106 protein-coding genes (2 of these 106 only partly in view) are annotated in these 112,070 nt (G+C 66.1%); 57 read left to right on the plus strand and 49 right to left on the minus strand.

Annotated features, from left to right (window positions below):
* The 6 genes from pyk to METRZ18153_RS0104040 form a co-directional block, all read right to left on the minus strand.
* Positions 1–134: the 5' end (the start) of a pyruvate kinase gene (gene pyk / locus METRZ18153_RS0104015; RefSeq protein ID WP_020163514.1), read on the minus strand. It extends 1,315 nt beyond the left edge of the window; 134 of the gene's 1,449 nt are visible here — the first part of the coding sequence; the start codon lies at positions 132–134; its stop codon lies beyond the left edge, outside the window.
* A 45-nt stretch (positions 135–179) separates the two neighbouring features.
* A complete protein-coding gene (locus tag METRZ18153_RS0104020) occupies positions 180–1,346 on the minus strand; it encodes a phosphoglycerate kinase (protein ID WP_020163515.1) in 1,167 nt (388 codons plus the stop codon).
* 115 nt (positions 1,347–1,461) lie between these two features.
* Positions 1,462–2,478 (minus strand): type I glyceraldehyde-3-phosphate dehydrogenase, encoded by a 1,017-nt coding sequence (gene gap, locus METRZ18153_RS0104025; RefSeq protein ID WP_020163516.1) that lies wholly within the window; start codon positions 2,476–2,478, stop codon positions 1,462–1,464.
* Between the two features lie 141 nt (positions 2,479–2,619).
* The gene (gene tkt / locus METRZ18153_RS0104030; RefSeq protein ID WP_020163517.1) at positions 2,620–4,641 is read right to left on the minus strand and encodes a transketolase; all 2,022 of its coding nucleotides are present in this window, start codon (positions 4,639–4,641) and stop codon (positions 2,620–2,622) included.
* Between the two features lie 142 nt (positions 4,642–4,783).
* On the minus strand, positions 4,784–5,668 hold the full coding sequence (locus tag METRZ18153_RS0104035) for a phosphoribulokinase (protein WP_020163518.1): 885 nt from the start codon (positions 5,666–5,668) through the stop codon (positions 4,784–4,786).
* Positions 5,669–5,705: 37 nt separating this feature from the next.
* Positions 5,706–6,800 (minus strand): class 1 fructose-bisphosphatase, encoded by a 1,095-nt coding sequence (locus tag METRZ18153_RS0104040; protein WP_020163519.1) that lies wholly within the window; start codon positions 6,798–6,800, stop codon positions 5,706–5,708.
* 415 nt (positions 6,801–7,215) lie between these two features.
* Here METRZ18153_RS0104040 and METRZ18153_RS0104045 point away from each other — a divergent pair, with 415 nt between their 5' ends.
* Entirely contained in the window at positions 7,216–8,172 is a 957-nt protein-coding gene (locus METRZ18153_RS0104045) for a LysR family transcriptional regulator (protein WP_029143534.1), read from the plus strand.
* A gap of 7 nt (positions 8,173–8,179) precedes the next feature.
* On the opposite strand, the gene METRZ18153_RS0104050 is transcribed toward METRZ18153_RS0104045, so the two are convergent.
* Positions 8,180–8,980, minus strand: coding sequence for an inositol monophosphatase family protein (locus tag METRZ18153_RS0104050; protein WP_020163521.1), 801 nt, complete (start codon positions 8,978–8,980; stop codon positions 8,180–8,182).
* A 202-nt stretch (positions 8,981–9,182) separates the two neighbouring features.
* On the opposite strand from METRZ18153_RS0104050, the gene METRZ18153_RS0104055 reads away from it, so the two are divergent.
* From METRZ18153_RS0104055 to METRZ18153_RS0104080, 6 genes are all read left to right on the plus strand, one after another.
* Positions 9,183–9,905, plus strand: a complete 723-nt coding sequence (locus METRZ18153_RS0104055; protein ID WP_029143536.1) for a 16S rRNA (uracil(1498)-N(3))-methyltransferase — start codon at positions 9,183–9,185, stop codon at positions 9,903–9,905.
* Positions 9,905–11,380, plus strand: coding sequence for a polyphosphate:AMP phosphotransferase (gene pap, locus METRZ18153_RS0104060; protein ID WP_020163523.1), 1,476 nt, complete (start codon positions 9,905–9,907; stop codon positions 11,378–11,380). The genes METRZ18153_RS0104055 and pap overlap by 1 nt, the downstream gene beginning before the upstream one ends.
* A gap of 91 nt (positions 11,381–11,471) precedes the next feature.
* The gene (argA, locus tag METRZ18153_RS0104065; protein WP_020163524.1) at positions 11,472–12,794 is read left to right on the plus strand and encodes an amino-acid N-acetyltransferase; all 1,323 of its coding nucleotides are present in this window, start codon (positions 11,472–11,474) and stop codon (positions 12,792–12,794) included.
* A 19-nt stretch (positions 12,795–12,813) separates the two neighbouring features.
* The gene (locus METRZ18153_RS0104070) at positions 12,814–14,877 is read left to right on the plus strand and encodes a sensor domain-containing diguanylate cyclase (RefSeq protein WP_020163525.1); all 2,064 of its coding nucleotides are present in this window, start codon (positions 12,814–12,816) and stop codon (positions 14,875–14,877) included.
* 88 nt (positions 14,878–14,965) lie between these two features.
* Positions 14,966–15,238, plus strand: a complete 273-nt coding sequence (locus METRZ18153_RS0104075) for an oxidative damage protection protein (protein ID WP_019919514.1) — start codon at positions 14,966–14,968, stop codon at positions 15,236–15,238.
* A gap of 51 nt (positions 15,239–15,289) precedes the next feature.
* Positions 15,290–16,147 carry a tetratricopeptide repeat protein gene (locus METRZ18153_RS0104080; protein WP_020163526.1) on the plus strand — a complete coding sequence of 286 codons (858 nt, stop codon included), beginning with the start codon at positions 15,290–15,292 and terminating at the stop codon, positions 16,145–16,147.
* A gap of 65 nt (positions 16,148–16,212) precedes the next feature.
* Here METRZ18153_RS0104080 and phoU read toward each other — a convergent pair whose 3' ends face one another.
* From phoU to METRZ18153_RS0104150, 14 genes are all read right to left on the minus strand, one after another.
* Positions 16,213–16,914 (minus strand): phosphate signaling complex protein PhoU, encoded by a 702-nt coding sequence (phoU, locus tag METRZ18153_RS0104085; RefSeq protein ID WP_020163527.1) that lies wholly within the window; start codon positions 16,912–16,914, stop codon positions 16,213–16,215.
* A 54-nt stretch (positions 16,915–16,968) separates the two neighbouring features.
* Positions 16,969–17,640 carry a ribose-5-phosphate isomerase RpiA gene (gene rpiA, locus METRZ18153_RS0104090; protein ID WP_020163528.1) on the minus strand — a complete coding sequence of 224 codons (672 nt, stop codon included), beginning with the start codon at positions 17,638–17,640 and terminating at the stop codon, positions 16,969–16,971.
* 19 nt (positions 17,641–17,659) lie between these two features.
* Positions 17,660–18,754: a nucleotidyltransferase domain-containing protein gene (locus tag METRZ18153_RS0104095; protein ID WP_020163529.1), complete on the minus strand. Its 1,095-nt coding sequence runs from the start codon at positions 18,752–18,754 to the stop codon at positions 17,660–17,662.
* A gap of 40 nt (positions 18,755–18,794) precedes the next feature.
* Complete coding sequence (locus METRZ18153_RS0104100) at positions 18,795–19,721, minus strand: HprK-related kinase A (RefSeq protein ID WP_020163530.1); 927 nt, start codon at positions 19,719–19,721, stop codon at positions 18,795–18,797.
* Between the two features lie 7 nt (positions 19,722–19,728).
* Positions 19,729–19,989 carry an HPr-rel-A system PqqD family peptide chaperone gene (locus METRZ18153_RS0104105; RefSeq protein WP_020163531.1) on the minus strand — a complete coding sequence of 87 codons (261 nt, stop codon included), beginning with the start codon at positions 19,987–19,989 and terminating at the stop codon, positions 19,729–19,731.
* A 7-nt stretch (positions 19,990–19,996) separates the two neighbouring features.
* The gene (locus tag METRZ18153_RS0104110) at positions 19,997–20,659 is read right to left on the minus strand and encodes a hypothetical protein (protein ID WP_020163532.1); all 663 of its coding nucleotides are present in this window, start codon (positions 20,657–20,659) and stop codon (positions 19,997–19,999) included.
* A 306-nt stretch (positions 20,660–20,965) separates the two neighbouring features.
* Positions 20,966–22,750, minus strand: coding sequence for a dihydrolipoyl dehydrogenase (gene lpdA, locus METRZ18153_RS0104115; protein ID WP_020163533.1), 1,785 nt, complete (start codon positions 22,748–22,750; stop codon positions 20,966–20,968).
* 11 nt (positions 22,751–22,761) lie between these two features.
* Positions 22,762–24,171 (minus strand): dihydrolipoyllysine-residue acetyltransferase, encoded by a 1,410-nt coding sequence (gene aceF / locus METRZ18153_RS0104120; RefSeq protein ID WP_020163534.1) that lies wholly within the window; start codon positions 24,169–24,171, stop codon positions 22,762–22,764.
* A gap of 170 nt (positions 24,172–24,341) precedes the next feature.
* Positions 24,342–27,017: a pyruvate dehydrogenase (acetyl-transferring), homodimeric type gene (gene aceE, locus METRZ18153_RS0104125; RefSeq protein ID WP_020163535.1), complete on the minus strand. Its 2,676-nt coding sequence runs from the start codon at positions 27,015–27,017 to the stop codon at positions 24,342–24,344.
* Positions 27,018–27,429: 412 nt separating this feature from the next.
* The gene (gene aldA / locus METRZ18153_RS0104130; protein WP_020163536.1) at positions 27,430–28,866 is read right to left on the minus strand and encodes an aldehyde dehydrogenase; all 1,437 of its coding nucleotides are present in this window, start codon (positions 28,864–28,866) and stop codon (positions 27,430–27,432) included.
* 24 nt (positions 28,867–28,890) lie between these two features.
* Positions 28,891–29,358, minus strand: coding sequence for a DUF1097 domain-containing protein (locus METRZ18153_RS0104135; RefSeq protein WP_018230257.1), 468 nt, complete (start codon positions 29,356–29,358; stop codon positions 28,891–28,893).
* A 56-nt stretch (positions 29,359–29,414) separates the two neighbouring features.
* Complete coding sequence (locus METRZ18153_RS0104140) at positions 29,415–30,290, minus strand: transporter (RefSeq protein WP_020163537.1); 876 nt, start codon at positions 30,288–30,290, stop codon at positions 29,415–29,417.
* A gap of 62 nt (positions 30,291–30,352) precedes the next feature.
* On the minus strand, positions 30,353–32,074 hold the full coding sequence (locus tag METRZ18153_RS0104145; protein WP_020163538.1) for a methanol/ethanol family PQQ-dependent dehydrogenase: 1,722 nt from the start codon (positions 32,072–32,074) through the stop codon (positions 30,353–30,355).
* Between the two features lie 115 nt (positions 32,075–32,189).
* Positions 32,190–32,798 (minus strand): QcrA and Rieske domain-containing protein, encoded by a 609-nt coding sequence (locus tag METRZ18153_RS0104150; RefSeq protein ID WP_020163539.1) that lies wholly within the window; start codon positions 32,796–32,798, stop codon positions 32,190–32,192.
* 385 nt (positions 32,799–33,183) lie between these two features.
* Here METRZ18153_RS0104150 and METRZ18153_RS0104155 point away from each other — a divergent pair, with 385 nt between their 5' ends.
* Entirely contained in the window at positions 33,184–35,112 is a 1,929-nt protein-coding gene (locus METRZ18153_RS0104155; protein ID WP_020163540.1) for a sigma-54-dependent Fis family transcriptional regulator, read from the plus strand.
* A 148-nt stretch (positions 35,113–35,260) separates the two neighbouring features.
* Here the strand turns inward: METRZ18153_RS0104155 and METRZ18153_RS0104160 are convergent, their stop codons facing one another.
* On the minus strand, positions 35,261–35,971 hold the full coding sequence (locus tag METRZ18153_RS0104160; protein ID WP_020163541.1) for a FadR/GntR family transcriptional regulator: 711 nt from the start codon (positions 35,969–35,971) through the stop codon (positions 35,261–35,263).
* Between the two features lie 101 nt (positions 35,972–36,072).
* Here METRZ18153_RS0104160 and METRZ18153_RS0104165 point away from each other — a divergent pair, with 101 nt between their 5' ends.
* The 6 genes from METRZ18153_RS0104165 (at position 36,073) to ribD (ending at position 41,563) form a co-directional block, all read left to right on the plus strand.
* Positions 36,073–36,834, plus strand: coding sequence for a (Fe-S)-binding protein (locus tag METRZ18153_RS0104165; protein ID WP_020163542.1), 762 nt, complete (start codon positions 36,073–36,075; stop codon positions 36,832–36,834).
* The gene (locus METRZ18153_RS0104170; RefSeq protein ID WP_020163543.1) at positions 36,831–37,496 is read left to right on the plus strand and encodes a LutC/YkgG family protein; all 666 of its coding nucleotides are present in this window, start codon (positions 36,831–36,833) and stop codon (positions 37,494–37,496) included. The genes METRZ18153_RS0104165 and METRZ18153_RS0104170 overlap by 4 nt, the downstream gene beginning before the upstream one ends.
* Positions 37,493–38,938 carry a LutB/LldF family L-lactate oxidation iron-sulfur protein gene (locus tag METRZ18153_RS0104175; RefSeq protein WP_020163544.1) on the plus strand — a complete coding sequence of 482 codons (1,446 nt, stop codon included), beginning with the start codon at positions 37,493–37,495 and terminating at the stop codon, positions 38,936–38,938. The genes METRZ18153_RS0104170 and METRZ18153_RS0104175 overlap by 4 nt, the downstream gene beginning before the upstream one ends.
* A 66-nt stretch (positions 38,939–39,004) precedes the next feature.
* A complete protein-coding gene (locus METRZ18153_RS0104180) occupies positions 39,005–39,895 on the plus strand; it encodes a flagellar brake protein (protein WP_029143537.1) in 891 nt (296 codons plus the stop codon).
* 81 nt (positions 39,896–39,976) lie between these two features.
* Positions 39,977–40,456 carry a transcriptional regulator NrdR gene (gene nrdR, locus METRZ18153_RS0104185; protein WP_019919492.1) on the plus strand — a complete coding sequence of 160 codons (480 nt, stop codon included), beginning with the start codon at positions 39,977–39,979 and terminating at the stop codon, positions 40,454–40,456.
* Positions 40,457–41,563 carry a bifunctional diaminohydroxyphosphoribosylaminopyrimidine deaminase/5-amino-6-(5-phosphoribosylamino)uracil reductase RibD gene (gene ribD, locus METRZ18153_RS0104190; RefSeq protein WP_020163546.1) on the plus strand — a complete coding sequence of 369 codons (1,107 nt, stop codon included), beginning with the start codon at positions 40,457–40,459 and terminating at the stop codon, positions 41,561–41,563. It abuts the gene before it with no gap.
* Between the two features lie 262 nt (positions 41,564–41,825).
* On the opposite strand, the gene METRZ18153_RS0104195 is transcribed toward ribD, so the two are convergent.
* Complete coding sequence (locus tag METRZ18153_RS0104195; RefSeq protein ID WP_020163547.1) at positions 41,826–43,316, minus strand: DegQ family serine endoprotease; 1,491 nt, start codon at positions 43,314–43,316, stop codon at positions 41,826–41,828.
* Between the two features lie 371 nt (positions 43,317–43,687).
* Between METRZ18153_RS0104195 and folE the strand changes: the two genes are divergently transcribed.
* Complete coding sequence (gene folE / locus METRZ18153_RS0104200; protein WP_020163548.1) at positions 43,688–44,299, plus strand: GTP cyclohydrolase I FolE; 612 nt, start codon at positions 43,688–43,690, stop codon at positions 44,297–44,299.
* A gap of 369 nt (positions 44,300–44,668) precedes the next feature.
* On the plus strand, positions 44,669–45,805 hold the full coding sequence (locus METRZ18153_RS0104205) for a porin (RefSeq protein ID WP_020163549.1): 1,137 nt from the start codon (positions 44,669–44,671) through the stop codon (positions 45,803–45,805).
* A gap of 365 nt (positions 45,806–46,170) precedes the next feature.
* Here METRZ18153_RS0104205 and METRZ18153_RS0104210 read toward each other — a convergent pair whose 3' ends face one another.
* The 12 genes from METRZ18153_RS0104210 to METRZ18153_RS0104265 form a co-directional block, all read right to left on the minus strand.
* Positions 46,171–47,484, minus strand: a complete 1,314-nt coding sequence (locus METRZ18153_RS0104210) for an adenylate/guanylate cyclase domain-containing protein (protein ID WP_020163550.1) — start codon at positions 47,482–47,484, stop codon at positions 46,171–46,173.
* A 40-nt stretch (positions 47,485–47,524) separates the two neighbouring features.
* A complete protein-coding gene (locus tag METRZ18153_RS0104215) occupies positions 47,525–48,238 on the minus strand; it encodes a type II secretion system protein (protein WP_020163551.1) in 714 nt (237 codons plus the stop codon).
* The gene (locus METRZ18153_RS0104220) at positions 48,235–49,134 is read right to left on the minus strand and encodes a hypothetical protein (RefSeq protein ID WP_020163552.1); all 900 of its coding nucleotides are present in this window, start codon (positions 49,132–49,134) and stop codon (positions 48,235–48,237) included. The genes METRZ18153_RS0104215 and METRZ18153_RS0104220 overlap by 4 nt, the downstream gene beginning before the upstream one ends.
* Positions 49,131–49,535, minus strand: a complete 405-nt coding sequence (locus METRZ18153_RS0104225; RefSeq protein ID WP_020163553.1) for a hypothetical protein — start codon at positions 49,533–49,535, stop codon at positions 49,131–49,133. The genes METRZ18153_RS0104220 and METRZ18153_RS0104225 overlap by 4 nt, the downstream gene beginning before the upstream one ends.
* Positions 49,532–50,134 (minus strand): hypothetical protein, encoded by a 603-nt coding sequence (locus tag METRZ18153_RS0104230; RefSeq protein ID WP_020163554.1) that lies wholly within the window; start codon positions 50,132–50,134, stop codon positions 49,532–49,534. The genes METRZ18153_RS0104225 and METRZ18153_RS0104230 overlap by 4 nt, the downstream gene beginning before the upstream one ends.
* A complete protein-coding gene (locus tag METRZ18153_RS0104235; protein WP_020163555.1) occupies positions 50,131–51,654 on the minus strand; it encodes a hypothetical protein in 1,524 nt (507 codons plus the stop codon). The genes METRZ18153_RS0104230 and METRZ18153_RS0104235 overlap by 4 nt, the downstream gene beginning before the upstream one ends.
* Positions 51,654–52,856: a type II secretion system F family protein gene (locus METRZ18153_RS0104240; RefSeq protein WP_020163556.1), complete on the minus strand. Its 1,203-nt coding sequence runs from the start codon at positions 52,854–52,856 to the stop codon at positions 51,654–51,656. The genes METRZ18153_RS0104235 and METRZ18153_RS0104240 overlap by 1 nt, the downstream gene beginning before the upstream one ends.
* Before the next feature lie 4 nt (positions 52,857–52,860).
* Positions 52,861–54,597: a GspE/PulE family protein gene (locus METRZ18153_RS0104245; protein WP_029143538.1), complete on the minus strand. Its 1,737-nt coding sequence runs from the start codon at positions 54,595–54,597 to the stop codon at positions 52,861–52,863.
* Between the two features lie 4 nt (positions 54,598–54,601).
* Entirely contained in the window at positions 54,602–55,840 is a 1,239-nt protein-coding gene (locus METRZ18153_RS0104250; protein WP_020163558.1) for a tetratricopeptide repeat protein, read from the minus strand.
* On the minus strand, positions 55,837–57,627 hold the full coding sequence (locus tag METRZ18153_RS0104255; RefSeq protein WP_232415960.1) for a type II secretion system protein GspD: 1,791 nt from the start codon (positions 57,625–57,627) through the stop codon (positions 55,837–55,839). The genes METRZ18153_RS0104250 and METRZ18153_RS0104255 overlap by 4 nt, the downstream gene beginning before the upstream one ends.
* Before the next feature lie 109 nt (positions 57,628–57,736).
* The gene (locus METRZ18153_RS0104260; RefSeq protein ID WP_020163560.1) at positions 57,737–59,110 is read right to left on the minus strand and encodes an ExeA family protein; all 1,374 of its coding nucleotides are present in this window, start codon (positions 59,108–59,110) and stop codon (positions 57,737–57,739) included.
* 1 nt (position 59,111) lies between these two features.
* Positions 59,112–60,536 carry a sigma-54-dependent transcriptional regulator gene (locus METRZ18153_RS0104265; RefSeq protein ID WP_020163561.1) on the minus strand — a complete coding sequence of 475 codons (1,425 nt, stop codon included), beginning with the start codon at positions 60,534–60,536 and terminating at the stop codon, positions 59,112–59,114.
* Positions 60,537–60,644: 108 nt separating this feature from the next.
* Here METRZ18153_RS0104265 and METRZ18153_RS0104270 point away from each other — a divergent pair, with 108 nt between their 5' ends.
* The 13 genes from METRZ18153_RS0104270 to METRZ18153_RS0104330 all read left to right on the plus strand — a co-directional run bounded on the left by METRZ18153_RS0104270 (position 60,645) and on the right by METRZ18153_RS0104330 (position 70,791).
* The gene (locus METRZ18153_RS0104270) at positions 60,645–61,466 is read left to right on the plus strand and encodes an ABC transporter ATP-binding protein (protein ID WP_019919474.1); all 822 of its coding nucleotides are present in this window, start codon (positions 60,645–60,647) and stop codon (positions 61,464–61,466) included.
* Positions 61,463–62,251 (plus strand): lipid asymmetry maintenance ABC transporter permease subunit MlaE, encoded by a 789-nt coding sequence (mlaE, locus tag METRZ18153_RS0104275; protein WP_019919473.1) that lies wholly within the window; start codon positions 61,463–61,465, stop codon positions 62,249–62,251. Before METRZ18153_RS0104270 ends, mlaE begins: the two co-directional genes overlap by 4 nt.
* The gene (gene mlaD, locus METRZ18153_RS0104280) at positions 62,248–62,724 is read left to right on the plus strand and encodes an outer membrane lipid asymmetry maintenance protein MlaD (protein ID WP_020163562.1); all 477 of its coding nucleotides are present in this window, start codon (positions 62,248–62,250) and stop codon (positions 62,722–62,724) included. The genes mlaE and mlaD overlap by 4 nt, the downstream gene beginning before the upstream one ends.
* Positions 62,725–62,756: 32 nt before the next feature.
* On the plus strand, positions 62,757–63,638 hold the full coding sequence (locus METRZ18153_RS0104285; protein ID WP_020163563.1) for an MlaA family lipoprotein: 882 nt from the start codon (positions 62,757–62,759) through the stop codon (positions 63,636–63,638).
* Positions 63,639–63,723: 85 nt separating this feature from the next.
* Positions 63,724–64,368, plus strand: a complete 645-nt coding sequence (locus tag METRZ18153_RS0104290; RefSeq protein WP_029143539.1) for an ABC transporter substrate-binding protein — start codon at positions 63,724–63,726, stop codon at positions 64,366–64,368.
* Positions 64,365–64,664 carry an STAS domain-containing protein gene (locus METRZ18153_RS0104295; protein WP_020163565.1) on the plus strand — a complete coding sequence of 100 codons (300 nt, stop codon included), beginning with the start codon at positions 64,365–64,367 and terminating at the stop codon, positions 64,662–64,664. Before METRZ18153_RS0104290 ends, METRZ18153_RS0104295 begins: the two co-directional genes overlap by 4 nt.
* 48 nt (positions 64,665–64,712) lie before the next feature.
* Complete coding sequence (locus METRZ18153_RS0104300; protein ID WP_020163566.1) at positions 64,713–65,627, plus strand: ABC transporter ATP-binding protein; 915 nt, start codon at positions 64,713–64,715, stop codon at positions 65,625–65,627.
* A complete protein-coding gene (locus METRZ18153_RS0104305) occupies positions 65,627–66,385 on the plus strand; it encodes an ABC transporter permease (RefSeq protein ID WP_020163567.1) in 759 nt (252 codons plus the stop codon). The genes METRZ18153_RS0104300 and METRZ18153_RS0104305 overlap by 1 nt, the downstream gene beginning before the upstream one ends.
* Before the next feature lie 2 nt (positions 66,386–66,387).
* Positions 66,388–66,621, plus strand: a complete 234-nt coding sequence (locus tag METRZ18153_RS0104310; RefSeq protein WP_020163568.1) for a BolA family protein — start codon at positions 66,388–66,390, stop codon at positions 66,619–66,621.
* A 7-nt stretch (positions 66,622–66,628) separates the two neighbouring features.
* Positions 66,629–67,891: a UDP-N-acetylglucosamine 1-carboxyvinyltransferase gene (murA, locus tag METRZ18153_RS0104315; protein WP_020163569.1), complete on the plus strand. Its 1,263-nt coding sequence runs from the start codon at positions 66,629–66,631 to the stop codon at positions 67,889–67,891.
* A gap of 27 nt (positions 67,892–67,918) precedes the next feature.
* A complete protein-coding gene (gene hisG, locus METRZ18153_RS0104320) occupies positions 67,919–68,563 on the plus strand; it encodes an ATP phosphoribosyltransferase (RefSeq protein ID WP_019919464.1) in 645 nt (214 codons plus the stop codon).
* Positions 68,560–69,867, plus strand: a complete 1,308-nt coding sequence (gene hisD, locus METRZ18153_RS0104325; RefSeq protein ID WP_020163570.1) for a histidinol dehydrogenase — start codon at positions 68,560–68,562, stop codon at positions 69,865–69,867. The genes hisG and hisD overlap by 4 nt, the downstream gene beginning before the upstream one ends.
* 105 nt (positions 69,868–69,972) lie before the next feature.
* The gene (locus METRZ18153_RS0104330) at positions 69,973–70,791 is read left to right on the plus strand and encodes a DUF2189 domain-containing protein (protein WP_029143540.1); all 819 of its coding nucleotides are present in this window, start codon (positions 69,973–69,975) and stop codon (positions 70,789–70,791) included.
* Here METRZ18153_RS0104330 and METRZ18153_RS0104335 read toward each other — a convergent pair.
* The 3 genes from METRZ18153_RS0104335 to hisC form a co-directional block, all read right to left on the minus strand.
* The gene (locus tag METRZ18153_RS0104335; protein WP_020163572.1) at positions 70,788–71,495 is read right to left on the minus strand and encodes a PEP-CTERM sorting domain-containing protein; all 708 of its coding nucleotides are present in this window, start codon (positions 71,493–71,495) and stop codon (positions 70,788–70,790) included. The genes METRZ18153_RS0104330 and METRZ18153_RS0104335 overlap by 4 nt on opposite strands.
* 180 nt (positions 71,496–71,675) lie before the next feature.
* Positions 71,676–72,227: a hypothetical protein gene (locus METRZ18153_RS0104340; protein ID WP_020163573.1), complete on the minus strand. Its 552-nt coding sequence runs from the start codon at positions 72,225–72,227 to the stop codon at positions 71,676–71,678.
* Between the two features lie 57 nt (positions 72,228–72,284).
* Entirely contained in the window at positions 72,285–73,352 is a 1,068-nt protein-coding gene (hisC, locus tag METRZ18153_RS0104345) for a histidinol-phosphate transaminase (protein ID WP_020163574.1), read from the minus strand.
* A gap of 147 nt (positions 73,353–73,499) precedes the next feature.
* On the opposite strand from hisC, the gene hisB reads away from it, so the two are divergent.
* The 10 genes from hisB (at position 73,500) to tatC (ending at position 79,029) form a co-directional block, all read left to right on the plus strand.
* Positions 73,500–74,087 (plus strand): imidazoleglycerol-phosphate dehydratase HisB, encoded by a 588-nt coding sequence (hisB, locus tag METRZ18153_RS0104350; RefSeq protein ID WP_020163575.1) that lies wholly within the window; start codon positions 73,500–73,502, stop codon positions 74,085–74,087.
* 48 nt (positions 74,088–74,135) lie between these two features.
* The gene (gene hisH / locus METRZ18153_RS0104355) at positions 74,136–74,771 is read left to right on the plus strand and encodes an imidazole glycerol phosphate synthase subunit HisH (protein WP_020163576.1); all 636 of its coding nucleotides are present in this window, start codon (positions 74,136–74,138) and stop codon (positions 74,769–74,771) included.
* A 70-nt stretch (positions 74,772–74,841) separates the two neighbouring features.
* Positions 74,842–75,588: a 1-(5-phosphoribosyl)-5-[(5-phosphoribosylamino)methylideneamino]imidazole-4-carboxamide isomerase gene (gene hisA / locus METRZ18153_RS0104360; RefSeq protein ID WP_020163577.1), complete on the plus strand. Its 747-nt coding sequence runs from the start codon at positions 74,842–74,844 to the stop codon at positions 75,586–75,588.
* Positions 75,589–75,619: 31 nt separating this feature from the next.
* The gene (gene hisF / locus METRZ18153_RS0104365; protein ID WP_020163578.1) at positions 75,620–76,390 is read left to right on the plus strand and encodes an imidazole glycerol phosphate synthase subunit HisF; all 771 of its coding nucleotides are present in this window, start codon (positions 75,620–75,622) and stop codon (positions 76,388–76,390) included.
* Positions 76,390–76,779: a phosphoribosyl-AMP cyclohydrolase gene (gene hisI / locus METRZ18153_RS0104370; protein WP_020163579.1), complete on the plus strand. Its 390-nt coding sequence runs from the start codon at positions 76,390–76,392 to the stop codon at positions 76,777–76,779. Before hisF ends, hisI begins: the two co-directional genes overlap by 1 nt.
* Positions 76,776–77,102 carry a phosphoribosyl-ATP diphosphatase gene (locus tag METRZ18153_RS0104375; protein WP_019919453.1) on the plus strand — a complete coding sequence of 109 codons (327 nt, stop codon included), beginning with the start codon at positions 76,776–76,778 and terminating at the stop codon, positions 77,100–77,102. The genes hisI and METRZ18153_RS0104375 overlap by 4 nt, the downstream gene beginning before the upstream one ends.
* Positions 77,103–77,165: 63 nt before the next feature.
* The gene (locus METRZ18153_RS0104380; protein WP_020163580.1) at positions 77,166–77,525 is read left to right on the plus strand and encodes a histidine triad nucleotide-binding protein; all 360 of its coding nucleotides are present in this window, start codon (positions 77,166–77,168) and stop codon (positions 77,523–77,525) included.
* A 4-nt stretch (positions 77,526–77,529) separates the two neighbouring features.
* Positions 77,530–77,751 (plus strand): Sec-independent protein translocase subunit TatA, encoded by a 222-nt coding sequence (tatA, locus tag METRZ18153_RS0104385; RefSeq protein ID WP_019919451.1) that lies wholly within the window; start codon positions 77,530–77,532, stop codon positions 77,749–77,751.
* Positions 77,752–77,824: 73 nt separating this feature from the next.
* A complete protein-coding gene (gene tatB / locus METRZ18153_RS0104390; protein WP_019919450.1) occupies positions 77,825–78,283 on the plus strand; it encodes a Sec-independent protein translocase protein TatB in 459 nt (152 codons plus the stop codon).
* Positions 78,280–79,029 (plus strand): twin-arginine translocase subunit TatC, encoded by a 750-nt coding sequence (gene tatC / locus METRZ18153_RS0104395; protein WP_020163581.1) that lies wholly within the window; start codon positions 78,280–78,282, stop codon positions 79,027–79,029. Before tatB ends, tatC begins: the two co-directional genes overlap by 4 nt.
* Before the next feature lie 15 nt (positions 79,030–79,044).
* Here tatC and METRZ18153_RS0104400 read toward each other — a convergent pair whose 3' ends face one another.
* Positions 79,045–80,247, minus strand: coding sequence for a Do family serine endopeptidase (locus tag METRZ18153_RS0104400; RefSeq protein WP_020163582.1), 1,203 nt, complete (start codon positions 80,245–80,247; stop codon positions 79,045–79,047).
* Between the two features lie 27 nt (positions 80,248–80,274).
* Between METRZ18153_RS0104400 and METRZ18153_RS0104405 the strand changes: the two genes are divergently transcribed.
* Entirely contained in the window at positions 80,275–81,021 is a 747-nt protein-coding gene (locus METRZ18153_RS0104405; protein WP_029143541.1) for a Nif3-like dinuclear metal center hexameric protein, read from the plus strand.
* A 25-nt stretch (positions 81,022–81,046) separates the two neighbouring features.
* Here the strand turns inward: METRZ18153_RS0104405 and METRZ18153_RS0104410 are convergent, their stop codons facing one another.
* Complete coding sequence (locus METRZ18153_RS0104410; RefSeq protein WP_232415962.1) at positions 81,047–83,314, minus strand: type IV pilus assembly protein FimV; 2,268 nt, start codon at positions 83,312–83,314, stop codon at positions 81,047–81,049.
* Between the two features lie 125 nt (positions 83,315–83,439).
* Between METRZ18153_RS0104410 and METRZ18153_RS0104415 the strand changes: the two genes are divergently transcribed.
* From METRZ18153_RS0104415 to METRZ18153_RS0104475, 13 genes are all read left to right on the plus strand, one after another.
* Complete coding sequence (locus tag METRZ18153_RS0104415) at positions 83,440–84,138, plus strand: fumarylacetoacetate hydrolase family protein (protein WP_020163584.1); 699 nt, start codon at positions 83,440–83,442, stop codon at positions 84,136–84,138.
* A gap of 180 nt (positions 84,139–84,318) precedes the next feature.
* On the plus strand, positions 84,319–85,485 hold the full coding sequence (gene sucC, locus METRZ18153_RS0104420; RefSeq protein WP_019919445.1) for an ADP-forming succinate--CoA ligase subunit beta: 1,167 nt from the start codon (positions 84,319–84,321) through the stop codon (positions 85,483–85,485).
* 14 nt (positions 85,486–85,499) lie between these two features.
* Positions 85,500–86,393, plus strand: a complete 894-nt coding sequence (sucD, locus tag METRZ18153_RS0104425) for a succinate--CoA ligase subunit alpha (RefSeq protein WP_019919444.1) — start codon at positions 85,500–85,502, stop codon at positions 86,391–86,393.
* A gap of 125 nt (positions 86,394–86,518) precedes the next feature.
* On the plus strand, positions 86,519–87,259 hold the full coding sequence (locus tag METRZ18153_RS0104430) for a TerC family protein (protein ID WP_029143543.1): 741 nt from the start codon (positions 86,519–86,521) through the stop codon (positions 87,257–87,259).
* Between the two features lie 13 nt (positions 87,260–87,272).
* Entirely contained in the window at positions 87,273–88,226 is a 954-nt protein-coding gene (locus METRZ18153_RS0104435) for an ornithine cyclodeaminase family protein (RefSeq protein ID WP_020163586.1), read from the plus strand.
* A gap of 222 nt (positions 88,227–88,448) precedes the next feature.
* Complete coding sequence (locus METRZ18153_RS0104440; RefSeq protein WP_020163587.1) at positions 88,449–91,034, plus strand: CHASE2 domain-containing serine/threonine-protein kinase; 2,586 nt, start codon at positions 88,449–88,451, stop codon at positions 91,032–91,034.
* A 31-nt stretch (positions 91,035–91,065) separates the two neighbouring features.
* Positions 91,066–91,839 (plus strand): Stp1/IreP family PP2C-type Ser/Thr phosphatase, encoded by a 774-nt coding sequence (locus tag METRZ18153_RS0104445; protein ID WP_020163588.1) that lies wholly within the window; start codon positions 91,066–91,068, stop codon positions 91,837–91,839.
* A gap of 11 nt (positions 91,840–91,850) precedes the next feature.
* Entirely contained in the window at positions 91,851–92,645 is a 795-nt protein-coding gene (locus tag METRZ18153_RS0104450) for an FHA domain-containing protein (protein WP_020163589.1), read from the plus strand.
* A 103-nt stretch (positions 92,646–92,748) separates the two neighbouring features.
* Positions 92,749–94,986 (plus strand): CHASE2 domain-containing protein, encoded by a 2,238-nt coding sequence (locus METRZ18153_RS0104455; RefSeq protein WP_020163590.1) that lies wholly within the window; start codon positions 92,749–92,751, stop codon positions 94,984–94,986.
* 58 nt (positions 94,987–95,044) lie between these two features.
* On the plus strand, positions 95,045–95,812 hold the full coding sequence (locus METRZ18153_RS0104460; RefSeq protein WP_029143544.1) for an MBL fold metallo-hydrolase: 768 nt from the start codon (positions 95,045–95,047) through the stop codon (positions 95,810–95,812).
* Between the two features lie 52 nt (positions 95,813–95,864).
* The gene (locus tag METRZ18153_RS0104465; RefSeq protein ID WP_029143545.1) at positions 95,865–98,237 is read left to right on the plus strand and encodes a GspE/PulE family protein; all 2,373 of its coding nucleotides are present in this window, start codon (positions 95,865–95,867) and stop codon (positions 98,235–98,237) included.
* Positions 98,238–98,250: 13 nt separating this feature from the next.
* Positions 98,251–99,885, plus strand: coding sequence for an HD family phosphohydrolase (locus METRZ18153_RS0104470; RefSeq protein WP_020163593.1), 1,635 nt, complete (start codon positions 98,251–98,253; stop codon positions 99,883–99,885).
* Positions 99,886–100,073: 188 nt separating this feature from the next.
* Positions 100,074–100,529: a pilin gene (locus METRZ18153_RS0104475; protein ID WP_020163594.1), complete on the plus strand. Its 456-nt coding sequence runs from the start codon at positions 100,074–100,076 to the stop codon at positions 100,527–100,529.
* On the opposite strand, the gene METRZ18153_RS20790 is transcribed toward METRZ18153_RS0104475, so the two are convergent.
* Positions 100,526–100,792, minus strand: a complete 267-nt coding sequence (locus METRZ18153_RS20790) for a hypothetical protein (protein ID WP_157257184.1) — start codon at positions 100,790–100,792, stop codon at positions 100,526–100,528. The two genes, METRZ18153_RS0104475 and METRZ18153_RS20790, sit on opposite strands and share 4 nt — an antisense overlap.
* A gap of 9 nt (positions 100,793–100,801) precedes the next feature.
* Between METRZ18153_RS20790 and METRZ18153_RS20480 the strand changes: the two genes are divergently transcribed.
* Positions 100,802–101,884: an O-antigen ligase family protein gene (locus METRZ18153_RS20480; protein ID WP_157257185.1), complete on the plus strand. Its 1,083-nt coding sequence runs from the start codon at positions 100,802–100,804 to the stop codon at positions 101,882–101,884.
* Positions 101,885–101,932: 48 nt separating this feature from the next.
* On the opposite strand, the gene METRZ18153_RS0104480 is transcribed toward METRZ18153_RS20480, so the two are convergent.
* From METRZ18153_RS0104480 to METRZ18153_RS0104495, 4 genes are all read right to left on the minus strand, one after another.
* Positions 101,933–102,397: a SixA phosphatase family protein gene (locus tag METRZ18153_RS0104480; RefSeq protein WP_020163595.1), complete on the minus strand. Its 465-nt coding sequence runs from the start codon at positions 102,395–102,397 to the stop codon at positions 101,933–101,935.
* Between the two features lie 79 nt (positions 102,398–102,476).
* Positions 102,477–103,967 carry a CYTH and CHAD domain-containing protein gene (locus tag METRZ18153_RS0104485; RefSeq protein ID WP_020163596.1) on the minus strand — a complete coding sequence of 497 codons (1,491 nt, stop codon included), beginning with the start codon at positions 103,965–103,967 and terminating at the stop codon, positions 102,477–102,479.
* 150 nt (positions 103,968–104,117) lie between these two features.
* The gene (moaC, locus tag METRZ18153_RS0104490) at positions 104,118–104,621 is read right to left on the minus strand and encodes a cyclic pyranopterin monophosphate synthase MoaC (RefSeq protein ID WP_020163597.1); all 504 of its coding nucleotides are present in this window, start codon (positions 104,619–104,621) and stop codon (positions 104,118–104,120) included.
* Complete coding sequence (locus METRZ18153_RS0104495) at positions 104,618–105,088, minus strand: response regulator (RefSeq protein WP_020163598.1); 471 nt, start codon at positions 105,086–105,088, stop codon at positions 104,618–104,620. The genes moaC and METRZ18153_RS0104495 overlap by 4 nt, the downstream gene beginning before the upstream one ends.
* 208 nt (positions 105,089–105,296) lie before the next feature.
* On the opposite strand from METRZ18153_RS0104495, the gene METRZ18153_RS0104500 reads away from it, so the two are divergent.
* From METRZ18153_RS0104500 to METRZ18153_RS0104510, 3 genes are all read left to right on the plus strand, one after another.
* Complete coding sequence (locus tag METRZ18153_RS0104500) at positions 105,297–106,751, plus strand: M48 family metalloprotease (protein ID WP_020163599.1); 1,455 nt, start codon at positions 105,297–105,299, stop codon at positions 106,749–106,751.
* A gap of 101 nt (positions 106,752–106,852) precedes the next feature.
* Positions 106,853–107,080 (plus strand): sulfurtransferase TusA family protein, encoded by a 228-nt coding sequence (locus METRZ18153_RS0104505; RefSeq protein ID WP_019919427.1) that lies wholly within the window; start codon positions 106,853–106,855, stop codon positions 107,078–107,080.
* Positions 107,081–107,115: 35 nt separating this feature from the next.
* The gene (locus tag METRZ18153_RS0104510; RefSeq protein ID WP_029143546.1) at positions 107,116–107,820 is read left to right on the plus strand and encodes a glutathione S-transferase family protein; all 705 of its coding nucleotides are present in this window, start codon (positions 107,116–107,118) and stop codon (positions 107,818–107,820) included.
* Between the two features lie 104 nt (positions 107,821–107,924).
* On the opposite strand, the gene METRZ18153_RS0104515 is transcribed toward METRZ18153_RS0104510, so the two are convergent.
* The 4 genes in view from METRZ18153_RS0104515 to METRZ18153_RS0104530 are tightly spaced (at most 29 nt apart) and all read right to left on the minus strand, a layout consistent with a single transcriptional unit that may run on beyond the window.
* On the minus strand, positions 107,925–110,867 hold the full coding sequence (locus METRZ18153_RS0104515; RefSeq protein ID WP_020163601.1) for a valine--tRNA ligase: 2,943 nt from the start codon (positions 110,865–110,867) through the stop codon (positions 107,925–107,927).
* A gap of 29 nt (positions 110,868–110,896) precedes the next feature.
* A complete protein-coding gene (locus METRZ18153_RS0104520; protein WP_020163602.1) occupies positions 110,897–111,511 on the minus strand; it encodes a hypothetical protein in 615 nt (204 codons plus the stop codon).
* The gene (locus METRZ18153_RS0104525; RefSeq protein WP_020163603.1) at positions 111,508–111,927 is read right to left on the minus strand and encodes a DNA polymerase III subunit chi; all 420 of its coding nucleotides are present in this window, start codon (positions 111,925–111,927) and stop codon (positions 111,508–111,510) included. The genes METRZ18153_RS0104520 and METRZ18153_RS0104525 overlap by 4 nt, the downstream gene beginning before the upstream one ends.
* 7 nt (positions 111,928–111,934) lie before the next feature.
* A protein-coding gene (locus METRZ18153_RS0104530; RefSeq protein ID WP_020163604.1) for a leucyl aminopeptidase crosses the window boundary here: on the minus strand, positions 111,935–112,070 show its final stretch. It continues 1,358 nt past the right edge of the window; 136 of the gene's 1,494 nt are visible here — the last part of the coding sequence; its start codon lies beyond the right edge, outside the window — the gene reads right to left on this strand; the stop codon is at positions 111,935–111,937.

A 112,070-nucleotide genomic window follows, 5' to 3' on the forward strand; every position in this document is an offset into this window, starting at 1 on the left:
CGGTGGTCGTCCGCCTTGCCATGCGAAAAGTTGAGCCGCACGACATCGACCCCGGCCTCGACCAGACGGGTGAGCGTGGCCAGGTCGCTGGAAGCGGGGCCGAGTGTGGCGACGATTTTGGTGAAGCGATGCATGGCTGGGCGGACTCCTCGTTGTTTTGTATGCGCGTTCTGTGATGTTCAGCCGTTGGCGCGCTTGAGCAGGATATCGACTGCCGGCAGCGTCTTGCCCTCGAGGAATTCGAGGAAGGCGCCGCCGCCGGTCGAGATGTAGCTCACCTGGTCGGCAATTCCGTATTTTGCGATGGCGGCGAGCGTGTCGCCACCTCCGGCGATCGAATAGGCCTTCGATTCGGCAATCGCGCGCGCCACCGTTTCGGTGCCGTGACCGAATGCGTCGAACTCGAACACGCCGACCGGGCCGTTCCACACTATGGTGCCGGCAGCCCGCAGCGTTTCGGCCAGCTTGGCGGCGGCCTTCGGGCCGATGTCCAGGATCATGTCGTCGTCGGCCACCTCATCGACCGCCTTGACGGTCGCCTCGGCGTCGGCGGCGAAGGCCTTCGCACATACGACATCTTCCGGCAGCGGCACGTTCGTCTTGGCCATCACGCGCTTGGCGGCGTCGACCAGGTCGGCTTCGGCCAGTGACTTGCCGATCTTCTTGCCGGCAGCCAGCAGGAAGGTGTTGGCGATGCCGCCACCGACGATGAGCTGATCAACCTTGTCGGCCAGGTTTTCGAGCAGCGTGAGCTTGGTCGACACCTTGGAACCGGCGACGATGGCCGCCAGCGGGCGGGCCGGCTGGCCCAGCGCCTTGCCCAGAGCGTCCAGTTCGCTGGCCATCAGCGGACCGGCGCAGGCGACCGGCGCGTACTGGCCCATGCCGAAGGTGGTCGCCTCGGCGCGGTGAGCGGTGCCGAAGGCGTCGTTCACCCACACGTCGCACAGCGCGGCGAGCTTCTTCGACAGCGCGTCGTCGCACTTCTTCTCGCCCTTGTTGGCACGACAGTTCTCCAGCAGCACGACTTCGCCCGGCGCGACCTGTACGCCGTCTGTCCAGTTGGCGACCAGCTTCACTTCGAAGCCCAGCAGTTCGGACATGCGGCGCGCGATCGGCGCTAGCGAGTCTTCGGGCTTCAGTTCGCCTTCGGTCGGGCGACCGAGGTGGGAGGTGACCATGACGGCGGCACCGGCGTCGCGGGCGGCGCGTATCGCCGGCAGCGAGGCGCGGATGCGCGTGTCTTCGGTGATGTTGCCGGCGTCGTCCTGCGGCACGTTCAGGTCGGAGCGGATGAATACCCGCTTGCCCTTGAGATCGAGATCGGAAAGTCGCTTGAACTGCATGATGAATCCTCCGCGCGGTGCGTGATGAGCGTGATCGAGTGGATTTTCGGGAAGGGGAAAAACGAAGCGGGGCAGGGGCGCACGCGCCCGAACCCCGCTCGTCGATGCCGTGTCCTTACTTGGCGCTCATCAGCGCGACGGTGGTGTCCAGCATGCGGTTCGAGAAGCCCCACTCGTTGTCGTACCAGGACAGCACCTTGACCAGCTTGCCGTCGGCCGACACGCGGGTCTGGGTCGAGTCGAACACGCTCGAACGCGGATCGTGGTTGAAGTCGATGCTCACCAGCGGCAGCGTGTTGTAGCCGAGGATGCCGGCCAGTTCGCCCTCCGAGGCGGCCTTCAGAATGGCGTTCACTTCATCCACCGTGGTGGCGCGCTTGGCGGTGAAGGTCAGGTCGACCACCGACACATTGATGGTCGGCACGCGCATCGCGAAGCCGTCCAGCTTGCCGTTCAGCTCCGGCAGCACCAGGCCGACCGCGGCGGCGGCGCCGGTCTTGGTCGGGATCATCGACTGCGTGGCGCTGCGGGCACGGCGCAGGTCCTCGTGATAGACGTCGGTCAGCACCTGGTCGTTGGTGAAGGCGTGGATGGTGGTCATCAGGCCGGTTTCGATGCCGATCTTGTCGTTCAGCGGCTTGGCCAGCGGCGCCAGGCAGTTGGTCGTGCAGCTGGCGTTCGAGATGACGGTGTCGCTGGCCTTCAGCACGCCGTGGTTGACGCCATAGACGACGGTGGCGTCCACGTCCTTGCCGCCCGGGGCGGAAATGATCACCTTCTTGGCGCCGCCCTTCAGGTGGGCAGAGGCCTTTTCCTTGGTGGTGAAGAAGCCGGTGCATTCCATCACCACGTCGACGCCCAGCTCGCCCCACGGCAGCTCGGCCGGGTTGCGGTTGGCCAGCACGCGGATCTTGTCGCCGTTCACCACCATGTAGTCGCCGTCGACGCTGACCGTGCCCGGGAACTTGCCGTGCGCGGTGTCGTACTGCGTCAGGTGCGCGTTGGTCTTCGGGTCGCCGAGGTCGTTGATCGCGACGATTTCGATGTCGTGGCGCTTGCCGCCTTCGTAGTGCGCACGCAGCACATTGCGGCCGATACGCCCGTAACCATTGATCGCAACCTTGATCGTCATTTCAGCAACTCCCTCTCCGTTGGGTGTGGATTCAAGAAAAGTCTTCGATTGTGCGGCGCAACTTGTGGCTGCGCTGCGCCTAAATTGGCATTTGGAAACGCAAACGCGGCGGATGGAGACTCCATCCCGCCGCGTCGGCGCTTACCTGCCAAGCAGTTGTCGTGCCGCCTGCGCCACCGCGTCTGCGGTGATGCCGAAAGCCTTGTACAGCTCGCCCGCCGGAGCGGACTCGCCGAAGTGGTCCAGACCCACCACCGCGCCTTCGAGGCCGACGTACTTGCGCCACAGATCGGTCACGCCCGCTTCCACCGCAACGCGCGGAACGCCGTGCGGCAGCACGGTTTCACGCCAGGCGGCGTCCTGACGGTCGAATACCGAGGTCGACGGCATCGACACCACGCGCACCGTGATGCCTTCCGCTTCCAGCGTCTTCTGTGCGGCCAGCGCCAGAGATACTTCCGAGCCGGTGGCGATCAGCACCGCTTCCACCTTGCCGGCCGCATCGGACAGGACGTAACCACCGCGCGCGATGGCGGCGGTGGTCGCGGCGTCGCGCGGAACGTGCGGCAGGTTCTGGCGCGAGAACATCATCGAGGTCGGGCCGTCGGCACGCTTGATCGCGCTGGCCCAGGCCACGGCGGACTCGACCGTGTCGCACGGGCGCCATACGTCCATGTTCGGCATCAGGCGCAGCGTGGCGGTCTGTTCCACCGGCTGGTGGGTCGGGCCGTCTTCGCCGAGGCCGATCGAGTCATGCGTGAACACGAACACCTGACGCACCTTCATCAGCGCCGCCATGCGCAGCGCGTTGCGCGCGTACTCGGAGAACATCAGGAAGGTGGCGGTATAGGGGATGAAGCCGCCATGCAGCGCAATGCCGTTGGCGATGGCCGCCATGCCGAATTCGCGCACGCCGTAGTAGATGTAGTTGCCGCCCGGGTTCTTCGGCGAGATGCCCTTGGAGCCGGACCACAGCGTCAGATTGGAGCCGGCGAGGTCGGCCGAGCCGCCCAGCAGTTCCGGCAGCGCCGGCGCAAGGGCTTCGATGCAGTTCTGGCTGGCCTTGCGGCTGGCGATGTTCTCGGCCTTGCCGTCGAACTTGGCGATCGTGTCGGCAACCACCTGTTCGAAGTTCTCGGGCAGCGCGCCGCGCATGCGACGGGTGAATTCGGCGGCCAGTTCCGGGTGTTCGGCGCTGTAGGCGGTGAAGCGGGCAGACCATTCCTCTTCCGCCTTCTTGCCGGCCGGTCGGCCGTCCCAGGCAGCGTACACGTCGGCCGGAATTTCGAACGGTGCGTGCGTCCAGCCGATGTGGGCGCGCGCGGCCTCGATTTCGGCAGCGCCGAGCGGCGCGCCGTGCACGTCGTGACCGCCGGCCTTGTTCGGCGAACCGAGGCCGATCACCGTGCGGCAGCAGATCAGCGTCGGGCGGGCGGTGTCGGCCTTGGCGGCGCGGATGGCGGCGTCGATGGCGGCCGCGTCATGGCCGTCGACCGCCGGGATGACCTGCCAGCCGTAGGCTTCGAAGCGCTTCGGCGTGTCGTCGGCGAACCAGCCCTTGACGTGGCCGTCGATCGAAATGCCGTTGTCGTCGTAGAACACGATCAGCTTGCCCAGACCCTGGGTGCCGGCCAGCGAGCACGCCTCGTGCGAAATGCCTTCCATCAGGCAGCCGTCACCGGCAAAGGCATAGGTGTAGTGGTCGACCACGCTGTGGCCGGGGCGGTTGAACTGCGCCGCCATCGCCCGTTCGGCGATGGCCATGCCGACCGCGTTGGCCAGACCCTGGCCCAGCGGGCCGGTGGTGGTTTCGACGCCCGGCGCGTAGCCGTGCTCCGGGTGGCCCGGCGTCTTCGAATGCAGCTGGCGGAAGGACTTGATGTCGTCGATCGACAGGTCGTAGCCGGAGAGGTGCAGCAGCGCGTACAGCAGCATCGAGCCGTGACCATTCGACAGCACGAAGCGGTCACGATCAGCCCAGTTCGGGTTGGCCGGGTTGTGCTTCAGGTGGTGACGCCAGAGCACTTCGGCGATCTCTGCCATGCCCATCGGGGCGCCGGGGTGACCGGAATTGGCTTTCTGCACGGCGTCCATCGCCAGGGCGCGGATTGCGCCGGTGATCGGGTTGAAGCCTGCTTTCGGGGTGATGGAGGGCGCGCTCATCAGAGGGGGTTCCGGCCGGAAAAACCCGCAATTATCCGCGAAAACAAGGGGTCACGCCAGCCGTGCTGCGGCGCAGGAAGGGCGCGGATCTGCCGGGGATCGGGTCTGAGTGGTGGCGGCAACAGGGGCGTTGCCGTGCTTTTCAGTAGCGAGCGCGCGCCTTGCGGCCGTTCTCCACCAGCCGCAGGATGAGCGGCGTGAAGATGAGCTGCATCGCCAGATCGATCTTGCCGCCCGGAATCACGATGGTGTTGGCGCGCGACATGAAGGCGCCCCCCATCATCGCCAGCAGGTACTGGAAATCGATGCCGCGCGGGTTGGCGAAGCGGATTACCACCATCGATTCCTCTGGCGTCGGAATCGAGCGTGCGATGAACGGGTTCGACGTATCCACCATCGGTACGCGCTGGAAGTTGATGTGCGTGTTCTCGAACTGCGAACAGATGAAGTGCACGTATTCCGGCATCCGGCGCAGGATCGTGTCGGTCACCGCCTCGGTCGTGTAACCGCGCTGTTCGCGGTCGCGGTGCAGCTTCTGTATCCACTCGAGATTGATGATGGGCACCACGCCGATCCGCAGATCGACGTGCTGGGCGACATCGACCTTGTCCGTCTTCACTGCGCCGTGCAGGCCCTCGTAGAACAGGATGTCGGTACCGGCGGGAATGTCCTCCCACGGCGTGAAAGTGCCGGGTTCCTGCTGATAGGGTGCGGCTTCGCACTCGTTGTGCAGGTATTTGCGGATGCGCCCGCTGCCGTCGTTGCCGTACTGGCGGAACAGTGTTTCCAGTTCCTCGAACAGATTGGCGTCCGGACCGAAGTGGCTGAAGTGTTCGTTGCCGGCGGCGGCTTCGCGCGCCATCGCCGCCTTCATTTCCTCGCGGTCGTAGCGGTGAAAGGCGTCGCCTTCGACGATGACCGGGTTGACGCCCTCGCGCCGGAAGATGTGCTGGAAGGTGCGCGTGACCGTGCTCGTGCCGGCACCGGACGAGCCGGTGATCGCGATGACAGGGTGGCGGGCGGACATCCGGAGTGCTTTCCCGTGGGCTGGTGCGCGCGACCGCTCAGAGCGCCGAGAACAGGCCGCGCACGTTGAAGAGCGGCGAAGTGTATTCCCGATCGAGTCCCTGGTCGCTTTCCGTGTGGTACTGGACGATGCGCCGCACCTCCTCGCGCGAGCCGAATATGAGCGGCGTGCGGCTCTGCAGGCTGCGCGGCGTCAGTTCCATGATGCGCTGCCGACCGTTGGTGGCTTCGCCGCCCGCCTGTTCGATCAGGAAGGCGATCGGGTTCGCCTCGTACATCAGCGAGATGCGGCCGGGCGACGCACTCTGCATCGTGTCTTCCGGATACATGATGACGCCGCCGCGCGTCAGCACGCGGAAGGTTTCCGCCACCAGCGAGGCGATCCAGCGCATGTTGAAATCCTCGCCGCGCGGTCCGGTCTGACCGGCCAGACACTCTTCGACGTAGCGCTTGACCGGCGGCTCCCAGAAACGCGACTTCGACGCGTTGATCGCGAATTCGGTCGTGTGCTCCGGAATCCGCATCTGTGGGTGGGTCAGGATGAAGGCGCCGATGTCGCGATCGAGCGTAAAGCCGTCGACGCCCTCGCCGGTGGTCAGCACCAGCATCGTGGACGGGCCGTACAGCGCGAAACCGGCACACACCTGTTCGGTGCCCGGCTGCAGGAAATCGGACAGCTGCGGTTCGGCGCCCGGGTTCGGCGCGTGCAGAACCGAAAACAGGCTGCCTACGGTCAGGTTCACGTCGATGTTGTTGCTGCAGTCGAGCGCATCGAACAGCAGCAGGTATTTGCCGCGCGGCGGCTCGTCCGGCGTCGGGATGAAGCCTTCCAGACCCTCCGGCGCCAGCGCGGCCAGATGGCCACCCCATTCACACTCGCGCTGCATCGCCTCGTTGGCGATGGTGTCGAGCTTCTGCGTGACGCGACCGGACAGATTGATGGCCGCGCCGCTGCCAACGGCTTCGAAGCTGCCGAGCGAACCGACCAGCGCGCCCTTGTTCACGTGATTGGCGATGATTTTCACCGCGGTGGCCACGGCGTTCAGCAGGCTGGAAAAGATCCCGCTGGCGTGCGGGTGGCGCTGCTGCGCCTCGATGGTGTAACGCGTCAGGGTCTTGCGCCCTTCACTCATGGCAGCCTCCTCGGGTCCCGGTGTCGATTCCATCGTAGCCGCAGCGCGCGATCGCTGTCACATGCGGTTCGGCCGAGGCACTCGGGAAGTCGTGCAGGAGGGGCGTTGCTGCGCTGCCGGAGCGATGTGTTCCGTTGGTTGCAACAGAATGTGCAATGCAAAAAAATACCCCGGACTCTTGCGAGCCGGGGTATGAATCCACAAACAAGGTTGTGGAGGAGGAGCCTGGGTCACCTGTCCATTTTTGTTGAGCTGACAGGCTTTGACGCTAAACTTGTCGCTTCGGTCTGCAGGGCCTACGAGGCGGTGTTCGCTGCGTTTCCGTTGCTGTTGCAGTGCAATATATCTGGAACTGGCCTTGGTTGAAAATAAGTTGTTTTGATAAGATCGATCAAACATTCTTATTTAGACTGATATGGCGACGCAATGGACGCGCGGGGTGTCTCTCCGCCAGTTGAGAATATTCGAGGCAGTCGCGCGATTGGGCTCGATTTCCCGCGCCGCGGAGGAGCTGCATCTGACGCAACCGGCGGTTTCGATGCAGGTGAAGGCGCTGGACGGGCTGATCGGCCTTCCTCTGATAGAAACCCTGGGCAAGAAGTTGCGTGTGACCGAGGTCGGCATGGAGATCGCCCGCCATGCGCGCGCCATCGACCACCAGCTGGCCGAGGCCGAGGCGGCGCTGGCGCAGATGGCGAGCGGACATTCGGGCCTGGTGTCGGTCGGCGTGGTCAGTACGGCGAAATACGTCGCACCGCGCCTGCTGATGGCCTTCCGCGAGCGCTATCCGGACGTGCAGGTACGCATTTCGCTGCACAACCGCGACGACATCTTCCGCCACCTGGAAGACAACCTGATCGACATCGCCATCATGGGTCGTCCGCCGGCTGCGCTGGGCTGCGAGGCGCACGTCTTTGCCGAACACCCGCTGTCGGTGCTGGCCTGCGAGGGCCATCCGCTGGCCGGCGGTCGTACGGTCACGGCCGAGGATCTGGGCAAGGAGGCTTTCCTGATCCGCGAACGTGGGTCCGGTACGCGGGTGACGCAGGAAAGCTATCTGGTCGAGCAGGGCATACGCCCGGCCGAAATCATCGAACTGCCCAGCAACGAAATCATCAAGCAGGCGGCCATCGCCGGCATGGGCCTGGCCTTCCTGTCCGAGCACACCTGCCAGCTCGAGTTGCGCACCGGCGTGCTCTGCCGCATCGCGGCGCCGGGCACGCCCATCGTGCGCAACTGGCACGTTGTATACAGGGATCGGAAGAATCTGTTGCCCGCCGCCCTGGCGCTGCGCGACTTCCTGATGCACGAGGGCGGTCGGCTGGTGAATTCGCAGGTGGCGCCGGTCCATCTGCCGGTTCACCACCCCTGAGAACAGATCAGCGGCCGCCGTGGGCGGCCAGCCAGTCCATCCATTCGCGGTAGAGGTCGGCGCTGGCGCCGACCACGACCGGCGTCTTGCGGCCGGGCGCCATGTCCAGCGGCTCGCCATCCAGCATCGAGCAGCGGGCACCCGCTTCGGCGGCGATCAGGCTGCCGGCTGCGAAGTCCCACATCATTTGACCGCCGTGCAGGTAGACGTCCAGCCGGGCGGCGGCGATGAAACACCATTCCAGCGCGCTGGAGCCGAAGTTGCGCTGCGAGTAGAAGGGTGACTGGGTGGCCAGCGCGTCACCGAGCGCCTTCGGAATCCGCTTGAAATCGACGCCTGCCACGGCGTCCAGCAGGTGGCGCGCCGGTGTGCGCAGCGGTAGCGCGTTGCCGTTCAGGAAGGCGCCGCCGCCTTCTTCCGCGTAGAAGGCTTCGTCGGTCATCGGGTTGTAGACGACGCCGTGGCGCGTGCGCCCCTCCTCGATGTACGCGATCGCGACGCCGAAGAAAGGGATGCCGTTTACGAAGTTGGTGGTGCCGTCGATCGGGTCTATGCACCAGATGCCGTCCTGCCCTTCGTGCCACAAGCGCAACTGCACCGACTCCGGCATTTCCTCACCGAGCACCGGACGGTCGATGATGCGCGGCAGGCGTTCGATCAGTGCCTCCTGCGCCGCCAGGTCGACCACGGTGAACAGGCTGCCGTCGTCCTTCTGATTGCGCTGCGCCGTCAGGAAGTGCGGCATGATCACCTCGCGGGCGACGCTGCGCGCGGTGTCGACGATCTGTAGCAGTGTGGTTGAGCTCATGGTCGTTCGTCAGTGGGCCGCGTCGCGACGCCGGAAGCACTCCGGCCGGCTGGCGTGGCAGTATCGTTCGCGGCGGCTGCCCGTTGTCGGATGCCCTGATGCCATAACGGTTGCGGACATTCCGACCATGAGGGGCCGATCGTCGTCGACGGTGCGAAAAGCCTCGTCGGCGGGTGTTCTTGCAGTGCACAAATATAACACGATGATTCCACGCTTCTTTTGTCCCTTGCCTGCGGAACCGGCTGGAACGATCACCTTGCCGGCGCCGGTGGCGCATCACATCGACCGCGTTCTGCGCCTGGCCGACGGCGACGCGATCACGCTGTTCGACGGTCGCGGCAGCGAATTCGCCGCCCGCCTGGTGCGCAGGGGCCGCAGCGTCGACGCCACGGTCGGCGTCGAATCGACGCCACGGCGCGAGTCCGCGCTCGACGTCACACTGCTGCAATGCCTTGCCGCCGCCGACAAGATGGACTGGATCGTACAGAAGGCGGTCGAGCTCGGTGTGGCACGGGTGCAACCGGTGGCCAGCCGGCGCGCCGTGGTCAAGCTGGCCGGCGAGCGTGCGCAGCGGCGGGTCGAGCACTGGCAGCAGGTGGCGGTGTCGGCCTGCGAACAGTGCGGTCGCAATCGGGTGCCCGAGGTGCAGCCCCTGCTGACCCTGCCGCAGGCGCTCGCGGCGGCCAGCGGGCAGCGCCTGCTGCTGCATCCGGAAGGCGGCGTGCCGCTGAAGTCGGCGGGTCTGCGCGCCGATGAACCGATTACCGTGCTGATCGGACCGGAGGGCGGCTTCGATGCCGACGAGCTGGCCGCTGCGCGCGCTGCCGGCTTTGCCGCGCTGACCCTGGGGCCGCGCGTGCTGCGCACGGAAACGGCGGGCCTTGCCGTACTGTCGGCACTGAATACCCTGATCGGAGATTTCTGATGTTCGATGCGCTGCCTGCTGTCGCCCCGCTGGACGAAGCCCGGCTCGAACGCGCGGTGTCCAGACTGCGCGCCGATCTGCTCGACGCCCAGTACTCGATACTGGAACAGGGGCGGACGCCGGTCGTGCTGCTGATCGCCGGTGTCGCCGGTGCCGGACGCGGACGCCTGGTCAATACGCTGAACGAATGGATGGACCCCCGTCACATCCGCACCAGCGCTTTCGGGCCGCGCGACGAGGCAGAGCGGCAGCGACCGCACATGTGGCGCTACTGGCAGGCGCTGCCGTCGCGTGGTCGTACCGCGATGATTTTCGAGGGCTGGTACAGCGAAGCGATCAACGCCCGCGTCGAGCGCCGGATAAAGCGGCGCGCCTTCTGGCACACCCTGCACGAGATCCAGCGCTTCGAACGCATGCTGGCGATGGAAGGCGCGGTGCTGCTGAAGTTCTGGCTGCACCTGGACGCCGACCGTCAGCGCGCGCACTTCCGCGCGCTGGAGCGCGACGCGGCGACGCGCTGGCGGGTGACCGCCGAGGACTGGCGTGCGAATCGCCGGCACAAGCGCATCTGCAAGGTGGCGGAAGAAGCGATCCGGCTGTCGGACACCTCGCATGCGCCCTGGCATCTGATCGACGCGAGCGACGCCGCGCAGACCGAGCTGATGGTCGGACGCATCATCCTGAAGGCCCTGCGAGAAGCGCTGGCCGGGCCGCGCAAGCCGCTTGCGCCGGCGCTGCCACCGCTGGTGGTGCCCAGCGAACAGCCGGCTCAGCCCGCGCATGCGCCGTCCAAGCCGATGCGCAAGGACGCCTACCAGCCCGAACTCGAACGCCTGCAGGGCCGGCTCAACCTGCTGCTGCGCCATCCGGCCTTTGCCCGGCGCGCGCTGGCAGTGGTGTTCGAAGGCATGGACGCCGCCGGCAAGGGCGGCGCGATACGCCGCATCACGCACGCGCTCGATGCGCGCAATTACCGGGTGCACCCGGTGGCCGCGCCGACCGAGCACGAGCGCCTCTACCCGTGGTTGTGGCGCTTCTGGCGCGACGTGCCGCGCGATGGCCGGGTTTCGTTGTTCGACCGCTCCTGGTATGGCCGCGTGCTGGTCGAGCGGGTCGAGGGCTTTGCCATCGAAGCCGACTGGTCGCGCGCCTTCGAGGAGATCAACGCGTTCGAACAGGAATGGACCGAACACGGCATCATCGTCTGCAAGTTCTGGCTCGAAGTCAGCTCGGACGAGCAGTTGCGCCGTTTCAACGAGCGCGGACGCCAGCGCTTCAAGCGTTTCAAGATCACTCCCGAGGACTGGCGCAACCGTGAAAAATGGTCGCAATACGTGCCGGCGGTGCAGGACATGCTGGTGCGCACGCACACCGAACAGGCGCCTTGGAATGTGGTTTCGGCCGACGACAAGTACCGTGCGCGGCTGGCCATACTCGACGCCTTGTGCGATCGCCTCGAATCGGAACTGGGGTGAACGTGCTGGAATTGAGACAGCGCAAGTTCTGCGGCGCGTCCGCCGGCGTGCGCTCGGCTAGAATTCGCTGAATTTTCCCATCGGAACCCGCATGCACGCCGATCCCGACTCGCCGCGTTTCGTTGCCTGGGTGCGCAGTGCCGCGCCCTACATCCACGCCTTCGGCGGTCGAACCTTCGTCATCGCCGTCGGCGGCGAGGTGCTGCAGGGGCCTCTGGCCAATTCGCTGGTGCAGGACTGCAACCTGCTCGCCGCACTCGGCATCAAGCTGGTGCTAGTGGTCGGTGCCCGCCCGCAGATCGAGGAGGAACTGGCCGCACGCGGGCTGCCGCCGCGCTATCACAAGGGCCTGCGGGTGACCGACGCGCAGGCGATGGACTGCGTCAAGCGCGCCAACGGCGCCATCCGCATCGACGTCGAGGCGCTGTTCTCGCAGGGCCTGCCGAACACGCCGATGGCCGGCAGCACGATCGAGGTCGCCTCCGGCAATTTCCTGACCGCTCGCCCGGTCGGCGTGGTCGATGGCATCGACCACGGCTACACCGGCACCGTCCGCAAGGTCGATGTCGAGGCGCTGAACGACGCGCTGGCCGACAGCGACATCGTGCTGATGCAGCCCTACGGCTACTCGCTGACCGGCGAGGTGTTCAACCTGAGCATGGAAGAGGTGGCCGAATCGGTCGCCGTCGCGCTGCAGGCGACCAAGCTCATCTACCTGTGCGACGCCCCGGGCATCGTCGACGAACAGGGCGCGCTGGTGCCCGAACTGACCGCCGACGAAGCCGCGCAGTGGCTGAAGGCCGGGCGCGGCATCACCGAAGATCTCGGGCTCTACCTGCCACGCGCCATCCGCGCGGTAAAGCTGGGCGTGGCGCGCGCGCACATGATCGACCGCGATCTCGACGGCGCGCTGCTGCTCGAATTCTTCACCACCCAGGGCGTGGGCAGCGTCATTTCGCGCGAGCGGCTCGCGCTGATGCGCAACGCGCGGGTCGATGACGTCCCCGCCATCGCCGGCCTGATCGCACCGCTGGAGGCCGACGGCACGCTGGTCAGCCGTGGCCGTGAGCGGCTGGAACGCGAGATCGAGCGCTTCAGCGTGCTCGAACACGACGAAGTGATCATGGGCTGCGCCGCCTTCTATCCGTATCCGGAAGAGCAGATGGCCGAGCTGGCCTGTCTGGCGGTGATGGCGGAATACCGTCGCCACGGCTACGGCGAGCAGATCCTGAGCTATGTCGAGACGCGTGCCCGCGCCGAACGGATCAAGCAGCTGTTCGTGCTCACCACGGTGACCGCGCACTGGTTCGTCGAGCGGGGTTTCGTCGAGGCCGGTGTCGATGCGCTGCCGCGCGTGCGTCGAGAGAACTACAACCCGCAGCGGCGCAGCAAGGTCCTGGTGAAAAACCTGTGATCGCAGCCGGAGCCCGCTCATGCTCAGTGTTCTGACACGTCGCATCGGCGTGCTGCAGGGGCGGCTGCTCGCCTCCGGCATCCTTCTGGGCGGCGTTCTGTGCGTGGCGCTGCTGTGGGCTTACGGCCTCATTTCCGCGCATCTGGTCGAGCGGGAGTCGGCGCGCATCGATTACCTGGTCGCCGACATGCAGGCCCGGCTCGCTGCCGCCCTGATCGCCGACCCTGCGCGGCTCGCGGCGGAGGTGAGCATGCTGCGGCGCGTGGGTCAGCTCGACTATGTCGAGGTGCGGGACGAGGCGGGTCGCGTCCTGATCGCCGACGGCGGTCCGGCCGTGCTCGGTGCGGCCCACGGCAGCATCGGTCAGGCGCTGGAATCGGGGCGTGGCCGTTACGACATGCGCATCGATCTGCTGCAGCCGGGGCGACGTGCGCCGGTCGGCGTGCTGCGTGCCAGCGTAGACCTGTCCGGGCTGCTCTCCTCGCTGGCCATGTTGCGCAACGGTGCGCTGGCGCTCGGTGCGTTGGTGCTGCTGTTGCATGTCTGGCTGGCGCGCTGGGTGCTGGGCGGGGTGCTCGAAGGCGTCAGCGCGATCGAAACCCGGGCGGTGGCGCTGCGTCGCGCCGAAGAGGTCGATCCCTTGCCGGTGCGCGGCGACGACGCGCTGGCCCGGCTGACCCGCGCCTTCAACCAGATGGTGCAAGCGCTGGAAGAGCGCGTGACCGCGCTGCGCAAGAGCGAGTCGCGCTTTCACGCGATCGCCGACTTCACCTTCGGCGTCGAGGCCTGGTTCAGCCCGCAGGGGCGGCTCATCTGGGTTAACCGCTCGATCGAACGGGTGACCGGGCACAGTCCGCTCGACTGCCTGCTGGCCGAAGATCTGGCGAGCATGCTGATCCACGAAAAGGACCGCAAGATCTTCGCCGCCCGTGCGGCCGACGCGCTGGCCGGCGCCAGTGGCGAGAATTTCGAGGTGAGACTGCTGCGCCGTGACGGGTCCATCGTGTGGGTTTCGCTGAACTGGCAACCCATCTACGACGAGTCGGGTACCTGTCTCGGCGTGCGCGTGTCGGCCGACGACATCCAGAGCCGCAAGGAAGCCGAACTGAAGCTGCTCGACACGGTGACCGCGCTGCGTCGCGAACAGGGCTTGCGCGACTACTACCTGACGCGCAGCGAGGAAGAGCGTTCGCGGCTGGAAGCGCTGCTCGATCTGATCAAGCTGGGTGTGCTCTTCGTCGACCGCGATGGCCGTGCGCAGCACGCCAACCGGATGCTGAAGACGATCTGGGGCTTCGCCGAGAACGAGAACCTGTCCGGCATGCGCGATGCGGTGCTGATCGAGCGCACGGCCGTATTGCGTGCCGACGAGGACATCTACCGCGAGCGCGTGAAGTCGATACTGGCCGCCCGTGCGCCGACCGATCCGCAGGACATTCCGCTGCGCGATGGCCGCATCATCCGCGAGCAGTCGGCCCTGGTGCCGTCGGCCACGCCCGGCCGCTTTCTCGGCCGCGTCTGGCTTTACGAGGACGTCACCGCCGAGCGGCGTGCCGCCGAGGCGCTGGTCAATATGGCGGAACGCGATCCGCTGACCAATCTTTACAACCGTCGCCGCTTCCACGAAGAACTCGCGCGGATGATTGCCGACGCGGCCCGCCGTCGCACCCAGCTCGGCCTGCTGCTGTTCGATCTCGACGGCTTCAAGCCGGTGAACGACCGCTTCGGTCACCAGGCGGGCGATGAGGTGCTGACGCGGCTGGCGCGCGACGTCGGCGCCATCATCCGGCGCAATGAAATGTTCTTCCGTCTCGGCGGTGACGAATTTGCGGTGCTCGCGCCGGATACCGACGAAACCGCGCTGACCGGCCTCGCGCGCCGCATCGGCGAGCGCGTCGCCGGCATGGTGTTCGAGTTCGACGGCGCCCAGGCCTGCGTCACCACCAGTACCGGCATCGGCATCTATCCCTTGCACGCGCACAGCGGCGAAACCCTGCTCAGCGCCGCGGATTCGGCGATGTACGCGGCGAAGAACGACGGTAAGAACGCATTCCGGATGTCCCAGCGGCGGCACGGCACCTGACGCGGCCGCCTTCATGATTCAACATGTCGATTCAGCGCCCGGCACAGGGCCTAGAATTCGATATATCCAACGTTTACAGGAGTTACAGATGGCACGCATGGTTCAATGCATCAAGCTGGGTCGGGAGGCGGAAGGCCTCGACTTTCCGCCGGTGCCCGGCGCACTGGGCGCACGCATCTTCGAATCGGTGTCGAAGGAGGCGTGGCAGCAGTGGGTGAAGTACCAGACCATGCTGATCAACGAAAACCGCCTCAGCCTGATGGACCCGCGCGCACGCAAGTATCTGGCGGAACAGATGGAAAAGCACTTTTTTGGCGAAGGTGCGGACCAGGTCACGGGCTTCGTGCCGCCGGCCGCCTGATCGACACAGTTCTTCACGGGGGCCGTCCGGGGTGCGTGATAGCTTTTCATCATGACTGTATCCACCCGCCTGTCCAGCGTCCTGCAGGGGCCGCGTTGCTGTCCGTATTGCCTCAGCAGCAACACGAAGGACTCCAGCTGGAAGAACTCGGACGAGAAGGCCGGACGCTTCTGGCTCAAGCCGGTTCGTTGCCGCAACTGCCACAAGCGCTTCGTCCGCTTCCGGCGCATTCCGCTCGCGGCGGTCGGCGGCGCACTTGCGCTCGGTCTGGTGGTGGCCATCGTCGTCACCGTCCAGGGTGTCGAGACGCGCACGCCCACCGAGCACGAACAGCTCATTGCTGAACTGGAGCCGCTGGAGGCGGAGCGTCTGCGCGCCGAAACCGGTAACCCTGAAGCGCAGTACGCTTACGGGATGATGCTGGCCCAGGGCGGGACCGGCGAAGCGACGGATATTGCGGAATCTGTGAAGTGGCTGGAGAAGGCGGCCGAACAGGGGCACGCGCGGGCGCAGTACGAACTGGCGCTGGCGCTGAAACTCGGCCGCGGCACGTTGCAGGACTATTCGGCCGCCGGCAAGTGGTTCCGCACCGCGGCGCGCAGTGGTCATGTCGGCGCGCAGTACCACATGGGCCGGCTGCACCGCATCGGCGAGGGTGTTTCGCTCGATCTGGTGCGTGCCTACGCGTGGTTCAATCGTGCCGCCGCGCAGGGCCACGGCGCAGCGCGTGGGGCGCGGGACGAAATCGCGGCGTCGCTGAAGCCGGAGCAACTGGCGTTGGCGCAGCAGCTGTCGCGCGCATCCGAAATTCCCGACAGCGATGACCCACTGCCCGAACTCGCAAATTCAACCGCATCCGGAGACGGCGATGCACCGGCAGCGGCGTTGCCGGCCGGCACGTCGCGCTAGGATCTGTTGCTATTGAATCGCGCGCCGCAAGCGCGGTTCGCGATTCAATGTCAGCAGACCCCAGGTCAATCGGCAGCTGCGGCGGCTTCCATCGCCGCCAGTCCTGCGTGGCGGACGTCGGTGCCCTTCACCATGAACACCACGTACTGCGCCATGTTCTTCGAATGGTCGCCGATGCGCTCGATCGCCTTGGCGATGAACAGCAGATCCAGGCCGCAGGAGATGGTGCGCGGGTCTTCCATCATGAAGGTGATGAGCTGACGCATGATGGACTTGAATTCGGCATCCACCTCCTTGTCCTGACGCACCACCTCGGTGGCACTGGCGAGGTCCATGCGTGCCAGCGCGTCCAGCGTGCGGCGCAGCATGTCGACCGCCATCGAAGCCGCGTGCCGCAGTTCGACGCGCGGCACGAAGATGGCCTCTGATTCGAGGATGTGACGCCCCATCTTGGCGATCTTCTTCGCCTCGTCGCCGATGCGCTCCAGATCGGTGATGGTCTTCACCACCGACATGATGACGCGCAGGTCGCTGGCGGCCGGCTGGCGCTTGGCAATCAGGTGATTGCAGGCGTCGTCCAGCTCGATCTCCATCGCATTGACCTTCTTGTCGTTGGCGATCACTTCTTCGAGCAGCGGCAGATTGCGCTCGATCACGCCGCGCATCGCATGCTCGATCTGCTGTTCGATCAGGCCGCCCATCTGCAGCAGGCCGGTGCGCACGCTTTCGAGTTCGGCATCGTAGCGTTTGGAAATGTGTTCGCTCATGACGTCAGGTCCTGAAGGATTTAATGGGGTTCGACCCCGTGCGGGCGGCGATGTTCAGGCGTGCAGCGTGCGCACGCCGTCGGCCGACGACACCAGCGCAACATCGGCGCGCCGGCGGGCGAACAGCCCGTTGGTCACGGTACCGGTGAGGTGGTCGAGTTCGCTCTCGAACAGCGCCGGTTCGGCGATCTTCAGTCCTGCAACGTCCAGGATGAGGTTTCCGTTGTCGGTGACGAAGCCCTCACGCAGCTTCGGCACGCCGCCGAGCTTGGCCAGTTCTCGTGCGACCAGGCCGAGCGCCATCGGAATGACCTCGATCGGCAGCGGGAAGCGCCCCAGCATGTCGACGCACTTCGAGCTGTCGGCGATGCAGACGAAACAGTCGGATGCGGCGGCGACGATCTTCTCTCTTGTCAGCGCCCCGCCACCGCCCTTGATCAGGTTGAGGCCGGGGTCGATCTCGTCGGCGCCGTCGACATAGACCGGGATGCGGCGGCCGGAGGCGATCGCCTCGTCCAGCGTCAGTACCTTGATGCCATGGCTGCGCAGGCGGGCGGCGGACACCTCCGAACTGGCGATCGCGCCGGCGATCTCGATCTTCTCGGCAGCCAGCAGGTCGATGAAGTGGTTGGCGGTGGAGCCGGTTCCCACACCGAGCAGGTCGCCCGGTATGACGTGGGGCAGGGCGGCGCGGGCGACGGCAATCTTCAGTTCATCGGCGGTCATCGAACGGAGTCCTCGGTATTCAGGCGGCCTTGCCATCGTCGTGGATGAAGGCCTTGTAAGCAAGATGCGGGATCAGCAGGTGCAAAGGCATTCTAAGCCAGTGGCTGCGTGCATAGAGGATCTGCCGGCGCGCGCGACGCCACGGCGAATCGCTGCTCGGGTGCAGCGGATACATCGACGCGTCTATCAGGTGGTCGGTCAGCGCACCGGCCGGTCGGGCTGCCAGGCGCGTGCGGCATTCGGTCGCGACCGCATCGGGAATGTCGGTGCCGAAGATCCGCTGCGCGAAACGCAGCGCCAGCAGCACCGGATACTCGAGCTGCTGCGCGCGTGCGCGCGGCAGCAGCGCGGCCCAGAAGCCGGCTTCCGGCGAAAACTCGACCAGCAGGCAGTGCAGGTCGTAGAGGTCGCGCAAGCCCTTCTGCAATTCGCCGAAGAACAGGTGGCAGGCCGAGTGCATCACCATGTCGACCGGCGACAGCACGCGGAACACGTCCGGGCAGTGCGGCACGACGACTGGACGCGCGTCGGCGATCAGCTGTGCCGCGTCGGGGATGTGGCCGGAGGTCGGCGGCACGATGGTGTGGTGCAGATCGATCACGGTGCCGCGCGTCATGTGCTCGATCGGCGGCAGTTCGTGCATCCACTCCCGGTAATAGCGCTGGTCGTAGGAATTCAGGTGGGTCGGGCGCCAGCCGCTGCGGAACAGCGCGCCTTCGGCCCGATCGATGACCTCCTTGGCCACCATCAGGTCGATGTCGTTGAACAGGCGCGAACGCCCTGCGTGCAGACCGGCGACTGCGTATGCGGCCCCCTTGAGCAGCAGCACAGGCTGGTCGAGCGACTGCAGCGCGTCGCCGATCACCGCCAGTTCCTGCAGCAGCGAATCGCGGTGCAGTGCGGCGATGCGCAGCGCGGCATCGAGATGGAAGCGCACCTGCGATGGCGTACTTTCGAGGCGCCCGGCGTCGCGCAGCCGCTCGGCCAGTTGTCCGAGCAGATCGCTGGTGCGCGCCTGCCCGATCAGGGCTTCCCAGTCGCGCGCGTCGAAGCGTTCGGTGAATTCGGGTGTGGCGAGTGCTCTCGCCAGGTGGGTGTCCGTCTGTCGGCTCATGTTCCGGTCGGGGCGCAGCGGCCGGCGGTGCCGGCCCGCCTCAGGCGCTACGCGTGCAGATCGATTCGAGTGCCGGCACGATCTGGTCGAGCGAGCCGTAGCGCGCAGTGTAACCGTCGCAGCCATCGACCAGACGGCCCATCGCTTCGAAGCCGGTGACGCCGAGACGCGGATAGTTGAAGGAATTGCTCACCAGCTGCATGAAGGTGTGCGCCTTGCCGTGCGCTTCGATGTCCAGCGCATGACCGGCAGCGAACTGCGGAAACACGATCCAGCGCGGCTGCACCGGTGTCAGCGCTGCCTCGACGCTGGCACGCGGCGCGCGCATGTGCGCCACGGTGCCCTTGGCGGTGTCGTGCGCGATCGGGCCGATCACCGGCTGGCCCGGGAGCTGGCGGACGATGTCTATCGACTGGTTCTTCAGGCTGACCGGTCGCGGCAGCGGCATCAGCAGATCGTCGTCGAGGCCGATCATTGCCAGTTCGTCCGACAGCAGACGCCAGCCGCGCAGCGCCAGTGCCGCGCACAGCGTGCTTTTGCCCGAACCGGGTGGAGCGGCCATGATGAGGCCGAGTCCGTCGCGTTCGAGCACGGCGGCGTGGATGATGAGGTAGTGCTGGGCGTGGTTGGTGAACACCCAGTTCAGGCCCCATTCGAGCATGGCGACCGCCTGATTGCCGGGCAGTGGCTTGAAAGGCTGCGTGCCCTCGAAGCGGAAGATGGCCTGCGGACGCACATAGCGACGCAGTCCGCTGCTGCGTACCTCGACCGGGTAATCGCAGAAATCGTCGTCTGCCGCCACCGGATAGTCGGCGTAGAGCGCCTGCAGTCCGTCCGCGACCGAATCGAAGTTGGAGCGGATGCCTGCGACGAAACGGCCGAGCTGCAGCCGCAGTCCGTGCTGGCTGTGCAGCCGTCTACGCAGTTCCGCTGGCGTCAGGGTGGAGAGAGGTGGGCGGTGGGACACGAGTGCTTCAGTCTGCTGCGCGCAAGATGCCATGTCGAGCGAGCGCGTCCAGCAGTTCGAGGAGCGGCAGGTCGTCATCGGCCGGCCACAGCCCGGCGAGCGCATCGGTATCGGCCGCTCCGGCCTTCAACCGCGCGACGATGGCGCCGGCAGTGCGCGTGAGCATCGTCGTGGTCGTGGTTCTCGCGTTGTAAAGCACTGACCCGTCGGGCCAGTTCACTACCGACATGGCCTCGGGTGTTACCAGAGACCACAGCACCCTGTTCATTTGTCGATCAGTGGTTCTGGCCTTCGCACCACACGCCGGACTTGTAAACATCGACCTTCGTGATGAAGGCTTCGAGGGCGCTCACGCCACCACTGAAAGCGGTCTGGAAGGCGGCGATCACCGCCTCTGGCGACTGCATGCCAATGACCGGGTAGCGGTTTCCGTAGTACTGCGCATTGAGCAGCGCCGCCACGGCGTGGAAGGCGCAGGTCTGCATGTTGTTGATCTTGTTGGTCGGGCACCAGCCGCCGCTCATGGTCTTGTCGTAGATCACGCCGGTCTTGTCGATGCCGTCGCGCAGCGTTTCGTTCTTCGACGGCTTGAAGAAGGCTACGCCGAACACGCTGTTGAAGTACTGACCTTGCGCATAGATGAAAGGGATGAGGTCCGGGTTTTCCCAGATCTTCTTGCCGTTCTTGTTGCCCCAGAAGCCCGGGCTGCAGCCGCAGGGGCGGGGTGTGCCTTCACGCGACAGATTGCCGGAGGCGATTTCCGAGCCGGTGCAGGTGCCCCAGGTGCTGGTGCCGAAAGCGGAACGGCTCGCCACCGACAGCAGCACACCGGCGCCCGCTGCACCGCCGCGGGTCAGACGCCGCCGTGCGGCATCCACTTGCTCGGTCTGCGGGGTGGGGGTTGCGTCGGTCTGACTGTTCTTGTCGAGCTCATTCATTTGATTTCACCGATAAGGCACGTTGCCGCGGATGTTAGCGCGCTTGTCCATGCTGGCGCGCCGACTTGATCACGGCGGCCTGAGGATGCGCAGCTTGCGTCAGGCGATCGTTGGATAGCCGATGACTAGCAAGAAGCGGACCGCTTGTGATTTTTCCATGCAAGTGAATGATTGAGCGTGTGTTTTCAGATTTTTTCAATCATTCCGCCGGGGCTTGTCGGGGGGACTGTAAATTTCGCCGACGGCCGCTGCCGGGCGGCCTGCAAGGCCTGCCCGGCAGCGGGTCGGACGCGCAGCAGCGCTGCGTCAGCGGCGTACCGGCGGCAGGTCGGTACAGCTGCCTTCGGCCACTTCCGCTGCGAGGCCGATCGACTCGCCCAGCGTCGGGTGCGGGTGGATGGTGTGGCCGATGTCGACCGCGTCCGCGCCCATCTCGATGGCCAGTGCCACCTCGCCTATCATGTCGCCGGCCGACGTGCCGACGATGCCGCCACCGACGATACGGTGGGTTTCCGCGTCGAAGATGAGCTTGGTGAAGCCTTCGTCACGGCCGTTGGCGATCGCCCGTCCGCTGGCCGCCCACGGGAATTTGCCGACGGTCACCTTGCGGCCCTGGGCCTTCGCTTCGTCCTCGGTCAGGCCGACCCAGGCGACTTCCGGGTCGGTATACGCGACCGACGGAATCACCGTGGCGTCGAAGTGGCGCTTGTGGCCGGCGATCACTTCCGCCGCGACGTGACCTTCGTGCACCGCCTTGTGCGCCAGCATGGGCTGACCGACGATGTCGCCGATGGCGTGGATGTGGGCGACGTTGCTGCGCATCTGGCTGTCGACCGGAACGAAACCGCGCTCGTCCACCTGCAGTCCTGCGGCCTCGGCATTCAGCTTGCGACCGTTCGGCGAGCGGCCGACCGCGACCAGCACGCGGTCGTAGGTCTGCGGTTCGGCCGGCGCCTTGGCGCCCTCGAAACTCACCCTGATGCCTTCCGCTGTTGCCTCGGCGCCGGTCACCCGGGTGTTCAGCATGACCGTGTCGAAGCGGTGGGCATTCTTCTTCTCCCACACCTTGGCGAGGTCGCGGTCGGCGCCCTGCATCAGGCCGCCGGTCATTTCGACCACGTCGATGCGGGCACCCAGCGTCGAATAGACGGTGGCCATTTCCAGCCCGATGATGCCGCCGCCTATCACCAGCATGCGCTTCGGAATGTCGGCGAGCAGCAGTGCGCCGGTCGAATCGACGACGCGCGGGTCGTCCGGCATGAAAGGCAGTTTCACCGCCTGGCTGCCGGCGGCGACGATGCAGTGGCCGAACTTCAGCACTTTCTTCTCGCCGGTTTCAGCCTTGCCGTCGCCGGTGGTCAGTGCGATCTCGACATGATTCGGATCGACGAAGCGGGCGGTGCCGCGCAGCACTTTCACCTTGCGTGCCTTGGCCATGCCGGACAGTCCGCCAGTCAGCTTGCCGACCACCTTGTCCTTCCAGCCGCGCAGTGCGTCGAGGTCCACTTCGCGCGCACCGAACTTGATGCCGTGCGCGGCCAGCGCTTCGGCCTCGTCGGCCACCGCCGCCACGTGCAGCAGGGCCTTGGACGGAATGCAGCCGACGTTCAGGCAGACGCCACCCAGCGTGGCGTAGCGTTCGACGATCACCACGTCCAGACCGAGGTCGGCGGCGCGGAAGGCGGCCGAATAGCCGCCGGGGCCGCCACCGATCACCAGTAAGGCGCAGCTTTCATCGACCTTGGCCGGTGCGCTGCCGGTGGCAGTCACCGCAGCGACGGCTGCGGCCGGTGCAGGGGGCGCCGCCGCGGGTGCAGCGGCCGGTGCTGGCACAGCTGCCGCTTCGGCTGCGCTAGCGGCTTCCATCGTCAGCACCACGCTGCCTTCGGACACGCGGTCGCCCACCTTCACCAGCAGTTCGACGATGCGGCCGGCCTGCGGCGCCGGGATGTCCATCGTGGCCTTGTCGGACTCCAGCGACATCAGCGGCGCATCGGCCTCAACCGTGTCGCCCGGCTTCACCATGATTTCGATGATGGGCACGTCCTTGAAGTCGCCGATGTCGGGGATTTTTACAGTCAGTGTGCTCATGTTCTGCTCCCTCACATCAGCACGCGACGCATGTCGGCCAGCAGCGCGGCGACATGGGCATTGAAGCGGGTGGCCGCAGCGCCGTCGATCACGCGGTGATCGGCGGTCAGCGACAGCGGCAGTATCAGGCGCGGCTGGAAGGCCGAGCCGTCCCACACCGGTTTCATCGTGCTGCGGCTGACGCCGAGGATGGCGACCTCCGGCGCATTGATGATGGGCGCGAAGCCGGTACCGCCGAGGCCACCCACGCTGGAAATCGTGAAGCAGGCGCCCTGCATTTCCGCGGCAGAGAGCTTGCCGTCGCGCGCCTTCGTCGCCAGCTCGCCGCATTCGGCCGCCAGCTGCGCCACGCCCTTCTTGTCGGCGTCGCGGATGACCGGCACCACCAGTCCGCCCGGCGTATCGGCGGCGAAACCGATGTGGCAGTACTGCTTCATGATCAGCGCCGGCTCTTCCGCCTGCAGGTCGATCGAGCTGTTGAACTCGGGGAATTTCTTCAGCGCCGAGCACACCGCCTTGATGATGAAGGCCAGCATGGTCAGCTTGACGCCGGCCTTGGCCTGTTCCGCATTGATCTGCTGGCGGAAGGCTTCGAGGTCGGTGACGTCGGCGTCCTCGTGGTAGGTGACCGCCGGAATCATGGCCCAGTTGCGCGCGAGGTTGGCCGCCGACAGCTTGCGGATGCGCGACAGCGGCTTGCGTTCGATGTCGCCGAACTTGGTGAAATCGACCTTGGGCCAGGGCAGCAGATCCAGTCCGCCTCCGCCGCCGGTCGCGGCCTGCGCGGTGGCCGGCGCCTGCAGCGCGCCCTTGACGAAGGCGTTGATGTCCTCGCGCGTGATGCGGCCTTTCGGTCCGCTGGCCTTCACGCGGGCGAGGTCGACGCCCAGTTCGCGCGCGTAGGCGCGCATCGACGGGCTGGCGTGTGCCTTCTTGCCGCCCACCAGTTCGGCGGCGATGTCGGCGGCGCTGGGCAGCGCGACCGCGCCAGCGGCCGGCGTGTAGTCGCCGCGGGCCGACTGCGTGGTCGTGGCGGGCGCGGCACCGGCGACCGCGACTGGAGCGGCGACCGGTGCGGCGGCGACTGCCGCCGTCGGAGCCGGCGTCACGGCTGCCGCAACAGGCGCCGGAGTGGGTGCAGGTGAGGGCGCTGGCGCGGCAGCGGGAGCAGCGGCGGGCGCTTCGCCCACCTCCATCGTGCCGATCACGCTGCCCTGCGACACGCGGTCGCCGACCTTGACCGTGATCTGGCCGATCACGCCGGCGTGCGGCGCCGGAATGTCCATCGTGGCCTTGTCCGATTCGAGTGACACCAGCGGCGCGTCGGCCTCGACGCGGTCGCCAGGTTTAACCATCACTTCGATAACGGGGACATCGGAGAAGTCGCCGATGTCGGGTACTTCAATATTGATCGTGCTCATTCAAGCCTCGCATTCGATGCGGTCGCGCACAGCGCGACCGGGGCGTGGGTGTTGAAGGCCGACCGCCGAACGGCGCCGACAGCTCCGGTCGCCGCGGATGAAGACCTTTCATGATCTTCATCCGCGGCGACCAGCGTGTCGGCATCGATTCGCGGTCCGCTTCTTCCGACTCAGACGTACAGCGGGTTCGGCTTGGTCACGTCCAGACCGTAGCGCGCGATGGCTTCCGCAACCTTCGCCCGGTCCAGCGCACCGTCGTCGGCCAGCGCCTTCAGCGCTGCTACCGTCACCCAGTGTCTGTCCACCTCGAAATGCGAGCGCAGTGCCTCGCGCGTGTCCGAGCGACCGAAGCCGTCGGTACCCAGAACGACGTAACGGCGCGGCACATAGGCCCGGATCTGCTCGGCGAACAGGCGCACGTAGTCGGTCGCCGCGATCACCGGACCGCGCGTGTCGCGCAGGCAGTTCTCGACATGCGAGGCGCGCGGCGTCTCCAGCGGGTTGAGCAGGTTCCAGCGTGCGCAGTCGGCGCCGTCGCGGGCCAGCTGCGTGAAGCTCGGGCAGGACCACAGATCGGCTTCGACGCCCCAGTCGTTCTTCAGCAGGTCGGCGGCAGCGATCACTTCGCGGAAGATGGTGCCGCTGCCGGTCAGCTGCACGCGCGGTCCGTTGGACGCGGCGCCGCGGCGGAACAGGTACATGCCCTTCAGGATGTCCGCTTCGGCACCATCCGGCATCGCCGGGTGCTCGTAGTTCTCGTTCATCACCGTCAGGTAATAGAACACGTCCTCCTGCTCGGCCATCATGCGGCGCAGGCCGTCCTGCACGATGACGGCGACTTCGTACGAGAAGGTCGGGTCGTAGCTGATGCAGTTCGGCACCGCGCCGGACCACAGGTGGGAATGGCCGTCCTCATGCTGCAGACCTTCGCCATTCAGCGTGGTGCGACCGGCCGTGCCGCCGACCAGGAAACCGCGCGAGCGCTGGTCGCCGGCGGCCCAGATCAGGTCGCCGATGCGCTGGAAGCCGAACATCGAATAGAAGATGTAGATCGGGATCGTTGCCACGCCGTGCACCGAGTAGGCGGTGGCGGCGGCGATCCAGTCGCTCATGCCACCGGCCTCGTTGATGCCTTCCTGCAGGATCTGGCCGGTCTTCGATTCCTTGTAGAACATCAGCTGGTCGGCGTCCTGCGGCACGTACTTCTGGCCTTCCTGGTTCCAGATGCCGATCTGCCGGAACATGCCTTCCATGCCGAAGGTGCGCGATTCGTCAGGCACGATGGGCACCACGCGCTTGCCGATGTGCGGGTCGCGCAGCAGGATGTTCATGATGCGCACGAAGGCCATCGTGGTCGACAGTTCGCGACCTTCGCCGGACGCCTTAAGCAGCGCGTCGAAGGCCGACAGCGGCGGCACTTCGAGCGGCTCGGCCTTGGAACGACGCTGCGGCAGGTAGCCGCCGAGCGCCATCCGGCGCTCGCGCATATAGGCCACTTCCTTCGAGTTCTCGTCGAACTTCAGGTAGGGCAGCGATTCCAGTTCGCTGTCCTTGATCGGCAGGTCGAAGCGGTCGCGGAATTCGCGCAGCGATTCCAGATCGACCTTCTTCTGCTGGTGAGAAATGTTCTGCGCCTCGCCCGAGCCGCCCATGCCGTAACCCTTGATGGTCTTGGCCAGGATGACGGTGGGCTGGCCGGTGTGGTTCACCGCCGAGTGGTAGGCGGCATACACCTTGTGCGGATCATGACCGCCGCGGTTCAGGCGGAAGATGTCGTCATTGCTCCAGTTGGCGACCATGGCCGCCAGTTCCGGATACTTGCCGAAGAAGTGCTCGCGCACATAGGCGCCGTCGCGCGCCTTCATGGTCTGGTATTCGCCGTCGACCACTTCCATCATGCGCTGCGCCAGCAGGCCGGTCTTGTCCTGCGCCAGCAGCGGATCCCAGTAGCTGCCCCACAGCAGCTTGATCACGTTCCAGCCCGCGCCGCGGAAATCGCCTTCCAGTTCCTGGATGATCTTGCCGTTGCCGCGCACCGGGCCGTCGAGGCGCTGCAGATTGCAGTTCACGACGAAGATCAGGTTGTCGAGCTTCTCGCGGGCGGCCATCGCGATTTCGCCCAGCGTCTCCGGCTCGTCGGTCTCGCCGTCACCGATGAAGCACCACACCTTGCGGCCTTCGGTGTTGGCGATGCCGCGGTCCTGCAGGTACTTCATGAAGCGGGCCTGGTAGATGGCCTGCAGCGGGCCCAGACCCATCGACACCGTCGGGAACTGCCAGAAGTCCGGCATCAGCCACGGATGCGGATAGCTCGACAGACCTTTGCCGCCGACCTCCTGGCGGAAGCTGTCGAGCTGGGCCTCGGTCAGGCGGTCCAGCATGAAGGCGCGGGCGTAGATGCCGGGGGCCGAGTGGCCCTGGAAGTAGATCAGGTCGCCGCCGTGGGTCGGGCTGGGCGCGTGCCAGAACCAGTTGAAACCGACGTCGTACAGGGTGGCGCTGGAGCCGAAGCTGGCGATGTGGCCGCCGACGTTGGTGTCCTTGTTCGCGCGCAGCACCATGGCCATCGCATTCCAGCGGATGTAGCTGCGGATGCGGTGTTCGATCTCGTAATCACCGGGGGCCTGCACCTGCTTGCCGGCCGGTATGGTGTTTACATAGGCGGTGGTGGCCGAGTACGGAATGTTGATGCCGGCGCGCCGCGACAGCTCGGTCAGCCGCTCGATCAGGTAATGCGCACGCTGCTCGCCGGCGTGTTCGATCACGCCTTCCAGCGCGTCGAGCCATTCCTGGGTTTCGACGGCGTCCGGGTCGGAAGCGAGCAGGGGATTGGGTAGTGCAGACATCCAGGCTTTCTCCTCTTTTTTGATCGAGCCGTTCGATCAGATGCACCGCCGATGCACAACCCGGTCGGGGCATGGAGCCCGCCCGGGGTCGTCAGCGTGCCGGGCGAAGAGAAGCTCGTCCGAGGCGCCTGTCCGTCTGCGCATGGGTGATGCAAGTGTCGACAGCTCTGAAGCGGCAGCGGGTAGCTGCCATGGCAGCGTCGAACGCAGGGATCGCCCGCGTCGACGTGTCGCAATTATGGACACCCCCCGGACTTGCCGCCAGTGGTGGAAAACCGAAATCCGGTCGTCAGGCCGCAAAAAAGCGGGCAACTCCGGGGCCGGAGTGCCCGCAACCGAGGAGATCGTCTGGTCTTGTACAAGACCCGGATGGCGTACGACGGGTGAGGGATCGCCTCACCCGGATCGCGCGTCAGCCGTGCTGTATGTAGGCCACGTGGGTTTCCGTGTACTCGTACAGCCCGTGCTTGCCGTCGGCACCGCCTATGCCCGACTTGCGGCGGCCGGCGTGGAAACCCTGCATCGCCTCGAAGTTCTCGCGATTGACATAGGTTTCGCCGAACTGCAGGTCGCGGATCGCGCGCATTGCAGCATTCAGATCGCGCGTATAGACCGACGAGGTCAGGCCGTAGTCCGACGCGTTGGCGTGGGCCACCGCCTCGTCCAGATCGTCGACCAGCTGCACCGGCAGCACCGGGCCGAAGATTTCCTTGCGCATGATGTCCATGTCGGCGTGGCAGTTGATCAGCACGGTGGGTTCGTAGTGATAGCCGGACGCGCGGTCGGCGATCTGGCCGCCGAGCACGCACTGGGCGCCGTCGCGCTTCGCCTGTTCGACCATGGCGGCGACCTTGTCCAGGCCTTCCTTGTTCACCAGCGGGCCCATGTCGATGCTCTGGTCGGCGATCGGGTCGCCGTAGCGGGTCGCCGCCATCTTCGCGGTGAGCTTGGTGATGAACTCGTCGGCCACTGCGCGCTGCACGTAGATGCGCTCGGCGCAGTTGCACACCTGTCCGGTGTTGATGACGCGCGAGGCGGTGATCGCGGTCGAGGCGAGATCGAGGTCGGCGTCGGCCAGCACGATGGCCGGCGCTTTGCCGCCCAGTTCCAGATTGACGCGGGTCAGGTTGCGGCCCGCCGCCTGCATGATGCGGCTGCCGGTCTCCACGCTGCCGGTGAAGCTCACCATGTCGATGGCACGGCTGCCGGTCAGCGCGGCGCCGGTGGTTTCACCGCGGCCGCCGACCAGATTGAACACGCCGCGCGGCAGTTCGGCGGCATGTACCAGCTTGGCGAACAGGAAGGCGTTGAGCGGTGTTTCCTCGCTCGGCTTGATCACGATGGTGTTGCCGGTGACCAGCGCCGGCGCCATCTTGCGGGCGATCAGGAAGAGCGGGAAGTTCCACGGCAGCACGCCGGCAACCACGCCGACCGGCTTGCGCAGCAGGAATATGCTTTCGCCCGGGCGGTCGCTGGTGAGCACCTCGCCTTCGATGCGGCGTGCCCATTCCGCCATGTAGTCGAGGTAGTCGGCAGTGAAGTCGACCTCGACTCGCGCCAGGCCCAGCGTCTTGCCCTGTTCGAGCGTCAGCAGGCGCGCCATCTCCTCGCGCACGCCGCGCAGGCCTTCGGCCACCTTGCGCAGATGTGCGGCGCGCTGGATGGCCGGCAGCTTCGCCCACTGCGGCTGTGCCGCACGGGCGGCGGCGATCGCTCGCTCGACCGCGGCGACGCCGGCTTCCGGCACCGTGTCGAGCAAGGCGTGCGTGGCCGGATTGAACACCTCGATGCGGGTGGCGACGTCGGCCTCGTCGAAGCGACCGTCGATGTAATTGTGATGGGTACTCATTGCAGCTTCTCCTTGGGACGGAAATCAGGCGGCACGCGTCATGCGTTTGCCGAAGGACTCGGACAGGTAGCCGAAGGTGAGGCCGGCGACCCAGGTGAGGCCGACGAACAGCGCCTTCTCGAAGGTGTCGCCGGTGGCGCCGAAATAGGTGGCCGCGCCGAGGAAGGCGGCCGGCGTGTACGAGAGGGCGGCGACGTCGGCCATCGCCACCAGCACGAAGGCCAGCACCGCGACCAGCAGCGCCAGCGCCGGCAGGCTGCCGCCGGCCAGCGCGACCAGCCACATCGTGCCGGCCGTCAGCACGACGCCAGCCAGCGCAGCGAAAGCCGACTTGCCGAGCGCCTGACTGCCGCCGCCGGCGGCGAAGAAAGTGGCCCAGGCGACGAAGCCTATCCACGGGTTCAGCTGCAGGTTCGGCATGCCGATGCTCAGGCAGACCCACAGTGCGACCAGCAGCGCGATGCTCAGTGCGAGTGCGTGCAGCAGTTTCATTTGATGCCTCCTTGAGTGAGGCTGGAGGCGCGCCGCGGCACGCCTCCAGCCGGGACTTACCAGACGTAGGCGTACTTGATGTTGATGCTGTTGTTGACCGGCCGGTTCTCGCCCTCGATGCCGTGCGAGTAGCGCAGCGCAATCGACTGGTTGCCGTAGTAATGGAACATCACGCCGAGCGAACCATCGAAGCCCCACGAGTCATCGGCGCCGTTGCGGCCGCTGATGCGCTCGTAGTCGACACCGGCAAACGGCTCCAGCCAGTCGTTCACGCGGTAGCCGAAGCGGTTGTTGGTGTGCCACAGCATGCCCGGGCGATTGCCATCGTCGCGCCGGCTCTGCGCGACGAAGCCCAGGTCGCCGGTCCAGCCGATGCGCTCGGTCAGCGGCACGTACCACAGCAGACTGGACAGGTTCTTCCAGTTGGTGTCGCTGACGTCCTTGTCGCCGATCGGGATCTGCAGGAAGGTCTGGAAACCCAGCGTCGAACCGGGCGTCGGCTTGTACCAGATCGCCGCGCCGGTGATGGTGTCGCCGAAGCCGCTGATGTGACGCGCGTCAGGATCGACGGCGTCGCGGTTGCGGATGCCCACCGTCGGCTGGATCACCTCGAAGGCCAGCCCGATGTTGCGGTTCGACTCGGGCGTCCAGAAGCGCACGTACTTCGACAGGCCGATGATCTTCTGCGCGCTGTTGCCGCGCTGACGATCGCCGTCGCTGTCGAACAGCCGGCTGTCGCGCTGCACGGTGGCGTATTGCACGAACACGTTGAACGGCTGGTCGAAGCCGACCGGCAGGTCGTACTCGTGCGGACCGATCACGTCGAAGGTGGTCTGTGCGCTGGCGCTGCCGGACAGCAGCGCCAGTGCGATACCGGCGGCGGAGACGACAGCCTTTGCGGCGCGGATGGGAGTGTTTGCAGCAGTGCTCATGAGGGTATGTCCTTGTTATGGTGTGTCAGGCAGGCGCGCGGCAGAGCGGGCGCCCCCGCGGATCATTTCCTGGGCAGCTTGAATACCCAGATCACGCCGCCCTGCGGCACGGTGGTCTTCTTGTCGAGCACCGCGTTGAAGGCGCCCTGCATGCGCTCGGCATCGACGCCCCAGCCGGACTGCACGGCGATGTACTGTTCGCCGTCGACCTCGAAGCTGGAGGGCACGCCGGTCACGCCCGAGTTGGTCGGGAATTCCCACAGCAGCTTGCCGGTGCTCGCGTTGAAGGCGCGGAACTTGCGGTCGTTGGTGCCGCCGCCGAACACCAGGTTGCCGGCCGTGGTCATCAGCGGGCCCCAGTTCATTTCCGGGTAGGTGTGGGTCCACACCTTCTTGCCGGTCTTGAGGTCCCAGGCCTGCACTTCGCCGATATGCACCTTCGACTCCGGCGTCATGCGCACATTGGTGAGCACGTTCTCGATCGACACGCCGAGGTAGAGATCGCCCTTGTTGTACTTGACCGGCTCGCCGGTCAGTTCCGAGCACAGATTGTTCTGCGCCGGGATGTAGAGCAGGCCGGTATGCGGGTTGTAGGCCTCGGGCGGCCAGTCCTTGCCGCCCCACAGCGAGGGGCAGAAATTCACCGTCTTGCCGGTGGCGGGGATGCGCGCCGGGTCGTAGGTCGGGCGGCCGGTCTTCGGGTCGAGCCGGGTGAACACGTTCTGCGTGACGTAGGGCCAGGCATCGACGTAATTCACCTTGCTGTCGGTGCGCTCCAGCATCCACAGATAGCCGTTGCGGCCGGCGTGCACCAGCGACTTCACCTTCCTGCCCTTGTGCTCGAGGTCGATCAGCAGCGGGGCCGACACCTCGTCCCAGTCCCACGAGTCGTTGTGGTGGTACTGGTGATAGCCCTTGAGCTTGCCGGTGTCGACATCCAGTGCCAGCACCGAGTTGGCGTACAGGTTGTCGCCGCTGCGCGTGTCGGCCATCCACGGGCCGGCGTTGCCGACACCCCAGAAGGCGAGGTTGGTGTCCGGGTCGTAGGTGCCGGTGATCCACACCGAGCCGCCGCCGCGCTTGTAGGTATCGCCCGGCCAGGTGTCGCCGCCCGGTTCGCCGGGGCCGGCGATGGTGTAGGTGCGCCACGCTTCCTTGCCGGAGTCGGCATCGAAGGCGGCGACGAAACCACGGATGCCGTATTCGCCACCGGAACTGCCGATCATGATCTTGCCCTTGGCGGCCAGCGGCGCCAGCGTCATGTAGTAGCCGGACTTCCAGTCGGCCACCGCGGTCTTCCACACCTCCTTGCCGGTCTTCGCGTCGAGCGCGACCAGGAAGGCGTCAGTGGTGGCGATGTACACGCGGTCGCCGTACAGCGCGACGCCGCGGTTGGTCGGGTGCAGCTGCTGCAGCTCGTCCGGAATGGTTTTCTTGTAGCGCCAGATCTCCCGGCCGGTCTTCGCTTCCAGACAGATGACCTGGTTGTTCGGCGTGGCGACGAACATGTAGCCGTTGTTCACGATGGGCGGCGCCTGATGCCCTTCGGTCATGCCGGTCGAGAAGGCCCATGCCAGCTGCAGCTTGTCGACGTTCTTGTCGCTCACCTGCTTGAGCGGGCTGTAGCCCCAGCCGGCGTAGTTGGCGCGGTACATCAGCCAGTTCTGCGCCTCCGGCTTGTTCAGCCGCGCGTCGGTCACCGGCGCGTAGGCCGGCAGCGCACTGGCCGCCAGCGGTGCGAGCAGTGCCGCCGCGAGGGCGGTCCGCTTCATCATGGTTTTCATGCTTCCTCCTGTGTTTTAGGGCGAAGGTGTGGTCGCGCTTCGTGGGCGCAACCGCTGCTGCAGCCCGGACGCTTCGCCTTGTGACGTCCGGACGGTGTAAAGCGGTATCGCGCGGTCAGCCCTTGCGCACGCCGGGCACGGAACTGAACGCGCCGGCCACCACCAGCTCGCCGTTCTCGCTCTTCAGCGGCAGCCAGGGCAGCGCGCGTGCGGCCGGACCTGCGGTGACGGCACCGGCCTTCAGCGGATCAAATTTGGAGAAGTGGCAGAAACAGAACATCGCGCCGCCATTGGCGTCCCACTCGCTGACCTCGCAACCCTGGTGGGTGCATACCGCCGAGTAGGCGAGCACGCCGTCGGCGCTGCGGGCGCGGGTTTCGTCGTCGAGCGACGCCGGGTCGAAGCGCATCAGGATGACTCGACCCAGACGGCTGCCGTCGCGTACCAGCGCATCGGTCGCGGCGAAGGGCAGGGCGCGCACCGGCTTGCTGGCGAGCGGAATGTCGGCGACCTTCAGCGGCTGCGGCGTGTCTTCGTCGTCCATGCGCACCAGGCGGTCGCCCGGCTGCGGCGGCAGGTCGGCCGGCTCGCTGGCCTGCGCGCCACGCAGGCCGCTTCCGAGCATGACGGTGACCGCGATGGCGGCTTTCATTGCATCGCGACGCTGCATGCAGCAGGGGGCGCATGCCTTGTCGGCGATTTTTTTCGTGTTGTCCTTGTCCATGGTCTCCTCGCAGGTTCGGTGTGGCGAACAGCCCTGGAGCGAGCGGCGTGCCATGTGCCGGACGCGGCTTCGATATGCGGATGGGCTGTGTTGCAGAGGTGTTTCAAACGACGCAGTGGCGCCGGATTTACCCGCCAGAACGGGGAATTCATCCCGCAGGCGAGCAAGGTCGAGGGCGGCGGGATTTCCCGCTCAGGTGAGACGGAATCTCACTCGAAGTGAGACAAATCCTTGTAATTCAGTGGCTTGCAGGGGTGTTTCGATGCTGCGGTGCAACGGAGGTTCCGCTTGAAGCGCGCGGAAGGCGTCTCCTACACTGTCGCGAAAACAGCTGGCGGCGTGACCGCACGGCGATGACGAAAAACGTGTTGGAGGAGGACGGGCCATGCGATTCAGGGACGAGTTTTCGCAACACATGAGGCGGGTCGCCGCGGCGTCGGATGCGCGCGCTGGCGCGCTCGCGCTGGCGGGCGAGGAGCGCATCGCCGATTCCTGGCGGCGCTCGATGGAGCTCTACCGGGTGGATCCCGAAGTGCCGGCGGCGCCGCGCATCCTCAGTGCGGCGGAGGTGCGCGAGCGCTGCGGACGCATCGAATCCTTCCTGCAGCTCGCACGCCTGGGCGTCGGCAAGCTGCACAGCCAGATCAAGGACGCCGGCTACTGCGTGCTGATGACCGACGCCGACGGCAGCACGGTCGATTTCCGCGGCCTGCCGAACATAGATCACGAATTCAAGTCGCGCGGTTTCCGTGTCGGTGCCTGCTGGTCCGAGCAGGACGAAGGCACCTGCGGCGTCGGCACGACGCTGGTCGATCGTGCGCCCATCCTGGTGCACAAGGGTGAGCACTTCCGCGCCTACAACATCGGCATCACCTGCAGCGCGGCACCGATCTTCGGTCCCGACAACGACATCATGGGTGTGTTGAACGCCTCGGCGCTCGCTTCGCCCGATGACCGGCGCAGTCAGACGGTGGTGTTCCAGCTGGTCGCGCAGAACGCCCGTTTCATCGAGAACGCCTGGTTCATCGAAGCCAACCGCCACCGATGGACGCTGCAGATCGGCGGCGCCGGCCGCGGGCTTGAACCGGAGCGCAGCTACCTGCTGGCGCTGGATGAGCGCGGCTACGTCGTGCAAGCGAACTTCCTCGCCCACGTCGAACTGCTGGAACACGCCGGCCCGCTGCCGCGCGCCTTCCACGAAGTATTCGACCTGAGCGCGGACGAATTGCTGCGCGCCGCGCACGACCGCCCGGGCATGCCGGTCGCGCTGCGCCGGCTCACGACCGGCCAGGCGCTGTCAGCCATCGTTCGCGTGCCGGAGCAGCGGCGGGTCGCGCGGCGCGTGGCGCAGGGCCGGCACGACTTCTCCACGCTCACCGTGCGCGACACCCGCCTGGTCAGTGACATCCAGCGCCTGAAACGCATCGTGAACAGCCGTCTGCCCATCCTGCTGCTCGGCGAAACCGGCTCCGGCAAGGAAGCGTTCGCGCACGCCATCCACGCGCAGAGCGAGCGGCGCGACAAGCCCTTCGTCGCGCTGAACTGCGCGGCGATTCCGGAGAACCTGATCGAGAGCGAACTGTTCGGTTACCGCGAGGGCGCATTCACCGGCGCCAAGGCGAAAGGCGAGGCGGGCAAGATCCAGCTGTCCAGCGGCGGCACGCTCTTTCTCGACGAGATCGGCGACATGCCGCTGCCGCTGCAGACGCGATTGCTGCGCGTGCTGGCCGAAGGCGAGGTGCTGCGCCTGGGTGGTACCGAGCCGGAGAAGGTCGATCTGAACGTCATCTGCGCCACCCACCGCGACCTCGAATCGCTGGTCGCCGCCGGTCGTTTCCGCGAAGACCTGTTCTACCGGCTGAATGCCGCCACCTTCACGCTGCCGCCGCTGCGTGCGCGCAGCGACCGGCGCGATGTTCTGCAGCAGGTGTTCGACGAGGAGTGTGCCGCCGCCGGCCGCGACATCGAACTGCCGGTCGTGCTGGCCGACGAGCTGATGACCTACGCCTGGCCCGGCAACATCCGCCAGCTGCGCAACACGCTGCGCTATGCGGTGGCGGTGTGCGAATCGGACACGATGTCGCGCGAGCACCTGCCGGACAACATCCTGCGCGCGCTCGACGAACCGCAACCCGCCGCAGCGCTGCCGCGCAGCGACGCCGAGGCCGACGAGCGGCGACGCATCGTCGAAGCGATGGAAGCCACCGGCTGGCGTGCCACCGAGGCGGCCGCGCTGATGGGCATGCCGCGCGCCACCTTCTACCGCCGGCTCAGCCGCTACGGCCTGGGTCGCGGGCGCTTCCCCAGCCGCTGACGCAGGACATCGCGGCCGCTGTCGGGGTCAAGACCCCTCCCACAGAATCCGGCTCCGACTACGTGTCGGGCGCGATCCCTGTGGGAGCGGCCTTGGCCGCGACGCGGCATATGCGTGCCGCGCACGTCGATCCATGCCGCCGCCGCGATCAGGGCATCGCGCCCGCAGCATCGGGCGCCAGCCGCGCCCGCACGAAGTCGATGTGCGCGTACATGGTGTCGCGCGCCTGCTCCGGTGCCCGCCTGCGGATCGCTTCCCACAGCGCGAAGTGCTGCTGCCACAGCGCCTCCGCCACCGCGCGGTCACCGAAGCGCAGGCCAGCGTGGTTCTGCGCCATGTGTTCGCGGTGCAGTGCGAGCAGATTGGCCTGCAGGTAGCCGAACATCGCGTTGTGCGCAGCACTCGCGATGGCGCCGTGCCACACCGAATCGAGCAGCACCTCCTGCGCCTCGTCGTCGTCGCACCGGGCGCGGCGCAGGCGGTCGATCACGCCACGCAGCATTGTCAGGTCGGCACGCGTCGCGCGCTCAGCCGCGAAGGCAGCCGCCTCGCCTTCGAGTACGCGGCGGAATTCCAGCATGTCCTTGCCGAGGTGCGGGTGTTCGGTCAGCAGCTGACGCCACGGCGAGGTGAGGCCGCCGTGCAGGCGGTCGGTCACGTAGACCCCGCTGCCTACGCGGCTGGCCAGCAGACCGCGCGCGGCCAGGCGCTGCACCGCTTCGCGCAGCGTGCCGCGCGATACCGCGAGCTCTTCCGCCAGTGCGCGTTCGGCCGGCAGGCGGGCGCCGGCGGCATAGCGGCCGTCGAGCAGGCGGCTCTCGAGTTCGCGGGTGGCGCGGTCGGCGGCGGTGGGCGGCATGGTGGCGGGTGCAGGAGAATTGGTCCGACCAATTTTGCCTGAAGCGCGGGCGCCGCGATCATCTGCTCCATCGCACTCGAGGGTGCCCACCGGAGTTTCCGATGCACGCAGATCGTCCGCCGCGCCCCGATCAGGTCTATCTGTTCGGTACCTGCCTGATCGACCTTTTCGTGCCACAGGCCGGCGTCGATGCGGTACGTCTGCTGGAACGCGAAGGACTGACCGTGCATTTTCCGCGCGCCCAGAGCTGCTGCGGCCAGCCGGCCTTCACCAGCGGCAATCCGGACGAGGCGCGCCGCGTGGCCGCCGCGCAGATTGCGCTGTTCGACCAGCCCTGGCCCATCGTCGTGCCGTCCGGCTCCTGTGCCGGCATGATGCGTCACCACTGGCCGACGCTGTTCGACGACGATCCGGTGCTGCAGGCGCGCGCCCGCGATGTGGCCGGCCGGGTGTACGAACTGGCCGGCTTCCTGGTCGAGGTGCTGCACGTCGACTACTCGGCTGCCAGCGCCGAGCCCGTCACCGTCGGCCTGCACACCTCGTGCAGTGCGCGACGCGAAATGGGTACCCGCGCGCACGGCGTGCAGCTGCTGTCGGCGCTGCCCGGCGTCACGCTCGACACGCACGCCAACGAATCGGAATGCTGCGGCTTTGGTGGCGTGTTCTCGCTCAAGCACGCGGACATATCGGGCGCCATCGTGCGCGACAAGGTGGCCAGCCTGTCGGCGGTCTGCGAGCGCTTCGTCACCGCCGACTGCGGCTGCATGCTGAACATTTCGCACGCCGCCGAACACCAGGGCCGGGCGCTGCGCGGGGAACACCTGGCGACCTTCCTGCTGCGCCGGCTGGAGGGCGAAGCATGAGCGCCCGCGAACGCATCCTCGCCCGTCTGCGCGCGGCCGAGCCTGGCGCGCCGGTGATGCCGCCTGACGTGACGGCCTACTACGCGCAGCGACCACGGCTGACGCCGGGCGAGCGGCTGCAGCAGTTGTGCGCGCGACTGCGCGCTTCGCGCGCCGATGTGATGGTGGCGCAGCCGGCCGAGTGGGCGAGCGTTGCGGCCGATGCGTTGCTCCTGCGCGGCGTGCGTCGCCTGGCACTGAACGGCGGCGTGCGCGCCGACGAGCTGGCGGCGGCCTTGCCGCCCGCCATCGAGGCGGTGCGCTTCGACGGCGCGATCGAGGCCTGGAAGCAGGACATGTTCGCGACCGTCGACGCCGGGTTCACACCGGCCGCTGCCGGCATTGCGGCAACCGGCGCGCTGCTGCTGAACCACGGCGGCGCGCTGCCGCGCACGCTGTCGCTGGTGCCGCCGATCAGTCTGGTCTGCATCGATGCGCGCGATCTGTATGACGACCTGCACCATGCGTCGAGCAGCCAGCGCTGGGCCGACGACATGCCGACCAACCGCGTGCTGGTGTCCAGTCCGTCGCGCACCGCCGACATCCAGCAGACGCTGGCCTACGGTGCGCACGGCCCGCGCGAGCTGGTCGTGGTGGTGATCGCCGAAGGAGACTCGGCATGAGCGCGCAGCCCATGCATTTCGTGTCGCCCGCGCAATTCCGCGACCGCGTCAGCGAGGCGCTGGCGGATGACGGGCTGCGCGACAACTTCCGCAGCGCCATGCAGTTCCTGCGTGACAAGCGCGCCAGCCAATTTCCGGACCCGGTCGAAACCGAGGCGCTGCGCGATCTGGGCGAGGCGGTACGCAAGCACGCGCTGGCGCATCTGCCTGCACTGCTGGAGAAGCTGGAGGCGAATCTGCAGGCGCGTGGCGTCGAGGTGCACTGGGCGGAAACGCCGGACGAGGCCTGCGCCATCATCCACCGCATCGCCACCGAAGCCGGCGCGCAGCGGGTGATCAAGGGCAAATCCATGGTGAGCGAGGAGGTGGAACTGAACCACTACCTCGAAGCGCGCGGCGTCGAGTGTCTCGAATCGGACATGGGCGAGTACATCGTGCAGCTGGCCGGCGAACGGCCGTCGCACATCGTCATGCCCGCCATCCACAAGACGAAGCAGGACATCGCGCGGCTGTTCGAACAGAAGATTCCGGACGCCGGCTACACCGAAGACGTCGATGCGCTGATCCGCACCGGCCGCGAAGTGCTGCGCGAGCGCTTCATGCAGGCCGACATCGGCATTTCCGGCGTCAATTTCGCGATCGCCGAAACCGGTACGTTGTGGCTGGTCGAGAACGAGGGCAACGGTCGGCTGTCGACGACGGTGCCGGACATCCACATCGCGATGATGGGTATCGAGAAGGTGGTCGATACGCTGGAACACGCGATGCCGCTGGCCAGCCTGCTGCCGCGCTCGGCCACCGGTCAGGCCGCCACCACCTATTTCAACCTGATCACCGGTCCGCGTCGGCTCGGCGACCAGGACGGGCCGCGGCGCATGCACCTGGTGCTGCTCGACAACGGTCGCACCCAGGCCTATGCCGACGCCCAGCTGCGCGCGACGCTGCAGTGCATACGCTGCGGCGCGTGCATGAACCACTGCCCGGTCTATGCGCGCGTGGGCGGCCATGCCTACGGCACCACCTATCCTGGGCCGATAGGCCAGATCCTGTCGCCGCACCTGCTGGGGCTGGACGACAGCCGCGACCTGCCGACCGCCTCCAGCCTGTGTGGCGCCTGCGCCGAGGTGTGCCCGGTGCGCATCCCTATCCCGTCGTTGCTGATGCGCCTGCGTACCGAAGCCAATCGCGCGCCTGGCGCCGCGGTGGCGCAGCCGCTGGCCGGGCAGGGCGCATCGTTCAGCGTCGGGCAGAAGCTGGTGTGGCGCTTCTGGAGCGGCATCTACGCCAGCCCCGGACGTTACCGGCTGCTGCGATGGGCGGCCACCCGCTTCCGCTGGCTGGCACCGCGCCGGCAGATGGGCTGGACGCAACACCGCACACCGCTGCGGCCGGCCGCGCGCAGCCTGCACGATCTGATGAAGGCGCGCGGACAGCCGCGTTGACCGGCGGCTTCAAGTTTTGGCGCGGTCTGTCGATACCCCGGGGATACCGCTGCCTCCGAGGCCGTCATGATTCCCGTGCGCAAGACCGATGTGGTGCTGGGCAAGCCCCTGCCGTATTCGCTGTACGACCAGAACAACAAGCTGCTGCTGAAAGCTGGCGTCGTGGTGCAGACGCAGAACCAGCTCGACGTGCTGAGCGAGCGCGGTCTGTACCGCGACCGCATGGCGGCCAATCAGGTGCAGGCGCCGTCCAGCATCGTGCCGGACGGCGAGCCGGCGCCGGACAAGGACGGCATCCTGCTCGACCTGGAGGACATCCGGCTGCAGGTCGGCGACCTGCTGCAACTGCAGGGCGTCGCCGCCGACGCACCGCGCCATGCGGTGAAGCTGCTCGGCTACGCGAAGGGACGCAGCGTCATGGTGACGCCGCCGATGGTCGATGGCGCCTACGCGATGGTGAAGCAGGACGCCGCCTTCGTCGTCCGTTTCTTCTCCGGCAAGAGCGTGTACGCCTTCCCGGCGCACGTGCTGAAGATGTCGAACACGCCCTTTCCCTACCTGCACCTGAGCTATCCGAAGAAGGTGCGTGGCATGCGCGTGCGCCGCGCCCAGCGCGCCAGCGTGCGGCTGATCTCGTCGGTCACCGACATGTATGGAGCGCTGTACGCCGGCACCCTGGTCGATATCAGCAAGGGCGGGGCGTTGCTTGCCGCCAAGGCCGCGCTGGGTGAAATCGGCGACCTGTTGCAGTTGAAGTTCAGGCTGCAGTTCGACGACATCGACCAGTTCGTGCATGTCAAGGCGGGCATCCGCTCGGTGCGCAGCAATCCGGACTCGGAGGGCGAGGCCTTCGCGCTGCACCACGGGCTCGAGTTCGTCGAAGTGCAGGGCAGCGACCGGCTGGCGCTGTCCGCCTACACCTATCAGAAGCTGATCGAAGCGAGCGACGTGGCCTGAATCTGCGCTTGCGCGGACGAAATGCGGCGCAATGCCGCATCCGGGCGTAACATTCGCGCCGTCCATGCACGGAGCGACGCCATGAAATGCCCGTTCTGCAGCTCCCCCGATACCCAGGTGGTCGAAACCCGCGAAAGCGAGGATGGCGACATCATCCGTCGCCGGCGCCGCTGCGCGCACTGCGACAAGCGCTTCACCACCTACGAGCGGGTCGAGCTGAAGATGCCGCAGATCGTCAAGAAGGACGGTCGGCGCGCCGACTACGATCGCGAAAAGCTGCGCGCCAGCATGATGCTGGCGCTGCGCAAGCGCCCGGTCACCACCGAGTCGGTGGATCTGGCGATGGACCGCATCGAGGAACGCCTGCTCACGATGGGGGTGCGCGAACTGGCCACCGACCGCCTCGGCGAACTGGTGATGCGCGAACTGAAGAAGCTCGACAAGATCGGCTACATCCGCTTTGCCAGCGTCTATCGCAATTTCGAGGATGTCGATGAATTTTCGGAGGTCGTGCGCGAGGTGACCAAGCCGCCGCGCGCGCCGCGCAAGACGGGAGGCTGAATGGCGCACGACGCCTCGCTTGACACCCTTTTCATGGCACGCGCGCTGAAGCTGGCCGCGCGCGGGATGTGGACCACGTCACCGAATCCGCGCGTCGGCTGCGTGCTGGTGCGCGATGGTCAGATCGTCGGCGAAGGCTGGCATGAGAAGGCCGGGGAGCCGCACGCCGAAGTGCATGCCTTGCGAGCCGCTGGCGACGCTGCGCGCGGGGCGACTGCCTACGTGACGCTGGAACCCTGTAGCCACCACGGCCGCACGCCGCCGTGTGCCGATGCGCTGGTCAAGGCCGGCGTGGCGCGCGTCGTCGCCGCCATGCAGGACCCGAATCCACTGGTCGCCGGCAACGGGCTGGCGCGACTGCGCGCCGCCGGCATCGCTACCGACTGCGGCGTGCTGGAGGCCGACGCGCGCGAACTGAACATCGGTTTCGTGTCGCGCATGACGCGCGGCAAGCCCTGGGTCAGGCTGAAAACCGCCTCGACGCTGGACGGCGTCACCGCGCTGGAGAACGGTGTCAGCCAGTGGATTACCGGCGCCGCGGCCCGACGTGACGGCCACCGCTGGCGGGCACGCGCCTGTGCGGTGCTGTCGGGCATCGGCACGGTGATCGAGGATGACCCCAGCCTGACCGTGCGCGAGGTCGATACCCCGCGCCAGCCGCTGCGCATCATCGTCGACGCGCGGTTGCAGCTGACGCCGCAGGCGAAGCTGTTTGCCGACATCGAACGTTCGCCGCTGCTGGTGGTGTGTGCGTCCGACGACACGCCGAAGGCGCAGGCGCTGCGCGATGCCGGCGCCGAACTGCTGGTGCTGCCGAACGAGGGCGGGAAAGTTGACCTGCCCGCCATGTTCCAGGCGCTTGGCGCGCGGGGCATCAACGAGGTGCACGCCGAATCCGGTCACAAGCTGAACGGCTCGCTGCTGCGCGAGGGCTGTGTGGACGAACTGCTGATGTATCTGGCGCCAACGGTGCTCGGGCGCGGCATGGGCCTGTTCAATCTGGGCCCCTTCGACACGCTGGCCCAGCGCATCGATGTAGACGTCCGCGACATGCGGGCGGTGGGCAAGGACTGGCGGCTGCTGGCCCGGCTTAGACCTGCGTCGTAAGCGCGGGCCATCCGGCGGCACTGGTTTCGGCACAGGCTGCGGTCGGGGTCAGAAGACCCCTCCCACAGAACACCCCTCCGGTCGCCGATGGGGCGCAGTTACTGTGGGAGCGGCCTTGGCCGCGACGCGGCTGCGGCAAGCCGCCGGCATCGATCCAGGCCGCTGTCGGGGTCAAGACCCCTCCCACTGAACCCGGCTCCGGCCACGAGTCGGGCGTGATCCCTGTGGGAGCGGCCTCGGCCGCGACGTCAGAGTTGGGGAATCAGCCTACCCGGATCGGCACGAACAGCCGGTTGTCGCCGCGCTGGATCAGCAGCGCGATGCGGCCCTTGGCCTTTTCCACCAGCCTCGCCAGTTCTTCCGCGCTGCCGACCGGCTGACCATTTACCGCAAGGATGGCGTCGCCCGGCTGGATTCCCGCCTGTGCGGCCGCGCCGCCGGCGTCGGCTACGACCAGACCGCGGGTGACGCCCAGCTGCTGCGATTCCGCACCGGTCAGCGGACGCACGGCGAGGCCGAGCCGGTCGCGGACCGGTCCGCTGTCGCGGCCACCTTCGTCGAGCGCCGTCACCTCGCTGTCGCTCTGTTCGCCCAGCGTCGCGCTCAGGTCACGTTCCGCACCCTGACGCCATACCTTCATCTTGACCGTCTTGCCGGGCGCCAGATTGCCGATCACTTTCGGCAGGTCGAAGGAATCGGACACCGCTCGGCCATCGACCGACAGGATCACGTCGCCGGCTTGCAGACCGGCCTTGTCGGCCGGACCGCCCTGTTCGACGTTGGCGACCAGCGCACCACGCGCGCGGTCGAGGCCGAAGCTGTCGGCCAGTTCGCGCGTGATCGGCTGGATGCTGACGCCGAGACGGGCGTGCTTGGCACGCCCGTACTGCTTGATCTGGTCGGCCACCCGCATCGCCACGTCGATCGGAATGGCGAAGGACAGACCCATGAAGCCGCCGGTGCGCGAGTAGATCTGCGAATTGATGCCGATCACCTCGCCGTTCAGGTTGAACAGCGGACCGCCGGAATTGCCCGGGTTGATCGCTACGTCGGTCTGGATGAAGGGCACCAGTGACTCGTCAGGCAGCGCGCGCGACTTGGCGCTGACGATGCCGGCAGTCACCGTGTTCTCGAAACCGAAGGGCGCGCCGATGGCGGCTACCCACTCGCCGACGCGGGTGGTGTCGGCATTGCCCAGCTTCACGGCCGGCAGGTTCTTCGCGTCGATCTTGATCAGCGCGACGTCGGTGCGCTTGTCGCTGCCGATCACCTTTGCCTTGTACTCGCGCTTGTCGGTGAATTTGACCGTTACCTCGGCGGCATCGGCCACCACGTGTGCATTGGTCAGGATATAGCCGTCAGGACTGATGACGAAGCCGGAGCCGATGCCGCGCGGCGCCGGTCCTTCACCGCCACGCTGCGGGTTCTGCGGCACCGGGATGCCGAAGCGGCGGAAGAACTCGAACATCGGGTCGTTCGGATTCACCGCCACGCGCGAAGGCTTGCCGATCACGCTGATGTTCACCACCGACGGCGAGGTCTGCTCGACCAGCGTGCTGAAATCCGGAAGGCCGGCAACCAGGGGCGCCGTCGTCGGCGCGGTGATCGTCGCCGCCTGTGCAATCTGCACCGGCTTCGACTGCGGTGCGGCTTCTGCGTGGCGCATCCAGTCGACAGTCGTCGCCGTGGCGCCCAGCCCGAAGGCCGTCGCGGTCAGTGCGGCGAGTGCGGTACGAGACAGCTTGATCTTCATCGATGTCCTCTCCTGACGTGTGTTTGCGCGCCTGACAACCTGGCTGAAATGAGTCGGCGCAACTTCTGGGCGAACGATGGAGCGGGCCCGGCTGCGGGCTGTTCCGGTGGCTTGCATCCGGAAACAATCGTCAAGCCGTGGGCCGAGGGTCTATTGACAGTGGCTCGCGCGCTGCAAACGCGGTTCGCGACTCAAGGTCAACAGGCCCTAACGCTGTTCAATCTGGGGAGCAAAAACGCCATATCAAGGGTCACAGACTGCTCAAACCTCTTGAAAACCCCGGCCTGCGCCGCCAACATGGACGGCCCGGGTCGCCGAAGGCGGGCGCAAGCCGGCCGCCGACCCACCATATATATAAGTACAGGAAGAACATGAAGAGCACTGACACCGGTCGTCCGACCCGCGAGGAAGCCGAAGCGGCCGTTCGCACCCTGATCCGCTGGACCGGCGACGATCCGACGCGCGAAGGCCTGATCGACACGCCGAAGCGCGTGGTCAAGGCCTACGAGGAGTTCTTTGCGGGCTACGCAGAGGATCCGCGCGAAGTGCTGTCGCGCACCTTCGAGGAAGTCGAGGGCTACGACGAGGTGATCGCACTGACCGGCATCCGCTTCGAGAGCCATTGCGAACACCATATGGTGCCCATCATCGGTACGGCACACGTCGCCTATCTGCCGGATCGCCGCGTGGTCGGCATTTCCAAGCTGGCGCGACTGGTCGAGGTGTTCGCCAAGCGCCTGCAGATCCAGGAAAAGATGACCGTGCAGGTGGCCGACGCACTGTATGAAGTGCTGCAGCCTCGCGGCGTAGCCGTCGTGATCGAGGCCGCGCACGAGTGCATGACCACGCGGGGCGTGCACAAGCCGGGTGTCGCGATGGTCACCAGCCGCATGCTGGGCGCCTTCCGCGATGACGCGCGCACCCGCCGCGAGTTCTTCGATCTGATCGGCCGCTCCGGCGGCAGCGGCAGCTGCGGCGTCTGAGTTCGCGCAGTGGTCCGTCTGGCGGACACATGGAGCCCGGGTGCTGATCGGCCCGGGCTTTTTTGTATCCGTGCTCCGTCGAACCACAGCCGGACGTCGATGCCGCGGGTCACGCAGACCGGGCGCACGAGGCGCCACGCCTGCAAATGCCCCGCCGCTTTCGCGCGAACTGGCCTTGTTGCGCAAAAACCACAAGACTTGATCCAGGGGCATACGTAATTCAACGCATGGCTTGCGGCCGACTTTGCTGCTTCGGTACAGTCCGCCACACCTTCTGAAGCTCCGAAGGTGTGTAGCCCGGCAGTGCAGCGGCCGCGAGGCCGAATACGATCCGGGCACCCACTATCATCGCAAGAGGAGATTTGCGTAATGTCCAAGAAACTGCTTGCCGCTGCCATTGCCGCAGCGCTCGCCCCGGCCGCCGTCATGGCCGAAGCTTCCAACGTGACCATCTACGGTCGCATCGACTACGGTTTCATGTCCCGCGGTGGTGACAGCGGTGGCCTGTCGCAAGCCGGTCGCACTGGCCGTCTGAACGACTTCGAAGACGGTATCCTCGGCACCAACCGCTTCGGCTTCAAGGGTTCGGAAGATCTGGGCAACGGCCTGAAGGCCATCTACGAATTCGAATTCGGCTTCTCGGGCGACAGCGGCACCTCGTTCGGTTCCACCACCAACCGTCACAGCTGGGTTGGCCTGACCGGTGCCTTCGGTACCGCCCTCGGTGGCCGCGTTGATGGCGCCCGTTACTCCTTCGTCGGCAAGTACGACCCGTTCAAGAACCAGACCGTTGCCAACGCCGGTTCGCTGTTCGGCGTGACCTCGGGTCTGGGTCAGGCTGACCGTGCTGACAACGCCGTTGTGTACATCACCCCGGAACTGGCCCCCGGCCTGAAGTTCCTGGCTGCTTACACCACGTCGCTGCTGTCGGAAGCCGGCTCCGGCGCCATCGCTGGTCAGGACGTCGAAACTGGCGACACCCCGCTGTACGCGATCGCCGCCATGTACGACAACGGCCCGATCAGCCTGCTGCTCGACTACGAAAACCTCCAGATCAAGCGCGTTGCCCCGGGCGGCGGCGATCTCGAATTCGACCTGTGGGTTGCTGGTGCCAGCTACGACTTCGGCGTTGCCAAGCTGTCGGCTTACTACGAAAGCACCGAAGGTGACGACACCGCCTCGAAGGCTGTCTCGAACGGCGACGGCTGGCTGATCGGTCTGTCGGCTCCGGTGACTTCGAACATCACCCTGAAGGCTTCGTACGTCAAGGCCAACGACGATCGCGCTGCTGACAGCGATTGCTCGAAGTGGGGCATCGGTGGCGAGTACGCCTTCTCGAAGCGCACCACCGCGTACGCAACCTACGCCAAGATCAACAACGACGATCTGGCCCGTTGCGGCATCTCGAAGAACGCTGCCGGCGGCAACGGCACGGGTTCGGGCGGCGCCAACGGCACCGGCTACGGCGATTCCGGCTTCAACATCGGTCTCGCTCACACCTTCTAATCGGTTTCCGATCAGAAAGTCGTGCTCAAACGGGCGCCTTCGGGCGCCCGTTTTTCGTTCACCTGCCACATCAGCTTATTGTGATCGTTTGTCGAGAAGGCAGGCGCGCGCCAGGTCAATCTAATGGACGCACAGGCGGGACTGTTGGAAGAGGGGCTGCGTGGCAGGCGGCAGAGAAATGAATGCCTGCTCGTGACGGGTATCTCGCATGTTCGATGCCCTTGCTGGCGCCTGCGTCCCATTGCTGCGCGGCTGATCAGCTAGCTCGACCGTCGCCAGATCTTCAGGCGCGACGGGGTATGCAACGTGTCCGCCTAACGGAGGTGGTCGCATTGTGATCAAGCCCCCGCTCGCCAAACCTGTACTCACCCTGCGTCGAGCAGGATGTCCACGCTGTCCGTCCGCAATTCGGTGCTGTCCTCCTTGCGCCCGATCAGCCGATACACCACGGTGTCGCCCTTGCCCTTGAGGTAAAGCGTTTGCGGCTCGTGGAAGTCGTAGCGGCTGCGCAGCCGCAGGTAGGTCGCGGTATCGACCTGCACCATGCCGGGCACGCCCTCGGTAGTGATGCGGCTGGCCAGATTCACCGTGTCGCCCCACAGGTCGTAGATGAACTTCTTCTTGCCGACGACGCCGGCGACGACCGGGCCGGTGCCTATGCCTATGCGCAGATCGAGCAATACGCCGGTGCCGGTGGTCTGATTACGCAGCCAGTCGCGCATTTCCAATGCGAGGTCGGCGACGGCCGCCGTGTAGTCGGCGTTTCCAGAATTCAGTCCGCCGGCCACCATGTAGGCGTCGCCTATGGTCTTGATCTTCTCCAGGCCACGCGCCTCGGCCTGTTCGTCGAAGCGGGAGAACACGCGGTTCAGCATCGAGAAAACCTGTGACGGCGTCATGCCGGCGGCGACCTGGGTGAAGTTCACGATGTCGGCGAACATGACGCTGACGTCAGCGAAGCCGTCGGCGATGTTCTTCTCGTTCTGCTTGAGACGCTCGGCGACCGGCCCTGGCAGGATGTTCAGCAGCAGTCGCTCCGAACGTTCCTGTTCCTGTTCCAGCAATGTGTGTGCTTCGGCCAGCCGGCGCGCGATGATCTGTTTCTGTTCGATGGCGAAGCGCAGCAGCATGAACACGATGCTGGAGACGGCGAGGAAGTTCAGCGCGAAGAATACGACGCTGGTTTCCACCGGCACCAGCGCGTTGCGGTAAGTCGCGGCGTCGGCGAGGTAGTAGTCGAAGAAACCGGTCAGCGCGACCAGGAAAGCGTAGGCGAAGAACCAGGCCAGCGCCTCGCGCGCGCCGATGCACAGGATGGCGCCGATCGGAGCGAGCAGCCCCCACAGCAGGATGCCGCTGGCGGTGATGAAGTTGCCGATCGCCCACTGCGCGACGAAAGGCGCGAACAGGAAAAGCCCGAGCTGCGTGTTGCGGAACAGCCGGAAATTGCCGCCGTACAGGAAGAGGGCAAGGTTGCCCGCGAGCAGCAGCTGATAGGCGAAGGGCAGCGTGGCCGACAGCCGCGGCCCCAGGCTCCAGTAGACCGCCAGCCACAGCGTAGAGGCGACGCAGACCAGGCCGGTCGCCAGCACCAGCAGCGATTTGTTGAGGCGCTCGTCGGCGCTGTCCGACGGCAGGATGCCGCCGCTGCGCAGGCGCGTGAAGAAGCCGGTACTCATCGCACGGACCCGTGAATATCTGTCGCTGTTAAGAGACGGGTCACGGCAGCTGCCCGGAACTGATCATGCGGCCGAACAGCACGAAGCGCGATTCCCATACCACCAGATCGTCGAACTCGCCACCGACCGCGTCCGCGCTGCTGCTGCCCTCCCGCGCATACAGCGTCTGTTCGGCGTTATTTGCGGGTTGGGAGCTGTTCACGTCTTCGTCAATGTTGCTCGTCGAATCGTCGGCGATCAGCGTGCCGACCGCGGTCGTCGCACCGCGGCCGTTCTCGCCATGCGACCACAGCGCGTAGGCGACCGCCGTCTGGGTGACGATTTCCGATTGCGTGCCGGCCGCGTCGCGCGCGTAGATGCGGATGCTGCCGGTGTCACTGAGCGCGATGCGCCCGGCCGGGCTCTTCACCATTCCGGACGATACGACGTAGCCGAGCCGGTTGCCCCAGCCGTCGAGCCCGCGTACGCCCAGTGTCGTCCACGGCAGCAGGCCGCGTCGGCTGGCGCAACTGCCGCCGGCGCGGCTCTGTTCGGTGCCGTCGGTCGCCGACACGGCGGGGCAGGGCAGCGAGCGATTGGCGACGGCGTAGGCGGTGACCGCCTCGCGCGCCTCGCGCAGCGCGTCCTGCGTTTCGGCGATGCGCGCGCGCAGCATGGCCATCTGCAGCGTACCGATCGCGCCGACGCTGAGCAGCGCGATGATGGTCAGCGCCATCGCGATCTCGACCAGGGTGAATCCGCGCGCTGTCTTCATGTTCCGCTGCACGGGCTGGCGCACGCCGGGAAGACACCGAGCGCGCGCGACACGCTGCCGCCGTCGGCCAGCGTGATGCGTCCGCTGCTGGCGGTGACGCAGACCTGGGTACACCACAGGTTCTGCGTCCACCAGACATGGGTTGGCGTGCCGCCTGCAAGCTGGATGTCGCCAAGCACGCGCGCGCCGGCGGTGGTGAACAGGCGCGGTGTGTCCATGCCGAGCACGCTGTCGTTGAAGCCGTCGCCGGCGAGCAGCGTCACCGCATTCAGCCCGCTGCTGTGCGGGTAGGGCGTGCCGCCGACGTCGACATCCTCCAGGAACTGCGCGAGGTCGCCGCTGCGGCAGCCGGACAGGCCGCTGACCGCGCCGCGCTGCTGGCCGGGCAGCGGCAGTCCAGGCGCGATGACGACCGCTGCCAGCCGGCGACCGGTGGCGCCTTCGGCGTTCACTTCGACGATTTCGCCCGGTGTGGCCGGATTCAGTGCCGGCTTGTCGGCCGACGTGCCGCGCTCGCTGGTCTGGATGTTATTGCTGTAGCGGGGACTGCGGGCGTACCAGAGACATTCCCCGGCGCCGTCGAGCAGCGGGCCGAGGCCCAGCGTGCGCCAGGGCAGGCGGCCGATGTGCGCGCTGCAGTTCAGGTCCGATACACCGTCGTTGTCGAGGTCGGGGCAGGGCAGCGCGCCCGGTGAATTGTCGTGGCTGCCGGCTGCATTGCCGAGCGCACCGTAGGCGACCAGGGCCTCGCGTGCCCGCGCCAGCGCGCGCTCGGTGGCCAGCGCCGCTTCGGCGCCCGGCGGCGATGACAGGGCGCGTGCCAGCGTGGCCATCGCCAGCAGACCGAGCAGACCGACCGCGATCAGCAATGCGCTGCCCTGCTGACGACGCTTCATCGCGTGCGCCCCGGGCGGATGTCGATGGCGGCACCCGATGGCGTGGCTTCGCCGGCTTCGTCCACCGCCGCCTGCTCGCCTGGACGCAGACGCAGCGGGCGGCCATCGGCGCCCTTCAGTTGCAGCGTGGCGCCGACGGTACGGGCCGGCAGCGCCGACAGTGTTTCGCCATCGGCTGGCGCGCCATTGACGAACCAGGTCGGCGGGCCGGACGAACGGGTGACGACGCCGTCATGGCGCACGGTGCCGACCTGACGCGGTGCCGTGTTGTCGACCGGCTGGCCGCGACGGACGTCCAGCCGGGCCCGTTCCTCGTCACTGTAGAACAGCCGGCCCAGCGGCTGCGCTACAGCGGCGCCGCAGAACGCGACGAGCAGCAGAGCGAGCGCGTGCCGCTTCACGAGCCGGCTCCCTGGCGTGGGCGGAAGGTGATCCAGTCGAGCAGGCAGTCCGCCACCAGCTGTTCCGCCTCACTGGCGACGGCGGCGCGCGTGACGCTGCATTCGCGCACGCGAACGACGGCCGATGCATTCAATGCGAGGTCGTCGAGCAGGGCGATCAGCTGACCTTCGTGCAGCAGCGGCGTGCGGATGCGCAGCGTGCTGCCGGCGGCTTCGAGCTGATCGGCGTCCGCCGGCGCGATCAGCGGATCGAGCGGGCGCTGCGGCGAGAACTCGTAATCGACGGCACCGAGGTGGTGTCGCGCGCGCGCGTCGCGGATCAACTCCACCCAGGCCAGACGCTGTTCCGTACCGACCGCACCGCGCTCGACCAGATGGCGGAAGCGGTCGATCTTGGCGGCGATTTCCGCCTCCTCGGCGCGCGCCCCGGCGAGCGCGCGCTGCGCGTCGGTGCGCGCGGCCAAGGCGCGCTCGTGTGCCTGCCGCACGTCGCTGGCGAGCCGGGTGCTGGCCCACACCGCCGCCGCGCCGGCCAATGCCATCGCCAGTGCCAGCAGCGCGCTGCCCCCCGCCTTGCGCAGATCGCCCGGCCGCATCATGGTGCCAGCACCCTGCTGATGCGCAGCGAGAACGGTGGCGCATTGCCGGCATCGGTCCGCTCGGTGCGGGTGCCGCCGCGCAATACCTGGCCGGATTCGAGATCGAAAGGCTGGCGCAGTACCTGGACGTCCAGTCCGGGGCGCGCGCGCAACTGGCCGGCCAACGCGTCGACCACCTCCAGTGCGCGCCGCTGCTGCGCACCGAATTCCTCCGGCAGGTGGGCGTGCACGATCAGTTCGGCACGCATCGGCGGCAGCGCGCCATTGTTCCCGTTCGCCAGGTCGGCGGCGAGTCGCCACTCGAGCTTGTCCAGCGTCACCTGCGGCAGCTGTTCGAGTACCGCCCCCAGCTCGCGCATCAGGCCGTCCGGCATCGCGCTGCGCTGTTCGATCTGCAGACTGCGCTCATGCACGACGCGCAGCGTGTCCAGCGGCACCGGCGTCGGCGGCAGCCGGCGGATGATGTCGGCGCGCGCGCGCTGCGCGCGCTGTGCGTCGTCGTTCAGGCGCAGTGTGTCCTGCCGCATCTCGAAGCTGTCGAGTGCGCTGTGCGCCGAGAACAGCAGACAGGCCGCCAGCGCTACGCTGCCGGCGGCGCGCAGTGCGAAACGGGTGAGCCAGATGCGATGGAAGCGACGTTCGGCCGACGGCGCGAACTGCTCTGCCGGGGTGTTGCGCATCAGCGCCTGCACGAACAGTGTCTCGCTGTTCATGTCCTGAGGCGGCGGCCGCAGGCCCAATCGGGCGGCCGCCTGTTCGCTGTCTATCAGTTCGAACTGCAGCGTGTCATTCGACCGGCAGGCGAGCGCGAAGTCGTCCATGTTTGCTGGCGGTACCAGCACGCGCACCGTCAGCGGCGTGTTGCGGGCGATCAGGCGCTGGCCGAGCAGATAGGGATGCAGCCGTCGCGCCTCTTCGGCGCAGGCGCGCGGCAGGTCGTTGCTGGACAGTGCGCTCAGCGGTGTGAGGCGCGAAAAGCGCAGCCGGCCGCCCTCGAAGAAGCTCTGCCGCACGCCGGCAGGGCTGATGCCCAGCAGCAAGGACTGGCCTTCGGTCACGCGCAACCGTTCGAGTATCGGTTCGCTGACCAGCGGCACGCTGTGGATGCCGCTCAACGCCGCTTCGGCAGCGCGCAGCGCCGCCAGCCAGGGCTCAAGATGAGCGGGGCGGGTGAGCGCGCAGAACAGCATCTGTTCGTCGCGGCGACCGCTGCGCAGCCGGCCGAGAGAATGCGCGCAGGTGAAGGGGGTGCCGAAGAAATGCTGGGCCAGCTTGCGACGCAGCAGCGACACGCGGTCGCCGCCGCGGACGAAGGGCACGTTTTCGGCGACGAAGGCCTCGTCCACCAGATCGCACAGCAGCAGGAAAAGACTGTCGCGGCGCTGGCGCAGGAACTCGGCGAACTGCGCATGGCCTTCGGCGTCGTTGGCGAAGCGCCCGCGCAGCGTCACCTCGCCGGCCCGCCATCCCCAGGCGACCAGTTGCGTGGCGTCGAGATAGAGCACGTGGCGGCGCGGCATCAGATCTTCAGCCGGGTCAGCATGTCGTACACCGGTCCCAGCACCGAGAAGGCGACGCCCATCAGCAGCAGGCCGAGCACCAGCGTCAGTGTGGGTTCCATCGCCGCCTGCGCGCGGGCGATCGACTCGCGCACATCGCGCGTGTAGAAGTAGGACACCTCGCGCAGCGCGCGGTCGAGTGCGCCGGTGCTTTCGCCGACGCGCAGCATGCGCACCACGAGTGGCGGAAACAGGCCCACGCTCTGGAAGGCGGCGGTGACGTTCTGGCCCTGGCCGATCAGCATGCCGGCGCGCCGCAGCGAATCGCGCACCGCCTCGTTGCCGACCACGTCCTCCGAAGTGCGCACGGCGTCGATAATGGGGATGCCGGCGCCGTACATCATCGCGAACATGCTGGCGAAGCGCGACAGCACCACCTTGTGCAGGATGGGGCCGACCACCGGCAGATTGAGCTTGATCCAGTCCACCCGCTGGCGCAGTGCCGGGTTGAGGCGCAGCAGCGCCGCGCCGCCGACGACCGCCAGCACGACGAGCAGGATGAGCGCCGGCCACCAGGCCTGCAGGAATTCCGACGTACCCATCAGGATGCGCGTCTGCAGTGGCAGTTCGAGCCCGGTGTTGCGGAAGAAGCGCGCCAGATCGGGCACCACCACCAGCATCAGCACGCCGATCACGAACAGCAGGAAGGTGCCGACGATGGCCGGGTAGGTGAGCAGACGGCGGGTCTGCGACACCAGCTCATCCTCCCACTTGAAGGCCTCGACCTGTTCGCGCAGCACTTCCGGCAGGTTGCCGGTCAGTTCGCCGGCGCGCACCAGTGCGCAGAACACCTTGCTGAAGGCGCCCGGATGTTCGGCCATCGCCTGCGACAGCGAACGCCCGCCCTCGATGCTCTCGACCAGCGAGGCGACGATTTCGCGCATGCGCGGGTGTTCGGTCGAATCGCGCAGGTCGGTCAGTGCCTCGATCAGCGGCACGCCGGAACGCACCAGTTGTTCGAGGTGGAAGCTGAAGTTGATCAGTTCGATACGCGGCAGGCTGTGGCCGAACAGCGGCTGCGCGTGCTTCATCGGCTGGCCGTTCACGAAGTCGAGCTGCATGCGCTTCAGGCGCATTTCCAGATCGACCAGATTGGCGGCGTCCATGCGGCCGAACACCATACGGCCCTGCGCGTTCATCGCCTTGTACGAGAAGATGGCCACCGCGCTACCTCGCGTACCAGTCCGGCCCGCCCTGGCTCATGCGCTCGGTCAGGTCGACCACGCGCGCCAGCTCCTCCAGCGAGGTCGAACCGTCGAGCACGCGCCGCAGGCCGTCCTCGGCCAGCGTACGGAAGCCCTTGGCGCGGGCGGCGTTGCGCAGTTCGCGCGCGGTGGCGCGGCGAGCGACCAGTTCGTCGAGGTCGGAATCCATGCGCAGCAGTTCCATCACCGCCAGCCGGCCACGGTAGCCAGTGAATTCGCAGGCCGGGCAGCCGACCGCGTCGTGGATGTCCGGCGGATTGCCGTCGCGCACGCCGAGCAGGTGCACTTCGTGCGGTTCGGCCGTGCGCGCCCGGCGGCAATAGACGCACAGCCGGCGCAGCAGACGTTGCGCGATCACGCCGATGATGTTGCCGGCCATGATGTCCGGCAGGATGCCGATGTCGAGCAGGCGCGGAATGGCGCCCAGCGCCGAATTGGTGTGCAGCGTCGAATACACCTGGTGACCGGTCATCGCGGCGCGGAAGGCCATGTCGGCGGTTTCGGCATCGCGGATCTCGCCGACCAGAATGATGTCCGGGTCCTGCCGCATCATCGAACGCACGCCGTTGGCGAAATCAAGCTTGACCGATTCGGCGACCGAGGTCTGGCGGATCTGCGCCATCGGGTACTCGACCGGGTCCTCCAGCGTCATGATATTCACGCCTTCGGAGTTGATGTGGTTCAGCACCGAATAGAGCGTGGTGGTCTTGCCGCTGCCGGTCGGGCCGGTGGCGAGGATGATGCCCTCCGGTCGCGCGATCATCAGTTTCAGCTGGTCGAGCTGCGACTCGGCCAGACCGAGGCCGTCGAGCGGCACGATGCCGCGCGCGCGATCGAGGATGCGCAGCACGATGTTCTCGCCGTGCAGCGTCGGTTGCGACGACACGCGGAAGTCCACCGGCCGGCCGCTGATGGTGAGCGAAATGCGGCCGTCCTGCGGCGCGCGCATTTCGGCGATGTTCATGCCCGCCATCACCTTGATGCGCACCGCCATCGCCGGCCAGTAGGAGCGGTGCAGCGCACGGATCTGCCGCAGCAGGCCGTCGATGCGGTAACGGATGCGCAGGAAGCCGGCTTCCGGCTCGAAGTGGATGTCGGACGCTTCGCGCTTGACCGCATCGGTCAGCAGCGCGTCGATCAGGCGCACCACCGGCTGGCTGTACTCGTCGGCCGACGCGGCCAGCGCGCGGTAGTCGACTTCGCCGGTTTCCAGTTCGGTCAGGATGCCTTCGATCGACAGTTCGTGGCCGTAGGCCTGGTCGATCGCGTGCGCCAGCTCGGTTTCGCCGGCCAGCACGGTGTCGAGGTCCATGCCCTCGGGCAGCAGCGCGCGCAGTTGGTCGAGGGCGACGATGTCGTTTACGTCTGAAACGGCCACCGTCAGCCGACGGGCGCTCGGCGCGTAGTTAAGCGGCAGCAGCAGATGGCGCTTGGCGAGCGCCTGCGGCACCAGGCGCAATGCGTCGGCATCGACCAGCGCGTGCGTCAGGTCTACCGTGCGCTTGCCCAGCGTGACGCCGAGCGCGTCGCGCAGCGTCGCTTCGCTGACGAAGCCGAGCTGAACCAGCAACCGGCCCATCGGGATGTTCTGCCGTTGCTGTTCCTGCAGCGCGATGCGCAGCTGGTCCTCCGACACCAGCCCCTGCGCGAGCAGCATCTGGCCAAGCGGCTGGCGTTGTGGTTTGACCGGAGCATTCATCGCGTCAGCGTGCCTCCAGCGACCGGATGCGCGCCGCCACCATGTCGGCATCGAAGGCCGCGGCGTGCTGCGCGCGCAGCGACATCGCCTCACGGTAGTACTGTAGTGCGAGGCGCGGCTGGCGCAGCTGGTCCAGGCTGACGGCGAGGTTGTAGGCGTGGTCGGGCTGCTCGGGTGCCAGCGTGTAGGCGTTGAAATAGGCCTGCTGCGCCTCGCGCCAGCGCGCCTGCGACGCATACAGCGAACCGAGCGCGAACGCGGCGGCGGCCGATTTCGGCTGGGCGGCCGCGATGTCGAGCAGGCGCGCTTCCTGGACTGCCGGATCGACGTTGTCGCTGAGTGCGACGCGGGCGGCGGTATCCGACGGATCGACTTCGGCGATGCGCCGCATCAGCTGGCGCACGCCGGCTTCGTCGCGCCGGTGCTGGGCCAGCGCGGCCAGACCGTGCAGCGCGTCGGGATTGCGCGGATCGGCGCGCAACGCGCGTTCGTAGGCGATACGGGCGCGGTCGAACTCGCCAGCCTGGAAGGCGGTGTAGCCGTCCGCCACGTCCTGCGGCACGGCGGGGGCATTACGGGTAATGCGGATCGGCGCGGCGGCTGGTGCGGGCGGCGGCGCCTCGACCACCGGCGGGTTGGCCGACAGCTGACCGGACAGGAAACGGGACGAATCCGGCATCGCCGGCGCGGTTACGGGAAGCGCGGCCCGGCTCGGGGCGATCGGCTCGGCGGCAGGCGCGGTAGCGGTAGCGGTCGGGGGGACCATGGCCAACGGTGACTGTTCGACTGGCGCCTTGACCGGTTCGGCCATTGGCGTGTTCGTCGGGGCTGCGACGGGTGCTGCCGCGGGTACTGCAGGCGCCGAGCGGCCGCTGTCCAGCGACGACAGCTGCCAGGCGACCCAGCCGCCGACGCCGAGCAGCAGCAGCGCGCCGCCACCGAGCAGCCAGGCCAGCGAGGGCGGACGCGACGTCGGCTTCTTCGCGTCGAACAGCAGGCGCGCCGCCTCGCTGCCCGGGCTGGCGGGCGGCGGTACGGACGGCGTGGGTTCCGGCACGTCGAGCCCGGCGAAGCGGGCGGCCTGAGCGATTTCGTCGTCGATCAGTTCGAGTTCGTGCGCCGGGGTGATGCGCGGGGCGGCGGGCGCCGGCTGCGGCTCGGTAGCCGGTGCGTCGCCACCACCCTCGTCGTCGCGACGCTTGGCCGCCTCGGCCTTCTTCAGCGCCTCCAGCAGCAGGCTCACGGCGCCGGCTCCGTGGACGGTCCTTTCGGCGGCTGCAGCGTCGGCGGCGGAAAGGAAGGCGTCAGGAAGTCTCGACCCGGCAGCGCGCTGCTCAACGGCGCGTAGTCGCCGTCCAGGCTGGCGTCAGCGATGACCACCGGGCGGATCAGCACCACCAGTTCGGTCTTGCGCGAGGTTTCGTTGCGCGCCGACAGCAGCGGTCCAAGTATCGGCAGCACCGATACACCCGGAATACTGTCGCGACGGAAATTGATCTCGTCCTGCATCAGCCCGCCGAGCACGGCGGTTTCGCCGCTGGCTACGCGCATCACCGATTCGAGTTCGCGCGTCTGGATGACCGGCACCAGATTGGGGGCGCTGAGGTCGGGCGTCGGGTCCTGCGCGTCGCCCACCTTGCGCGAAATCGTCGGCCGCACATTGAGCAGCACGAAGCCGTCTGCGCTGATCTGTGGCGTCACCGCCATCACCAGGCCGACCGACACGGAACGCGGCGTCGCGGTGAAGCTGCGTACCGCCTGCGTGTTGGTGTTGGCGACGACGTCGGACTTGATCTCGAAGTAGACGATGTTGTTGACCACCTTGAGCAGCGCGGTCTGGTTGTTCAGCACCGACAGTTTCGGGCTGGACAGCACCTTCACGTCGCCATAGGTTTCGAGCAGCTTGATGCTGTCCGACAGTTCGCGGTTGCGTCCGAGTCCGATCGCGAAGGGCTGGTTGGTCGTGAAGTCGGTCGAGGTGGTGTTCAGGGACAGCGTGGCGCCACCGCGCTTGCCGCCGCCGGCGAAGGCGGTCCAGTCTATGCCCTGCTGGTAGTTGTCGGTCAGCTGCACCTCGGCGATGGTTGCTTCGATCAGCACCTGGCGGCGCGCGATGCGCGTCACCTGGGTGATGAACTCCTGCACCTTCTCGTGCTGGCGTGAGGTGGCGCGCACATTGATGACGCCGGTCTCGGGATTCAGGATGACGGCCGCCGCTTCGCGGAAGGTGGTCCGCCGCTCAGGCGGCGTTGCCGAGCCCTCGGCACCGGCCACCGGTGCCACCGGCGCTTCGCTGCTCTCCGCCGGCAGCAGCTTGTCGGTCTCGCGCAGCAGATCGCGGATATTGCGTTCCAGCGATTCCCAGAAGCGGTTCCGCGCGACGTTCTCGATGCGCGTGCTCGAACTGTTGCCGGCGGCCGTCGCACCAGTGCCGACGACGCTGCCGCCACCGCCACCGCCGCCGGCGCTGCTGACCGCGGCCGACGTGGTCGAGGCGATCTGCGTGTTGATCGACACCGCGCCGGTCACGTCGCGCGACATGTTCACGTAGTCGACGCGGTAGCTGCGCAGGAAGGGGGCGTCCGGCATCACCACCAGATTCTGGCCGTCCAGTTCGAAACGCATGTCGACCTGGTGGGCGATGCGCGCCAGCAACTGCGGCAGCGTCTGGTCGATCGCGTTCAGCGTGACTGCGCCCTCGATGCCCGGGTGGATGTCGACGTTGACCCGAGCGTCGCGCGCCAGCGCGAACAGCAGTTCGCGCACCGGTACCTGATTCACCACCACGCTGTAGGTTTCGGTCTTGTGCCGCGGTTGCGGCTGCGGTGGCGCGAGCGGCCGGGTGACCGGCGGCGGGATGTCGTCGGCCGGTCGTGCCGCGGGCTTGTCGGCCAGTACATGGGCGGTCGAGGCCGGCTGCGGCGCATGTACGGCGCAGCCGGTCAGCAGCGCCATCAGGGTGCCGAGCAGACCGATGCGGCGGTAACGGGAGGGCCGTCCGGTCCGGGTGTCGGCAGGTGCAGCACGCATCGATGCGGTCATGGTCGCGGTGGCGGACGGGGTTCGGAAAAGGATGGTACGCGCAATCATTGGCGGATCAAGATGATGCGCGGGCCATCGTACACGATAAATTCCATTGTCATGGTTTGTCGGTGCGCAGGCTGCGCAGCTGCCGCACGACGGGTCGCGTGCCGCGTATCCAGTCGGGCATCGCGTCGACCGCCTGCTGCGCGCTGCGCAGATCGGCGAAATCGCCATAGATCACCGCCAGCTGCGTGTCGCCCGCGGTGTCCGTGCGGTAGGCACGCAGCTGCTGCGGATCAAGTGCGCGGCCCGCGCGACGCACATAGTCGAGCACGTGGTCGGCACGACCGGCGGGCACCGACATCAGTTGCACGAACCAGCGTTCGCCCGGGGCCGTCGTCGACCAGGCCCGGCTCGCCGTCAGCAGCGATTCCAGAGGATCGGCCGGAGCCGGCGCAGGAGGCGCGGCCAGCTCACCTGTATTCGCGGGCAACGCGGCCGGGGTGGGCGGCGTCGGCGCTGTCGCTGCGGCCGCCTCCGCGCGGGCGGTCACCGTGTCGGCAACCGACGGTGCGGCCACCCGATCGCCGCGGCCGAGCAGATAGCCGGCGCCGACCAGCGCAACTCCGCCCAGCGTGAGCAGCAAGTTGCGCGCTGCCTTGCGCTGCGGCGGCAGGTCAGCGCGCGTCTGCGTGTCGGCGGCGGCGCGTTGCGCGTCGGCCAGCGTCACCGCGTGTGCGTTGCGGGCGAAAGCGGCCAGCAGGGACTTGTCGGCCAGCACGTTGATGCGCCGGGTGAGACCGCCGGAATCGCGCGCGATGCGTGCCGTCGCCGCCCGCTCGAACACAGCCGGGCCGCGATAGCCGGCGGCGCGCATGCGGAAGTCGATGTAGGTCGCGACGTCATCCGGCGCCAGCGGGTCGAGCCGGAAGTGTTGCGTGATGCGGTCCTTCAGCTGTCGCATGTCCGGCCGGTCGAGCAGGGCGTCGAGTTCCGGCTGGCCGAACAGCGCGATCTTGATCAGCTTGTGGCGCTCGGATTCGAGATTGGACAGCAGGCGGATCTGTTCCAGCGTATCGGCCGGCATCGCATGCGCTTCGTCGATCAGCAGCACGATCTGCCGACCCGCCGAGAACTCGGCGACCAGCGCCTGCTGCACTGCGCGCAGCATGCGGTGAGCGCTGTCGCCAGCGGTGTCGGCGCAGCCCAGCTCGTCGGCCAGCACGGCCAGCAGCTCGCCGCGGTTCATCAGCGGATCGGCCAGGTAGATCGCGCGCAGGTGCGGCGGCAGTCTGCCAATCAGCACGCGTGCGAGCATGGTCTTGCCGGTGCCGACTTCGCCGCTCACCTTGACCAGACCCTCTTCGCGGCCGAGCGCGTAGACCAGCGCGTCGAGCAGCGCGCTGCGGTTGGCGCCGCCGAAGAAGAAGTCGGCGTGCGGGGTGATCAGGAAGGGCGCTTCGCGCAGGCCGAAGTGATCGAGATACATGTCAGTCCTGCGCGCCGGCGTCGCCGTCCGGCGCTTCCATCCGGTGGTACAGCGTGGTGCGCGCGATGCCGAGCAGGCGCGCCGCAGCGCTGACGTTGCCGCGCGCCAGGCGCATGGCTGCATCTATATAGGCGGATTCCCACTCGCGCAGCTTGGCGTCGAGGCGGAAGCCGCCGGCGCGCAGTTCGGCAGTGGCGATGTCTATCAGGTCGCCGTCCTCGTCCGCAGCCGCGCCGCTGCGTATGGTCGGGTCGAACTCGGCGAGCAGGGCCTCGCGACCGACCTCCTGACCCGGATACTTCGTGGCGAGACGGATGACGATGTTGCGCAGTTCGCGCACATTGCCGGGAAAACCGTAGTCCAGCCACGCGGTGCGCGCCGCGGCATCGAGCGTGAAGGGCGGACGGGCGAGCTGGGCGCAGAACTGGCTGCGGAAATGATCGAGCAGGCGCAGGCGGTCGTCGCCCATGTCGCGCAGCGGCGGCAGCGAAATGGTGAATACGCTGAGCCGGTGATAGAGGTCGGAGCGGAAGCGGCCGGCGCGCACTTCAGCGCCGAGGTCGCGGTTGGTGGCGGCGACGATGCGCGCGTTCGAGCGCCGCAACTGGGTTTCGCCGACGCGCTGGAATTCGCCGTTCTCCAGCACGCGCAGCAGCTTGGCCTGGAGGTCCAGCGGCAGTTCGCCGATCTCGTCGAGGAACAGCGTGCCGGCGGCGGCTTCCTCGAAATAGCCGGCGCGCGCCGACTGCGCGCCGGTGAAGGCGCCGCGGGCGTGACCGAACAGCGTGGGCTCGACCAGGCTGGGCGAGATCGCGGCGCAGTTCAGCGCCAGGAAGGGGCGGTCGCTGCCGCCGACGGCGTGCAGGCGGTTGGCCACGATGTCCTTGCCGGTGCCCGACTCGCCCTCGATCAGCACCGGGTAGGGCAGACGCGCGTACTGTTCTATCTGCGCGCGCAGGCGTTCCATCTGTGCGCTGATGCCGATCAGGGCCGGCAGCGCAGGCGAGTCTTCCTCGTGGCAGGTCCGGGCGAGCTGGCGCAGCAGCGCATTGAGCGCCTGCGGCTGCGCCGGTTTGGCGACGAATTCGGTGGCGCCGAGTGCGCGAGCGTGGCGCGCGACGTTCTCCTCGCCCTGGCCCGACAGCACGACGATGCGCGTGTCCGGCGAATGTGCGAGCAGGTCGGCGATCAGCGCGTAGCCTTCATCCGGACGATGCGGGTTGGGCGGCAGGCCGAGATCGATCAGCGCCAGCGCCGGCGGACTCGCCTGCTCGCGCAGCCAACTGATGGCTGCGCTGCGCGACGCGTGACTGACCACGTCGAAATCCGCTTCAAGCAGGAAGGACAGCGAGTCGGCGATCAGCGGATCGTCGTCGACGATGAGCAGTCCTGGACGGCTTGCAGGGGATCGGGCTGAGTTCGGCATGTGTGCCGGCCATCATAGCGCAGCGCGCAGCGGTGGATTCCGCCCGGCGGGGCCGGCCGGCGCGTCTGCTACAATCCGCGACCTTTACCACAAGACCGTTCCGCGCTCGTGTCCGCTTCCCCTCCGGCCGAAGACATTCTGGTCGACCTGTCGAGTGTCGACTTCGCGTACGACAAGCGGCCCATCCTGACCGGCATCAATCTGCGCATTCCGCGCGGCAAGCTTGTCGCCATCATGGGCGGCAGCGGCTGCGGCAAGACCACGCTGCTGCGTCTGATCGGTGGCCAGCTCAAGCCCACCGCCGGCCGCATCCAGGTGGCCGAGCACGATCTGGCCAAGCTGTCGCGCCGCGACATGTACGCGCTGCGCCGGCGCATGGGCATGCTGTTCCAGTTCGGCGCGCTGTTCACCGATCTGACGGTGTTCGACAACGTCGCTTTCCCGCTGCGCGAGCACACCGATCTGCCGGAAGACATGATCCGCGATCTGGTGCTGATGAAGCTGCACGCGGTCGGTCTGCGCGGCGCGCACAAGCTGATGCCGAACGAGCTGTCGGGCGGCATGTCGCGCCGGGTGGCGCTGGCGCGCGCGGTGGCGCTGGATCCGATGCTCATCATGTACGACGAGCCTTTCGCCGGTCTCGATCCGATTTCGCTGGCGGTGGTCGGGCAGCTCATCCGCAAGCTCAACGATGCGCTCGGTGCAAGTTCCATCATGGTGACGCACGACGTGCACGAATCGCTGGAAATCGTCGATTACATCTACTTCCTGTCCGGCGGCAAGGTGGTCGCACAAGGCACGCCGGACGAAATCCGCGCCTCGACCGACCCCTTCGTGAAGCAGTTCGTCAATGCCGAAACCGACGGGCCGCTGCCTTTCCACTATCCGACCGACGACTACCGCAAGGCCTTGATGGAGGTCCGTTCATGATCGCGCGTGTCTTCCGCGCCATGGGCGCCCGCACCGTCGATGGCATCTGGCGACTCGGTTTTGCCACCCGCTTCTTCTTCGCCATCCTGCTGCGCTCCGGCACCTCGTTCGCGCGCTTTCAGCTGACGATACGCGAGGTGTTTTCCACCGGCGTGCTGTCGCTGATCATCATTCTGGTGTCCGGCTTCTTCGTCGGCCTGGTGCTCGGCCTGCAGGGCTACGAAACGCTGCAGCGCTACGGTTCCAGCGAGGCGCTGGGCATTCTGGTCGCACTGTCGCTGGTACGCGAACTGGGTCCGGTAGTCGCCGGCCTGCTGTTCGCCAGTCGCGCCGGCTCGGCGCTGACTGCCGAAATCGGCCTGATGAAGACGACCGAGCAGCTGAAGGCGATGGACATGATGGCGGTTGACCCGATCGCCCGCGTCGTCGCGCCGCGCTTCTGGGGTGGCGTCATTTCGATGCCGCTGCTGGCCGCCCTGTTCTCGACCATGGGCGTGTTCGGTGCCTGGTTCATCGGCGTCGTGTTCATCGGCGTCGACGACGGCGCTTTCTGGTCACAGATGCAGGCGTCGGTCGATTTCCGATACGACATCGTGAACGGCGTCATCAAGAGCGTCGTTTTCGGCTTCGCGGTCGCGCTGATCGCGGTTTTCGAAGGTTATGACTCGGCGCCCACCGCCGAGGGCGTGTCGCGGGCGATCACCCGTACCGTCGTCAATTCGGCGCTGGCCATTCTGGCGCTGGACTTTGTGCTGACCTCCTTCATGTTCAGGGGCAATGGATGAACCGTACCGTTCTCGACCTGTGGGTCGGTGTTTTTGTCGCCGTCGGCGTGGCTGCAGTGTTGTTTCTGGCACTAAAGGTCGGCAACCTTGCGTCCGCTAACATCGGGGAGACATACAGGCTGCAAGCCAACTTTGATAACATCGGCGGCCTGAAACCGCGTGCGCCCGTCAAAAGCTCGGGCGTCGTGGTGGGCCGGGTGACGGAAATCACTTTTGACCCGAATCTGTATGTCGCCGTGGTGAAAATGGATGTGGACAAGCGCTACAGTTTCCCGCGCGACACCTTCGCAACCATTCTGACCTCGGGTTTGCTGGGTGAGCAGTACATCGGTTTCGAAGTCGGTGGCGACACCGAAATGCTTCAGGCCGGTGCCACCATCACCAAGACGCAGTCTGCAGTGGTGCTTGAAAAGCTGATCAGCCAGTTCATGTTCAACAAGGCTGCCGAGAGCCCGACCGCTCCCGAGCAGTGACGTACCGAATGCATAGCCGGGAAGCCCGACAGATGACCAAAACCAACAAGCAGTCGAATCTCAACATCCGCTCGGTGCTTGCCGCCACCGCTGCAGCCGTGCTGTTCACCGGCTGTGCGACCTCGGGCAATCCCAAGGATCCGATCGAAGGCTACAACCGCGCGATGTTCTCGTTCAACGAGACGGTCGACAAGGCGGTGATCAAGCCGGTCGCCCAAGGCTACGACTTCGTGATGCCGGATCCGGTGCAGACCGGCGTCTCCAATTTCTTCGCCAACATCGCCGACCTGTGGACGGGCGTAAACAACCTGCTGCAGGGCAAGCCGGTCGATGCGCTCTCGGACGCTGGCCGCGTGCTGGTCAACTCGACCCTGGGCATTCTCGGCCTGTTCGACGTCGCGACGCCGATGGGCCTCGAAAAGCACGAGGAAGATTTCGGTCAGACCCTCGGCCGCTGGGGTGTCGGCGACGGCGCCTACGTCGTGCTGCCGATTCTCGGCCCGCGCACCGTGCGTGATACCTTCGGTCTTGCTGCAGACATCTATGTCGACCCGGTGCGTGACGCCGATGCTCATCGCGGCTACCGCAACACCGCCATCGCGCTGCGCGCCATCGACACCCGCGCCAACCTGCTGAAGGCAGAGGATGCGCTCGAAGCGGCGGCCATCGACAAGTACGCTTATGTGCGCGACGCCTATCTGCAGCATCGCCGCAGTGCCATCCATGACGGCAACCCGCCGCGCGAAGCCGATGACTCGGCGTCGCTGCCCAGCGAGAACCTTCTGACGATGGAACCGCTCGAATCGACATGGACGATGATGCTTGTCGGCGCGCCGGAGAAGTCGGACGTTGATGCAGCGAATGCGTCCGAGCCGGCCACCGAACCGGTGGACACCGCAGCCGTCTCGTTCTGATCGGCAAGCCCGGCGCCACGCCGGGCAGCGCGGTCATCACGGCCTGTCGCGTTCCGACAGGCCTCTTTCTTTTCCGGGAGCACATATGTTCAAGCGCTTTGTTCAATTACTGATGGTTGCCTTCGCCGCAAGTGCGGTCGCGCAGGCAAACGTGCTGAAGGCGCCGGACGTGCTGGTCAAGGAAGTGACCGAGGATGTCCTGACCACGCTGCGCACCGATCCGTCGATCAAGGCCGGCGATACGGCCAAGACGGCGGAACTGGTCGAAACCCGCGTGCTGCCGCATTTCAATTTCACGCGCATGACGGCGCTGGCGCTCGGCAAGGAGTGGCGCGCGACGACGCCCGAGCAGAAGAAGGTGCTGACCGAAGAGTTCCGCACCCTGCTGGTGCGTACCTATTCGAACGCGCTGACCAGCTACCGCAACCAGACCGTCGATTACCGCCCGTTCAAGATGGGCGCCGCCGACACCGACGTGACGGTGCGCACGCAGATCAACCAGCCGGGCGGTCGCCCGATTCCGCTCGACTACGCGCTGGAGAAGAAGGAAGAGGGCTGGAAGGTGTACGACGTGATGGTGTCGGGCGTCAGCCTGGTGACCAACTACCGCGAAACCTTTGCCGCAGAGATACGTGCCGGCGGTGTCGATGGTCTGGTCAAGACGCTGCGCGCCAAGAACGCATCGACCGCACCGGCTCCGTTGCCTGCGCCGGCTGCGGCGGCCAAATGATCGCGCTCGACAACGGCGTGCTGCGCGTCAGCGGCACGATGCGACTGCCCGAGGCGATGGCGCTGCGCGACGCCGGTCTGGCGCTGCTGCCTTCGGCAAAGTCGATCGACCTGTCGGCAGTCGAGGACGTCGATTCGTCGGCCATCGCCGTGCTGCTCGCGTGGGAACGTGCGAGCGGCGGCAGCGATGGCCCGCTGCCGGTCACGGGGGCACCGGCCGGACTGACCAGCCTGGCCCGACTGTACGAGGTGTCGTCCTACTGCGGACTGGACGCCGACGACGCGACCGCTCGCTGATGTGTGCTTCTTCCGGCCTCCTGTGGGGGCCGGTACTGCAGTTCTTTCATGTCTGATTCCACCGCTGCCTTGCTGATCGAGGGCGTCTGCAAGCGATTCGGTTCGCTGCAGGCGCTCGACAACGTTACGCTCGAAGTGAAGCAGGGCGAGTTCTTCGGCCTGCTCGGGCCGAACGGCGCCGGCAAGACCACGCTGATTTCCGCGATGGCCGGCCTGTGCCGTGCCGATTCCGGCTCGATCCGCGTGCTCGGGCACGATACGGTGACCGACTATCGCGCCGCGCGCGCCCGGCTGGGCGTCGTGCCGCAGGAACTGGTGTTCGATCCCTTCTTCACCGTGCGCGAAACGCTGCGCATCCAGTCCGGCTATTTCGGCCTGCGCCGCAACGACGACTGGATCGACGAAATCCTGCAGCGGCTGGATCTCGAAGCGAAGGCGGACGTGAACATGCGCCGCCTGTCCGGCGGCATGAAGCGACGCGTGCTGGTGGCGCAGGCGCTGGTGCATCGGCCGCCGCTCATCGTGCTCGACGAGCCCACGGCCGGCGTCGACGTCGAACTGCGGCAAGGCCTGTGGGCCTTCGTGCGCGACCTGAACAAGCAGGGCCACACCATCGTGCTCACGACGCACTACCTCGAAGAGGCTGAAAGCCTTTGTGGGCGTATCGCCATGCTGAAGCAAGGTCGGGTGGTCGCGCTGGAACGGACGGCGGACCTGCTGTCGCGCCGTGTGCAGCAGACCTTGCGCCTGCGTCTGGGCAGTGGCACAGCATTGCCGGCCGAATTTCGCGCCTTGGCGCGGGCTACGCCCGATGGCCGGGTCGCCATCGTGCTCGACAGCGCGGACGACGTCGCGGCCTGTCTGGCGCGATTGCGCGCTGCGGGCGTCACCTTCGACGACATAGAACTGGCGAAGCCCGATCTCGAGGACGTATTCATCGCCATGATGCAGGACGCTGCCTGATGAGCATGGCCCTGCGTACCCTGCTGTACAAGGAGTTGTTGCGCTTCTGGAAGGTGAGCTTCCAGACCGTGGCGGCGCCGGTGCTGACCGCGCTGCTCTACCTGTTGGTGTTTTCGCACGTGCTCGACCGCCAGGTCGAAGTCTATGGCGGTGTCAGCTATACCGCCTTCCTGGTGCCGGGCTTGGTCATGATGAGCCTGCTGCAGAATGCGTTCTCGAACAGCTCGTCGTCGCTGATCCAGTCCAAGGTGACCGGCAACATCGTGTTCGTGCTGCTGCCTCCGATTTCCTACCGCGAGTTCTTCGCCGCCTATGTGCTGGCCGCGGTGATACGTGGCCTGGTGGTTGGCGCGGGCGTCTGGCTGGTGACGTTGTGGTTCGTTGAACTGCCTTATGCCCATCCGCTGTGGATACTGTTCTTTGCCACCGTGGGTGGAGCAATTCTTGCAAGTCTCGGCGTGATTGCGGGCATCTGGGCCGACAAGTTCGACCAGCTGGCCGCTTTCCAGAATTTCGTCGTGATGCCGCTCACCTTCCTGTCGGGTGTGTTCTACTCCATACACACGCTGCCCGACTTCTGGCAGGCGGTGTCGCACCTGAACCCTTTTTTCTACATGATCGACGGTTTCCGTTACGGCTTCTTCGGACAGTCGGACGTCTCCCCGTGGATCAGCGCCCTGGTCGCGGGCGGCAGTTTCGCGGTGCTTGCGGGCATCACGCTGAACATGCTGGCGCGCGGCTACAAACTGAGAAGTTGAACATGGTCACTCCCGAAAGCATCCAGGCTTCCATCACCGCCGGCATCGACTGCCAGCACTGTCAAGTCGCTGGTGACGGCCAGCATTTCGAGGCCATCATCGTGTCGACGGCCTTCGAAGGACTGCGCAGCGTGCGCCGTCACCAGCTGGTCTATGCCGCGCTGGGCGACCGCATGCGCGAGGAAATCCACGCGCTGTCGATGAAGACGCTGACGCCGGACGAGTGGAAGGCCTGATCGCCCGATGGACAAGCTGTTGATCGAAGGCGGCCACCGTCTGCAGGGCGAGGCCGAAATGTCGGGCGCGAAGAACGCGGCGCTGCCCATTCTGTGTGCCGCGCTGCTGACGCGCGAACCGCTCACGCTGACCAATGTGCCGCAGCTGAACGATATCGGCACCATGCTCAAGCTGCTGGCACAGATGGGCGTGGCGGTGCAGCGCGACGGTTCGACCGTCACGCTGGATGCGTCCGGTCTGAACAATCCGGTGGCGCCCTACGAAATGGTGAAAACCATGCGCGCCTCCATCCTGGTGCTCGGCCCGCTGGTCGCCCGCTGCGGCGAGGCGCGCGTGTCGCTGCCTGGCGGCTGCGCCATCGGCGCGCGCCCGGTGGATCAGCACATCAAGGGTCTGCAGGCGATGGGCGCCGAGGTTGCGGTCGAGCACGGCTACGTCGTCGCGCGCACTGCGCGGCTCAAGGGTGCGCGCCTGTTCACCGACATGGTGACGGTTACCGGCACCGAAAACCTGATGATGGCCGGGGCGCTCGCCGATGGCGAGACCGTGATCGAGAACGCCGCACGCGAGCCGGAGGTGGTGGACCTGGCCAACTGCCTGGTCGCCATGGGCGCCCGTATTTCCGGCGCCGGCACCGACGTGATCCGCATCCAGGGCGTCGAACGCCTGCATGGCGCGACCCATCGCATCATGCCGGACCGCATCGAAACCGGTACCTATCTGTGTGCCGCTGCCGCAGCGGGCGGCGAAATCCGTCTGACCGGCACATCGGCCGGCTATCTGGACGCGGTGATCGACAAGCTGATGGACGCCGGCTGCGACATCCGCACCGAAAAGTCGCCGTCCTTCGAAGCCATCGTGCTGAAAGCACCGGACAAGCTGAAGGCGGTGTCCATCCGCACTGCGCCGTATCCGGCCTTTCCGACCGACATGCAGGCGCAGTTCATGGCGATCAACACGGTGGCCGAAGGCACCGCGATCATCCGCGAGACGATTTTCGAGAACCGCTTCATGCACGCGGTCGAACTGGCCCGACTGGGTGCGGACATCCGCATCGACGGCAATACCGCGGTAGTGCAGGGCGTGGCGCAGCTCGACGGCGCGACCGTGATGGCGACCGACCTGCGCGCCTCGGCGGGCCTCATCATCGCCGGCCTGGTGGCACGCGGTGAAACGCTGATCGAACGCATCTATCATCTGGACCGCGGCTACGAGCGCATCGAGCAGAAGCTCAGCGCGCTCGGCGCCACTGTCCGCCGCGTGTCCTGACGACACGCCATCCATACGAGGCACACCGTGCAAGGCATCACCCTGGCGCTGTCCAAAGGGCGCATCTTCGAAGAAACGCTGCCGCTGCTGGCAGCGGCCGGCATCGTGCCGACCGACGATCCGGAGTCGTCGCGCAAGCTCATCATCGGCACCAACCGGCCTGACGTACGCCTGGTCATCGTGCGCGCCTCCGATACGCCGACCTATGTGCAGTACGGTGCGGCCGACCTCGGCATCGCCGGCAAGGACGTGCTGCTGGAGCATGGCGGCGCCGGCCTCTACCAGCCCATCGACCTGAATATCGCGCGTTGCCGTCTCAGCGTCGCAGTGCCCGCGGGTTTCGATTACGAACAGGCGGTACGCCGCGGCGCGCGGCTCAAGGTGGCGACCAAGTATGTGCACACCGCGCGCGAACATTTCGCCGCCAAGGGCGTCCACGTCGACCTGATCAAGCTGTACGGATCGATGGAGCTGGCGCCGCTGGTCGGGCTGGCCGACGCCATCGTCGATCTGGTCAGCAGTGGTGGCACCTTGCGTGCGAACAATCTGGTCGAGGTCGAACACATCATGGACATCAGCTCGCGTCTGGTCATCAATCAGGCGGCGCTCAAGGTGAAGCACGATCTGCTGACACCCATCCTGGAGGCGATTCAGGGGGCGGTGCAGGCATGAGCGTGACGAAGATCAGCCGGTTCGACTCCGGTGCCGCCGATTTTCTCGATAGTCTGGACACGCTTCTGGCTTTCGAAAGTTCGACCGACGACGCGATTGAGACGGCAGTCGCCGGCATCCTGCGCGACGTGCGGGCGCGCGGCGACGAAGCCGTCATGGACTACACGCGCCGTTTTGACCGCATGGACTGCGCCGCCATGGTCGAACTCGAACTGCCGCGCAGCGAGCTTGACGCCGCCTACGCCGGACTGAGCGATACCCAGCGCACCGCGCTGGCCGAAGCCGCCGACCGCGTGCGTATCTATCACGAGCGCCAGAAGCAGGATTCCTGGGAATACGCCGAAGCCGACGGCACCCGTCTCGGCCAGAAGGTGACGCCGCTGGACCGCGTCGGCCTCTACGTGCCGGGCGGCCGCGCGTCCTACCCCAGTTCGGTGCTGATGAACGCGATTCCGGCCAAGGTCGCGGGCGTCAAGGAACTGATCATGGTGGTGCCGACGCCCGGCGGCGAGCGCAATCCGCTGGTGCTGGCTGCCGCGGCGATCACCGGCGTCGATCGGGTGTTCACGATAGGCGGTGCACAGGCGGTCGCCGCGCTCGCCTACGGCACGCGGACCATTCCGCAGGTGGACAAGATCGTCGGTCCGGGCAACGCCTATGTCGCCAGCGCCAAGCGACGCGTGTTCGGTACGGTCGGCATCGACATGGTGGCCGGGCCGTCCGAGGTACTCATCATTTCCGACGGCCACGGCAATCCGGACTGGGTGGCAATGGACCTGTTCGCCCAGGCCGAGCACGACGAACTGGCGCAGTCCATCCTGCTGTGCACCGACGCCGCCTTCCTCGACCGCGTGCACGCGTCGATCGACCGTCTGCTGGCGGAAATGCCGCGCCGCGACACCATCGCCACTTCGCTTGCCAACCGTGGCGCATTGATCAAGGTGCGCGATCTGGCCGAGGCCTGTGACCTCGCCAACCGCATCGCGCCCGAGCACCTGGAAATCTGTACCGAGGATCCGCGCGCGCTGGTCGACAGCATCCGTCACGCCGGCGCGATGTTCCTCGGCCACTACTCGGTCGAGGCGCTGGGCGACTACTGCGCCGGGCCGAATCACGTGCTGCCGACCATGCGCAGCGCGCGCTTCTCCAGCCCGCTGGGCGTGTACGACTTCCAGAAGCGCACGTCCATTCTCGACATTTCGGCCGAGGGCGCGCAGAAGCTGGGCCGTATCGCCTCGGTACTGGCGCACGGCGAGGGCCTGCAGGCGCACGCCCGCTCGGCGGAAATGCGGCTGAAGGACTGACTTCCACGCGGCCACGACCCGGCGTACAGTGGCGCCCGGGTCGTGCGCCCGACCTGACCGGTCATGCGCACGTCGTTGCAGCAGTGAACCGATCAGGGAGCAGCCATGCAGCAGTCCGAACACCCCGAAACGCCACAAGCCGTCGGGGATGCGCAGGATCTACCTTTTCCGGTGGTGCGTGAAGTCGGGCTGTTCGCCTGTTTCGACTGGCTCGGCCGGGCGTTTCAGGACATGCGCGCGAGTCCCGGTGGCAGCCTGTTCTATGGCGCCTGTTTCGCCTTCATGGGGCTGGTGCTGACTACGGTGTTCCGCCATGCCTATCACCTGACGTCGGCACTGGTGTGCGGATTCCTGCTGCTCGGCCCCTTCCTGTCGCTGGGCCTGTACGACCTGTCGCGCCAGCGCGAGGCCGGGCAGCCGCCGGTGCTGGCGCACTCGCTGACCGCCGGGGGTCACAATGCCGGCGCGATCGGCGTATTCGCCGTCATCCTCATCATCATCTTCCTGGTGTGGGCACGTGCCTCGCTGGTGGTGTTCGCGCTGTTCTACACGACGCAGATGCCGTCGGTGGATCACTTCCTCGAACAGGTGCTGACGCTGCAGAACGTCGAATTCCTGATGGCTTACGCGGTGGTCGGCTTCATCTTCGCGTCGCTGGTGTTCGGCGCCAGCGTGGTCGCCATCCCGCTGATGCTGGACCGCCGGCAGGACGCGGTGACGTCGATTCTCGCCAGCCTGTTCGCGCTCGGCCACAATCCGGGGCCGATGCTGGTGTGGGCCGCGCTCATCGTGGTCTTCGCGGTGATCGGTTTCCTGACCTTCTTCCTTGGCCTGATCGTACTGATGCCGCTGGTCGGGCATGCCACGTGGCACGCCTACCGGGCGCTGATCGAACCGCTCCAGCACCCGGCAGCCGTCGCTTAGCGTCTGCGGAACAGACCCAGCACGCCGAGCCCCGCCATCATCATCAGCGCGGTCGATGCTTCGGGTACGGCGGAGACCGCGAACGGCGTCGTGTCGGGCACAGCGTCGGCGTGGGCGCCGTCGGTGAAGGCAGTCCAGTTGGCGACGTCATTCACCGTGCTGCGGTAGGCCGCGAAATCGGCGGCGCCGCTGCGTGAGCCCGTGTAGCTGGCGTAATCGGTGCTGGCGGGCAGGGCGATCGCATTCACGCCAGCGGTGAGGCCGGCTGCGCTCAGTGCCGTTGCGGCGGCCGCTGCACCTTCCGACGACACCGCAGCAAGAAAGGCTGTCGGAGCCGAGGTGCCGCTGCCGACATAGGCGTAGAGCGTGTCGGCCGTGCTGCTAAGCGCGGCATTGCCGGTGCCGCTCAGGCTGCCGGTGGATGCTGCGCGACCTGCCTGATCGATGTCGCTGAAACGGATGACGGTGCCGGCCGCGATGATGCCGGCGCCGGTCTGCCAGGTGTGGAAGCCTTCGGAACTGGTGAAGGCGGCGCCATCCCAGTTGCTGTCGGTGAAGTAGATCGTGCTGTTGGCTGCCAGATCGGTCAGCGCGACGATGGCCCAGCCGTCCTCGTCGGCATTGAAGGCGGTAAACGCGATATCGCCCGCCCCGAGCGCGTGGGCGCCCTGTGCAGACAGGCACAGCGACGCGATGCACAGCATTCTTGCTGAAAACATGAACACCTCCTCCTGAATGAATGCAGCCGTTCCGGATGGAACGGCCTGCCGGGGGTGGTGTGTCTCCAGCGGCTGCGAGACCGCTCAGGCGATGTAATGGTTGATGTGTGTGCGCCCACCCGGCGTCAATCTATGACATCGGGCTTGAATATGCAAAAAGAATATTCAGCGCAGCGTCAGGCCGGTCCACCCCTGCTTGCGCAGGCACTCGTAAAGTCCGCGGGTGACGGTGCCGGCCGTGGTGTCGGGCGCGTGGGCTTCGCCCAGCGTGGACAGGCATTGCGTCTGATCGGCAATCAGTTCGTTCGCGCCGGCGCCCATCTTCGACCACATGGCGATGCGCAGGCGGGCGAGCGGGTCCTTCGGAACGACGGGGGCCGGTGCGGCGGTGGTGCGGGCCGCCGGAGCGGGCCGGGCCGGTTCGGCGCCCGGCGTTGCCGCTTCGGCCGCGGGCGCCGGTTGCACTTCAGCGGCTGCTTCGCTTTCCTCGACCGACACCAGCGTGATCTGCGACAGCTCCTCGGTCGAGCGCGTCCACCAGCCCTTCGCCTCCATGCACTGGATGAAGGCGGTCCGCTCCGAGGTGGTGCCCATGCAGGCGCGCTCGTCGCGGCGATAGTCGGCGCCACCAGCCCCCTGCTTGAAGGACACGCTGGTGCAGCCGGCGAGCAGGCCGAGCGTCAGTGCGGAAAGGAAAAGCGGGCGGGTAAGGCGCATGGCTGAACGGAAAGAGGACGAAGACCTCTCCCGTTCAGCAAGAAGTGCTCCAGCGCGTCAAACGATGTCCTGCAGGGCTTCGACCAGCGCGTCGCACTGCGCATTGGTCCCTACCGTGATGCGCAGGAACTGGTCGATGCGCGGCGCCTTGAAGTGGCGGACCAGGATGCGCCGCTCGCGCAGTTGCGCCGACAGCGTGGCGGCGTCGTGGCGCGGATGGCGCGCGAACACGAAATTCGCCGCCGACGGCAACACCTCGAAGCCGAGCGCGCTCAGTTCCTCAGCCAGCCGTTCGCGGCTGGCGATGACGCGGCGGCGGGTCTGGTCGAACCACTCGCGGTCCTGCACAGCGGCGGTCGCACCCGCCAGCGCCAGGCGGTCGAGCGGGTAGGAATTGAAGCTGTCCTTCACCCGCGTCAGGCCTTCGATCAGCGCCGGCTGACCGATTGCGAAGCCGACGCGCAGACCGGCCAGCGAACGGGATTTCGACAGCGTCTGCGTCACCAGCAGATTGGGGTGGTCAGCGACCAGCGCGACCGCCGATTCACCGCCGAAATCGATATAGGCCTCATCGATCACGATCGGGCTGTCCGGCAGCGCCGTGGCGAGCCGCTCGATGTCCGACAGGGGCAGCAGGCGACCGGTCGGCGCGTTCGGGTTCGGAAAGATGACCGCGCCCGGGCGGGCTTCGATGTAGTCGTCGATGCGGATCGCGAACTGGGCGTCCAGCGGCACGCACTGGTAATCGATCCCGTACAGCCTGCAATAGACCGGATAGAAGCTGTAGGTGATGTCCGGGAACAGCAGCGGCCGGTCGTGCTTGAGCAGGCCGATGAAGGTGTGCGCCAGCACTTCGTCCGAGCTGTTGCCGACGAACACCTGATCGGTGCCCACGCCGAAATGTGCGGCGATCGCTTCGCGCAGCGCCAGTCCGGTCGGTTCCGGGTAGAGCTTGAGCCGGTCGCCGTCCACGTCCAGTTCGGCCTGCATCGCCGCGACGGCGCGCGGGCTGGGCGGATAGGGGTTCTCGTTGGTGTTGAGCTTGATCAGCCCGTCTATCTTGGGTTGCTCGCCCGGCGTGTAGGGCGACAGGGCGTGGACGACGGGGCTCCAGAACTGGCTCATGATGGTGCAGGCGACGATGTGACTGTTGTTGGGCGGGACGTGTTGCGGTGCGCGCAGGCTGGCATGGCCCGTTGCAAGTCGATGTTATCATCCGGCCATCCCTGTTCCGGCGTGCAGCCGGGACGAATCACCGAAGCGACCATCTTCATGCGGCAAGCCGAAATCACGCGCAACACCCTGGAAACCCAGATCACGGTGCGCATCAATCTCGACGGAACCGGTCAGGGCAAGCTGGACACCGGTGTGCCCTTCTTCGATCACATGCTGGACCAGATCGTTCGGCACGGCCTGATCGACCTCGAAATCATCGCCAAGGGCGACCTGCACATCGACGCCCACCACACTGTGGAAGATGTTGGCATCACGCTGGGTCAGGCCTTCGCGAAGGCGGTTGGCGACAAGAAGGGCCTGCGTCGCTACGGCCACGCCTACGTTCCGCTGGACGAGGCGCTGTCGCGTGTCGTGGTTGACCTGTCCGGCCGCCCGGGGCTGGAGTACAACATCGACTTCACCCGCGCCCGCATCGGAGATTTCGACGTTGACCTGACGCGCGAGTTTTTCCAGGGCTTCGTCAATCACGCGCTGGTGACGCTGCACATCGACAATCTGCGCGGCATCAACGCGCACCACCAGTGCGAAACCGTATTCAAGGCCTTTGCCCGCGCGCTGCGCGCCGCCAGCGAGCGCGATGAACGTGCGGCCGGCCAGATGCCGTCGACCAAGGGTTCGCTCTGAGCCCGTCCTGACGCCAGCGTTTCACCCTCTTCCGATTCAGCCGCACTCATGACTCGCGTTGCCATCATCGATTACGGCATGGGCAATCTGCGTTCGGTCGCCAAGGCGATCGAGCACGTCGCACCCGAAGCCGAGGTCATCGTCAGCAGCGACGCACGCGTCGTCGCTGGCGCCGACCGCGTCGTGTTTCCGGGGCAGGGCGCCATGCCGGACTGCATGCGCGAACTCGACGCGCGCGACCTGCGCGGCGCCGTGCTCGACGCCGCTGCGAACAAGCCCTTCCTCGGCATCTGCATCGGTCTGCAGATGCTGTTCCAGCACAGCCAGGAAGGCGACGTGCCTGGCTTGGGCGTGCTCGCCGGCGATGTGAAGCGCTTTGTCGATCCGCGCGATCCGGTGTCCGGGGCCCGGCTGAAGGTGCCGCACATGGGCTGGAATGGCGTGAAACAGACGCGCGTGCATCCGATGTGGGACGGCATCGCCGACGAAGAACGCTTCTACTTCGTGCACAGCTACTTCGTGCAGCCGGTCGATGCGGCGCTGACGGCGGGTGAAACCTCCTACGGCGCAGCCTTTACCAGTGCGATAGCGCGCGATAATATTTTTGCGGTGCAGTTTCACCCGGAAAAGAGCGCGCACGCCGGTCTGCGCCTGCTGGCCAACTTCATCGGCTGGATGCCCTGATACCTGGTGCCCGACGATGCCGTCGGGGACTTCTCCCTTCCACTCTCCCTGACACGACACGACTCGCGCCATGCTGCTCATTCCCGCCATCGACCTCAAGGACGGCCACTGCGTACGCCTGAAGCAAGGTGATATGGACGTGGTGACCGTATTTTCGGAAGACCCGGCTGCCATGGCCCGCCATTGGCTCGATGCCGGCGCGCGCCGCCTGCACCTGGTGGACCTCAACGGCGCCGTTGCCGGCAAGCCGAAGAATGAATCGGCGATCAAGGCCATCGTCAAGGAACTGGGCGACGAAATCCCGATCCAGCTCGGCGGCGGCATCCGCGATCTCGACACCATCGAGCGCTACCTCGATGACGGCATCAGCTACGTCATCATCGGCACCGCGGCGGTCAAGAGTCCGGGCTTCGTACACGACGCCTGTGGGGCCTTCCCCGGCCACATCATCGTCGGCCTGGACGCCAAGGATGGCAAGGTGGCAGTGGACGGCTGGTCCAAGATGACCGGCCATGACGTGATCGATCTGGCGAAGAAATTCGAGGATCAGGGCGTCGAGGCGATTGTCTATACCGACATCGGTCGCGACGGCATGCTCAGCGGCGTGAACATCGACGCCACGGTGAAGCTGGCGCAGGCGCTGCGCATTCCGGTCATCGCGTCGGGCGGCGTCACCAATCTCGACGACATCCGCGGTCTCTGTGCGGTCGAGGACGAAGGCGTGATCGGCGCCATCACTGGCCGCGCCATCTACGAAGGCACACTGGATTTCGCTGTCGCGCAGGCCGAAGCAGACCGCCTGAACGGCGAAGGCTGAACCTTTTCATCGCGCACGGCGCGAAACACTCATGCTAGCCAAGCGCATCATTCCCTGTCTGGACGTCAATGCCGGCCGCGTGGTCAAGGGCGTCAATTTCGTGTCACTGAAGGACGCCGGTGACCCGGTCGAGATCGCCCGCCGTTACGACGAGCAGGGCGCCGACGAGCTGACCTTCCTCGACATCACCGCCAGTTCCGACGCGCGCGACATCATCCTGCACGTGGTCGAGCAGGTGGCCGAACAGGTGTTCATCCCGCTGACCGTCGGTGGCGGCGTGCGCGCGGTCGAGGACGTGCGTCGCCTGCTCAATGCCGGCGCCGACAAAGTGAGCATGAACACTGCAGCAATCAAGGATCCGGAACTGGTGGCGCGTGCCTCAGGCAAGGTCGGTTCGCAGTGCATCGTCGTCGCCATCGACGCCAAGCGCGTCGACGATCGCGACGGCCAGCCGCGCTGGGAAGTGTTTACGCACGGCGGCCGCAATCCGACCGGACTCGACGCGGTCGAGTGGGCGCAGAAGGTCGAGTCGCTCGGCGCCGGCGAAATCCTGCTCACCAGCATGGACCGCGACGGCACCAAGAACGGCTTTGACCTCGCGCTGACCCGCGCCGTGTCGGACGCGGTGCGCATTCCGGTCATCGCGTCGGGCGGTGTCGGCAACCTCGACCATCTGGTCGACGGCGTGGTCGAAGGTGGAGCCGACGCAGTGCTGGCGGCCAGCATCTTCCACTTCGGTCAGCACACGGTGCGCGAGGCCAAGGAACGGATGCGCGAACGCGGTATCGAGGTACGCCTGTGATGAACGCGCCGGCCTGGATCGACGCCATAGACTGGGACGACAAAGGCCTGCTGCCGGTCATCGTGCAGGAGGCATCGACCGGCGACGTGCTGATGTTCGCCTGGATGAACCGCGACGCGCTGGTCCGCACGGCGGAACTGCGCGAGGCGGTGTTCTGGTCACGCTCACGCGGAAAGCTGTGGCACAAGGGTGAGGAATCCGGCCACACGCAGAAGGTGCTCGACATCCGCCTCGACTGCGATCGCGACGTGCTGCTGCTGAAGGTGGAGCAGACCGGCGGTATCGCCTGTCACACCGGCCGCCACAGCTGCTTCTTCCATTCGCTGACCGATGGCCGCTGGGATGAGGTCGACCCGGTCATCAAGAACCCGGACGAGATATACAAATGATCGATATCGAAGTGCTGCGCCGCGTCGCGCAGACCATCGCCGAGCGCAAGAGCGCCGAACCCGGTTCGTCCTACGTGTCCTCTCTGTTCCACAAGGGCACCGACGCGATCTGCAAGAAGGTGGCCGAAGAAGCGGCCGAGACCATCATGGCGTCCAAGGATGGCGACGTCGGCCACGTCGTACGCGAGGTGACCGATCTGTGGTTTCACTCGATGGTGCTGCTGGCCCATCACGGCCTGACCGTGGACGACGTGCTGCATGAGTTCCGCCGCCGCGAGGGCATTTCGGGCATCGACGAGAAGCGCTCGCGCACGAACGGCTGATCAGGCTCGCAATACGGTAATACACGTATTTGAAACTCCCGACCTCACGGACAGACTGACACCATGCACGACCCCAACTGCATCTTCTGCAAGATCATCGAAGGCAAGATCCCGTCGCGCAAGCTGTACGAGGACGACCTGATCTACGCCTTCCACGACATCAACCCGCAGGCGCCGGTGCATTTCCTGATCATCCCGAAGGTGCACGTAGCCACGCTGTACGACGCCAACGGAGCGCACGAGGCCGTCCTCGGCCGCATGCTCTCGAAGGCGGGTGAACTGGCCCGTATGGCAGGTGCTGACGAGGGCTTCCGCACCATCATCAACTGCGGAAAGGTGGGTCGGCAGGAGGTGTATCATCTTCACATGCATGTTCTGGGCGGCGACCATCCCCTGCCGCCCATGATCGTTTCCGAGAGGTAATCCCATGGGTTCATTCAGCATCTGGCACTGGCTCGTCGTGCTCGTCATCGTGCTTCTGGTGTTCGGCACCAAGAAGCTGCGCAACATCGGCTCCGATCTCGGCGGCGCGGTCAAGGGCTTCAAGGAAGGCATGAAGGGCGCCGAAGGCAGCGCCCCGGCCGACCAGCCGACCCAGAGCGTCGGTCACACGATAGACGTGAAGGCGGAAGAGAAGGTCAAGTCCTGATCGCGGCGGCCGTCGGCCGCTCCTTCATTCACCGGGCGGGCTGTCGGCCCGCCCGGCTCATTTCCACGTCCCCATGTTCGACATCGGTTTCTCCGAATTTTTCATCATCGGCATCGTGGCGCTGATCGTGCTCGGTCCCGAGCGCCTGCCGCGCGTCGCCCGTACGGCCGGCCATCTGCTGGGCCGGCTGCAGCGCTACGTCAGTGACGTGAAGGCGGACATTTCGAAGGAAATGCAGCTCGAAGAACTGCGCAAGCTGCAATCCCAGGTCGAACAGCAGGTGCGAGAGGTCGAGCGTCAGGCCAACGAGGCGACCGGTTCGGTCGCCAAGGAGGTCGACGGCCTGAGTGACCAGATGCGCGCCGCGATGGCCGAACAGGAAAAGTACGCGGCGATCGAGCAGGCCGAGACGGCGGCGCAGACCGCCGAGCCGGCGCCGGCAGCCGTTCCCGCGCCTGAGCCCGTATCCGGCCAGCTCTCCCTCGATATTCCGCCGCCGGAAGCCAAACCGGTGTCGTCCGACAAGACATGAGCGAGCAGACCGAAAGTTTCATCTCCCATCTGGTCGAACTGCGTGACCGGCTGCTGCGTGCGGTGGCGGCCATCGTCATCGTGTTCATCTGCCTGATGCCCTGGGCCGGCGACATCTATGACCTGCTGGCGCGCCCGCTGATGATCGCGTTGCCGGAGGGCACGAAAATGATTGCCACGGGCGTCGTCACGCCCTTCTTCGTGCCGGTCAAGGTAACCATGATGGTGGCCTTCCTGATCGCCCTGCCGGTGGTGCTCTACCAGGCGTGGGCCTTCGTGGCGCCGGGCCTGTATGCGCACGAGAAGCGGCTCGGGCTGCCGCTGATCGTCGCCAGCACGCTGCTCTTCCTCGCGGGCATGGCCTTCTGCTACTTCTTCGTGTTCAAGACGGTGTTCCACTTCATTTCGGAGTTCGCCCCGAAGAGCATCACGCCGGCGCCGGACATCGAGCAGTACCTCAGCTTCGTGCTGACCATGTTCACCGCCTTCGGCGTCACCTTCGAGGTGCCGGTGGTGGTGATCGTGCTGGTGCGCTTCGGCATCGTCAGCATCGAAAAGCTGAAGGAGGCGCGCCCTTACGTGATCGTCGGCGCCTTCGTGGTGGCCGCTGTCGTCACGCCGCCGGACGTGGTGTCGCAGCTGATGCTGGCCATTCCGCTGTGCGTGCTGTACGAACTGGGGATCGTGGTGGCACGTTTCACTGGCCGCTCGCCGGCTCGCGACGACGAGCGGGACGCGGCGGCCTGACCTTCCGCCTGACCCTTACTCGCGGTTCTTCGCGGCGACGCCGTTGATCGGGCGCTTGCCGACATTGACGACGACGTCGCGTTCGCCGCCGCTGCGATAGACCTTCAGCGTCGCCTGCTGGCCCGGCACCAGTGCCGCGATCAGCTGCAGCATGCCGCTGGCGTCCTTCACCTTCTTGCCGTCGACCTCGAGCAGCACGTCACCCGGACGCACACCGCCGCGGTCGGCCGGGCTGCCGCGCATCACACCGGCGATCAGCGCGCCGCCGCTCATCGGGTACTTGAAGCTCTCGGCCAGTTCCGGCGTCAGCTCCTGCACCTCGACGCCGACCCAGCCGCGGGTGACCGAGCCGCTGGCGACGATCTGTTCCATCACACTGCGCGCGGTGCTGACCGGAATCGCGAAGCCGATGCCGAGCGAACCACCGCTGCGTGAGTAGATGGCGGTATTGATACCTACCAGGTTGCCGTTGGCGTCGATCAGCGCGCCGCCGGAGTTGCCCGGATTGATCGCCGCGTCGGTCTGGATGAAGTTCTCGAAGGTGTTGATGCCGAGCTGCGAGCGGCCGAGCGCGGACACGATGCCCATGGTGACGGTCTGGCCGACGTCGAAAGGATTGCCGATGGCCAGTACGACGTCGCCGATGCGCAGCACGTCGTTGTCGCCGAAGCTGGCGGCCGGCAGCTTGGTCGGTGCCTTGACGCGCAGGACGGCGAGGTCGGATTCGGGGTCGCTGCCGATCAGCGTTGCCGGGTACTTGCCGCCGTCGTTCAACGAGACTTCGATTTCGTCGGCCGCTTCGACCACGTGGTTATTGGTCAGCACTACGCCGTCCTCGCTGACGATGACGCCGGAACCCAGCCCCATCTGACGCTGCGGCTGGCTGCCCAGGCGGTCGCCGAAGAAGTGACGGAACACCGGATCGTTCATCAGCGGGTGCTGCGGTGTGCGCACCGCCTTGGTGGTGAAGATATGCACCACCGAGGGCAGCGCCTTCTGCGCAGCATCGGCGTAGCTCACCACTTTCGCGGCCTCGATGCGCGTCGTCACAGGGGGCGGCTCGGGCAGCAGCGTGCTGATCGAGGGCGCCGTCGGCGTACCGTTCGGAACCGTTGTCGAACGGCTCGGCAGCCATTCCGGTTTCAGCGTCGCGACGACGAAGAGCACGGCCAGGGCGGCAGTGACCGATTGAGCAAAGACCAGCCACAGACGCTGCATAATTCGGCAACCAGAAACGGGGGAAGAATGGACAGGACGCAGCTGCAACGACATCTGGATGACCTGCTAGAAGCCGCGCGCTTCAAGGATTATTGCCCAAACGGCCTGCAAGTGGAAGGTTCGGGGGAGGTCGCCCGGGTGGTCTGTGGCGTCACTGCCAGCCTGGCGCTGATCGACGCTGCCATCGAGCGTGGCGCGCAGGCCATCCTCGTGCATCACGGCTGGTTCTGGCGTGGCGAGGACGGCCGCATCACCGGCATGCGGCGCGCACGCATCGCCCGGCTGCTGGCACACGACATCAATCTGTTCGCTTATCACCTGCCGCTGGACGCGCACCCCGAACTGGGCAACAACGCGCAGCTCGGGCGCGTGCTGGGGCTGACGCCGACCGCCGTCGTGGGCGACCAGGGGCTGTTGTGGATAGGCGAACCAGCCGTGCCGGCCAGCGCCGGTGAGTTGGCCGAACGTTTCGGCGCCGCACTTGGCCGCACGCCGCTGCTGGTCGGCGACGCACAGCGCACGGTGCGGCGCATCGCCTGGTGCACGGGCGGCGCGCAGGGCATGTTCGAACAGGCGATCGACGCCGGTGCCGACCTCTATCTGTCAGGCGAGATTTCGGAACAGACGACGCATACCGCGCGCGAATCCGGCGTGCCCTATATCGCTGCCGGCCATCACGCGACCGAGCGCTACGGCGTGCAGGCGCTGGGCGAACATCTTGAGCAGTCCTGCGGACTCCAGGTGGCTTTCGTCGATATCGACAATCCCGCCTGACGCAAGAGTCGGGCGGCAACAGACACTAGAGCAGGGCGAGGCGGGATGCGCTGGTATTGGTGACCGGCGGATTCGCGATCAGCCACTCCAGCATGCTCTTCAGCAGCAGGATGTCGTCGATCACGCCGAGTGGGAAGCCGACGCGGGTACCGGCGCGGTTGTCGCGCAGCAGTTCGGTCAGGTAGTCTAGACAGTCCTGATTCGGCCAGGTGGCGTTCACGCGCGCCATGATGTGGGCGAACTGTTCGACCGATTCCGAGGTGGTCGGGCCGCTGAAATGCTCCCAGTCGGGCACCTTCACGTTGAATGCGCGATTCAGTTTGGGCGCCAGATCGTCGTATTCGCCGCGCCGGCCACCCTTGTGATAGAGGTCGAGCAGCTTGAGCCACGGGATCAGCGACTCTTTCGGATAGTCGCGCAGGAACTCGGACAGGGTCTGCGCTGCACCCTCCGAGCGGCCGAAGGACATCATGATTTCGGCCAGTTCGAGCACGTGTTCGTGCGAGGGCGGCGCTTCCTCGTTGGCCGGCGGGGCACTCTGGTCGATGTTCAGCGTGCTGCTCGGCGGAATGCCGGTATTGCTGCTGACCAGGCGCGGACCGCTGATCGCCGGGGCCGCGCTTTCACTGCCGCCTGTGCTGCTGGCCGTGCCAACGAAGGTATCGAACTCGAGGTCCAGACGCGCGGGTTTGCGATCGTCGGTCGCCGCTTCGGGGGCCAGTTCGAAATCGACGCTGGACCGATCGACCGCCGACAGCGAGTGCTGCTCGACGGTGTCCGTCGTCGGGTCAGTCTCGCTCGTCCGCGCCTCGACCCGCATATCGTCCATATGCTCGGCCGGTGCTTCGCCCGGGAAGTAACCGATCGACGACACCACCGCCTGTGCCATCGCCGGCGTGGTGCGCTGGTCGACCGGCGTGTCATCGTCGCGCGCCGGGCGCGACCAATTCGGTGCGGGAATGTCGGCGAAAACCGGTGGCGCGTCGGCCCCGCCCTGCGAGTATTCGGTGTCGGCAGCGCGCTGCTCACGCCGGCGCGGCGGCGGGGTGTTGGCGAGACTGGCTTCGATCTCGCGCTGGCGGCGGGCGCTGGCTTCGGCGACGGCCTGGGCGCGGCGGCGCCACAGCCAGCCACCGCCAAGTACGGCGCCAGCGGCGAACAGTCCCAGACCGGCGACCATCCAGTTCATGCCGGGCGCAACAGGTTCCGCGTCGGCCGGAGCGTCCGGCGGCAGCTTGGTGATCACCTTGACCGGCTCGTTGGTCAGGCCGGCCGGCGGCGGTGGCGTCTCGCTTGCCGCCTCCTCCTCGACCTCGACGGGCTGTTCGATGACCGGCGGGGCGCTGTCGACGGGCGCTTCGGCCGTCACCGCCGGCACGGGCGGCGTTTCGGCGGGCTGTGCCACCGGCGCGCGGGCTGCGTCGAGCGTGCCGCTGCTGCGGTCGAGCTGCTTCTGCAGCGCTTCCAGCCGCGCCTCGAGCTGCTTCACCTTGTCGGCGATCGCCAGATGAGTGGCGATCTGCTCGTCCAGTGCGGCGAGCAGTTTCTGTTCGGTACGCAGTGCTTCGCGCTGGGCTTCAGTGGCTTCCGGCCGCGCCGCCATTCCACCCGACATCTTCAGACCGTTGCCTGAATCCAGACCCGGGGCAACGAAGAGGCGATCGCCGGTCGGCGGCGCAGCGTCGGTACGGCGCGGTTTGCGCGCGGCGCGCGGCTTGGCCGGCGCCGGCTCGACCTCACCCGCCGTCGCCGGCGCTGTGTCGGTGGCGGGCGCAGCGACCGGCCGGGCGCGCTCACGCGGCACAGGGGCTTCGGTCGGGGGGCTGTCCGGTGTGGTTGCAGTGATCGGCTGCATCAACACGGTGTACTCGCGGACCACTTCGTGGCCGCAGCCGATGCGGACGCCGACCATCAGGATGGGCTCGTTGACCGGCGTGCCGCTGCTGATGAAAACGGTACGACCTTGCGTACGAATGCGTCCGGCGGTGAGCCAGGGCAGGTCGTCCGCGCCCGCCGAGGGCGGGATGTCGACCGAGAAACAACTGCTTGCCGGCACGTCGTCGCCGCTGCCCAGCAACGCGATCTCTGCACGGAAGGGCTCGCCGATCGCCGAACGCGCCTTGATCGCCCCGAGCCCGAGCGCCAGTGCGTGCGGTGCGTGGAGACCGACCGCCAGCAGCGCGGCCGCGAGCAAGGTCGGGCGCAGCCGCGACCGAGTGCGTGCGAGCGCAGTGATGGGCGTATGCAATTGAAGAAACTCCGTGCCGGAATCCAGGTGGCGATCCGTGTTCATGTGTGTTTTTCGGCAAGCCGAGGGGAAACTTTACTTTAGTGGCGCGTGCTTTCGTGAGCCGCGCCAGACAAGGCGATGCGGGAAGAGGCAAAATTGTGTGTCACGACACTTCTGCTGGAGCCCGCATGCACCCGATGTTGTTCGAACTCTCTTCGCCCACCTTGCCGATCCGTGGCTCCGCAGCCCGTTTCCCGGTGCGACGCATCTACTGCGTCGGTCGCAATTACGCCGACCACGCGCGCGAGATGGGCCATGACCCGTCCCTGGAGCAGCCCTTCTTCTTCTCCAAGCCGGCTGACGCACTGGTCTGCGCGCCGGCATCGGTGCCCTATCCGTCGGCGACGTCCGACCTGCAGCACGAGGTCGAACTGGTGGTCGCGCTGCATGCGGGCGGCCGCAATCTCGACGCCGCGCAGGCGCGCGCCTGCATTTGCGGTTATGGCGTCGGCCTCGACCTGACGCGCCGCGATCTGCAGCGCGCGGCGCGTGACAAGGGGCAGCCCTGGGACATGGGCAAGGGTTTCGATTTCAGTGCGCCGGTGTCCGAACTGGTGCCGGCCAGCGTCTGCGGGCATCCGCGCAGCGGAGCGATCGAACTGTCGGTGAATGGGCAGGTGCGTCAGCGGGGCGACCTGTCCGACATGATCCTCGATGTCGAAACGCTGATCGGGCGGCTGTCCCGCCTGGTCGAACTGCGTGCCGGCGATCTGCTGTTCACCGGTACGCCGGCCGGCGTGTCGGCGCTTCTGCCCGGCGATCATGTCAGCGCCGAGGTTGCCGGCGTCGGGCGGCTGCTGGTCGATATCGCTCCCGCGCTCGACTGAATTGTTTCGCTGCAGTGCAGCGATGCTCTGTATAATTATGGATTACGTGGTCCGGCCCGCACGCCGGAATGCGGGTATCGACCGCCAACCGGCGTCGCGATGCGCAACAAGACTCGTGAGGGCTACAACCCGAAGCGGGCGTTTCACCATCCTGTGCAGACAACAAGGCGAGGAATACGCATGAAGATCCATGAGTATCAGGCGAAGGAGGTATTGCGCCGTTTCGGTGTGGTCACGCCGCGCGGAGTACCGGTTTTCGAGGTTGACCAGGCTGTGGCCGCAGCGGAATCGCTGGGCGGCAAGGTCTGGGTGGTCAAGGCGCAGATCCACGCCGGTGGCCGTGGCAAGGGCGGCGGCGTCAAGGTGGCGAAGTCGCTCGATGAAGTGCGCGAATTCGCGAAGCAGATCATGGGCATGCAGCTGGTCACGCACCAGACCGGCCCGGAAGGCCAGAAAGTCCGCCGCCTGCTGATCGAGGAAGGCGCCGACATCAAGAAGGAATACTACGTCGCCGCGCTGACCGATCGCGCGACGCAGAAGGTGGCGATGATGGCCTCGTCGGAAGGCGGCATGGACATCGAGGAAGTCGCCCACAACACCCCGGAGAAGATCATCAAGGTGTTCATCGATCCGCTGGTCGGCATGACCGACGCGCAGGGCAAGGAACTGGCCGACGGCATCGGCGTTCCCGCCGCGTCGCAGGCGCAGGCGATCGATACCTTCAAGAAGCTGTACACCTGCTACATGGAAACCGATGCCTCGCTGGCGGAGATCAATCCGCTGATTCTCGAGGGCAACGGCAACATCAAGGCGCTGGACGCCAAGTTCAACTTCGATTCGAACGCGCTCTACCGTCATGAAGACATCGTGGCCTTCCGCGACCTCGACGAAGAGGACGCGGCCGAGATCGAGGCCTCGAAGTTCGACCTCAGCTATGTGTCGCTGGACGGCAACATCGGCTGCCTGGTGAACGGTGCCGGTTTGGCCATGGCCACCATGGACGTGATCAAGCTGTACGGCGCCGAGCCGGCGAACTTCCTCGACGTGGGTGGCGGCGCCACCACAGAAAAGGTGACCGAGGCGTTCAAGATCATGCTGCGCAACCCGAACGTGCGCGGCATTCTGGTGAACATCTTCGGCGGCATCATGCGCTGCGACACCATCGCGACCGGCGTCGTCGCCGCGGCGCGCGAAGTGCACCTGACGGTGCCGCTGGTGGTGCGCATGAAGGGCACCAACGAGGAACTGGGCAAGCAAATTCTGGCGGACTCGGGTCTGCCCATCATTTCGGCCGACAGCATGGCGGATGCGGCACAGAAGATCGTTGCCGCCGTGGCCGGACACTGAGGGGAGAACCAGATATGTCGATTCTGATCAACAAGGACACCAAGGTCATCACCCAGGGCATCACCGGGAAGACCGGCCAGTTCCACACCCGCATGTGCCGCGACTACGCCAATGGCGCGAACTGTTTCGTCGCCGGCGTCAATCCGAAGAAGGCCGGTGAGGACTTCGAAGGCATCCCCATCCACGCCACCGTGGCTGAGGCGAAGGCCGCCACCGGCGCCACCGTGTCGGTCATCTACGTGCCGCCCCCGGGCGCAGCTGCAGCGATCTGGGAAGCGGTCGAAGCCGACCTCGACCTGGTCATCTGCATCACCGAAGGTATTCCGGTGCGCGACATGCTGATGGTGCGCAACAAGATGAAGGCCAAGGAAGCGGCCGGCGGCAAGAAGACGCTGCTGCTGGGCCCGAACTGCCCGGGCCTGATCACGCCGGACGAAATCAAGATCGGCATCATGCCGGGGCATATCCACAAGAAGGGCCGCATCGGCGTGGTCAGCCGCTCGGGCACGCTGACCTACGAAGCGGTCGGCCAACTGAGCGAGATCGGCCTCGGCCAGTCGAGCGCGGTGGGCATCGGTGGCGACCCGATCAACGGTCTGAAGCACATCGACGTAATGCGCATGTTCAACGACGATCCGGACACCGACGCGGTGATCATGATCGGCGAGATCGGCGGTCCGGACGAAGCCGAAGCGGCGCAGTGGTGCAAGGCCAACATGAAGAAGCCCATCGTCGGCTTCATCGCCGGCGTCACCGCACCTCCGGGCAAGCGCATGGGCCACGCCGGTGCGCTGATTTCGGGCGGCGCCGACACCGCCGACGCCAAGCTCGCCATCATGGAAGAGTGCGGCTTCACGGTGACGCGCAATCCGTCGGAAATGGGCAAGCTGCTCAAGGGCCTGCTCTGATCCTGAAGCACTGAGTTGTTGTTGCAGTGCACAGGGCCATCGCGCAAGCGGTGGCCCTTTTCATTTGTGCCCGTCATGAAGCTCTGTCGGTAGAATCCGCGCTTTCGCATTCCGGGCGCAACACGATGGATTTCTCTTCTCCCGAATTCTGGCTTGCTGTTGGCCAGATCATCATGATCGACATCCTGCTGGGCGGCGACAACGCGGTGGTGATCGCGCTCGCCTGCCGCAAGCTTCCGCCGGCGCAGCGCAGGCTGGGCATCATGTGGGGTACGGCCGGTGCGGTGTTCCTGCGCGTGATCCTCATCATGTTCGCGCTGACCCTGCTCAAGGTGCCTTACCTGAAACTGGTCGGCGCATTGCTGCTGCTGTGGATCGGCATCAAGCTGCTGATGCCCGAGGACGAGGACGAGCACGCCAACATCAAGCCCAGCGACAAGCTTTGGGGCGCGGTGAAGACGGTCATCGTCGCCGATCTGGTGATGAGCGTGGACAACGTGATCGCGATCGCCGGCGCTGCCGAGGGCGCGGGCGGTGATCATCAGCTGCCGCTGGTCATCTTCGGTCTGCTGGTGTCCATCCCCATCATCGTCTGGGGCAGCCAGCTGGTGCTCGGCCTGATGACGCGCTATCCCTTCATCGTCACGCTGGGTGCCATGCTGCTCGGCTGGATTGCCGGCACGATGGCGGTGACCGATCCGGCGATCCTGCCCTACGTGCCGCTCGACGCGGCCAGCACCGTCGACAAGCCGGAGGCGTCGGCCATGGTGCGCTACGGTGCCGGCATCGTCGGAGCGCTGCTGGTGCTGGCGGTCGGCAAGATCATCGCCTCGCGCCAGAAGCCGGTCGATTTCCCCATCCAGTGATCGAGCGCGAACCGTGAGCCTCTACCTCACCGAGGACGACGTCCGGCAGCTGCTGACCCTGCAGGACGCCCTCGTCGCGGTCGAGGACGCGCATCGCTGGCACGCCGCCGGCGAGGCCATCGACACGCCGCGCGCGCGCAGCCGCACGCCGACGTCGGCGCTGCACATCCTGCACGGTGCGGTGCTGCCGCTCGGCGTGATGGGCTACAAGAGCTATACGACCAGCCGTGAGGGTGCGCGCTTCTGGGTGCATCTGTTCGATGTCGCCAACGGCCGGCCGTTGGCCGTGCTGGAAGCCGACTACCTCGGCATGATGCGCACCGGTGCAACCGGCGGCCTCGCCGCACGCGTGCTGTCGCGCGAAGAGGCGCGCAGTGCGGTGGTGTTCGGTGCCGGCTGGCAGGCACGCAGCCAGATCGAGGCGCTGTGCGCGGTGCGCAACATCGAACGCGTGCAGGTGGTGGCGCGCAAGCGCGACAAGCTCGAAGCCTTCTGCGCCGAACAGTCGCAGCGGCTCGGGCGGGACATCGTGCCGGCCGACGAAATCGAATCGGCCGTGCGCAGTGCCGACGTGGTGGTCACCATCACCACTGCGACCGATCCGCTGTTCGACGGCCGCTGGCTCGGCGAAGGCACGCACGTCACGGCGGCCGGATCGAATGCGCTGATCCGCCGCGAAATCGATGAAGCCACGATACGCCGTGCCGCCGTGATCGCGGTCGATGCGCGCGCGACCGCCTTGCGGGAATCCGGCGACCTGCTGCCGGCGCTGGAGAAAGGTCGCCTGAGTGAGTTCGGCATGACCGAACTGGGCGAACTGCTGGTCGGCATGCGGCCGGGGCGACGCAGTGCAGCCGACATTACGCTGTTCGAATCCCAGGGCATGGCGATACAGGATCTGGTGCTTGCCGCGCGCGTGGTCGACAAAGCCCGTACGGCGGGTCTCGGGCGCGATCTTCCTTACTGATTTTCCCGCCTGATTTCCGCGGCGCAGCGGATTCGGCACGGCAAGCGTGAAATTCCACCGCGTCGCGCGAACCGTCGTTTGACTGTGTTGAGGCTGAACTGCAAGAATATGTGACAGGCGTCTGTTTTTCCGCGTGAGTTCGCCGACGCGAGAGCGGATGGCATACACAACAAGCCGACAGGCACCGTCACCCGTCTCCGGGGGCGCGACAACTTTGCGGGGGTGAGCGTGACCAAGGCCGCTATCTGGAAGACCGACTGGTTCCTTGGCGTCGTCATCAGCCTGCTTTTCCTGTTCTCCGCCCAGTCCGACCTGATCCAGAGTCTCGAGCGCAAGGCCTACGACGTGGGTGTCAGCGCGACAGACCGCACGCCCAGCCCACGCATCGCCATCATCGCGATCGACCAGCAGAGCATTGACAACATCGGCCGCTGGCCGTGGCCGCGCGACGTGCATGCGCGCATGATCGACAAGCTGGCGCAGGCGCAGTCCAAGGTGGTCGGCACCACCATTTTCTTTGCCGAACCGCAGATCGACCCCGGTCTGGCCTACATCAACAAGCTGCTGGCCATCGAATCGCAGGTGCGCTCTGCTGCCGCGATACCGCCGGCCGAGGGTGAGCAGCTGCCGCCCGCCGCTGAATCGCTGGATGCCTTCTCTACCGTGCTGCGTGAAGCCGAGGCGGCGCTGAACACCGACCGGCAACTTGCCGAAAGCGTGGCCAGGGCCGGCAACGTGGCGCTGCCCATGCTCTTCCTCGATGGCGAGCCGCAGGGCCGGCCGGACAAACCGCTGCCCGAGTTCGTGCGCCTGATGGCGCTGAAGAATGTCGAAGGCAGCGAGCCGCTGCCGCCGCTCACTCTGGACGTGTCGGCCGGCGTGATCGAGCCGCTGGGCAAGGTGGCGGCTGCGGTGGGCCATCTGAATCCGTCCATCGATCGCGATGGCGGGCTGCGGCTCCAGCCGCTGGTGATGACGCACTTCGATCAGCTCTATCCGTCGCTGCCGCTGCTGATCGCGGCGAAAAGCCTGAACCTCGGCGTGGACGACATCCGCGTGAAGCTCGGCGAATCGGTCACGCTCGGACGACTGAAGGTCGCCACCGACCCCGGCCTCGGCATGTACAGCTTCTATTACCAGGGTGAGGGCGGCAAGCCGCCTTTCCCGGTCGATTCCTTCTTCGACGTGATGAGCGGCAAGATTCCGCTCGACAAATACCGCGACAGGATCGTGCTGATCGGCCAGACCGCGCCCGGCATCGGCAATTTCTACGCGACACCGGTGTCGCCGGCCATGTCCTCGGTCGAGGTGATGGCACACGGCCTGTCCAGCATCCTGCAGGAGCACTTCTTCGTGTCGCCGTCGTGGGCCTGGGCGGCCGAGTTCGGCGTGTTCCTGCTGATCGCTCTCTATCTGATCGTGCTGCTGCCGCGGCTGAAGGCCGGGCTGGGCGCCGGAGTCACGGCGGCGCTGTTCGTCGCGCTGCTGGCCACCCACTTCGTGCTGATGACCGGCCAGCTGATGTGGCTGCAACTGATGCTGCCGGCGACGCTGCTGCTGGTCGGTCACCTGCTGCTGACGACCAAGCGCTTCCTGGTGACCGAGCGCGGCAAGGTGAAGTCGGACGAGCAGTCGGCCGAATCCAACCGCATGCTGGCGCTGGCTTTCCAGGGGCAGGGCCAGCTCGACATGGCCTGGGACAAGTTCCGCCAGGTGCCGCTGTCCGACGCGGTCATGGAAAACCTGTACAACCTGGCCCTCGATTTCGAGCGCAAGCGTCAGTTCAACAAGGCGGAATCGGTGTTCCGTCACATGGCCGACTTCAATCCAAAGTTCAAGGATCTGGAAACCCGGGTCAAGCGTGCCAAGGCGATGTCGGAAACCGTCATGCTGGGTGGCAGCGGCGGCGGGCGCACCAATACCAGCATCCTCGAGGACGGCACCGTCGAGAAACCGATGCTGGGCCGCTACCAGGTCGAGAAGGAACTGGGCAAGGGCGCGATGGGTGTGGTCTATCTCGGTCGCGACCCCAAGATCAATCGCGTGGTCGCGATCAAGACGATGGCGCTGTCGCAGGAATTCGACGAGGAAGAACTGGCCGACGTGAAGGAGCGCTTCTTCCGCGAGGCGGAGACGGCCGGCCGTCTGAACCACCCGAACATCGTCACCATCTTCGATGCCGGCGAGGAACATGACCTCGCCTACATCGCGATGGAGTTCCTGAAGGGACGCGACCTGGTGCCGCAGACCAAGCCGGGCCACCTGATGCCGCTGCCCAAGGTGATGGACATCGCCGCCCGGGTGGCTGACGCGCTCGCCTACGCGCACGGCAACAACGTGGTGCACCGCGACGTCAAGCCGGCCAACATCATGTACGAAGCCGAATCGGATCAGGTCAAGGTGACCGATTTCGGCATTGCGCGCATCACCGACTCGTCGCGCACCAAGACCGGCATGGTGCTCGGCACGCCGTCCTACATGTCGCCCGAACAGCTGGCCGGCAAGAAGATAGATGGCCGTTCCGATCTTTTCTCGCTCGGTGTGATGCTGTTCCAGATGGTCTGCGGCAAGCTGCCCTTCGAAGGGGATTCGATGGCGCAGCTGATGTTCCGCATCGCCAACGAACAGCACCCGGACATCCGCGACCTGCGGCCGGACGTGCCGGACTGCCTGTCCGCCATCATCGACCGCGCGCTGGCCAAGGATGCGGACGCCCGTTACCAGTCCGGCAACGACATGGCGGCCGACCTGCGCACCTGCGCCGGCAATCTCACCCAATCCCTCTCACAGGTCGACTTCAGCATCTGACATGAATCAGGATCTCAGCCCTTCACTGCAGATGGTCAGCCGCTCCGATTCCGGCATGGTGCGGACGCACAACGAAGATGCCGTCGCCATCCACCCCGCGATCGGCGTAGCGGTGCTCGCCGACGGCATGGGTGGTTACAACGCCGGCGAAGTGGCGAGTGGCATGGCCACCGCGGTGATCAGCACCGAACTCGAACAGGGCCTCATCGAGGGGCGCAAATCGATATCCGAACTGCTGGAAACGGTGATCGGCCACGCCAACGAGTCGATCTACCGCGCGGCCGAAAGTCAGCCGCAGTATTCCGGCATGGGCACCACGCTGGTGATGGCGGTGTTCCGCGATAACCACATATCCGTTGCGCATATCGGCGATTCGCGCATGTACCGGCTTCGCGGCGACGTTTTCGAGTGCGTTACCCGCGATCATTCGCTGTTGCAGGAGCAAATCGACAGCGGCATGATTACGGAGGAAGACGCCAGACGCTCGCAGAACAAGAACCTCGTGACACGGGCGCTGGGTGTCGATCCGGTGGTCGAACCGGAAATCCATACCTACGAGGTCGAGACCGGCGATGTCTACCTGTTCTGTTCAGACGGTCTGAACGACATGGTCGAGAACGAGGACATCGAACTGACGCTGAAGGCGCTGTCGGCCAATCTCGATCTGGCCGCCGAACAGCTGGTGCAGATGGCGAACGACAATGGCGGGCGCGACAACGTTTCGGTGATACTGGTCAAGGTACTGCAGCCTTTCCCGGTTGCCCGGCGCGGCTGGCTTGCGCGACTGCTCGCATGGTTGAAGTAAAGGACTGGAAAATGGCAAAACTCATACTCAGCATGGATGGTCTGGTCCTCAAGGAGCTGCCGCTCGCCAAGGAGCGGACGACCATCGGGCGCAAGCCGCACAACGACATCCAGATCGACAATCTCGCGATCAGCGGTGAGCACGCGGTCATCGTCACCATCCTCAACGATTCCTTTCTCGAGGATCTGAACAGCACCAACGGCACCTATGTAAATGGTCAGCCGATCAAGAAGCACTTCCTGCAGAACAACGACGTCGTGGAGCTGGGCAAGTACCGCCTGAAGTACATCAACGACACGCCTGCGCAGGCGCCGGCGCCTGACTTCGAGAAGACCATGGTCCTGCGCCCGGACATGATGCGCAAGCCGCCGGCAGAGGCGCCGACCGCGCCGCCGGTGGTGCCGATGCGCTCGGCGACCGAGACGCAGGCCGGATTCCGCGCTGGCGCGTCGGTGCCGGCGGGTACTTCGATGGGCGGTGGCATGCCGCCGCCAGCGCCGATCGCGCCGCCGCAGCCGGCGGCGCCCGCCGCACCGCCGAACCAGATCGGCGCCATCCAGATCCTCAACGGCGCCAACGCCGGACGCGAACTGGAACTGACGAAGACGCTGACCACGCTCGGCAAGCCGGGTCTGCAGGTCGCGGTGATCACGCGGCGGCCGCAGGGCTACTTCATCACCCATGTCGAGGGCGCCAACTTCCCGGTGGTCAATGGCAGCCAGCTCGACGCCCAGGCGCACCCGCTGAGCGATCACGACGTGATCGAGATTGCGGGCGTCAAGATGGAGTTCTTCATCAAGCGCTGAGCCGGCACGCCTCGCTCATGTTGCTCCGTCCTGCGCATCGCGCTGACCGGTCGGCGACCTGCCGGCCGGCCCCTGATCGCTCGCCCCCCGCCGGGGCGGCACGGTGAATCAGCACGTGCTGAAGTACGGCATCGGCGTCGTGCTGATGCTCGTGCTGCTCGGGCACGCCGCCCGCTTCTACCAGATACCGGTTCTCGGCAATCTGGATCACATCGCCTACGACACCAAACTGTCGCTGACCATGCCGCGCACGCGCGACGACAGGGTCGTCATTCTCGACATCGACGAGCGCTCGCTGGCCGAAGTCGGCCGCTGGCCCTGGGGGCGGGAGCGCCTGGCGACCTTGATGGACAAGCTGTTCGACCACTACGGCGTGATGCTGCTGGGTATCGACGTGGTGTTCGCCGAGCCCGATACCAGTTCCGGCCTGCCCATGCTCGAAGGCCTGGCCGCCGGACCGCTCGCCGACAACGAGAGCTTCCGCGCCGCGCTCGACGGACTGCGACCACAACTTGATTACGACAAGCGCTTCGCCGCGTCGCTGCAGAACCGCCCGGTGCTGCTGGGCTACTACTTCAGCGATCGGGGCGACGGACTGAGCACCGGTGCGCTGCCCGACCCGGTGCTGCCGGCCGGGACTTTCCGTGGCCGCAACATCGCGTTTGCCAGTTTCAACAGCTTCGGTGCCAATCTGCCGCTGTTCCAGGCGTCGGCACTCGGCGCCGGTCATTTCAATCCGCTGCCCGATTTCGACGGTCTCAACCGCCGCGTGCCGATGCTGGTCGAGTACAAGGGCGCCTACTACGAATCGCTGTCGCTGGCGGTCGTGCGCACCCTGCTGGGCAGCCCGAAGCTGGTGCCGGGTTACGCCGAGGGCGGGCTGTTCGGGGTGAGTGCCCGCGACTACGCCGGGCTGGAATGGCTGGAACTGCCGTCGGCGCGCGGAACCCTGCGTCTGCCGGTGGACGAGAACGTCGCCGCGCTGATTCCCTATCGCGGTCCGCAGGGCAGCTTCGCTTACTACTCGCTTGCGGATGTGCTGGCCGGACGCACGCCGGTCGACGCGCTGAAGGGGCGTGTCGCCTTGCTGGGCACGACCGCGCCCGGCCTGCTCGACCTGCGGGCGACACCGGTCGGCAGCACCTATCCGGGTGTGGAAATCCACGCCAACCTGATCGCCGGCATGCTGGATGGTCATATCAAGCACCGACCGCAGTACGTGACCGGATTCGACGTGGTCGTGCTGCTGCTGGTCGGCGGCCTGCTGCTGTGGGCGCTGCCGCGCATGTCCCCGATGAATGCCACGCTGCTGTCGGCGGGCATGCTGCTGCTGCTGCTGGGCATGAACTTCGCGTTCTGGCAGTTCGCCGACTTCGTGCTGCCGATCGCGGCCAGCCTGCTGCTGGTAGTCGGGCTGTACGCGCTCAACATGTCTTACGGCTACTTCTTCGAATCGCGCTCGAAGCGGCAGTTCGCACGCATGTTCGGCCAGTACGTGCCGCCCGAACTGGTCGAGGAAATGAGCCGCAACCCCGAGCACTACAGCATGGAAGGTCGCAACGCCGAACTGACCATACTGTTTTCCGACATCCGCGGCTTCACCAGCATTTCGGAAGGGCTGGAACCGAAGCAATTGACGCAGCTCATGAACGAATACCTGGGTGCTATGACTTTCGTCATTCAGGATCAGCGCGGTACGCTCGACAAATATATCGGCGACGCGATCATGGCCTTCTGGGGGGCGCCGGTGGACGATCCGGCGCACGCGATCCACGGGGTGACGGCCGCGTTGCAGATGCAGTCGAGACTGGCCGAACTGAACAGTCACCTGACCGCTCGCGGCTGGCCGGAGCTGAAGATAGGCATCGGTGTGAACACCGGCACGGTCACCGTCGGCGACATGGGGTCGCCGGTACGCAAGGCCTATACTGTGATGGGCGACGCGGTCAATCTGGCGTCACGCCTCGAAGGACTGACCAAACAGTATGGCGTGGGCATTCTCGTCGGCGATGAAACGCGGCGCGCCGTCAAGGGCGTCGTGTTCCGCGAGGTGGATCGCGTGCGGGTGAAGGGCAAGGACGAGCCGGTATCGATCTACGAGCCGCTGGCGATGGAAGCGGACTTCGATCGCGCGCGGCTGGAAGAGCTTAAGTTGTGGAATCAGGCGCTGCGCCAGTTCAGGAATCAGGAGTGGGATCAGGCCGAACTGACACTGTTCAACCTGCAGCGCATGGACCCGGGGTGCGTGCTGTATGGCTCCTACGCGGAGCAGATCGGACACTATCGCCGTTCGCCGCCCGGCAAGGGCTGGGACGGGGTGCGCACCTTCGATACGAAGTAGACGGACGAGATTGACGTACCAGATTGGCTTACGAAATCGACTTACACGCGGGAAACAGATGAGGATACGGGTGCTCGGTTGCAGTGGTGGCATAGGGGGAGCGCATCTGCGCACCACGTCGCTGCTCGTCGACGACGACATCCTGATTGACGCCGGAACCGGTGTCGGTGATCTGTCGATCGCCGAGCTGGCACGCATCGACCACGTGTTCGTCACCCACAGCCATCTCGATCACATCGCCTGCCTGCCGCTGATGGTCGATACGGTGGGCGAACTGCGTTCGCGTCCGCTTACCGTATGGACCACCGCGCCGACGCTCGAAGTGCTGCGGCGCCACATCTTCAACTGGTCGATCTGGCCCGATTTCACCGAAATCCCGTCGGTCGAGCGACCGTTCATGACCTTCCGCGAGCTGCGTGTCGGCGACGAGATCGACATGGGCAGCCGGGCGATCCGCGTGCTGCCGGCGCAGCACACGGTGCCGGCAGTTGGCTACGCGGTGCGTTCGTCCGGCGGCACGCTGGCCTTTTCCGGCGACACCACCGTGTGCGATGAATTCTGGGACGCCGTCAATGCGTTGCCTGACCTTCGCCATCTGATCATCGAAACCGCCTTTCCCGACCGCGACCGCCAGCTTGCCGTGATGTCGCGCCACCTGTGCCCGGACATGCTTGCCGGCGAGCTGGAGAAGCTGCGTCACCCGGCCGATATCTATATCACCCATCTGAAACCAAGCCAGATGGACATGACCATGCGCGAGATTGCCGACACACTCGGCTCGCGCAAGCCGCACATGTTGCGCAACAATCATGTTTTCGACTTCTGACCACTCGGCGCGCCAGGACGGCCGCTCGGGTCGGCGGTAACGGGGTGAACAAATGAGTGCAGTACTACCGCCGGCCAGCGATCTGGGCGCGATGAGCGATGTGTCGAGCCGGCTGGCGTTCTTCAAGAATCTGCAGGGCGTGACGACCAAGATTCACGCCACCACCAATATCGACGAAATCATGCTTGAACTGTCGCAGGAAATTTCTGCGCTGTTCAACGCGGACCGCCTGACCATCTACGTGCTGGGCGACGACCGGTCGACCATCGTATCCAAGGTCAAGACCGGCCTGAATTCGTTCAAGGATCTGCGCCTGCCGCTCACCGAGCAGTCGATTGCCGGTTTCGTCGGCATGAGCCGCAAGCTGCTCAATATCCGCGATGTCTACGATGAGGCCGAGCTGAGGTCGCATTCGGCCAGCCTGAAGTTCCTCGATGGCGTGGACAAGAAGACCGGCTACCGCACCAAGCAGATGCTGGTCGCGCCGATTCTCGACCCGGAAAAGAAGGATCTGCTGGGCGTGGTCCAGCTGATCAACAACAAGTCCGGCCAGCCCTTCTCGGCGCTGGCCGAAGAAGGCCTGCTGAGCATGGCCCACACGCTGGCGGTGGCTTTCCAGCAACGCAGCAAGCCGACGCACGTGGTCAAGTCGAAATACGACTACCTGGTCGTCGATGGCGTCATGTCGCCGCAGGAATTCGATCTTGCCTCGCGTGCGGCACGGCGCAAGGGCGTCGATGTCGAGGACGTGCTGATACGCGATTTCCAGGTCAAGCAGCAGGCGATCGGCGCGTCGCTGTCGAAGTTCTTCGGTGTTGCCTACGAGCCCTTCAAGCCCGAGCGGGTGAAGCCCTTCGACCTGATCAGAAACCTGAAGCGCGAGTACCTCGAAGAGCAGCAATGGGTGCCGGTGGAGGACTCCAGCGAAGGCATCGTCGTCGTTGCGCTCGACCCGGAGAAGGTGAAGGGTGCGCGCGTCGTCAACAACATCTTCCCGAAGGCCAAGCTGGTCTTCCGCGTCACCACCACGAAGGAATTCGTGCAGACGCTGGATCAGTTCTACGGCTCGACGATGGACGACACCAGCGTCGGCGACCTGCTGTCCGACATGCTGGAAGAGGACGAGGTGCACGACGTTGGTGGCGACGACGTCACGGCCGCTGCCGACAACGAACTGGTCCGGCTTGTTAACAAGATCATCATCGACGCCTACCAGCAGGGCGCATCCGACATCCACATCGAACCGCGGCCGGGCAAGGACAAGACCCAGGTCCGCTTCCGCAAGGACGGCACGCTGCACCCCTATATCGAGGTGCCGGCGAGCTATCGCAGCGCGCTGGTCACCCGCCTGAAGATCATGTGCGACCTCGACATCTCCGAGCGTCGCAAGCCGCAGGACGGCAAGATCAAGTTCCGCAAGTTCGGCCCGCTGGACATCGAACTGCGGGTGGCCACCATTCCGTCGGCCGGCGGCGTCGAGGACGTGGTGATGCGTATCCTCGCCGCCGGCGAACCGATACCGATCGACAAGCTGGGCGTACTGCCGCACAACCTGTCGCGACTGAAGGAAGCGGTGAGCAAGCCCTACGGCCTGTTCTTCGTATGCGGTCCGACCGGCTCCGGCAAGACGACCACGCTGCATTCCATCCTCAGCCACATCAACACGCCGGAAACCAAGATCTGGACCGCCGAGGATCCGGTCGAAATCACGCAGAAGGGTCTGCGTCAGGTACAGATCAACAAGAAGGCCGGGCTCGATTTCGCCGCCATCATGCGCGCCTTCCTGCGCGCCGATCCTGACGTGATCATGGTTGGCGAAATGCGCGACAAGGAAACCGTGGCCATCGGCATCGAAGCGTCGCTGACCGGTCACCTGGTGTTCTCGACGCTGCATACCAACAGCGCGCCGGAATCCATCGTCCGCCTGCTCGACATGGGCATGGACCCGTTCAACTTCGCCGACGCGCTGCTCGGCGTCCTGGCCCAGCGGCTGGCCAAGCGCCTGTGTCCGAAGTGCAAGGAGGCCTATCACCCGGACGCCGCCGAAATGAAGCACTTCCTTGAGGAGTACTGCGAGGAGCTGCGCAATACCGCCGACTTCAAGGTCGATGCGGAAGGGGCGATGGATCGCGTGTTCAAGGGCTGGATCAAGGCCTACGCCGACGACAAGGGGCGCTTCACGCTGTACCGGCCGAAGGGCTGTCCGGACTGCAGCAATACCGGCTACCGCGGCCGCCTCGGCCTGCATGAACTGATGCTCGGCACTGACCGCATCAAGAAGAACATCCAGGAGCGCGAACGCGTCGCCACGATGCTCGCCACGGCACTGGAAGAGGGCATGCGTACGCTGAAGATGGACGGCATGGAAAAGGTGCTGTCCGGGCTGACCGACATGAAGCAGGTCCGCGCGGTCTGCATCAAGTAGCGCGCCGCCGCACATGGACAAGTTCGACGACCTGTTGCGGCGCTTCGAGGATCTCAATGAGATCGGCGCCGCACTGTCGAACGAACGCAATATCGAAGCACTGCTCGAAAAGATTCTGCTCGCCGCCAAAGCCATTACCCACGCCGACGGCGGCACGCTTTACCGCACCGACGAAAGTGGCGAGCACCTGCGCTTCGAAATCATGCGCACCGACTCGATCGGCATCGCGATGGGCGGTACCAGCGGCAAGCGCATCGTGTTTCCGCCGCTGCCGCTGCATCTGCCGGGCGGCCTGCCGAATCTGTCCATGGTCGCCGCCTACTGCGCGCTGAACCGCTGTACCGTCAATATCGCCGACGCCTACGCGGCCGAGGGCTTCGACTTCTCGGGCACTCGCGCTTTCGATGCCCGCACCGGCTACCGTTCGACCAGCTTCCTGACGGTGCCGATGATGAACCACGAAGGTCGGGTCATTGGCGTGCTGCAACTGATCAATGCCGTCAGTCCGCGGACCGGCGAGGTCGGCGTGTTTTCCGATTCCGACCGGCGGCTGGCCGAGTCGCTCGCGTCGCAGGCCGCCATCGCACTGACCAACCGGCAACTGGTGAGTCAGCTCGAAGCGCTGTTCGAATCCTTCATCACGCTGATCAACAACGCGATCGACGAAAAGTCGCCCTACACCGGCGGCCATTGCCAGCGCGTACCGACGTTGACCATGATGCTGGCCGAGGCGGTCAATGACACGACCGAAGGCCCGCTGGCCGACTTCACGATGACCGACGCCGACCGCTACGAGCTGAAGATCGCCGGCCTGCTGCACGACTGCGGGAAGGTGACCACGCCGGTGCACGTGGTCGACAAGGCGACCAAGCTGCAGACCATATTCGACCGCATCCAACTGGTCGACGCGCGCTTCGAACTGATACGCCGCGACATCGAACTCGCCACCCTGCGCCGGCAAGTGGCGCTCGGGCCGGACGCGACGCCTGCCATGCGGGAACGGATCGAGCGCGACGGTACCGATCTGCTCAACGAGGTGGAGGCCGACCGCGCCTTCCTGCGTCAGGCGAATATCGGCTCGGAGCGCATGAGCGACGCTGACGTCGAGCGGGTGCACGCGATCGCACGGCGCTGGTCGTGGGCCGACGCCCACGGCGTCGCCCATCCCTGCCTCAGCGCCGACGAGGTCGAGAACCTGACGATACGCGCCGGCACGCTGACCGGCGCAGAGCGCGAAATCATCAATTACCACATCGTGTCGACGATACGCATGCTCGAATCGCTGCCCTGGCCGCGCCACCTGACCAATGTGCCGGAGTACGCCGGTGGCCATCATGAACGGATGGACGGCAAGGGCTACCCGCGCGGTCTGACCCGCGAGCAGATGAGCGTGCAGGCCCGCGTGATGGGCATCGCCGACATCTTCGAAGCGCTGACCGCAAAGGACAGGCCGTACAAGCGGCCGATGAAGCTCTCGGAAGCGCTGCAAATCCTCGGCAAGTTCCGCCTCAACGGCCACATCGACCCCGACCTGTTCGACGTGTTCGTGCGCCAGCAGGTCTATCTGCGCTACGCGGAGACCTATCTCGACCCCGAACAGATCGACGACGTCGATCTCCATGCCATCCCCGGCTACTCCGTGAACTGACGTTTTTTGTCACATGCTGCCGGTGAACGGCAGGACAAAAGCATCTGTGTCGAACTGTGTCTCGGCGCCCGAAACAAAAAATCCTTGTGTTTCAGCGAACTGTAAAAAAGTGCTAAAGCTGGCACCCGCCTTGCTCGATATCACCCTGAGCGCAGTCGCGCCCGTTCCGTTCAATACAGGAGAGAGTGATGAAAAAGGTTCAGCAAGGTTTCACCCTGATCGAACTGATGATCGTGGTCGCGATCATCGGCATTCTGGCGGCGATCGCGATCCCGCAGTATCAGGATTATGTGACGCGTGCGAAGTGGTCGGACGCGATCCGGGCGCTGGATTCGACCCGCACGGCGACAGCACTTTGCATTCAGAATAACGCGGGTGACCCGACATCCTGCAGCACGGACGCCAACATCGGTACTGTGATGCCGACCTCCGCGTCCGCAGGTGCCGTTACTATCGCACGAGGCACCTTTACAGCTGGTTCCGGTGGGACTGGGGGTACTGCTGTGTTTACGCTCACGGGTGGCCCGTCGCTTGGCAGTTGCGTCGTGACGGCAACTGGAACGGTTGGCGCGTCGCAGATTGCGTGGCGGTATGCCAATACTGGTACCGGCTGCTCGAAGAACAAGACGGGTGTGGGTACCTAATCTTGCCGTGCGAAGTAGGAAAGCTCCCGCTGGTCGGGAGCTTTTTTTTTCTTTTTTCCGTCTCTCCGCTGCTTGACGGCCTTGGTTCTCCAATCCCGGCGCACGATCTTGCAAGGCTTGCGCAACTCGTGCTGTTCTTGGCGCTTGTCCTTTATCTGCCGCCACCATCCCGTATTGCCCTCAGTGTTGTCGCTGGCGAGTTTTTGTTCGTCGCGGCTATCCACTGGAATGCAGGCAGATGGGCTTGGATCGAGGTATTGCATCTAGCCGTCATGATCCTTGTCGCAGATGGACTGCGACAGTCACTTGGCACAGGATCGGCCAAGCGGATTTCTGCGCTCACGGCAATGGCCGTCGCTGTCTATCTTTGTCTTGGTCTGCTGCCCAGATGGGCTAGCCTTCTGTTTGCCCACGTCGCTTTCGTACCCCACGAGTTCTTTCCAGGATTCTCGAATGCCCGGTTTTTTGGTCATTGGGTGACGATTTCGCTGCCCGTTCTCGTTGCCGCCAGTTGCGAAGCAAGCACAAGGAAAGTTGCCTTCCTCACCGCAGTCATCGCATCGCTTTGGGTTTCATTCGGTTTGGCCTCCGGTACGCGAGGAACCTGGGTTTCAGTCATCGCTATGTGCGGATTGCTCGCGGTGTGCGGTGACATCGGTCGGAGGCAGTTGTATCGGACTCTTGCGGTGCTTGCTGCCGGTGGAATCCTCTACGCAGTGATGTTCCACGGCTTAGTCGTATCGCCCGCACAGGACGCCTCCGTAGCGGGAAGGCTGACAAAACCCGACCCGCTCTCCGGTCGATCAGAGCTATGGTCGGATGCCATTTGGGGCATTCTGCGCGCTCCGCTCTCCGGCCACGGACCCATGTCTTTCGCCGACTCGGTCAGTCGGATCGCAGCCCATCCGCACAACAGCCTGCTGCAGTTGTGCTTCGAATGGGGAATCCCTTTGGCATTTATTGTGGTTGCTGTCTTCTCCTGGAAGCTGTCCGCGGGTGTCCGAAAGGCCATGCGACGAGGCACACACGTGGAACTTGCACTGTGCATCGCCTTGTTCGGTGCTGTCGTTCACTCCATGGTCGATGGCGTACTCGTCATGCCGCATGGGCAAGTGTGGTTCTTGCTGTTCTGCGGATTCTTGCTGTCGCTCACTGATTCCGATTCATCTGCGGACACTTTGCGAACGCCCAACACGCGTTTGCGGCACGGAATGAGTCTGACTTGTGCGGCAGCCCTATGTGTGCTGATTGCGCCCGAACTGCAAAACCTTACTCACTGGGAGAATTCATCTCTGGCTTCTACTGAGGGTGGGAGATTCCTGCCGCGCTTCTGGATTCAGGGAATTGTGCCCTGATTCAGCACAGCTTCCTCAAAAGATGGATCTGTCGACGCAACGTGACGGTCATGAGTGCTCAGCAGCAAGATCCGGTCCCATCGACACCCGTAGCACAGTCCGTGTCTCGCCATCCCGCACGCGATTTGTGAACCACCACACCGCCCCCTTCTTTACCGTCCACTCCGCCTCCTCACCCGACAGCAACAACGCCGCCACCCGCCCCAACGTCGGCTGATGCCCCACCACCAGTACTGCACCGCTGCCGGTCGGCCACTCGGTGGCGGCGATCAGATCGGCGACCGACGCGTCGGTGCTCAGCAGCCGTGAGGTTTCGAAATCCAATTCCAGCGCCTGCGCGGTCTGTTGGCAGCGGGTGGCCGGGCTGACCAGGATGCGGGTGTTCTTCGGCAGGCGGGGTTTCAGCCAGGCGGCCATCTGCTTGGCCTGTTTCTCGCCGCGCGCGGACAGTTTGCGGCTGGCGTCGGGTACGGTGTCGAGCGCTTCGGCGTGACGCCACAGGATCAGTTCCATCGATGTCTCCTCGTGTTCTGGTCGGGCGCGCGCAGTGTGGTGAGGTGACGTGACGGATGCATGACACGGCGCCCCGGATTCAGCGCGGGCGAGGCATGCGCTCCAGGCGCTTGAGCAGCTTTGGCGCCTCGTCAACGATTTTCCGGTAGCGCGGCATGTGATGGGCGGCGATCTGCGCGACCGCAGCGAGCCGCGCCGGGTCGCTGCCGGCGGCGGCCAGCAGGCGCGGGCCGGCCTGGCTGAGATCGTTGATGAAGCCCAGTTGCTCCTGCGCGGCCGCCAGCGTTTCGAGCGCGCGCCGGGCGCGATTCGCGTGCAGCAGCGGCAGGTTGAATTCGAGCGCGTAGCGCAGCCGCTTCACATCGATGCGCAGTGCGTGCAGCGCGGCGATGTCGCCCGATCTCGCCAGACGGGCGGCGGCAACCATGCGGGTGTGGGCGCGCGCGAGGCGCTTTTTGGCGAGGGCGGCCAGCGTCGGCGCGTCCTGCCGTTCGTCGAGGCGGTGCAGCACGTCGAGCAGCGCGATCATCAGTCGAGCCTGCCGGCCGTCCTGCAAGGCACGGATGACGCGCTCGCGCACTTCGCTGCGAATGGCATGCAGCGTGTGGGCGAGCTCGTTCAACTCTGGCGTGGCTGTCGTGCCGAGCAGCGGCGCCACCAGTTCGGACTGCAGTACGTCGCGGTCGCGCAGCTCGCCCAGTTCGCCCGCCAGCGCACGCAGGTGCTGCGCAAGATCGTCGGCGCTGCCTTCCGGCAACGCGGGCGCGAACACACGCAGTGCGCTGCGCAGCCGGCGCAGCGCGACGCGCATCTGGTGGATGAACTCCGGCGCGTCGCTGTGCAGCGCGCCGTGCTCGTTCGCCTGGTAGTGGGCGATGCAGTCCAGCGCGACGGCGCGGAAGGCGTCCGCGGCCGAGCCCTCCGGGTCTATCGGCGAGCGGCCGGCGCGCACTGGTTCGAGCACCGCGTCGGTCATCAGGTCATAGCCACGTTGCGCTTTGCTGCGCGACTCGGCGCGCAGCGGCAGCGTTGCTGCGAGACGGACGGCGAAATCGAGCAGGGTGTCGACCGGGGCTCCGGCCAGTTCGAGTTCCAGTTCGGAAATGGTTTCGCGCCGTTCGCCGGCGATGATGTGACCGCGATCGGCCATCAGCAGCAGTTCGCCGCCGCCAGCGCGGAAGCGCCATTCGCGCCGTTCGAAGGTGGTGTCGAACACGGTGACGAGCACGCCGCGGTCGCGCAGCGTTTCGAGTTCCGTCCGCAGTGCGGGGTCGTCGATGGCCGAGAAATCGAAGTGCCCGCTGAAGGGCTGTTCCCATTCCGGGCGCGAGGACAGCCCTGCGCGCGATGCGCTGGCGCACTTCACTGTCTGCAGCCAGCGCCGCCCGGCGCGACGCAGGCGCAGCGCGACGCACTGGCGCCGCAGTGCGAGATCGGGGGTGTCGAAATAGAGGTTGCGCAGCGTCTGCGTGTGCGGCGGCGCGATTGCTTCGCGCAGCAGCGGGTGGCGGGAGAATGCGCGCCAGCCGGCATCGGCCATCGCCAGTTTGAGTTCGATTTCCTGGGCCATCGTTTCCGTGCCTGAGCGGGATCCACTGCCCGCGACCGGGCCGATGGTAGAACGAAAGCGGCGTCCTTCGTCACCTCGATCCGGTTGGCCGTCGATGTGCTGGCGATTCCGGCTCCGCCTTGCTTCGAGCGGCGCTCGTGCCGACCGGGCTCAGTCGGCCGTCCAGTGCCCCGACTTGCCGCCGGCCTTTTCCAGCAGACGGATGTCGCCGATGCGCATGCCGCGGTCGACCGCCTTGCACATATCGTAGATGGTGAGCAGTGCGACGCTGGTCGCGGTCAGCGCTTCCATCTCGACGCCGGTCTGGCCGGTGGTGCGGGCGGTGACTTCGCACAGCACCCGGCTCGTCGCCTCGTCAAGCGTGAACTCGACGCTCACCTTGGTCAGGGCGATCGGATGGCACAGCGGGATCAGATCGGAGGTGCGCTTCGATGACTGGATGCCGGCGATGCGCGCGACGCCGAGCACATCGCCCTTTTTTGCATTGCCGTCGCGCACCAGCGCGAAAGTGGCCGGCTGCATCGTGATCGAGCCGGCGGCACGCGCCACGCGCGCGGTGTGCGCCTTGTCGCCGACGTCGACCATGTGGGCCTGGCCCTGGGCGTCGAAATGGGTCAGCGGAGACTGCTTGGTCTGGGAGTCGTCGGCGCTCATCGTGTCATTGCGGACGGGTGGGGTGGGGGGATGTTCAGTTCGAGCCAGTAGCGGGCGAGCAGTGTCAGCGTTTCGGAAAAACTGACGAAATCGAGCGACTTGCGCACGAAGCTGTTGGCACCGAGTTGCGCGGCGGTGCGGATGTCGCGCTGCTGCGACGACGCGGACACCATGACCACCGGCAGCACGTGCGTCTGCGGGTCGGCCCTCACCTGTCGCAGCACTTCCAGCCCGTCGATGCGCGGCAGCGTCAGATCCAGCATCACCAGCGCCGGTTGGTAACGCGTGTCGCGTCCGACGAAGGCTCCGCGCCCGAACAGGTAGTCCAGCCCTTCCTCTCCGGAGGCGGCGATCTGGATCTGCTCGGTCGGCACGATGTTACGCAGTGCCGTGGTGATGAGCTTCACGTCTTCGGGTACATCTTCAATCAGCAGCAGGGCGTGCGAACCAACCGGAATCGACGACATCGGAGACGTAGGCGTTGAGTGGTGAGAGGACCGGCCAGGCCGGCTACCATGTCGGTCGTCGCGCTGCGCCGGCCGGACCTTCTGTGCTGCCGTTCTTGTTGCGCCGCCTCTGTTTGCGGGGCAGCGTCACACGCGGTAACGGATCGCTGACGAATGCTCACCTGCTGCCGAACGACCGTTCACGCCTGCCCGTTATCATAGCATCGCCATGAGTCACTTCCTGTCCTCCCGCCGGCTGCGCAAGGCGGTCGCCGTGCTGCTCCTGCTGCCGCTTGCCGCGCCAGCCAATACGTTGCCCGATCTGGGCGACGTCGCCCAGGCTGATCTGCCGCCGTCGCTCGAACGTCGCATCGGCGAATCGCTGTGGCGCGACATGCGGGTGCGCGAGCGCAGCTACATCAACGATCCGGAGATCAACGGCTACCTGAACCAGCTGGCCGACCGACTGGTGTCCAAGTTGCCGGATTCGACACAGAGCTTCGAACTGTTCGCGCTGCGCGACCCGACGCTGAACGCCTTCGCCTGGCCCGGCGGCTTCATCGGCGTGCATACGGGCCTCATCGTCGCCGCGCAGAGCGAATCCGAACTTGCTTCGGTGATCGCGCACGAAATTTCGCACGTGACGCAGCGGCACATCGCACGGCTGTATTCCAAGCGTGGCGAAATGAGCGTGATCGCGATCGCCTCGCTGATCATCGCGGCGCTGGCTGCGCGCGGCAACTCACAGGCGGCGCAGGCCGCGCTGGTCGGTGGCCAGGCGGCGAACATCGCTACGCAACTTTCCTACACCCGCGACTTCGAACGCGAGGCGGACCGTATCGGCATCCAGATGCTGGACGGCGCCGGCTTCGACACGCGCGGCATGGCAGCCTTCTTCGAGCGCATGCAGCGCTCGGTGCGCTTCTACGAAGCGAATTCGCCGGCCTACCTGCGCACCCACCCGCTGACTACCGAGCGTATCGCCGACGCGGCCGCGCGCATCCAGCAGACCGCCTACCGCCAGGTGCCGGACAGCATCGATTTCCTGCTGGTGCGCGCCAAGCTGCGTGCCTACGATGGTGATGCGCGCGAGGCGATGGCCGAGTTCGAGAGCCGGCTGCGCGATGTCCAGGGCAACGCGCGCGTCGCCGCGCGCTTCGGTCTGGCGCACGCGGCACTGCGCTTGCGCGACTTCAAGCGCGCGCAGCAGGAACTCGATGGCTTGCGCGCCGACGGCTTTGCGTCGCCGATGCTCGACAACCTGGGCGGGCGCATCAGCCTGGACGCCGGGCGTCCGGCCGAGGCGGTCGAGCGCTTTCGTGACGGACTGAGCCGATCCGCGCGTTCGCGCGCGCTGCTGTATGGACTGATCGAGGCGCTGCTGGCCGACAATCGTCCGGACGAGGCGCTGACGGTCGTCAATGGCGAGGTGTCCGTCACTACCCAGGACCCACAGCTCTACCAGTACCAGGCGCGGACCTATGCGCTGCTCGGCAAGCGCCTGGCGCAGCACCGTGCGCAGGCCGAGGCCTATGTGCTGAATGGGCAGTATCAGGCCGCCATCGAACAGCTCGAACTGGCCCAGCGCGCTGCCGACGGGGATTTCTACCAGCAGTCTGCGGTCGATGCGCGGCTGCGCGAACTGCGCGAGCGGCTCGCCGAGCAGCGGCGCGACGGCATGTAGGCGGCCAGGCGGATGACGACCGGGCGCCCGGACTCAAAGCCGTGGCGTTGATCACCGCCGCGACAGCGGGTATAAACGCCGCTCCAAGCACGGGGTGAAACATGGAATTCGACAAGGAACTGGATGCGCGTGGCCTGAACTGTCCGCTGCCCATCCTGCGCACCAAGAAAGCGCTTTCGGAACTGAGCAGCGGTCAGGTGCTGCGCGTGGTGGCGACCGATCCCGGCGCGGTGCGCGATTTCGAGGCCTTCGCACGGCAGACGGGCAACACCCTGCTCGACAGCGGCGAAGCGAACAAGGAATTCTTCTTCCTGCTGCGACGCAAGTAAGCGCAGCGGCCGGCGCCAGAATAACGGGGGAAAACATGATCCGTCTTTTCCAGTTTCCTCCGGCGATGGGCCTGCCCAATGCGAGCGGCTTCTGCCTCAAGCTTGAAACCTGGCTGCGCATGGCCGGGCTGCCCTACCAGAACGTCTACACGATGAATCTGGGCAAGGCGCCCAAGGGCAAGCTGCCGCACATCATCGACGACGATGGCACCGTGCTCGCGGACAGCGGGCTCATCATCGATCACCTGAAGCGGCGCCACGGTGTGGCGCTGGACGATCACCTCGATCGCAATCAGCGCGCACAATCGCTGATGCTCCAGCGTACGCTGGAAGAACATGCCTACTGGTGCGTGCTCCATTTCCGCTGGGCCGACGACCGTTACTGGCCGGCGACGCGCGACGCCTTTTTCGGCGGCATGGGCGCGCCCTACAAGTGGTTCGTGCCGGCGCTCGCGCGCGGCGGCATGGTGAAGCAGGTGAAGGCGGCGGGCGTAGGCCGTCACACCGCTGACGAAATCACCGATATGGGCATGCGCGACATCGACGCCGTCGCCACCGTGCTCGGTGACAAGCCCTTCCTGTTTGGCCACCCCTCCAGCATCGATGCAACGGCCTACGGCATGCTGGCCAATGTCGTGTTCGTCGATGTCGACATTCCATTCAAGCGGCTGATCGAGCGCGACTACCCGTCCATCGTGCGCTACTGCGAGCGGATGAGGCAGGTTTATTGGAGGGGCTAGGGGGCAGGGGCTAGGGGTTAGGGGCTGGGGACTAGAAAAGTTTCCGGGCGGCTTCGCCGCCCGCAATCCGCTAGCCCCAAACCCCTAGCCCCCAGCCCCTCGCGTCACCCCAATCGCCCCAGCTGTTCTTCCAGCTTGACCAAAAGATCGCCGAAATCGGTGAGGCGCTTGCGCTCCTGCTCGACCACGGCGGCGGGGGCGCGGCCGACGAAGCTCTCGTTGCCGAGCTTGGCTTCGCATTTCGCGATCTCGCCTTTGACGCGGGCGATCTCCTTGCCGACGCGCTCGCGCTCGGCAGCGACGTCGATCTCGATCTTCAGCATCAGGCGGAAATCGCCCACCACCTGCACCGGCGCTGGCGAATCCGGCAGCGCGTCACCCACCGCCTGCACCTCGCTGAGCTTGGCGAGCGCGGCAAGGTAGGGTGCGTAGCCACGGATCGCCTCGGTCTTGCCGGCAGCCAGCAGCGGCACCTTGGTGGCGGGCGACACGCCCATCTCGCCACGCAGGCTGCGGCAGGCGTCGATCATGGTCTTCAGTTCCGCCACCCAGGCGTCGGCGGTCGCGTCGATGCGGCTCAGATTGGCCTGCGGGTAGCGTACCAGCTGGATCGACTCGCCTTCTTTGCGCTCGGCCAGCGGGGCCACCGTCTGCCACAGCTCTTCGGTGATGAAGGGAATCAGCGGGTGAGCCAGACGCAGCACCGTTTCGAGCACGCGCAGCAGGGTGCGGCGGGTGGCGCGCTGCTGGGCGGGTGTGCCGTTCTGGATCTGCACCTTGGCCAGTTCGAGGTACCAGTCGCAGTACTCGTCCCACACGAAGCGGTAGATGGCCTGCGCCACCAGGTCGAAACGGTAGTCGCCGAACTGTTTCTCGACTTCGGCTTCGACGCGCTGCAGTTCGCTGACGATCCACAGGTCGGGCGCCTGGAAGTGCAGCGGACCGTCCGGGCCGCAGTCGTCGTTGCACGGCGCCATGCCGCAGTCCTGGCCTTCGCAGTTCATCAGCACGAAGCGGGTGGCGTTCCACAGCTTGTTGCAGAAGTTGCGGTAGCCCTCACAGCGCTGCATGTCGAACTTGATGTCGCGGCCGGGGCTGGCGAGCGAGGCGAAGGTGAAGCGCAGCGCGTCGGTGCCGAAGGCGGGGATGCCGTCCGGAAACTCCTTGCGGGTGCGTTTCTCGATCTGTTCCGCCTGCTTCGGATTCATTAGGCCGGTGGTGCGCTTCTTCACCAGATCGTCGAGCGCGATGCCGTCGATCAGGTCGATCGGGTCCAGCACATTGCCCTTGGATTTCGACATCTTCTGGCCTTCCGCGTCGCGGATCAGGCCGTGCACATAGACGTCGCGGAACGGAATGCGGCCGGTGATGTGCGTGGTCATCATGACCATGCGCGCCACCCAGAAGAAGATGATGTCGAAGCCGGTCACCAGCACCGAGGAGGGCAGGTAGAGGTCGAGCGCCGGATTGCTTTTCTCCGGGTTGCCCGGCTCCCAGTCCGGTGTCCAGTCCAGCGTCGAGAAGGGCCACAGCGCCGACGAATACCAGGTGTCGAGCACGTCCTCGTCACGCTTGAGCAGCGGCAGGTTTTCCTTGATCGCGTAGTTGCGGCCGACCTCGGGCAGCGTGTCGCCGGACATTTCGCGCGCCATCGCGGTGGCGACGGCGAGGCGCTTCAGGTCGGGGTTCGATTGCGCGAGGTGCTCGAAATACTTCTGATAGGCCTCGGCTTCGGAGTGCGCGACGAACACATTGCCCTGATCGTCGTACCAGGCCGGAATCTGGTGGCCCCACCACAGCTGGCGCGAAATGCACCAGTCCTGGATGTTGTTCAGCCACTGGTTGTAGGTGTTCACCCAGTTTTCCGGGTGGAAGCGGATTTCGCCGCTCGCCACCACGTCGAGCGCCTTCTGCGTGATGCTCTTGCCGTCCGGACCGGGCTTGCTCATCGCGACGAACCACTGGTCGGTCAGCATGGGCTCGATCACGGCATTCGTGCGGTCACCACGCGGCACCTTGAGCGTGTGCTTGTCGGTCTTTTCCAGCAGGCCCGAGGCTTCCAGGTCGGCGACGATGGCTTTGCGTGCGGCGAAGCGGTCGAGACCGCGGTATTTTTCCGGCGCGTTGTCGTTGATCTTCGCATCCAGCGTCAGGATGGAAATCATGGTCAGACCGTGACGCTGGCCGACCGCGTAGTCGTTGAAATCGTGCGCCGGGGTCACCTTGACCACGCCGGTGCCGAATTCGCGATCGACGTAGCTGTCGGCGATGACCGGAATCTCCCGGTCGGTCAGCGGCAGCTTCACCGTCTTGCCGATCAGCGCGCTGTAGCGCTCGTCCTCCGGATGCACCATGACCGCGACGTCGCCGAGCATGGTTTCCGGGCGGGTGGTGGCGACGGTCAGATGACCGGAACCATCGGCCAGCGGATAGCGGATGTGCCACAGCGAACCGGCTTCCTCTTCCTGCACCACTTCAAGGTCGGACACAGCGGTGCCCAGAACCGGGTCCCAGTTCACCAGGCGCTTGCCGCGATAGATCAGGCCCTCTTCATGCAGACGGACGAAGGTTTCGGTGACGATCTTCGACAGGCCTTCGTCCATCGTGAAGCGCTCGCGCGTCCAGTCGGGCGAGGTGCCGAGGCGGCGCATCTGGCGGGTGATGGTGGAACCGGAGTACTCCTTCCATTCCCACACCTTCTTCACGAACTCCTCGCGGCCGAGGTCGTGGCGTGAGATGCCCAGGGCGTCGAGTTGGCGCTCGACCACGATCTGCGTGGCGATGCCCGCGTGGTCGGTGCCCGGCTGCCACAACGTGTTGTCGCCGCGCATGCGGTGATAGCGCGTCAGCGCATCCATCAGGGTCTGGTTGAAGCCATGACCCATGTGCAGCGTGCCGGTGACGTTCGGCGGCGGCAGCAGGATGCAGAAGTTGGGCTTGTTCGGGGTGTCTGTGTCCAGGCCGGCAGCGAAATAGCCGCGCGATTCCCACTCGGGGTACCAGCGGCGTTCGATGTCGGCCGGTTCGAAGCTCTTGGCCAGCGTCATGACGGGTCTGCGTGGATGCAAACCCGCGATTATAGGGGCTGGTCGGGCTGGTCCGAAGGTTCGACCGTGGCGTTGAGCACGGCCTGACTGCGGTTTTCGATGTCGGCGGCGATGGATTCGCGCAGATCGAGTACTGCCTGTTCGCGGATGCGGGCTGTTGCATTCTCCAGTGCGGCGCCCAGCGCCGCCTCGAACGCCACCTGCATCTCGATGCTGACCAGCGCCGGCAGCGTGGTCGTGCACCAGTCGTCGATGCGGCTCTGGATCAGCGCGGGCAGGTCGGAAAACTGCTGCGACAGTGCGTCGGACGTGGTCTGCTGCAGACGCTCCCGGACTTCGATGCCGACCGCGCGCGCAACCTCGCCGGTCACGCGTTCCGTCACGTCGGCGGTGACGCGTTCGGTCACTTCCACGGTGACCCGCTCGGTGACTTCGGCCGTCACTCGCTCCGTGACCTCCGCGGTCACCGCCGCGGTGATTTCGGCGCTGCGGTCCTCGGGTTCCGGCACCAGGGTGTCGAGATCGACTTCCTCTGTCAGCAGCGGGATGCCGTCGTCCACCACGGCCGGGGCGACCCGGCCGGCAACGAAGGTGCGGCTGCGCCGCATCAGCGAATCGGCTCGGCCGATCAGGTCGTCGCTCATGCTTCAGCCTTTCGTGTCTGCATGTCGAATCCGCCCTGCCGGTAGCGCACGTAGCGCGTGCGCGCCGCGTCGCGGTCGGCGGGGTCCTGACTGACGATCTCGACGATGTGCGCGCGCTGCTCGAAACCGGCCGGCACGTCGTGCGCCATATTGAGCAGTACGGCGTCGGCCGGGGCCGACGCCGGATCGCGGCCGATGCGCACCGGCGTCGCGTCGCTCAGCGGGTGGCCGTCGCGCACATGCGGAATGAAGGCCAGCGGCTCGAACACCCACAACATCTGGTCGAGCCGCGCGGCCAGCGCGTCGTTGTCGCAATGTATCCACACGCGACGCCCCGCGGCGTGCCATTGCGCCACCAGCGCACAGGCGTGGCGCAGCTTATCGGGCGCGTCGTGGTGGAATTCGGCGACCGCCATGCGTGCCTCAGAGCTTGCCGGCGCGTTCGAGCAGGAAGTGGGTCAGCAGCGGTACCGGACGACCGGTGCCGCCCTTTTCCTTGCCGCTCTTCCATGCGGTACCGGCGATGTCCAGGTGCGCCCACTTGAACTTCTTCGCGAAA

This window comes from Methyloversatilis discipulorum, assembly GCF_000385375.1.
GTDB lineage: Bacteria > Pseudomonadota > Gammaproteobacteria > Burkholderiales > Rhodocyclaceae > Methyloversatilis > Methyloversatilis discipulorum_A.

What these genes read in the sequence shown, in the direction of transcription:
- METRZ18153_RS0104020 (WP_020163515.1), bottom strand. Translation starts at nt 1,346, where the DNA reads ATGCAGTTCAAGCGACTTTCCGATCTCGATCTCAAGGGCAAGCGGGTA.
- gap (WP_020163516.1), bottom strand. Translation starts at nt 2,478, where the DNA reads ATGACGATCAAGGTTGCGATCAATGGTTACGGGCGTATCGGCCGCAAT.
- tkt (WP_020163517.1), bottom strand. Translation starts at nt 4,641, where the DNA reads ATGAGCGCGCCCTCCATCACCCCGAAAGCAGGCTTCAACCCGATCACC.
- METRZ18153_RS0104035 (WP_020163518.1), bottom strand. Translation starts at nt 5,668, where the DNA reads ATGTCCGCCCGCCACCCTGTCATCGCGATCACCGGCTCGTCCGGTGCC.
- METRZ18153_RS0104040 (WP_020163519.1), bottom strand. Translation starts at nt 6,800, where the DNA reads ATGAGTGAAGGGCGCAAGACCCTGACGCGTTACACCATCGAGGCGCAG.
- METRZ18153_RS0104045 (WP_029143534.1), top strand. Translation starts at nt 7,216, where the DNA reads ATGGCGACGCAATGGACGCGCGGGGTGTCTCTCCGCCAGTTGAGAATA.
- METRZ18153_RS0104050 (WP_020163521.1), bottom strand. Translation starts at nt 8,980, where the DNA reads ATGAGCTCAACCACACTGCTACAGATCGTCGACACCGCGCGCAGCGTC.
- METRZ18153_RS0104055 (WP_029143536.1), top strand. Translation starts at nt 9,183, where the DNA reads ATGATTCCACGCTTCTTTTGTCCCTTGCCTGCGGAACCGGCTGGAACG.
- pap (WP_020163523.1), top strand. Translation starts at nt 9,905, where the DNA reads ATGTTCGATGCGCTGCCTGCTGTCGCCCCGCTGGACGAAGCCCGGCTC.
- argA (WP_020163524.1), top strand. Translation starts at nt 11,472, where the DNA reads ATGCACGCCGATCCCGACTCGCCGCGTTTCGTTGCCTGGGTGCGCAGT.
- METRZ18153_RS0104070 (WP_020163525.1), top strand. Translation starts at nt 12,814, where the DNA reads ATGCTCAGTGTTCTGACACGTCGCATCGGCGTGCTGCAGGGGCGGCTG.
- METRZ18153_RS0104075 (WP_019919514.1), top strand. Translation starts at nt 14,966, where the DNA reads ATGGCACGCATGGTTCAATGCATCAAGCTGGGTCGGGAGGCGGAAGGC.
- METRZ18153_RS0104080 (WP_020163526.1), top strand. Translation starts at nt 15,290, where the DNA reads ATGACTGTATCCACCCGCCTGTCCAGCGTCCTGCAGGGGCCGCGTTGC.
- phoU (WP_020163527.1), bottom strand. Translation starts at nt 16,914, where the DNA reads ATGAGCGAACACATTTCCAAACGCTACGATGCCGAACTCGAAAGCGTG.
- rpiA (WP_020163528.1), bottom strand. Translation starts at nt 17,640, where the DNA reads ATGACCGCCGATGAACTGAAGATTGCCGTCGCCCGCGCCGCCCTGCCC.
- METRZ18153_RS0104095 (WP_020163529.1), bottom strand. Translation starts at nt 18,754, where the DNA reads ATGAGCCGACAGACGGACACCCACCTGGCGAGAGCACTCGCCACACCC.
- METRZ18153_RS0104105 (WP_020163531.1), bottom strand. Translation starts at nt 19,989, where the DNA reads ATGAACAGGGTGCTGTGGTCTCTGGTAACACCCGAGGCCATGTCGGTA.
- METRZ18153_RS0104110 (WP_020163532.1), bottom strand. Translation starts at nt 20,659, where the DNA reads ATGAATGAGCTCGACAAGAACAGTCAGACCGACGCAACCCCCACCCCG.
- lpdA (WP_020163533.1), bottom strand. Translation starts at nt 22,750, where the DNA reads ATGAGCACACTGACTGTAAAAATCCCCGACATCGGCGACTTCAAGGAC.
- aceF (WP_020163534.1), bottom strand. Translation starts at nt 24,171, where the DNA reads ATGAGCACGATCAATATTGAAGTACCCGACATCGGCGACTTCTCCGAT.
- aceE (WP_020163535.1), bottom strand. Translation starts at nt 27,017, where the DNA reads ATGTCTGCACTACCCAATCCCCTGCTCGCTTCCGACCCGGACGCCGTC.
- aldA (WP_020163536.1), bottom strand. Translation starts at nt 28,866, where the DNA reads ATGAGTACCCATCACAATTACATCGACGGTCGCTTCGACGAGGCCGAC.
- METRZ18153_RS0104135 (WP_018230257.1), bottom strand. Translation starts at nt 29,358, where the DNA reads ATGAAACTGCTGCACGCACTCGCACTGAGCATCGCGCTGCTGGTCGCA.
- METRZ18153_RS0104140 (WP_020163537.1), bottom strand. Translation starts at nt 30,290, where the DNA reads ATGAGCACTGCTGCAAACACTCCCATCCGCGCCGCAAAGGCTGTCGTC.
- METRZ18153_RS0104145 (WP_020163538.1), bottom strand. Translation starts at nt 32,074, where the DNA reads ATGAAAACCATGATGAAGCGGACCGCCCTCGCGGCGGCACTGCTCGCA.
- METRZ18153_RS0104150 (WP_020163539.1), bottom strand. Translation starts at nt 32,798, where the DNA reads ATGGACAAGGACAACACGAAAAAAATCGCCGACAAGGCATGCGCCCCC.
- METRZ18153_RS0104155 (WP_020163540.1), top strand. Translation starts at nt 33,184, where the DNA reads ATGCGATTCAGGGACGAGTTTTCGCAACACATGAGGCGGGTCGCCGCG.
- METRZ18153_RS0104160 (WP_020163541.1), bottom strand. Translation starts at nt 35,971, where the DNA reads ATGCCGCCCACCGCCGCCGACCGCGCCACCCGCGAACTCGAGAGCCGC.
- METRZ18153_RS0104165 (WP_020163542.1), top strand. Translation starts at nt 36,073, where the DNA reads ATGCACGCAGATCGTCCGCCGCGCCCCGATCAGGTCTATCTGTTCGGT.
- METRZ18153_RS0104170 (WP_020163543.1), top strand. Translation starts at nt 36,831, where the DNA reads ATGAGCGCCCGCGAACGCATCCTCGCCCGTCTGCGCGCGGCCGAGCCT.
- METRZ18153_RS0104175 (WP_020163544.1), top strand. Translation starts at nt 37,493, where the DNA reads ATGAGCGCGCAGCCCATGCATTTCGTGTCGCCCGCGCAATTCCGCGAC.
- METRZ18153_RS0104180 (WP_029143537.1), top strand. Translation starts at nt 39,005, where the DNA reads ATGATTCCCGTGCGCAAGACCGATGTGGTGCTGGGCAAGCCCCTGCCG.
- nrdR (WP_019919492.1), top strand. Translation starts at nt 39,977, where the DNA reads ATGAAATGCCCGTTCTGCAGCTCCCCCGATACCCAGGTGGTCGAAACC.
- ribD (WP_020163546.1), top strand. Translation starts at nt 40,457, where the DNA reads ATGGCGCACGACGCCTCGCTTGACACCCTTTTCATGGCACGCGCGCTG.
- METRZ18153_RS0104195 (WP_020163547.1), bottom strand. Translation starts at nt 43,316, where the DNA reads ATGAAGATCAAGCTGTCTCGTACCGCACTCGCCGCACTGACCGCGACG.
- folE (WP_020163548.1), top strand. Translation starts at nt 43,688, where the DNA reads ATGAAGAGCACTGACACCGGTCGTCCGACCCGCGAGGAAGCCGAAGCG.
- METRZ18153_RS0104205 (WP_020163549.1), top strand. Translation starts at nt 44,669, where the DNA reads ATGTCCAAGAAACTGCTTGCCGCTGCCATTGCCGCAGCGCTCGCCCCG.
- METRZ18153_RS0104210 (WP_020163550.1), bottom strand. Translation starts at nt 47,484, where the DNA reads ATGAGTACCGGCTTCTTCACGCGCCTGCGCAGCGGCGGCATCCTGCCG.
- METRZ18153_RS0104215 (WP_020163551.1), bottom strand. Translation starts at nt 48,238, where the DNA reads ATGAAGACAGCGCGCGGATTCACCCTGGTCGAGATCGCGATGGCGCTG.
- METRZ18153_RS0104220 (WP_020163552.1), bottom strand. Translation starts at nt 49,134, where the DNA reads ATGAAGCGTCGTCAGCAGGGCAGCGCATTGCTGATCGCGGTCGGTCTG.
- METRZ18153_RS0104230 (WP_020163554.1), bottom strand. Translation starts at nt 50,134, where the DNA reads ATGATGCGGCCGGGCGATCTGCGCAAGGCGGGGGGCAGCGCGCTGCTG.
- METRZ18153_RS0104235 (WP_020163555.1), bottom strand. Translation starts at nt 51,654, where the DNA reads ATGCCGCGCCGCCACGTGCTCTATCTCGACGCCACGCAACTGGTCGCC.
- METRZ18153_RS0104245 (WP_029143538.1), bottom strand. Translation starts at nt 54,597, where the DNA reads ATGAATGCTCCGGTCAAACCACAACGCCAGCCGCTTGGCCAGATGCTG.
- METRZ18153_RS0104255 (WP_232415960.1), bottom strand. Translation starts at nt 57,627, where the DNA reads ATGCGTGCTGCACCTGCCGACACCCGGACCGGACGGCCCTCCCGTTAC.
- METRZ18153_RS0104260 (WP_020163560.1), bottom strand. Translation starts at nt 59,110, where the DNA reads ATGTATCTCGATCACTTCGGCCTGCGCGAAGCGCCCTTCCTGATCACC.
- METRZ18153_RS0104265 (WP_020163561.1), bottom strand. Translation starts at nt 60,536, where the DNA reads ATGCCGAACTCAGCCCGATCCCCTGCAAGCCGTCCAGGACTGCTCATC.
- mlaE (WP_019919473.1), top strand. Translation starts at nt 61,463, where the DNA reads ATGATCGCGCGTGTCTTCCGCGCCATGGGCGCCCGCACCGTCGATGGC.
- mlaD (WP_020163562.1), top strand. Translation starts at nt 62,248, where the DNA reads ATGAACCGTACCGTTCTCGACCTGTGGGTCGGTGTTTTTGTCGCCGTC.
- METRZ18153_RS0104285 (WP_020163563.1), top strand. Translation starts at nt 62,757, where the DNA reads ATGACCAAAACCAACAAGCAGTCGAATCTCAACATCCGCTCGGTGCTT.
- METRZ18153_RS0104290 (WP_029143539.1), top strand. Translation starts at nt 63,724, where the DNA reads ATGTTCAAGCGCTTTGTTCAATTACTGATGGTTGCCTTCGCCGCAAGT.
- METRZ18153_RS0104295 (WP_020163565.1), top strand. Translation starts at nt 64,365, where the DNA reads ATGATCGCGCTCGACAACGGCGTGCTGCGCGTCAGCGGCACGATGCGA.
- METRZ18153_RS0104300 (WP_020163566.1), top strand. Translation starts at nt 64,713, where the DNA reads ATGTCTGATTCCACCGCTGCCTTGCTGATCGAGGGCGTCTGCAAGCGA.
- METRZ18153_RS0104305 (WP_020163567.1), top strand. Translation starts at nt 65,627, where the DNA reads ATGAGCATGGCCCTGCGTACCCTGCTGTACAAGGAGTTGTTGCGCTTC.
- METRZ18153_RS0104310 (WP_020163568.1), top strand. Translation starts at nt 66,388, where the DNA reads ATGGTCACTCCCGAAAGCATCCAGGCTTCCATCACCGCCGGCATCGAC.
- murA (WP_020163569.1), top strand. Translation starts at nt 66,629, where the DNA reads ATGGACAAGCTGTTGATCGAAGGCGGCCACCGTCTGCAGGGCGAGGCC.
- hisD (WP_020163570.1), top strand. Translation starts at nt 68,560, where the DNA reads ATGAGCGTGACGAAGATCAGCCGGTTCGACTCCGGTGCCGCCGATTTT.
- METRZ18153_RS0104330 (WP_029143540.1), top strand. Translation starts at nt 69,973, where the DNA reads ATGCAGCAGTCCGAACACCCCGAAACGCCACAAGCCGTCGGGGATGCG.
- METRZ18153_RS0104335 (WP_020163572.1), bottom strand. Translation starts at nt 71,495, where the DNA reads ATGCTGTGCATCGCGTCGCTGTGCCTGTCTGCACAGGGCGCCCACGCG.
- METRZ18153_RS0104340 (WP_020163573.1), bottom strand. Translation starts at nt 72,227, where the DNA reads ATGCGCCTTACCCGCCCGCTTTTCCTTTCCGCACTGACGCTCGGCCTG.
- hisC (WP_020163574.1), bottom strand. Translation starts at nt 73,352, where the DNA reads ATGAGCCAGTTCTGGAGCCCCGTCGTCCACGCCCTGTCGCCCTACACG.
- hisB (WP_020163575.1), top strand. Translation starts at nt 73,500, where the DNA reads ATGCGGCAAGCCGAAATCACGCGCAACACCCTGGAAACCCAGATCACG.
- hisH (WP_020163576.1), top strand. Translation starts at nt 74,136, where the DNA reads ATGACTCGCGTTGCCATCATCGATTACGGCATGGGCAATCTGCGTTCG.
- hisA (WP_020163577.1), top strand. Translation starts at nt 74,842, where the DNA reads ATGCTGCTCATTCCCGCCATCGACCTCAAGGACGGCCACTGCGTACGC.
- hisF (WP_020163578.1), top strand. Translation starts at nt 75,620, where the DNA reads ATGCTAGCCAAGCGCATCATTCCCTGTCTGGACGTCAATGCCGGCCGC.
- hisI (WP_020163579.1), top strand. Translation starts at nt 76,390, where the DNA reads ATGAACGCGCCGGCCTGGATCGACGCCATAGACTGGGACGACAAAGGC.
- METRZ18153_RS0104375 (WP_019919453.1), top strand. Translation starts at nt 76,776, where the DNA reads ATGATCGATATCGAAGTGCTGCGCCGCGTCGCGCAGACCATCGCCGAG.
- METRZ18153_RS0104380 (WP_020163580.1), top strand. Translation starts at nt 77,166, where the DNA reads ATGCACGACCCCAACTGCATCTTCTGCAAGATCATCGAAGGCAAGATC.
- tatA (WP_019919451.1), top strand. Translation starts at nt 77,530, where the DNA reads ATGGGTTCATTCAGCATCTGGCACTGGCTCGTCGTGCTCGTCATCGTG.
- tatB (WP_019919450.1), top strand. Translation starts at nt 77,825, where the DNA reads ATGTTCGACATCGGTTTCTCCGAATTTTTCATCATCGGCATCGTGGCG.
- tatC (WP_020163581.1), top strand. Translation starts at nt 78,280, where the DNA reads ATGAGCGAGCAGACCGAAAGTTTCATCTCCCATCTGGTCGAACTGCGT.
- METRZ18153_RS0104400 (WP_020163582.1), bottom strand. Translation starts at nt 80,247, where the DNA reads ATGCAGCGTCTGTGGCTGGTCTTTGCTCAATCGGTCACTGCCGCCCTG.
- METRZ18153_RS0104405 (WP_029143541.1), top strand. Translation starts at nt 80,275, where the DNA reads ATGGACAGGACGCAGCTGCAACGACATCTGGATGACCTGCTAGAAGCC.
- METRZ18153_RS0104410 (WP_232415962.1), bottom strand. Translation starts at nt 83,314, where the DNA reads ATGAACACGGATCGCCACCTGGATTCCGGCACGGAGTTTCTTCAATTG.
- METRZ18153_RS0104415 (WP_020163584.1), top strand. Translation starts at nt 83,440, where the DNA reads ATGCACCCGATGTTGTTCGAACTCTCTTCGCCCACCTTGCCGATCCGT.
- sucC (WP_019919445.1), top strand. Translation starts at nt 84,319, where the DNA reads ATGAAGATCCATGAGTATCAGGCGAAGGAGGTATTGCGCCGTTTCGGT.
- sucD (WP_019919444.1), top strand. Translation starts at nt 85,500, where the DNA reads ATGTCGATTCTGATCAACAAGGACACCAAGGTCATCACCCAGGGCATC.
- METRZ18153_RS0104430 (WP_029143543.1), top strand. Translation starts at nt 86,519, where the DNA reads ATGGATTTCTCTTCTCCCGAATTCTGGCTTGCTGTTGGCCAGATCATC.
- METRZ18153_RS0104445 (WP_020163588.1), top strand. Translation starts at nt 91,066, where the DNA reads ATGGTCAGCCGCTCCGATTCCGGCATGGTGCGGACGCACAACGAAGAT.
- METRZ18153_RS0104450 (WP_020163589.1), top strand. Translation starts at nt 91,851, where the DNA reads ATGGCAAAACTCATACTCAGCATGGATGGTCTGGTCCTCAAGGAGCTG.
- METRZ18153_RS0104460 (WP_029143544.1), top strand. Translation starts at nt 95,045, where the DNA reads ATGAGGATACGGGTGCTCGGTTGCAGTGGTGGCATAGGGGGAGCGCAT.
- METRZ18153_RS0104465 (WP_029143545.1), top strand. Translation starts at nt 95,865, where the DNA reads ATGAGTGCAGTACTACCGCCGGCCAGCGATCTGGGCGCGATGAGCGAT.
- METRZ18153_RS0104470 (WP_020163593.1), top strand. Translation starts at nt 98,251, where the DNA reads ATGGACAAGTTCGACGACCTGTTGCGGCGCTTCGAGGATCTCAATGAG.
- METRZ18153_RS0104475 (WP_020163594.1), top strand. Translation starts at nt 100,074, where the DNA reads ATGAAAAAGGTTCAGCAAGGTTTCACCCTGATCGAACTGATGATCGTG.
- METRZ18153_RS20790 (WP_157257184.1), bottom strand. Translation starts at nt 100,792, where the DNA reads ATGCAATACCTCGATCCAAGCCCATCTGCCTGCATTCCAGTGGATAGC.
- METRZ18153_RS20480 (WP_157257185.1), top strand. Translation starts at nt 100,802, where the DNA reads ATGATCCTTGTCGCAGATGGACTGCGACAGTCACTTGGCACAGGATCG.
- METRZ18153_RS0104480 (WP_020163595.1), bottom strand. Translation starts at nt 102,397, where the DNA reads ATGGAACTGATCCTGTGGCGTCACGCCGAAGCGCTCGACACCGTACCC.
- METRZ18153_RS0104485 (WP_020163596.1), bottom strand. Translation starts at nt 103,967, where the DNA reads ATGGCCCAGGAAATCGAACTCAAACTGGCGATGGCCGATGCCGGCTGG.
- moaC (WP_020163597.1), bottom strand. Translation starts at nt 104,621, where the DNA reads ATGAGCGCCGACGACTCCCAGACCAAGCAGTCTCCGCTGACCCATTTC.
- METRZ18153_RS0104495 (WP_020163598.1), bottom strand. Translation starts at nt 105,088, where the DNA reads ATGTCGTCGATTCCGGTTGGTTCGCACGCCCTGCTGCTGATTGAAGAT.
- METRZ18153_RS0104500 (WP_020163599.1), top strand. Translation starts at nt 105,297, where the DNA reads ATGAGTCACTTCCTGTCCTCCCGCCGGCTGCGCAAGGCGGTCGCCGTG.
- METRZ18153_RS0104505 (WP_019919427.1), top strand. Translation starts at nt 106,853, where the DNA reads ATGGAATTCGACAAGGAACTGGATGCGCGTGGCCTGAACTGTCCGCTG.
- METRZ18153_RS0104510 (WP_029143546.1), top strand. Translation starts at nt 107,116, where the DNA reads ATGATCCGTCTTTTCCAGTTTCCTCCGGCGATGGGCCTGCCCAATGCG.
- METRZ18153_RS0104515 (WP_020163601.1), bottom strand. Translation starts at nt 110,867, where the DNA reads ATGACGCTGGCCAAGAGCTTCGAACCGGCCGACATCGAACGCCGCTGG.
- METRZ18153_RS0104520 (WP_020163602.1), bottom strand. Translation starts at nt 111,511, where the DNA reads ATGAGCGACGACCTGATCGGCCGAGCCGATTCGCTGATGCGGCGCAGC.
- METRZ18153_RS0104525 (WP_020163603.1), bottom strand. Translation starts at nt 111,927, where the DNA reads ATGGCGGTCGCCGAATTCCACCACGACGCGCCCGATAAGCTGCGCCAC.